Below are 115,343 nucleotides of genomic sequence, written 5' to 3' on the forward strand. Positions count from 1 at the left end.
ATAATATGGACTATTTTATTCAAGATGATGGATCGATCCGGGGATATCGGATGGATGAACATAATATCGATCATTTGAATAATGGCAAGCTGATGTTCGGCCTGTATGACAGGACAGGGAAAATAAAATATAAGCTTGCGGCTGGATTGCTACGTGAACAACTTGTGACTCACCCACGCACATCAGAGGGAGCTTTCTGGCACAAGCAAGTATATCCCTATCAGATCTGGTTGGATGGTCTCTATATGGGAGCCCCTTTCTATCTGGAGTACTTGCTTCGCTGGGAGCCAGAAGAGGACTTATTGAACGATGTTACTAAGCAATTTATATTGTGTGCCCAACATACCCGAGACGATGCTACAGGACTGCTCTATCACGCTTGGGATGAACAACGCGTTCAGCCTTGGAGCCATTCAGTAACAGGACAATCACCAAACTTCTGGGGCAGATCTATCGGCTGGTTTGTTATGGCTTTAGTCGATGTCCTGGAGTTATTACCAAGCCATCATCCCGATTATAGCAAGTTGGTTGATATTTTCACAGATACGATGACTGCGCTGCGCACCTATCAGCATACAGCTAGTGGGGTATGGTATCAGGTGGTGAATGAGGGAGATCGCAAAGGAAATTATCTGGAAGCTTCAGCATCCAGCATGATTGTCTACGCCATGGCCAAAGGGATTCGGCTAGGATGGTTACCGCGGGAATGGGAACTGACATTGAATCATGCTTATGCAGGATTAATCTCTGAATTCGTAATGGAGACCAATCAGGGTTGGGTGAATCTCTACAAAAACTGCCAGGTTGCAGGGCTCGGTGGAGATGCAAGGCGTGACGGAAGTTACGCGTATTATATAAGTGAACCAATTATAACGAATGATCAAAAAGGAATGGGAGCTTTCTTGCTCGCATGTACCGAATACGAGTACTTGCTGCATGCCAAAGTTTAACGATCTATGACGAGACCCGTTGGATAGGAAACCTAGAACGTGATCGCAGAAAGAGTACGGATAGGTTTCAGATTACAACGGGTTTTCGCATCCCTTTTGCTAATAACGCTTATTACGTTGAGGAGGTGATGCCAGATTAGAGAAAGGTTTATCGCATGAGCATCTGGCTCTCAGTGAGGTAACATTCTTTACAATTACATGTAAACCGGAGGAGGAAGATTCGTTGAAAAGAATGGTATCATTCGTATTGGTCGTTTTGATGTTATTCAGTTTGCTACCAGGTATGGTTGCTGCAGAAGATGAAGCTACTCCATTATTGCCCGCATTTCCCGGTGCTGAAGGCGGCGGTAAGTACGTGACAGGTGGTAGGGGAGGGTCAGTGTATGAAGTGACCACCCTCGCCGATTCCGGCCCTGGATCACTTCGAGATGCTGTTAGTCAGAGTGATACCACCGTAGTATTCAGAGTGGGAGGAACGATTCATCTAGAATCCCCTCTGGCGATTACCGGTTCTAATATCACGATTGCTGGACAGACAGCTCCAGGAGAAGGAATCACTGTATCCGATTATTGGACCACATTCCAAGCGGACAACATTATCGTCAGGCATATGCGCTTCCGGCTTGGGGATAAGCACCCTAGTGAGGATGACGTATTCGGTGGACGATACCACAAAAACATTATGATCGACCACTCGTCGTTTACCTGGTCTGTTGACGAAGTACTGAGTATGTACGCCAACGAGAATACAACTGTGCAGTGGTCTGTCATCGCTGAGAGCATGCTGATGACTACGCATCAGAAGGGGCGGCATGGATATGCAGGTATCTGGGGAGGGAACAACACCTCCTTCCATCACAACATCATTGCTCATAACGTGAGCCGTAACCCGAGATTTGCAGGGGCTCCTGGTTTTAATACCGAGTCTTACAACAATATTGTCTACAATTGGGGCTTCTTCTCTGCTTATGGCGGTGAGGAGGGCAACTATAACCTCATGAATAACTACTATAAATACGGACCGAATACGTATCGAAATGCCCGGGATCAGATTTTCCTTGATGTTGCACCTGATACACGATTACATGTGAGTGGCAATGTCGTGGACAGTTATCCCGATGTCACAGCGGACAACTGGTTAGGTGTGGGAGAACTTGCGAATCCAGATTCCAAACTACTCGCTCCTGTGCAGATGGCTAATCCCACATCCATGGACGATGCAGAAACAGCCTATGAGCAAGTTCTTGCAAAAGCAGGTGCAAGTCTGCCTAGACGGGACGCCATCGATGCTCGAATTGTAAATGATGTGAAAAACCGCACGGGACAACATATTAATTCACAAAAGGAAGTTGGCGGTTACCTTGAGTTTGAGGAGATGGCTTCAGCTCTGGTTGACTCAGATCATGACGGTATGCCCGACGAATGGGAGATCAGTATGGGACTCGATCCGAATGATCCTGCTGACCGTAACGAGATACATGAATCAGGTTATACCTATCTGGAGACATACCTGAACAGCATTGCTGGCAACGGATCTATGAATCCCACGGTTACCCTTCAGTCACCAGCCAATCATACCGTTCAGACTGAAGGGTCTTCCGTTGAGATCACGGCTTCTGCGTCAGATATAGACGGCAGCATTGCCAAAGTGGAATTTTACCACAACGATGTGAAACTGGGGGAAGATGATACAGAGCCTTACACGTTTACATGGGAAGATGTGCAGGATGGCACGCATTATCTCACTACCAGAGCGATCGATGACTCAGGGACTTCAACGCAGTCCAACAATGTCACAATTCACGTTAACAAGCAGAACAGTATTGCACCGTGGTCATCCACCGATATTGGAGAACCGGGCATTACGGGTCATACACAATTGGGAGCTAGTGATACTGACGTTACGGTAAAATCATCTGGAGATATCAGTGGAGAGACGGATCATTTCCACTATGCTTACCAAACCTTAGAAGGAAATGGTGAAATTGTAGCTAGAGTTGATCAGGTGACAGCTACCGACGATGGAGCCGAAGCAGGTGTTATGATTCGTAAAAGCCTGGATGCGTCATCTCCGTTTATTGCCGCCATGGTCACTTATGTGAAGGGTGGACAACAAGCGGTTAGCCTCGTTCGTGATGGAGCGGGCAACGAAGTTGTACATCAGGAAAAGGGCAGCATGGTCACACTACCGTATTGGGTAAAGCTAGTACGACTTGGGGATCAAGTGACTTCACTCGTATCCAAGGACGGTAACGATTGGTTTGTTATCGATTCGCAATCATTCCCGGCTGACGAAACGGTCTACATCGGATTGGCAGCCGATGCTTCCAAACCGGATGATGAAGTTGATAAGCTCAATACATCTGTTTTCTCCAATGCATCTGTTCAGGAGTTGCCTGCTGATTTCCCGACAGCACCTACTGACCTTATAGCTGAGCCAGACCTCAAGTCGATTCAGTTACATTGGGATGATGTGCAAAGTGCGGACTCTTATTCGATATATAGAGCAGAGATTCCGGGTGGTCCATACACGTTGCAGCAAGAGGGGATTACGACCACCACTTACACAGATCCCAATCTCACTGTAGGTAAAGCCTATTATTATGCTGTAAAGGCTACGAATGATCATGGCACAAGCTTCTATTCCAATGAGGCTAGTGCAGCAGCGAAAGGAGAGCTGGAAACTATCTATTATTTGGAAGATGATTTTGAAGATATCGAGATCAATACGACACCAGCAAGTTACACCGTACTACCTGATCCACAGACGAATGACCTTAAAGTCGTTGTGACCCAGATTCCCACAGGAACGACAGGGAACTCGTCTACGAAGGCGCTCATGCTGTACGACAATGAGGCTGGGATTGCCCAATTCGTAAGATCCTTTCCACCACAACAGGGTAGCTTTGTGTTTGAGGCAGATATTATGTCTCAAGGCTGGCCAGGCACATCAACAGTTCTGCAATTGCAAAATGGAACGGGCAGTCGCACCGCACTCTCCATCGAGCTACGCAAACCTTCTGCTCCGGTAGCAGAGGATCAATATACGCTAATTTACAAAAAAGACGGCAAAGATCACAAATTAATGGATGCACCGGTCAATAACCAATGGTACAACTTCAAGATCGTTGGTAATGTGGCCTCGCAAAAAGCGGATATATATATTGATGACGTCCGCGTCGCAGATGATGTCCCGTTCCAGGCCGATGTGACTACCGATGGTGTTGGACGAATGTTTGCCAGAACACCAGGCACGGGTAAAGGGACACTGTTCTATGACAATGTCAAACTATATGTTGAACCCGTTAGTTCTCCCAAAGGGCTTCGCACTGAGCCAGGCAATGGTATGGTGAGATTACACTGGGAGGAAGTGGACGGGGCTTCTACGTACAATGTAAAGCGTAGTATCCAGTCCGCGAACGACTATGAATTGATTGCTTCTGAATTAACTGAGAAAACCTACATTGACGAAGAGGTCACCAATGGAACAACCTACACATATGTCGTGACGGCCGTTGGTCCTTTGGGCGAGAGCGGCAATTCCAACACGTCTTCAGTGACACCCTCGGAGGATGCTGTACGACCGGAAGTGCCTGAGAATCTGAAGGCTGTTGCGAGAAACGCACAAGCAGATTTAACGTGGGATGAAGTCGAAGCAGCTAATTACTACACCGTAAAACGCAGTCTGCAAGCTGAAGGTCCATATACAACTGTGTCGTCTCGCACTGCTTTTCCTACTCTTCGGGATGGGGGATTGGATAATGGAACGACCTACTATTACGTCGTATCTGCTACTGGTATTGCAGGAGAGGGCGTAGATTCTGACCCTATTGCTATAACACCGACCGTAGCTCTATCTACTCCCCAAGTCACAGTAGAGTCTCTTCCCGAATCTGTTTCGATCACGTGGGAGGCTATAGAAGGAGCTTCGACTTATGTGATCAAGCGTGCAACGTCCGTGACTGGAACTTACGATGTTATTGCTGATCAGGAATCAGGAACTTCCTATGTGGACACAGGACTCGTGAACAGCAAGCCCTATTATTACAAGGTATCCGCAATTGCTCAAGGTACCCGAAGTCTTGACTCCGCAGCCGTTGGCATACGACCAGCTCTGGATGATGGTAGACCTCAGACCCCGTCAGAGATTCGTGCTGAGCCAGGTGAAAGTACAATCACTCTTACTTGGCAAGAAGCCGAGGGGGCTGAGGAATATGGAGTGAAACGAAGTGAATCACCCGAAGGGCCATTCGTTACTGTAGCTTCCAATGTAAATGATACCTCATTCTCTGATATGCAGTTAATCAATGGCACTGCCTATTATTATGTCATTACGGCATTGAATGAAGTTGGCGAGAGCATGTCGTCCGCTCCAGTCTCTGAAATACCTGCAACGGTTCTAACGGTGGCATCTGATGGAAGTGCACAATATGAACAGGTTCAGGAAGCTATACATGCTGTTCCGGACAATAGCACGCTTCCTACCATCATACGAATCAAGGACGGAATTTACCGTGAGAAGCTGGACGTTCCGTCCAGCAAAAAACATCTGCGAATCATTGGAGAGAGTCGGGAGGGTACTGTGCTGATCTATGGTGATTCTGCCAGCACATTGGATTCATCTGGTAATCCACTCGGTACCTCAGGCAGCTATAGCTTCCGGGTGCAGACAAACGATTTTACGGCTGAGCATCTGACGATACAAAATGATGCTGGCGACAATGCAGGTCAAGCGGTTGCTCTGCTGGCTCGCGGTGATCGTCTGGTATTCCGGGACGTTAGTCTAAAGGGTTGGCAGGACACACTTTATGTGAACGATGGAAGACAATATTATGTGGATAGTTATATTGAGGGTGATGTCGACTTTATCTTTGGCAATGCAACGGCATTGTTTGAGAACAGCGTCATTCACAGCTTAAGCAATGGTTACATTACTGCAGCATCCACCGCGGAAGAGAAGTCTGGTTATGTATTCCTGAATAGCCGTATTACTGGCGATTCTAGTCTTGCTGGAACTATACCTCTTGGTAGACCATGGAGACCTTATGCCAATGTAGTCTATATCAACAGCTATATGGGTAATCACATTAGTTCATCCGGATGGAATAACTGGAGTAACCCGGATAATGAACGTACGGCACGTTTTGGCGAATTTGCTAGTTACGGGCCAGGAGCGAATCCCAAAGCACGTTTTAACTGGACGACTCAGTTGACGGCGGAAGAAGCAGAGAAATATCTGCCTGCCCAGCTCTTTGCCGGAGCGGATGAGTGGAATCCAGCCACAGAACTTTCACTCGTGCAAGAGAGCGCTGATTGATAATCTATAACATTTGAATGAAGGAGAAGTTGACGTGAAAACATTTCGCAACCCCGTGTTGCCGGGATTCCATCCAGATCCGTCGGCCATTCGTGTAGGAGAAGACTATTATCTCGTTACGTCCAGTTTCGAATACTTTCCCGGCGTGCCTTTATTCCATAGTAAGGATCTGGTTCATTGGCAGCAGCTAGGCCATGTTCTTGATCGTGCTTCACAGCTTAATTTGGATGGGATTATACCTTCTCGGGGCATATGGGCTCCAACAATCCGGTATCATAACGGCATATTCTATATGATTACTACATTTGTTGATAACGAAAAGAAGGAACATAACTTCTATGTAACCACGACCGATCCGTCAGGTGATTGGTCTGATCCCATCTGGTTGGAACATGCCCCAGGCATTGATCCGTCCCTATTTTTCGATGAAGACGGCAGAGTGTACTATACGGGAAACCGGATTCCACCTGAAGGTCAGGAATACCCCAAACATATGGATATCTGGCTTCAGGAAATTGATCTGGAGCAGGGTAGGCTTATCGGTGAGAAAGTAAGCATATGGCAGGGTGCCCTTAAGGTGGCTCATGCTCAGGAAGGGCCGCATATCTATAAGAAAGATGACTGGTATTACTTGTTGATTGCGGAGGGAGGAACTGGCCATACTCATGCCGTGACCATCGCGCGAAGCCGTAACATCACAGGGCCTTATGAAGGGCACCGCGCCAACCCAATTTTAACACATCGACATCTGGGAAGAGCGTATCCGATTGTTAATGTAGGTCATGCGGAACTGATTGAAACACAACAAGGTGAGTGGTGGTTACTATGTCTTGCATCCAGAACAGCCGGAGGATACTACCGAAACTTGGGTCGGGAAACATTCATGGCACCCGTACAATGGGAACAGGAGTGGCCTGTTGTTAGTCCAGGGGTGGGCAGATTGGAGCTAGAAACGAGATCACCTAACCTGCCTGAAGTGCGGTGGTCAAGTGTATCAATTCGGGACGATTTCGAAGAGAATTCTCTATCTCCGATATGGAATTTTCTGAGAACGCCGCGCAGAGAATTTTGGAGTTTGACAGAACGTCCGGGACATCTGCGTCTGCATTTGAAAAATGAACAATTGACGGAACAGGGGAATCCCGCTTTCGTTGGTAGGCGGCAACAGCACCTGACTTTCAGTGCTTCCACACATATGGAGTTTAGAGCTCGGCATGCAGGAGAAGTGGCAGGAGTTACCGTATTTCACAATGAAAATTACCACTTTCGTATGGAGTTGGCAATGGAGCAAGGAAAGGCTACTATTCGACTTGTAGAAAGACAGGGTGGAACAGACAAACTGCTGAGCGCAAAGCGATGGAATGAATGTCATATTCAGTTGAAGGTCGTAGCTCAATATCAGGACTATAGTTTTTACTATCGCTCAACGGATAACGCTTTGTGGGAAGTCTTATTCGAAAATGCTGATGGACGTTTACTCAGTACGGATCGTGCTGGGGGATTTACTGGGACATTTATTGGTCTGTACGGAAATGTTCAAACGGATTCAGATAACGAAGAGGTGTTTAGTCAAGATAACAATCGTCAACAATATTCGTTTGTTGATTTCGATTGGTTTGATTATCAGGGTGTTGATGAATGATATGAGAAACCGCCCTTAATTTTACACACTAATAGCAAAGTGGGATAATATTTAACTATGTCTATAACTAAAGAAGCAATGCAGATAACTCAAGTTAAAAGTAATTTCAACAAGTGGTTTACAGTGGCAATGAAGAAGTGTTACAACAGATTTGGATCAATCTTTTGGATAATGTAATTAAATTTTCCATTTAGTGTCGTTTTCTATAGATAAATTGGACTTGTTTAACGTGAAAACAGTTGGCAGCCGGATAATTGCGGCTGCCAACTGTTTTTTGCATTCAAGCATTTCTTTGCGGTCATATGACACTGATGGTATGGAGATTCCTGAATTCTTGCTCTAGATTTCACTTAGTTTATTTTCAGTTTAGTTTTGTCAGGTAGTATTTACTCTGGCGGAATAAAATGCGTATCAAGTTAAGCCGAACACGGAACCATAGCGGATTCGTGTCTGAAGGCTACCACATCCTTTATTGTACGTTGGAAGGGGCGCATCGATCTTACTTATTTCTTAGCATCCAGGAGGTGATCGTTTTATGCCAATTGCCCATATGGTAATGCAAGCAGCATATCAAGGAGAAGATAATAAACCTAAAGGAGATGTTTGTTGATAAAGATAACGCTGGCGAAGGGACGCTAAGAAGAATAAGAAAGAAAAGCTTTGGCTGGTACAAGAAAGTCATAGCATCCAATGGTTCAGACTTGGACTAGAATCATCAGACACGAACCGTTATGTCGAGGGACAAGAACATATTCCCATTGAAGTCGCTAATTTAGCGGCTTTTTTATTTTATCGGTACAAGTTCTTGTCCCGAGCCAAGGACAAGAACTTGTACCGATTGCCGAGATGGACAAGAACATGTTCCCATTTCCGATTAGATGAATATCTAAGTATGAGAAGTGGGTCTCTTTTGAGCGACTAACAGACCACAAGATGGAATATGATCAAGATACCTGCTTCAACGCTAGGAGGTATTTCCACTGGATCTGTAATCCCATTTGAATTGGATAAAATAAGCTCCTTAATAAGGCACTTTAGCAAAGAAAAGGGGAGGAAGCTGAATGTAATTTTAGATCAAGGGAGGGGAAAAATATGCAGATATTGCACTTTGTGCTGATTTGTCATTGTTATGGACAAGAACTTGAACCGATTACCGTACTGGACAAGAACATATTCCTTTTGCCGATTAGACTTATATCTAATTATTATTCTCCCCGTGAATTAATTAAAACTAATGAGCAGGTTAGCGTATTTTCGTGTCTTTCTCAGGTTTTTTACGCCCCCGACGATCTTAGAGAAACCGCCCTTAATTTTACACACTAATAGCAAATTGGGATAATATTTAACTATATCTATAACTAAAGAAGCAATGCAGATAACTCAAGTTAAAAGTAATTTCAAAAAGTGGTTTACAGTGGCAATGAAGAATTGTTACATCAGTTTTGGATAATACAATTAAATTTTTCCACACAGATAGCTTAATTGAGATTCATTTTGGCATACAGGATCATGGGATAGTAGAAATTTGCAATGGCGATATAATCGCACAGAGCGAGCGGGGGAGAGACAGTAAATTTGGTGTCCTTTTCTATAGATAAATTGGACTTGTTTAACGTAAAAACAGTTGGCAGCCGGATAATTCCGGCGTTCAGCTGTTTTTTGCATTCAATCATTTCTATGCGGTCATATGACACTGATGGTATGGAGATTCCTGAATTCTTGCTCCAGATTTCACTTAGTTTATTTTCAGTTTAGTTTTGTCAGATAGTATTTACTCTGGCGGAATAAAATGCGTATTAAGTTAAGCCGAACACGGAACCATAGCGGATTCGTGTCTGAAGGCTACCACATCGTTAATTACGTTGGAAGATCTTACTTATTTCTTAGCATCCAGGAGGTGATCGTTTTATTCCAATTATCCATATGGTAATGCAAGCAGCATATCAAGGAGAAAATAAACCTAAAGGAGATGTTAGGAGTTGAAGAAGAAAGTCGTCATGTCATTAAATTGAGTCGAAATATATAAGGGAATTCCATACGCTGCTCCGTCTACCGACAAATTACGTTGGAAAGCTCCGCTGCCAGTAGAACCATAGAGCGGTGTACGCGATACAATTGCTTGGAGTGTAAGCGCAATTCAACCACAACAGGCTCCATATTCACGGTACACCAAGGAGTTCATCAATGATATTGGAGACCAAATTCAGGCGTTGAAATGGTGCAAAATAATATAGCGCAATTTGGAGGAGATCCTTACAATGTTACCGTTATAGGGAAATTTTCCGGTGCGATTTTGGTGAATGCGCCAACCGTTTCTCCTGTGGCTCAAAGTTTATTTTCCAAGACAGTGGTCATAAGCTCTGTAAATATCGAATTGCCCACGAATAGTGATGATTAAAGGAGAATGCAAAATGAAAAAAAATAAATTTCTTAAATTTTTAGGTTGGTTTTTAGGAATTTTACTTTGTATGGGTATGGTAGGTTATATAGCAGTTACAAATAACCCACAATTAGTAGTAGGTATCATTCAAAAAGGAATATATAAAGAAGCGAATCCCAATAGTTTTGAACCGTTAAATGGAGCGTATAAAGGTCTCAAAGCAAATGGTCAATACTTAATTAGTGAAATTAGATACAGTGAAGAATATCCAAATAGTTATCTTGATATTATTTACCCTGATAATAATACTGAAGTAGATCGTCCCACTCTTTTCTATTTTCACGGAGGAGGATTTTTTGGGGGAAGTAAAAATATGGGAGACCCTCTTGCTGAAAGTGAGGCTACTTATTTAATCGATGATATTGTGGCTAAGGGATATAATGTGGTTAATGTAGATTATGCTTTAGTACCTGATTATCATTTTCCAACTCCGTTAGTGCAAATGAATCAGGCAATAGCATATATTAAACAACACGCTGAAGAATATAATCTTAATGTGAACAATGTTGTTTTAATGGGTTCTTCGGCAGGAGGAATTATGACATCTCAATATGGAAGCATTCTTACGAATGAACATTATGCAAGTTTACTAGGCATAGTACCAAGTATTGAAAAAGATAAAGTAAAGGCACTCGTAATTGACGATGCACCATTAGATTATAAAAATTTTCCACTAGGAACAAAAATGTTAGTAGGGAACTATGTTTCTGGATCGATTTATTTAAGCGATGATGAAATTAAAAAATACAACAACATTTACCATATAACTAGTGAATATCCAGCAACTTTCTTATTAGGGAGTGAATATCGTAAAGATATGCTTACATTACACGAGGCACTTGAAAAGGTAGATGTAGAAAATGAGTTAGTAGATCCGTTAGTTGAATATGGAATTGAAAAACCACACGGATTTGTTGCAAATTTACGAAATGATGAAATCTCTATGGAAGCATTCCATAGATTTATAGATTTCATAAATAATGAGACAAAAAAATAAAAATGAATGTTTAAGGTTAAATATCCCTGAATCCGTGATGCTTGCCATGTGTCAGCACTAGATTTATAGAAGCTAATGAACGTAAAATGAAGAAAATGTTGTGTTTTCTAGCATTCTTTAATTTGTACCACAAAGGTGAATGTTCATGGCTCCTAAATTTACCCTTGAAGCGTCCAGCGACTTTCTCATATCGTGGGCAGGACTTGTAATTGATGGTCAGATGTTAGATCAAACTCAACTGAACAGACGCTTGAATCATACGGGCATTGATGACGTCGAAGTGCCTCATCTCTCACGAGGATATCGTTCGTGCTTATCTCGGTCTGTTGTGCCAAGGCAAGAGTGACATGGATCATATCGAGTCTATCGAAAGGATCACTTTTTCCCAAAGCTTTAGGGATCTGAAAGATGACCTCTGCACCTACGATGCGACAACGCTTGGATCAAGCCGCTCTTGGTGGGGAATGGTAAACGAATGGGAAGTTTTAGTAAAATATGCGAATGGTCGGTTGCTCAGATATCAAAAATTCTACTGTTGATTTTGATTGGTTTGATTACGGAGGGATTGAAATCATGAGATCATAAAATAGCGTAGACAAGTAGAAAGCAAGGAGTAACAATGAAAAAGTTTTAATTTTTATAATAGAAAACACAAAATGCCGCTAAAGTTAGCGGCATTTTGTGTTTTCTTTAAGTCTGGCAACTTAGATGTTGAAGCCCATGTTGTATGCTCGATATTTTAGCATTTATAAGATAACAAGAGGTTTCACCTATCATCTTATTTTATCCATTAGCCTTAATCTTTGTAATCCGCATCAATGGTTGTTTCTTTCCATTCTTCCATGCTTTCAAGCAGGAGGGTAAATTTGTGTTTGGCCGCTTGATAAGCTTGTTGCCCCAGAAGCAAACGGAGAGGGGGGGAGGGAATTTCAACAATACGAATGAGTGCCTCGGCTAATTTAACAGGATCGCCGGCTTCTTGACCAGCCCCAAGTTGAACCCCTTGCAACATTTGACCCACAATGGATTCTTTGTATTCAGGTATGGATGTCTCGGTCTTCACAGAAGAGCGACCGCCCCAATCTGTGCGGAAGCTACTTGGCTCAATCAAAGACACATGAATATTAAAAGGAGCAAGTTCTTGCGCAAGACTTTCCGAAATCCCTTCAACTGCGTATTTTGTAGCGTGATAATATCCAAGTGTCGGGAATGAAGTCAGACCACCAATGGAAGAAAAGTTGATAATATGTCCACTTTTTTGATTGCGCATGTGAGGAAGTACGGCATTTGTTACATGCATCAGCCCCCAAAAGTTGATTTCGAACATGCGGCGAGTCTCCTCTTCAATACTTTCTTCTACTGAACTGAAATATCCGATGCCCGCATTGTTCACTAAGACATCAATACGATTAAACTTTTCAATCGTTTGATCAATAGCCGTACGAATTTGATCTGGACTGGTCACATCCAACGGGAGCATGAGCGTACTTTCTTCATGGCCCGCGGTAATATCTGTGATCTGCTCCACATTACGAGCAGTTACGACCACTTTATATCCAGCACGAATCGCTTGTTCAGCGATCTGACGTCCAAACCCTGTTGAGCATCCAGTAATAAACCAAACCTTATCTTGTTGAGACAATATAATCACTCCTTCAAGTTGATAACCATACTTTAAATGTTAAAGTTAACTTGAAGTCAATATTTTTTTTACAAAGCTTTTATTTCATCTTTTTAAACATTAATACATCGTAGATCGCGATCTTGCGAATGATCTTTTCCAAATGGAATTGCGTCTGTGCTACAGACTGTTCGACCTTGGCCTTGTGCTCCAACAAGAAATACTTTCTGGCATCCAGCGATACGTCACCTTGCCGAATCAACTCTGTGTATGCCTTTATATCCTCAATGGACATTCCAGTGTCTTTCAGAGCAATGACCAACTCCAGCCATTCGAGTACCTCATCCGAATATTCTCTCCTACCTGATGTACCTCTCTGTACATGAGGCAATATACCTTCCTGCTCATAATAGCGAAGAGTAGAGGGTCGAAGGCCGGTAATTCTTTCGATCTCGCTGATACTATACATGATTGAGTATCCTTTCGTTGTTAGAGTTCACTTTATGTTTAGCTCACCCAAAATCCCCGTTGAAACTAAGTCTATAAGAAGAACTACTCCCTCTTCAGAGAAAAGGAGTAATTAGTAGCATGATGGTTTATGCAAAACAGCCTAGACTCATTCTTATCCGAATGCCTCACAAAATAGAAATTATTGTCTAGTATCAAATAAAGTTTTTGAAATTTTTTGGGTTAAATAATCGATATGAGGAACGATGAGATTATCATCCACCAAATGGAGCTTTTCAGGTCTGAATAACTGTAACTTTTTCAATTTGTAAAAATCATAAAGTACTTGTTCGATAGTCAAACCATTCATCAACAGATATTTAGTATCTAACATCGTATTTAATAATTGGTCCTGCAGAATTAGTACTTGTCCGTTTAATTCATTGAATACACTATTTCTCATACCCTCATGATAAAAGGTGAGCAATTGTTTTTCTCTTTCTTGTGTGACGACTAATAATTGTTCGTAAATTTCTGGGTAAACACTAAAAAGATCATGTTTATACTCCTCAGTAACAAACATCGTTAAAGAAACAGATTGTTCAAATAGCTGCTGAAAGCGCACAGCATATAAACTTTCTTCTTCTGGTGGTTCCCCAATAATCACCTCTTTAAAGTAATCAATAATTGTATTGGTAACGATCTGAATAATCTCTTCTTTTGTTGAGAAATACTTATATAAAGTAACTCTACTAATATTCATGATCTTTGCTATCTCATCCATACTCAAAGAATGAAATCCACTCTTTCGTATAAATGGTAATAATCTAAAAAGTAATTTTTCCTGGGTTTGAAGAAACTTCTGCATTTTTTTTTGCTCATCCTTCAAATTAGTCACCCCCTTATGTAAATAGTATAACTGAAAATAAACATTTTATAAACATTACTTAGTTAACACTAAATATAAAAGTTGTAAAGTTTGCTTAACAATGATATGCTTATCTCGATTCCACTCACAAAGGAGAGAGCGCATTGAAAACAAGAAAATTAGGCAATAGTGATGTTACAGTATCTACTATCGGGTTAGGTCTTATGGGTATGTCTGGGGTATATGGGCAGAGTAATGATGAGCAATCAATCAAAACAATACAAAGAGCTGTGGACATAGGTGTAAATTTGTTAGATACTGCTGATGTGTATGGAAACGGGCATAATGAAGAATTGCTCGGTCGAGCACTGAAAGGCCGTAGAGATCAAGCAATTGTTGCTACGAAGTTTGCAATCGGTCCTAATTTTCAAGGGGTTAATGGGCATCCAGACTATGTAAGAAAAGCAATAGAGGATAGCCTGCGCAGACTAGATCTCGATTATATTGATCTCTATTATCAACATCGCGTGGATCCAAGTGTTCCAATCGAAGAAACAGTTGGAGCTATGGCAGACTTAATTAAGGAAGGGAAAGTTCGTTTTCTCGGGTTATCCGAAGCATCAGCACAAACGATAAGACGTGCTCATTCTGTACATCCTATTTCTGCTCTACAAACGGAATACTCCCTTTGGAGCAGAGACGTAGAGAATGAAATTCTGCCAGTTATTAATGAACTAGGTATTACGTTTGTTGCTTACAGCCCTTTAAGTCGCGGATTTATTTCGGGGGAAATACGAAAATTTGAGGATCTTGCAGCTGATGATGTTCGCAGATATTTACCACGTTTTCAACCAGATAATTTTCAAAAGAATGTAGACATTACAGATGAAATTACAAGAATTGCTAAAGAAAAAGGATGTACACCTTCACAGTTGGCATTGGCTTGGACGATCGCTAAAGGTGCGCTACCAATACCAGGCACAAGACGTGTCCATTATTTAGAGGAGAATGCTGGTGCTGCGGATATCACGCTGACATCAGATGACTTGACACGAATTGAAGCTGTTAGCCCTGAATCAGCCGTTCAAGGTGGGAGATACGATGAAAATAGTATGAAAGGTCTCAATCTCTAGGAAATTTATACAAAAAAACAACCGCTCCCAATTAAACCAGGGAGCGGTTGTTTTTTTGTATTTCATATTAAATTGTTATTTCTAATCCAAATTTTTAACTCTTACATCTTGCCAATTTGTTGTATTCTTCATGATTTCCGGAGCGTTCCCACGAAATACCTTACTTGCTTCATTATCATTCATCAGAGTATAACGAAACCAAGCTGTCATATATCCATCTGCGTGAGAAAGAGTGTGACCATGCTCGACATTTTTCCTTCTTGCCATGACAGCAGGTATGCCTTTACTTAGATCGGAATAGTTCTCATATAATGATTTGTAAGGTGAAATGAGTTCCGCATCCGATTCGCCTGTGCTTGCTAACATGAAATATGGTATTTTTATTTGGGTAACGTCGTAGTCCCATTTTAAGGATTTAGCAAGTTCCAACCCCGGCGTGCTGGCAGTATAGATCGACGTAAACATATCACTGTTGCTGAATCTAGTTACCGCATTGATGGCTCCAACTCCTCCTTGTGAATGTCCAGATATGCCAATGTTATTTGTATCTAACCTATCATAAAAGATACTATCTGTATCACTATTCAAGCCTAAAATAAATTTTAAAGCGTCGGAAGATGACTGTCCCGACCACGAGCTATCATCATCATTTCCTATAACGACAAATCCCCAAGAAGCCAGATGTTTAAAGACTTCACTAAATTTCGAAAATGGTACACCGGTACCATTGGCTATAACAACGATAGGGTGTTTTTCAGAGCTTTGCTCAAGTAATGAGGGATACCATACTTTAAACTTATCGAATAATTTTTCATCACTTTTAAATTCAATGTCGCTAGTTTTGAATTCTCCAAGTCTGGTATATTTTTTTTCAATGGGGTAGGCAGCATCAACTTTATTGTAATACTTCTTTTCGATCATAGGCTGATTCAGAATCTGTTTGAAAATTAAAAAACCGAACAGTAGCCATAACCCTGTTGCAATGAGAACAGAAAGTACCATAGCTATCTTACCGAGCTTCTTATTGGGTTTCCCAATGGGAAGCTTATTTTTATCAGTCCTACAACCAAAAATGATCTGGAGCAAATCAATTAAAACACCCAGCCCTAAAAAACCAACTGTAAAAAGATATAATATGCCAGTGACTATTTTTCCTTCATAAAACCGGTGTATTCCAAATACACCCAAAAATAAACAAAGTAGAATATCTATAATTTTCGACCTTTTTGACAAAATGTAACCTCCTTGACAACCTCTTGATGCAGCTGTATCATTTTTGCGCGAGACAATGTTAAGGAGTCGATTACAAAATCTCTCTTAGAACTTATGGAAAATCGCTCATTCGATGAAATCACCATAACGGATATAGTGAAAAATGCTTTAGTCGGCCGTGCGTCCTTTTATCGAAACTTCTTTAGTAAAGAAGATGTATTAAAACAGTATCTACTCCGTTTGATTAGCGAATGGGGGACAGAATTTGAAAATAGTGAAAATCCCAACATTGTTGTAAGTTTGTTCGGTCATTATAAAAAGTATAGCCAGTATTACCTTCTGCTTTATCGTTCAGGTTTATCCTATTTGGTATTAGATAATATTAGGACGGTATGTGGTCCAAAGCCAGATCAAGATGATATACCCGCATACTTTAGCGCATGGTTTGCCGGAGCCTTGTTTGGTTGGATTGACGAATGGATTACACGGGGGATGAAACAAGAACCTGAGGAAATGGCGAGGTTATTAGAGGAGGTTGATCGGCGTTCTAAAGAAATGATTTAATGTAACGAGAGAATGAAAGGAAGGAGCCATCGGCTCCTTCACACTCTGATATTATTTTGTGAGACTGCCTTTTGTATACTTATCAATAAATTGCACTAATCTCTTAAAAGCTTCTTGTGCGTTTTTGTCTGTTCTTAAATTTGCTAAGTAACCATGGGCGATGTCACCATGTGTTTTATCTAAATAAAAATAGTCATTATCTACCTCATATGATGTAAGCTTATCGGACAATGCCTGCATATCTTTTGGAAACCCATCGCCATTGGCAGCATTGATAAATGAAGGGGGATAATCACCGTTTACATGCAAAATAGCATTATATTGTTCTGCAAGTTTGCTGCTATTGAATTCATTAGTGCCTATACCTAGGTAGTTACCAATGATAACTCTTGTAGCAAAATTAAGTTCGTCAGTCTTTATCGGTGCATCGTCAATTACTAAAGCTTTTACTTCTTTGGTAGTAAGTAATGGATGGATGTTGAAACTATCCGCATAATCTTTGAAGAAATAATTGCGCCATATTCTTCTTATTAAGGTATCCGTATTAAGATACGATATGTCCAAATAGCTATTGGATAATCGCTGTTAATATAGTTTATTACACTAAACTGGTTTGCTATCTCCTTATTATTAAAGAATACAGAATCATCTAAATTATTGGCTACGAGTACTTTGATAGAAAAAATTATCAAAAGAAGGAATATCAAGCGGTGCATCAACAACAAGTGCTTTAACATCATCTGAGGTTAATTTAGGCAATTCTGCGAAGTTAAAAACTTTCGCGTAGTCAGAACTAGATAGGATGGCAACATACTGTGCTGTCATAATGGCCCCCAACAGTTCTTTGTTTGGCACATTCGTAATGTGCCAATATCTAATATTGCTGTATTTAGAGTCCAACGTATGATCTGGAATATCATTGTTATATTCATCGCTTCTTCATCAGATTGGAATAAATCTGTCATTGCATCATTTTGGAGATACCCCGAAGTGAATAAGTGACTCCAAATCCCCGTTTACAACATTGAACTATTTATCCAATAAATCTAGTCCATAACTATTAATATTTCCATTTATTGCATTAATAATCCAGTCAGCTATACTTTTATCTTCTGAATATTTCTTACTATAAAAATTAGGAGAAGGTAAGATGGTATGCGGAGTTAAATTTTTTCCATCTTTATTTTTCTCTATCTCATTCCAAATATAAATTCCGACATTAGGAATGTTCTCTTGTAAATCAGCTACCATTTTTGCAAGGTCTTTTTCATAGATATCGCCATTTTCATTTGTTGTGGATAAAATTCCATTTCTAAAATAAGATTGGTATGTGCTTAGTGCTTCATCTCTTAAAGAACTACCAAATAGAATTTTTATTTTATTACCATATTTTTTTGATAGGCTGGTTAAACTGTCTAAGGTAATATTATCACTCACTAATCTATCTGAAATCTCTTTTGGCGTTTGCCACATATTTTCAGCGACATCATGCCAAGTGTCCGTTAAAAGTAATGAACTATCTACAGCTACTGTTACATTATTTACTTGAGGAAAATACTGTGTAATAATATCATCTGCAAGTAATGAGGTACCAAATCCTCCTGCACTAAAACCTGCGATAAGAAGTGTATCTGGATTAGGTATATATTTCATCGCTTCTTTCATAAAAGAAGTGTAGTTAATATATCCATTATGATAAAGAATTTGTTTATTACCATTTAAGTCTGTATATTCATATTCGCCACTTCCTGCATGAAGATCTCCTGTTGAATAAGGTATTGCTAATATTGTCCAATCTTTGAAAGGATTTTCTTTATTATTACTTGCTATTCCAAATTTAACACCAAAGTCAACGTCAGCATAATCTGCATAAAAACCGCCGTCATCATTTAAAGGTCTTGCAGCTGTGTATTCATCTACTGCTAATCCACCACCAAAGAAATATACTAATGTTTTATTTTCTTTTCCCACTTTTATTAAACTATGCCAATCCTTTCCGTTTGAAGACTTAGTTCCTTCTGGAGTTATACGATACCATTCTCCTACTTTTGGTTCACCACTTAATTCTGGTGCTTTCCATTTCAGAAAATTTTGTAATCCTACATAACCGACAACACCAATAATTACTAGAATCCCTAACACTAAGGCTGATATTTTCCATCTCTTTTTCAGTTTTTTCTGTTTGATTTTATTACTCATTTTAATTTTCCTTTTCTGTAAGTTTATTTTTGAAATTGATTTGCTTCTTATATAGCTATAGCCGTATCTTTATCTTTTCAATCAATAGCATTCCTCCTTGATCTTTTCATAGGTCGTTATATATGGAAACAGCACTAGTTTAGCTGTACAATGTAAACTGAAACTCAACTGTATATGTTTATTTTCAATTTACTTTTCAACGGTAAAATGAGACATCTTATGATTAGAGGAGATATTTCTATGTTAAATATATTAGTGGTAGAGGATGACGAAAGTACCAGAAAGTTAATGTGTGTGGTCTTACAAACGAGAGGATTCACAACATACTGGGCGGAAGACGGGATAAAAGCGCTAGAGATTATTGAGAGTCAGCATATAGATTTAGTGGTACTTGATTTAATGATGCCTAATATGGACGGTTATGAATTGACACGTCAACTTCGGATATTCTCGGAATACCTCCCAATCTTGATGGTTACCGCCAAACAGGAGCCGAAAGATAAAAGGCAGGGATTTCTTGCTGGTACTGATGACTACATGATAAAACCAGTAGATGAAGAGGAGCTGGTTCTTCGGATTAAAGCGCTCCTACGTAGAGCAAGGATTGCCAGTGAACAAAAGCTAACCATCGGGAACGTTGTACTCGACTATGATAAGCTGGCAGTAACACGCGCAGATGAAGTTAGCATCCTTCCAGCGAAGGAGTTTTACCTGTTATTTAAATTACTTTCATATCCAAACATGATATTCACCCGTCTGCAGCTAATGGATGAAATCTGGGGTATGGAATCGTCAACAGATGACCACACACTTACAGTTCATATTAATCGCTTACGGAACCGTTTCCGAGACTGGAAAGAGTTTGAGATTATCGCGGTTAGAGGACTCGGTTATAAGGCGGTGATTCAAGCAAAATGAGAGATTTTTTTCGCAAACGAATAAGTCTCACGATCACCTTAGTAATGTTTGTTTTCGGTGTGTTGGTGGCTACATTCTTACTGCTAATTGGCGGTGGGTTTCTCCTACAGTATCTTGGTGTGATTTCACTTGCTCCTTCCCCGAATCAAGGATTAGGTGAACGTTTGCTCTCAATTCTTTTTCTTTTTGGCCTATGTGTATTAATAGGAACTTCACTTACTGCCTTTCTCAGCAAGAAAGCATTGAACCCCATACGAAAGGTCATTGATTCGATCCATAGGGTTGCGGATGGCGATTTTAGCGTTAAGGTCAATTTGAAAGGGATTGGAGAGTTGGAAGAATTATCGGAAAGCTTTAATAAAATGACGAAAGAATTGGCAGGTATTGAGACGCTAAGAAGTGATTTTATCAACAACTTTTCCCATGAATTTAAAACACCTATTGTTTCGGTTCGTGGTTTTGCCAAAATTTTAAAAGAGAATCCTTTATCTGAGGAAGACAGACAAGAATATCTTGACATTATCATTAAGGAATCTGAGCGTTTAGCTACGCTCTCCACCAATGTACTTACTTTGGCGAAATATGAGAATCTTGAAATTCTAATGGATAAAAATCCGTTTAGGCTGGACGAACAGATCAGAAGAACTATCATATTAATGGAACCTAAGTGGTCAGTTAAGGCTATAACCATTAATTTGAAATTAGAAGAAGTGGTTTACAGTGGCAATGAAGAAGTGATACAGCAGATTTGGATTAATCTTTTGGATAATGCGATTAAGTTTTCCCACACAGATGGCTTGATTGAAATCACCCTTGCCATCTTCAATGAAGAGATTCATTTTAGTATCCAGGATCACGGGGTTGGCATGGATGAACATACGAAGGCTCATCTTTTTGATAAGTTCTTTCAGGGTGATTCTTCTCATGCCAAAAAAGGGTATGGACTAGGACTTCCTTTGGTAAAACGCATAGTAGAACTTTGCCAAGGCGATATTATCGTAAACAGCGAGCAAGGCAGGGGCAGTAAATTAACGGTTGTCCTTTATAAATAAATTTTCGTGAATATAATAAGGCTAGCTTCGGCATAAAACGGAGTTAGCCTATTCTTGTTTAACCTAAATAGCTGCTAAGAAAAAATTCGTCTGGTGCAGATACAACAAGGCATGATTCTGTTAAAAAGTAAGAAGAGAGAGGTTCTCTAGCATATCGGGAACCTCTTTTGTGGTGCTTGATGAGGACCGGTCCCCTTGTATTAATTACTTAAACAATTTTTGGAGTGCCAGACTTTAGAATGCGATATATATGTTTAAATTCCTTTATTTCACCCTTAGGGCCCCTGTTCTATACTTAGGGAAAATAAGTCTACGCTAGCTTGTATAGGTCACAAAACTACGGCAAAAGGATTGGAATCTGATAGGAAGCGATAAGGCCATGCTGATTGATACTAGCTATGGCCTGACCGACATGCCGCAGGCCATTCGGGAAATCACTGCTCTCCCGCTGCAGGTCGTCAATACACACGGCCATATCGACTATACTCGCGGGAAGCACTTGTTTAATACTGTATTGTTATCCGATTTAGACAACGAGGTTTTCGAACGTCACAACGATGCTGAAGCGGTGTTCGAGCTGTTTAAAAAATGATCCCAGTTCCCATTCTACCTTTTAATTGGTTGTTATGGCCTGCCTTGAAAAGAAGGATTAAATACAGCCCGCCGGTACATCAGCCGTTGCCGAAGGTGGGATATTTGAACTGGGCGGACGCCTGGTGCGGATTATTGAAACGCCTGGACATACGATGGGATGCATCTCTTTACTGGACGAAAAGAACGGGTGGCTATTCGCAGGCGACATTAATTGTTATGGCGGCGTGCTGCTGTATTTCCCGGAATCCTCCAATGTGGAAACATTCCGAGATACCATCCGCAAGCTGCGTAATCTTGGAGACTTATAAACAAGCGTGCGACCGAGCCATAATGGATTGTGAATTCAAGGAGGATAGACGGGATGGTAAAAAGGCTTAAAATAGCTTTGATAAAATACGTATTAAGAAAAAAACGAAAGAAACTAATGAAAAAAAATCTTATTGGAGAGCGCTTTATTGTCCCAAGAGTTGGATTGGATGGAGTGGAGACGATTTTGTATCGTCCAAAGACAGCCGGCTCAGGAACAATTCCGGTTCTATTTAATGTACATGGCGGAGGATTTGTAGGCGGAGATGCTTCGCAGCTAGATTCTTATTGCAGTGAAATGGCAGAAAGAATTCCTGCATTTATCGTCAATATAAATTATAAAAAGATTGATATCCATCCCTTTCCCTATCCTCAAATGGAGTTGCATGATACGGTTCTATATTTTTCGGATCATGCAAACGACTATGGAATTGATCCATCAAAGTTTGTCTTAATTGGTTACAGTGCCGGCGCCCATTTATGTGCGGGGGCAGCAATGAAATTAAAAGAAAACGGATTTTCTCTCGCTGGTCAAATTCTTGCATATCCATTTCTAGATTTTACTTTTGGTAGAACAGACGATGTAAGTATAGATAAAACGGGAAAGGTGATGGGACTGATTGAAGAAGTTCTCTTTCCCGATTTAAATGTAAGAGAGGCGTTAGTTTCGCCTGTATTGGCAAGAAATGAAGATTTGGCAGGCCTAGCACCTGCAACAATTATTGTATGTGAAGAGGATGAACTTCTACCACAAGCAGTTCAATACGCAAAGCGGCTGGAAGAGGTTGGTGTTCCAGTTCGTTTCAAACAATATCCGGAGGCCAAGCATGGTTTTTTAGAAGTAAACCACCCTGAATATGCTGCTGAGAAGAGTATCGCTAGGTCCCCTGAGCAGGAAAAAATTATGTGTGAGTGTAAGGGGTATCTCATACAAGAATTAGCCAAATATTTCAAGGATTCGTCCGAACGGGAATGGAACATTTAAACGAAAATCCTCCGATTATTAGAACGAAAAAATTGTGAAAGCTGCACTAAGTATGTAGTAACCAATACAGAAACGACCGCAACTAAATCGAATGGGTTGTTGGAAAAGTGAGGAATAATATGGAATCAAAAAATTAATGGTTATGTCTTTCTATTTCTTTACTGCTCTGTACTCCAGCTTATTTTAAATCACCATTTTTTCTATGTCTTGTTATAGTTATTTTGGATGTTGCATTGCCAATACTGGCTTTAATGGACTTGGGAATCTTATCGCACCAAATCTCCTATATCCCAGGCTGGGTACTCTTGGCAGCTGGAATCTGTGGAATCTATTTGGCCTCAGCTATTGTGGTCAATGATTCGTTTGGTCGAACAATTTATCCGAACCCGGGACCCCTAGTTAAAGATAAGGACGGTTCGATGCTGGGGAAGATGTACACCGAATAATATTCCATTACTAAATGAAACTGATTTAAAATCAGCTATCAAGCCGACGCTGAAACGTGATGGTGCCAAAGGTTAACCGAAGTAAGGCTCCCGAGGCACTCCCATGAGTTTCTTGGGAGTTTTCTTACATCGCTTCGTGTTTATATTGTCAAAAAATTCAACAATACGGGCGAGGATTTGGAAGATTTAATCTCAATAGGCACTATCGGATTGATTAAAGCAATAGAGTCTTACTCCCCCGACAAGGGTACCAAGTTGGCCACCTTTGCCGATCGATGTATTAAAAACGATTACATTAATCACGGTACTCTTGAACTAACGCTGGAACAGAGTCTGCAATTTGAGATGGACTTTAAGAAGATGTACAAGCGATGAAGACCGAAATCCCCGGCATGGGCATCTTCCTGTTAGATACCCCGGCTTCCGGGTTTGACCCGGAACTTCTGGGTATACAGCATACCTTTATTCTTGACCAAGCGTTTTCTCAACCTGTAAAGAATGACATCAGCCTTCATGATTAGATGTGGAGTGCAGTGAATGGAACTGTTACCGACGTAGATCGATGCAGCAGCGAGAATGTCTTGTTGGTCATCGGTAAAAACGGAATGGAATTCGCGAAGTTCAAAATCGTTCTTGCCAGCTCGATAGAAGATGGGATTTGTCATGACTTGGCGAAGCGGGGTATTCAAAATCAATAAGAGCAATGTAACTCTATCATCAAGAAAAGAGGGAATTGGTATGCCCAATGACGGTACATTTGAATTGCTTGCCGGATTGCAAAGTAAAAACCAGTCCGCTATGACTGTATAACGGGCCTGTTTACAATATGATTCCCGGGAGTGCATGATTACCTTGGTCTATTCCGGTTGTTACTGTATCAAGTCTCCCATTACAATCGTTCCCCAGCGGCCCGGCTTGATCTACATCGACGGCAAGGCAAAGGAAGCCCTGTGATCGAAAAGCCCACGACGATGTTCGGACAGTTGGGCGGCATTGTCGCCCGGGAATATTTGCTGGAACATGATCGGGAATATGAGATTCGCTATGCAGTCAGAATGGAGATAAGGCGGTGTCTCGAACGGTCTCCTACGTTGCTATTATACTGAGGTGTGCCGCAGAACGAGAAAACCCTTGCCGGAGGATAAGGTGCGGTGCTCCAGGATAGATTCCGGCTTTTCGAGTTGAAAGCTGTGCAGAAACCCAAATATATAAACAGGGGAAATAACAATGAAGCGTATCAAAGGCGTAAACTTGGGCAATTGGCTTGTTCTGGAAAAGTGGATGAATCCGACTATGTTTGCTGGCACGGAGTGCGAGGATGAGACATGGTTTTGCAGAACCTTGCCCCAGGAATTGAAGATGGACCGATATCACCAGCATCGATAGACATATATTACTGAACGTGATTTTGCTTATATTGCAGATAAAGGATTGAATGCCATACGGATTCCTGTTCCCTATTTCATCTTCGGAGATGTGAAGCCGTTCGTTGGCTGTGTGGAGTATCTGGATAAGGCCTTTAATTGGGCGGAGAAATACGGCCTACAGATTCTGATCGACCTTCATACTGCACCGGGCAGTCAGAATGGTTTCGATAACGGAGGAATCTGTGGGGTATGCAAGTGGGGCCAGAATCCGGAGGAAGTAGAATTTGTTCTGAACGTACTGGAGCGTCTGGCGCAGCGCTATGGGAACCGTGAAGGATTATGAGGGATCGAGATCCTCAATGAGCCGATAATCGATGAACTGTGGAAGCTTTGGAATATTCCCAAACGTTACCCGGCAGTTGATGAGGAGGAAGCGGAGGGATCAACTGGAATCCCGAAAGACCTTCTGCGTAGCTTCTATATTGAGGCCTACCGCAGAATGAGAAAAACTTTGCCGGAGGATAAGGTGGTTGTGTTCCATGATGGATTCCAGCTTCTCGAGTGGAAAGACTTCATGAGAGAAGAGGAGTTCGTGAATGTCGTTCTGGATACCCATCAGTATCTTATGGCGGCAGATAATCCGGAGTGCAGTAACAAATTGGAGGATTACATTGAATATATCGAGAATAACTTCGTAAAGGGTGTTGGCGAGATGCAGAAATATTTTCCGGTCATCATCGGAGAGTGGTGTATCTTTAACAGCACGGAGGGTCTTAAGGGGATGAGCCGAGATGATCAAAAGCAAATTTATCAACAAATTGCCCATGCAAAGCTGCAGGCTTGGGAGAATGGGGCTGGATGGTTCTACTGGAGCTACAAGCTGCTGCTGGATACAGTGAATGTAGCTGGATCCGAGGGCTTGGACAGCTTTGATATGGGAAAATGTTTTGATCAGGACTGGCTGCCAAATCAGTTTTGATAAAATCTTATCTAGAGTGAAGGGCAGAACAACCTGCCCCTCCTCATCAAACCGTACGACAGACTGTCTAACAATTATTTAAAAATCTTCATTTTCGGCATGAAAATAAAAGACATTTGTCGAATCTCTATATCAAGGGAGATGAGCGTGTATGCCTTATGTCGAAGGTGAAGATAGACATCAAATTTATTTACTGCCCAATACGTTGGATGACTTTGTCGAAGAAGAAAGTCCTGTCCGAGTCATCGATGCTTACGTCGATAGTTTGGTCCGAGAAGAATTGGAGTTTCGGGTTTATTCAGGTACCAAAGCGGGACAAAAACCTTATCACCGGGAAGATCTTCTCAAGCTCTACCTTTACTGCTATATGAACGGCATCCGCTCCCCTCGCAAGATGGAAACCGAAACGAAAAAAAACATTGAACTGATGTGGCTAATTGGCAAACTTCAGCCGGACCACGGCACGCTATCTGATTTCATGAAAAATAACCAATCAGCCATAAAGAAGCTGTTTAGAGAGTTCAACTTAATGTTAAAAGGTTTCGGATTGATTGATGGTCAACTTGTCGCCATTGACGGCACAAAAATAAAGGCAAACTGCTCTAAAAAGCATCACATTAATGCCACTATTATCGGTAAGAAACTAGAGCATATCAATGAAAAAAATAGATGCATATTTGCATGAATTTTTAAAGGAGGACAATCGTCAAAAAAAGCAAGAAATCACTGGAAAGTTAAACGTCTATCAGAAGAGAATGCATGCGTTGCAGGTAATTAGGTGAAAACCAGCTTTGTGTTACCGATCCGGCTGCCAAATCAATGAAAAACAACGGAAAGTATGAAATTTGTTTCAATGTTCAAACTGCAGTGGACAGCAAATATAAACTAATCATGGACTGCGATACGGTCAATGATATCAACGACCAAGGGCAGTTATCTAATATGGTCGCATAAAATAAAGGTTTTTTTCGTGATCAAAAAACTACAAATGTGGCCGATACAGGCTATTATAATTACCTTGAAATAATTAACGTTGTTGACGAAAGCACAGAACTCTTAATTAAGCCGCAAAAGGGAAAGCAAAACAAGGTGTCCAGTGGATTTGATAAAGCGAACATTAAATATGATTCCATAAACGATAGATATATTTGCCCGTTGGGTTATGAATTACCTTTCAAATGGAATGGAAAACAAGATGGGAAAGAGTATAGGCGTTACACTTGCGAAGCCTTCGTTTTTTGTGGACAAAAAGAGTCCTGTACTTCTGCCAAAGGCGGAAGGTCGGTAACCAGACTTAGTGACGAAGAAGTAATCGAACAAATTACCGAAAATACGCGTAAACAAAGTAATATTTATAAGCAAAGAGGACACATTGTTGAACACCCTTTCGGGACGATAAAACGTCACTGGGGCTATACATACTTTTTAACACGAGGGTTGGCATCAGTAGGTACTGAGACCAATTTGTCTTGTCTATAATTTAAAGAGAATGATCAAAATTGCATGAATCCACGTTTTAAAGAGTACTCAGCTATCAGTTGTTAGACAGTCAGACGTATGGTTTGATGAGGTGGACGAATTGGACAAAAAACTGATCGGTCGAGGTCTGCGATTCGTACACTACACGGACGACAGTAATATCTTTGTGGGGAGTAAGAGAGCGGGAAGCATCTTATGGAATCGATGAACCGGTTTACAGAAAGAAAGCGAAAAGTGAAACGGGAGGAAAGTGTGGTAGCCAGACCCTGGCACTGGAAGTTCTTAAGGTTTAGATTCCTGTGGCTATTCTCACTTTCCTTTGGGACTTTCCGCTCAAAGCAATAAGGATGAGTTTGCTAAAGGTTTTCTTTATCTATTCCGCTGGATTTTCGGCAAAGACTTCGACTTCACGAAGTTTGATTTTAATCATGATGTAGATTTTGTTGACGAACAGTTGGCCCCGATTCTTAATGCAAATAGCACAGAATTGCAGGATTTTAAGAACGCCGGCGGAAAAATCATCATGCTGCACGGCACGGCCGACCCGATTATCCCGTACACGGACTCCCTACAATACTATGAGCGGGTGATCCAAGCACAGAACGGTCTAGAGAATACGCAAACGTTCTTTCGGTATTTCATCATCCCGGGGCTTGCTCATGTCTTCGATGGTCCCGGCGTTCAGGACATTGGAATCAGATTCCGGGCAACGCCCAAGGATAGAGAGCATGACGCGCTTACCGCACTTTCCTCATGGGTAGAAGAGGGGATTGCTCCAGAACGGCTACTTCCTGTTGCCTTTAAAAATGGTTCTTTGCTGAATGGTTTTTTATTAGACGAATACGAACATGAAAGGCCTGTATACACCTATCCGAACCAAGCGGTATATGAATCGGGAGATCCGAATAATCCGGAAAAATATAGGAAAGTGAAGCTGATTTTTTGGAAATTTTCCAAAACTTGCTCCCGAGTACCTGGCTTGATGCTACAACTCAGTTAAATGAGATAATTTATCATACAGGCAAAGATACTAGCTTTGCTGACGCCGAAATACAATGGCGTCAGCTTTTTTTATAATTGTGTACCGACAACTTAATAACGAGATATGTATGTTTGTATTCCTCTATATCAACCGCTAAATACCCGGACCTATAATTATATTGTGACCGATGAAAATGAGGGGAGCAGTAGGATGGTTTACGAAAAAAGTGAAAGATATAAAATGTTAGGAAATAAGAACTTCATCCAAAGTGATGGATTAGGATTGGGGGAGTTGCTTCTATGAAATATGGAGAAAAAGGGTGGTCACTGGTTAAGGAAGCTAATCCGGTTGTAGAGATTAATACCGGGAAAATCAAAGGGTTTAACCGGAATGGGAATGGTGTTTTTTTAGGGATTCCCTATGGTGACAACTGCGATGGAGAATATCGCTTCAAAGAGCCCCGTCCCGCTCTTCCATGGGACGGTATATGGGATTGCACGCGATACGGTCCTATTGCAATGCAAGAGCAGGGGTCACTTGAAGGAGTACCGGAACCAGTGAGAAAAATACTGCTGGATTATGGGAATCATTTTACCGGAGGTATTCCGTTTGACAAGAGTAAAGAATATTGCGATGAGAATTGCTTAGTACTGAACGTGGTAACTCCTGGAGTTGATGAGAAAAAACGGCCGGTCATGGTTTATATTCATGGTGGTGGTTATACATCCGGCTCGGGAGCAGTAATAGCAGCCATTTGTGATTCTTTGGTGGATGAAGAAGACGTTGTGATTGTGACCGTTAATCATAGATTAAATATTTTTGGAGGACTGTATCTTGGAGAGTTTGATGAGGCATACGCTAATTCTGGAATTGTAGGGCAGTTAGACCTCGTTATGGCTCTGCAGTGGGTCAAGAACAATATTCAAAAGTTCGGCGGTGATCCAGCTAATGTTACTTTAATTGGTGAATCCGGCGGCGGAATAAAAATCGGTCACCTGATGGCAATGCCTGATGCAAAAGGCCTGTTTTCAAAAGCAATTAATATTAGCGGATCCATTCCGATCGGAGCCAAAACAAAAGAACAGGGAACGGCAGAAACCTTGAAAGTTTTGGAGCAATTGGGGATTGCAAAAGAGGACTGGAGAAAGCTTCTGGAATTACCTGCAGAAACGATAACGGATAGTCTTCGAGGGTTAAGGTTGATACAGGAAGACACTACTCCTTTTTATCCAACACCGGATGGGGTACATATTCCATTTAATGTTGAACGCGACTATAAAGCCTATGCTGTTTCAGCAGAGGTGCCGCTTCTGGTAGGTGCTTCAGAGGAAGAATTGCATATGGACTTATTAAAGAATCCGAAGATGACTTGGGAAAATGTAAGAACCGAACTGCTTAATCAAGAATTTGCGGAGGTGCAATCCTTAAAGGGGCTGTCAGAAAGTAATGTAGACACGCTAATCCAGACCTTCCGGAATGCGTGCAACGACCAAAAACATCCATGGCAGATTTTAGTGCAAATTGTTTCCATGCGTCATTTTCTAGGGGGAGGAGCCTATAAGTCGGCCATTGCAAAAGCAGGGCAAAAGACTGCGCCGGTATGGCACTATATGACGAGCTATGATACTCCGATACCTGGCGTGGAAGGTTTGGCTTGTGCGTGGCATACAGCTGAATTACCATTGATTTTTCGTGCTGTTTATCATGAAGAAGCTGAGAAGCTTTCACGGCTCTTGGCGCACTCCTTTGCTTCTTTTGCCCGGACTGATTCTCCGGAAACGGATGAGCTGGATTGGCCTGAATTCACCATGGAAGATAAGAAAACAATGTTATTTGACGAGAAATGTACCTGGAAATATGATCCCTATAAAACTATTCACGATATTCTGGCAGTCTTTTAAGTAGATAATATTATTTAGGGAGGATAGTTATGAGGAAATATGATGAATCCGATCTTAAACACTTGCAGGATAAATATGAAACTGTTGAGTTAAACGGAGTTACTATCCAAGTCAAAAAGATTCCCGGCGAAGAACGGGAGGGTTATATGGATCCATGGGTAATTGAAACCATTAATCCGGCAGCACTTACCCGGGCTGATGGAGCTATTACAGAGAACACAAACGCAACACTGGATGCAATGATGAGCCAAATGAGTCCAGAGCAATTTTTGGTTGCCCTTCGTAATGTGATGGAAGGTTCAGCTACTGATTCTACCTTCAAAGAGGAGTGGTTCGAATGCGATATCGACGTACAACTGGAGGAGCTGATACTTCATGGAAACCGGGTAGGACTCTGGCGTTATAATGTACCTGGTGATGAATACGGATTGCGCCCCTGCTTCATTCATATTCATGGCGGAGGCTGGTTTGCGGGCCATCCCAGAGGGAACGATAATTTCTTGAGATACATTGCCGAAAAAGCGGATGCAGTGGTATTTGATATTGATTATTCCCTGTCACCGGAGTTCCAGTATCCAAATGGCTTGAATGATTGCTACAACGCCTTGAAGCACATTCACGAACATTCGGAAGTATATGGTGTTGATAAGAATAGGATCGCTGTAGGAGGCGGAAGCGCGGGAGGCAATTATACTACTGCACTCGCGCTCCGGGCCCGGGACGAAGGTCTTCCCTTGATTGCATTGCAAATTCCGATGGTTCCTGCAGTTCTTTTAGCAAAGGATGGAGCTGCCGCTGGCTACACATGGGATCCGTCTCAATTTACAGTTGCACCTGAGACACAAAGGTTCGTCCCTGAGATTAAGGACCCCCAACATGATCCGCATATGGATATCATGATAGCTGGTTATCTGGGAGATGCCGATCCAACAGATCCGTATGCGTCACCCCTGCTGGCAGAAAATTTTACGGGCCTGCCACCGGCTCTGATCATCACCAGCGAATTTGACGCACTTCGCCTTCAAGGTGAATTTTACGGCAGCCAGCTTGCAAATGCGAATGTTCCTGTGCGGATTATCCGTTATAAAGGTCAGACCCATAGCAGTGTTGGCAACAGTACATTCGGCATCGTTCCACAGAGTGAGGATTGCGCCTTCGAAATCGTCAAAGCGATTGGCGAGCTTTGATACAAAATTGACTATCCTCAGGCGTAATATAAAAAGTCCCGGTTCAGTTTTCCGAATCGGGACTTTTATAATCTTATATTGGATAAGAAAACCTTCGAAATATTCCAGTACCAGGAGGGCCATTGCATTCCTGGCATATTTAAACTCGTCATGGCCAGAGCAAATGATACAGCGGATTATGCACAATGAACTTCATAATCCTGCCATGAAACAGTCATATCTAAGCCCTCTACGACATTTGCCGTAAACGATTAGCAGCTGGTACACAATTTAATAATTTGGTTCCTTCGGTTGGAGCTAGACTCCCATTTCAGTTGAGATAAACCCCATTATAAGAATCCGTGAAACGGCTGGCAATGTCTATAGAGTGGAAATCGGCTGCAACTTTCAAATGCGATATGCATGTTTGGATTCCATTATTTCGAAGCTTAAATATGTAGAACTATAATGAAGTTAATTCAACCATTAAGGAATTTATATTGTCTTTTGTTATGCTTTAATTATATTGATATTTCATGGTTGGAAAGTTGTTGTATGGATGGGAGCGTTATTAGGAAAAGGGAGAGTGTAGTTAGAGCGAAATGACTAACTCTATCTTAGGGCCAATTATGAACACGCTTTTTTGTATTGGAGAATAACTTTAAAGGAGCGAAGCTTATGTTGGAAAATAGTATTGAAGCATATAAAAAGTATTTGCAAGAGCATCAGTTACCAGTATTAGAGGGTGTACCAGATTCAGGAAAGTGGTATAGAGTCCCGGTTCCAGGAGCTACTTGTGCAGGAGGATCTCCTTACTGGGGATATCTGAGAAAAGGAACAGAGTCAGGCCTCATTGTATTCTTCTTAGGTGGAGGCGTATCACTTAATGCATATACGGCAGCGCGGCCAACACGACTAAGTGTACCGGGTGAGAATTTTTATTTTGACGAGCATTCATTACCGTTTAACGATGCGGCATTTGACCGGGGAATATTTGATGATGCGCCGGAGAATCCTTTCCGGAACTGGAGCTGCATCTTTGTCAGCTATGCTACAGGTGATTTTCATGTGGGAAATGGCGATTATCACTATACAGCACCGGACGGATCTCCAGCTGTGCTGCATCATCATGGCTACACCAATTACAGCGGGCTTATGCAGCAAGCAGTAAAGCATCTTTCAACACCCGCAAAACTGCTAATTACCGGCACAAGCGGGGGCGCCTTCGGTGCTTCGGCTCTGGCCTCAGACGTCATGAGTTATTTTCCTAATTGCCGTGATGTAACTGTATGCCCTGACAGTGCTTTGCTTCTTTATAACCAATGGAATACAATAGCCCAAAATGTCTGGCAGTCGAATGAGAAAATTTGGAAGCAGATTCAGGGTCCAAATATTACTCTTGATTGGTTGCGCGCCCTCTATGCCGAGAAGGGGGATGATGTACGGTATCTATATGTTAATTCCATTAGAGATAGTGCTTTCGCAATGTATCAACACTATATTGATAGTGGCACTATGGAAATTACGAGGGAACACTGCCTGAAATTCCAGAAGGATCTCAAAGAGATGGTTGATACGCTGAAGAATGAGATCCCCGGCATTAATTTTTTTCTGTTCGAGAACCCGACTGAGAATTTACAACCAGAATTAATGGGGACAATGCATACGCTGATCCACGATCCCGAATTTTCCCGTCCAGTCAAAGGCGGCATCAGCCTGCGGGATTGGCTATGGAGTGCCGTGAATGATACGGTTTCCGATGTAGGTATGGAACTTCTTGACGCATAAATAATTTTTACGCCACCATACTTTTTAATAAAAGGAGAATGACGTTATTGGAATTATACCCCTATGAATTGGAGCACATCGATACCTTACGTAATCATGCATCAGAATGTATGGTTCTGTTGAAGACAAACGGCGACTTCCCACTTAGAAATACTGGTGAGATCGCCCTGTACGGCAGTGGCTCGCGCCAGACGATCAAAGGCGGTACCGGATCAGGTGACGTGAACTCCAGGTACTATGTCACCGTGGAGCAAGGCTTGGAGAATGCTGGGTTTACTATCACCACCAAGGACTGGATGGATCGTTACGATTGTGTGCAGAAGCAGGCTCATCAGGAGTTTGTTGCTGGCATCAAGTCCAAGGCTCAGGCCACCGGCGTTCCAGCGATCATGCTGGGTATGGGCGCGGTGATGCCGGAACCGGAATACGAACTGCCATTTGAGGCAGTGGGCGATACGGCGATTTACGTGCTTTCGCGCATTTCAGGGGAAGGATCGGATCGTAATGCTGTAGACGGTGATTTGAAGCTGACCCAGACTGAGATTCGTGATATTTTGAATCTTGCAAAAACCTACAAGCACTTCATGCTGGTGCTGAATGTGGGCGGTGTGGTCGACCTGACACCGGTGCTAGAGGTGCCAAATATCCTGATTTTGTCCCAGTTGGGCGTGGTTACCGGCGATGCGCTCGCGGATGTGCTTCTCGGCCAAAGCTATCCCTCCGGCAAGCTGACTGCCACCTGGTCTGCCTGGGGTGATTATTCCCAGATAGGAGATTTCGGCCAAGAGGACGATACCCGCTACCGCGAGGGCGTATATGTAGGCTACCGCTATTTTGACAGCGCAGCCAAAACACCGCTTTTCCCCTTTGGCTACGGTCTGGGCTATACGCAATTCAGTATTGTTGAGTCAGTTGTCTCATTGGACGGCAGCCATGTCAATGTTACCGTAACTGTTAAAAACATGGGTTCTACTTCTGGGAAGGAGGTAGTTCAACTGTACGTCTCGGTTCCTTCAGGCAAACTGGACCAGCCATTCCAGACGCTCGCGGCCTTTACCAAGACCAAAGAGCTGGCTGCAGCGCAGTCTCAGCAGGTTACCTTGAGCTTTGCAATGGAAGAGTTGTCCTCATTCGACACAGAGCGGGCCGTTGATGTGCTGGAAGCGGGTGATTATCTGCTGCGCGTAGGAAACAGCAGCCGGGACACCCGTATTTGCGGCATCATTCGGATGGACCAAGAGTTAATTATACGGCAGCTGTCCCACGCAGGTGGAACGCCGGATTTCGACGACTGGAAGCCGGAAGCGCAGCAATGGACTTATGCCGGGGAAGCCGATGAAAGAGCCAATGCTCCGGTATTGGATCTTAGTGCAAATGCTTTTGCCGCAGTGTTGAAGCCTGTTGTGCCGGAAATCGACTCAGCCGTACGGGATCTGGTCGAAGGCCTATCAGACAGTGAATTGGCCTGGCTCTGTGTAGGGCATTATCGCTCCGGCAACGAGAGCGGCAGCGTCATCGGCAATGCAGCCTTTGCGGTAGCAGGTGCGGCTGGGGAGACCACCACGCGGCTGAAAGAAAAGGGCGTTCCTTCTCTTGTCATGTCAGATGGTCCGGCCGGTCTGCGGCTCAGCCGTCAGTACGGTGTGGATGAATCAGGCGTTTACGCTGTAGGAGATTCAATTCCGTCGGCACTTCTTGATTTTATGGATGATACGGTGATGCAGGCTCTCGGATTGCAAAAATCGGGCGGAGCGGAGCGTAGTGGCAGGATTTTCGACCAGTATTGTACCGCATTGCCTATCGGTACGGCTCTAGCTCAAAGCTGGAATCTGGATTTCTGCCGAGCCTGTGGTGATATCGTAGGTGATGAGATGGAGCGCTTTGGTGTGCATCTGTGGCTTGCTCCGGCATTTAACATACACCGTAGTCCGCTATGCGGCCGGAATTATGAATATTTCTCCGAAGACCCGCTTATCAGTGGCAGAGTGGCTGCAGCCATTACGCTGGGTGTGCAGCGTCATCCCGGCTGTGGTGTAACAATTAAGCACTACGTAGCTAACAATCAGGAAACCAACCGTTTCCGCTCTAATAGTGTCGTCAGCGAACGAGCTCTGCGGGACATCTATATGCGCGGGTTCAAAATCTGCATCGAAGAATCACAGCCCCACACCTTAATGACCTCCTATAATTTACTCAACGGGGTTCACACCTCTGAGCGTAAAGACATTATCGACGGTGTTTTACGCGAGGAATGGGGCTTTGACGGGATAGTCATTTCGGACTGGGTCGTTGGCGGTGTTCAACATGGGGTTAAAAAGTATCCTTACGCTACGGCAGCAAAGAGCATTAAGGCTGGCAACGATGTGATGATGCCCGGCGGCGAGGCGGATTACACGGATGTGCTAACGGCCCTTGCTGGCACGAACAAAGCTGTCACACTAACACGTAAGGAAGTTCAGGATTGTGCTGCACGCATTATCCATATAGCGCTCCGACTGACGGAAGCCCAAACAGAGCCATCTATCATTAATGGAATGGGAGTCTGAATGATATGAAAGTACATGAATTGATTTTGAATGAAACACGAAATGTAAAGTTTTCGGCTTGGATTCAAGATGTAGGCGGCGAATTTGGCAAGCTGGAGAAGCGCCCAGCCATTCTGATTCTGCCTGGCGGTGGATATAGCTTCTGCTCTGACCGGGAAGCGGAGGTTGTCGCTGCTCCTTATATGAAGGCCGGATTTCAAGCCTTCATTCTTCGTTATTCTACGGGAGAGCACAAGGATTGGCCCAATCCACTCAATGATTACGAGCAGGCTATGGAGCTGATCCTTAGCAAGGAGGATGAATGGCATGTGCAGACGGACAAGATCGCGGTTCTCGGATTTTCAGCTGGCGGACATCTGGCCGCTTGTGCAGCCACTAAAGGTAAGCACCGGCCTAATGCAGCAATCCTCGGTTACGCCGCTCTATCACAAGAAACAGCAGATATGTGCCAGCCGGGAATGCCTTCGCCGATTAATGATGTCGACAAAGATACCTGTCCCTTTTTCCTGTTCGCCACTCGGGACGACAGTATCGTGCCAGTGCAGGATACTGTGGACTTTGAAAAGGCGCTGCTTGACAATGGAATTATGTTTGAGTCTCATATCTATGCCTATGGTATGCATGGATTTAGCACCGGTGAAAGCTACTTGAATCCTAATAAAAATTGCAATCGTGTCTCGCATTGGGTACAGGACAGCATCGAATGGCTGAAAGATGTGTTCGGCACACTGCAGGCGGACGGCCTCGGTGCCCCTGCTTGTTCTGGTAAAGTTAGCGGAGACTGGGATGAGATGTTGTCTGCAGACTGCACCATGACCCATTTGCGGAAGCAGCCGGTTGAAGTGCAGCAGCTGCTGACCGAGGTCATTGTTGTTCTGGACGCGATTGTAGCGCAGAAAACGGGAAAAGGGTCGAATATGACCCCGTTTTTCAAGAATATCAAGCTTAGGGATTTGATGACAATGATCGGCCAGCCGGAAAGTACCATTGAACAGATAGATGCAGCGCTCCAGCAGCGCTCCAATGTGCGCTGATCTGCTGCAAACAGAAAGAATTTTATATTAGCCCAAAAGGAGCGCTGGTGCATGTTTGGACATATTGAAGAACTTCTTTTAAAGCATCAGTTACCGGTGTTAAAGTGAGAGCCTGAGACAGGACAATGGTACAGGCTTCCGTTTCCTAGAGCAATTAGTGCAGAAGGCTTGCCTTACTTGGGCGTTTGGACTGGCTGCGAGCCCTATATGCCTATGAAACCCAGATCCCCAGTATGGGCATCTACCTACTAGACACCCCAGATGCTGGTTCTGATCCGGATTTCTTGGCTACACAGCATACGTTTATTCTAGTCCATGAGTTTTCCTAACTGGCAAAGAATAACGTCAGCCTCCTGGAGTGGATGTGGGGTGCAGTGAATGGGAATGCTGCAAATCCATTACTCACGGCTTCGCATCAGGAACTTCACAATAAAGTTATGTATTCAAACAAGTAATGCCTCTTTCGATGAACATGAGATACTAAGAAATCGAGCGGTTGAATGCAGTGATGAAACAAACTTCGGACAAACGACTCTATGAAAGGTACCTGGCCGTCCATCTTCGTCTGGAAGGACATACGTTTGAAGAGATCGGTAATCTGCTCAGTCACGCGTCAAACCATCGGACTATGAACGCTCGTTGCGACAAGAAGGCAACCATGCTTAAGACCATTTGCCAAGGTAATGAGCGGCTTATATATATGTTGCAGAACTTAAAATGCGATACGAATGTTTGAATTCCTTTATATCATCGAATAATTGGGGGGACCTATAATTAAATAGATAAGCGCACAGGAGAGCGGTCATGATGCACTTATAAATTACATGATTAACTTACTTGTGCGAAGAAAATGACTGTGTGATCCGGCGACAGCCGGATGCTCCATGACTAAGAAAAGAGGGAATTTTATGCCAATCGACGGAACATTTGAATTACTTGCTGGACTGCATGACGACAACCAGGCAGCTATGTCTTTTCTCCAGAAGCCTGTCTACAATCTTGACGAAATGGATCGCCGGGAGTCTATGATCTCCTTGGTCTATTCTGGCTGTTTCTGTATCAAGTCTTCCAAGCACATCGATCCCCAGCAACCCGGCATGGTTTATATCGACGGCGAAGCCACTGAAGCTCCATTGATCGAAAAGCCCACGACGATGTTCGGGCAGTTGGTCGGTATCATTGTCCGAAAATACCTGCTTGAATACAACAAGGAACATGAAGTCCGTTATGCAGGTGCTTATGACACCGATGGTATAGAGATCTCGGAATTCACCTTCAAGCTTAAGACACTGCCCCGGATCGAGCCCGGCGTCAAATACCCGGAGCATGACGCCATCGTGCTGCAGGCAGCCCGTGAAGGCGCAGTTTTGTTGAAGAACAATAATACGCTTCCCCTGTCATCCGGTAGCTGTGTGAACGTTTTCGGCGCTGCCGCAGTGGTCTTCCGGCTAGGCTGTCTGGGTGCTGGTAAAATTAATCCCCGTTACGGTATCCGGGTGAAGGAAGGTATTGAGAAGTACTCCTCCTTGAAGCTCAACCAGGAGCTGTATGATTTCTATACCGAAGAGAGGGATGTCTTTCCACCGGGGGATATGGTTACTCGAGCCAAGGACCGTAGTGGAACCGCTGTTGTTTTCATCACCCGCGGTAGCAGTGAAGCCCATGATGTTCCTATGGATAAGGGCGGTTATTACCTGACCGATCAAGAACGGGAGCTGATTCGAAAAATCACTGCTACCTTTGGGAAAACGGTTGCAATTTTGAATGTGGCTCATCCCATTGAAACAAAATGGATTGAGGAATACGATGTAGACGCCGTCCTGCTGACTGGACTTTCCGGCATGGCTGGCGGCCGCGCCTTGGCCGAAATTCTCGATGGAACAGTCAATCCCTCCGGCAAGCTGCCTAACACCTGGGCCTACGACTACCACGATTATCCGAGTGCTCCGAACTTCCTGACCAAAGATCAGATCGCAAAGAAATCCGTAGGAGCCCCAATTCAATACGCCACCACGGTGTATGAAGAAGGGTTGTATGTCGGGTACCGCTACTTCGATACCTTCCAAAAGCCAGCTGCCTACCTGTTCGGTCATGGTCTCAGTTATACGACTTTTGATACCAAACTGAAGTCAACCGCCAAAACGGATGCCTGCGGTACGCAGATGGACATTGAAGTTACAAATACCGGCACCAGAGCAGGCAAGGAAGTCGTTATGCTTTATGCCCACTTTGAAGGCGGGGAACTGGAGCAACCGGACAAGCGTTTGGTGGCCTTCGCCAAGACTAAGGAATTGCTCCCTGGCGAGGCTCAGATTCTCTGCCTAGAGGTCAGTGAGAAGCGTCTGAAATCCTACAGCGAAGCTGAGGCAGCGTGGATCATCGAACCGGGAAGAATAAGTTTTCTTCTTGGCGGAGCCCCCAATAGGACAACGCTGGTCTGGTCAGTGGACGTTGCAGACAAGATCATAGTATCCCAGGTCAAGAACAGGGTAGCACCTCCCTTCCCAATCAAGGAGCTGTCCGCCAAAAACTCTAACGGGACCTATCCTCAAGGCGAAATGACCAAAGTGTATACGGCGGAGGAGAGCGGGGGGAAGCTTCCTTTCAAAAATAGCCGTGCCGCTGTTGGTGGCGATGGTGATATTCCTATCGAGCATACTGTGGAACGTGTGATCCGTTTCCCCGAACTGGTGAAAGATCCTGTGCTGGTAGAACAGTTTGTGGCCCAGATGACCGACTACGAGTTAGCCCGCTTAAGTATTGGCGGCCAAACCGGCTGGGGCATCGAGGATAACGGCTATGCGGGAACTCTTTTCAATGAAGAAGCCCTGGACAAATATGAGATACCTGACTATTTCTTTGCCGACGGAAACAATGGTCTCAACATGTTCGAGGTCAACATTGGCTTCCCAGTCTCCACTACGGTATGCGCCAGCTTCAACGAGGAGCTATCTTATGCCGAGGGTGCCGCCATTGCCCGGGAAGCCAAAGACATGAATCTGCATTGTCTGCTGGCTCCAGCTCTCAACCTGCAGCGTAATCCACTCTGTGGACGGCATACGGAGTACTTCAGTGAAGATCCGTTCCTCGCCGGTCGTATGGCTGGCCAGGAGAGCCGTGGATTTGAAGAATCTGGTATCTCCAGCTGCATGAAACATTTCTTCGCCAACAACGCAGAGACTATGCGTAACACCAACCACAGCATTATGAGTGAACGTACTGCCAGGGAGTTGTATCTGGCTGCATTTGAAACCGCTTTTGAAGTAAATAAACCGGACACGGTGATGACCGGCTACAACGCGGCAAACGGTGCCTACTGCTCAAATGACGAGGAGCTGCTCCGCGGCATCCTGCGGGAGGAATTTGGCTTTACGGGTTATGTCATGACAGACTGGAACGGCTATGGTGATGAAGGGATGGCAGCCCCACTTGCCGCCGGAGTAAGTTGGTTGGCACCGGGAAGTCCTGATGACACCCTGGTTACGCCAATCGAAGCAGCACTGAAATCCGGTGATCTATCTCGGGCCCGGGTGCAGAAGAACCTGGTTGATCTAATCAAGGTCGTTCTCAAGTATCGAGAGGCATGACAGATCTGTGGCTATGAAAATTTGCAATATCTGTGTTCTTTAATGATTCTGATTGAATAGAACCGTTAGGATGCGAGTCTTGAACTTATATATAGTTAAGAAAATTAAGGTCATTTCGTTAAATAATGAGCGGATAGGTTCTCGGGTAAATGAGAACCTATTTTGTGTGCTTGACCGCACAGCGAGTAAGCAGATGAAGATTAGGATTATCCCAGTCAATGATATAAAAGAAGATTGCAATAATGAAGTTTCGAAAAGTTCAAACCCTGGCAGGTCTGGTGGAGGGAATACCTTGCGGAAATCCGACTTACACAGTATTTAAAGGGATCCCTTATGCCCAATTGGAGCAGGTTTATGATCGAAAAGGGCAATGAATTAGCTAAGTAACCAAACTTCCCTGATCACATGGATGGCATGTCCAAACGGACAAAATAGAAAGGCAGTAGATGAACTTGATTGTGATACAATCCAGATCATCACTGCCTTATCCTTTGGAACTCTATATAGTTTCATCAACTTGACAATGGGAGACTATTCCTCTGGTTGGCTGCTGTTATCCCAGATCAGCTCAATGCGAATTCCACCTAGCTTACTCTGAGCAATATTTAAGCTCGCTTTGGAGCCTAGCTGAATAAGCATTCGTTGCCGTATGTTCCATAAGGCGCAGCCCATTGTCTCATCCAGCGGTTGTTCAATACGGTGCAGCAGGCTCTGGATCTCTTCCGGCTGCATGCCACTCCCGTCGTCTTCTACAACCAAAGAGTACCGGTCTCCAACGTCAGTACCGGATATGTGGATAAGCACGGCACTTTGCTTCTTCTCAATTCCGTGAATTACGCTGTTCTCTACCAACGGTTGAATAAGCAGCTTGGGAACAAGCAAGGACATCATGGATTCCGGAATATTGATTTGCGTATGCAGGCGGTTGATTCGCAAACTCTGGATATTAAGATAATTACGGACAACGCCAATTTCTTTTTCAAGGGTGGTAAGTGGATCGTTGATCCGCGTTGTATATCTGAAATATTCAGCCAGGTTCTGGGTCATGGCATTCACAGCTTCGTCATTTCCCATACGGTTCATATTGTTGATAAAGAACAGGCAATTATATAAAAAATGCGGGTTAATTTGAGCCTGCAGTTGTTTAACCAATGCTTCTCTTGAAATGATTTTTTCTTTGTATACATTTTCAATCAAGTCTTCGATTTGCTGTGCCATATGGTTGAAATTGTGATAAAGAATAGTAAACTCAGCATTAGACGTTCTACTGATCCGGTGCGAGAAGTCGCCCTTTTGTAGATGACGGACACCTTTCAGCAAGGTGAGAATGGGGACTTGTACTTTCCTGTAGAAAAAAATGACCGTTACCATTCCGGACAAAAATAACAGAACACAGGTGATGTAAAAGAAGACTTGTGTCCTTACAATGGGTTGGAGCGCTTTGTCCAGAGGAACATAATCCACCATGTACCAACCTAATGTTTCCGCTTTCAAAAAACTGACCATATAATCTATATTACCGGTTGTTATTAACTCGGTTCCTTCGTTTTTATCCCGCATCTTTGGTGACATTTTGGAGACCAGTTCCTGGACTTGAGTGGTATGAAAGGAACGGTTTGCTATGATGATGGAATCAGAGTAATAAAAAAAGGGATCATTATTTTCTAACTTGGCCGAGTCAAGCAAATTTTCCAAATTAGCCTTAGGAAAGGTTACCCGAACCGTAAACTGATCATATTTCCTGTACATGGAGAATAACTTTTGTGACCTATCCAATATCCATTGTCCTTCTGCCAAGTCATCTGGTGGGGGGGACTGGTTTTGAGATGAACCTACCCATTTGTTCAGCAGGGTTGAGTAAATGTCAATTTGGACATTCCAGCCCTGTGTAAAGCTTTGCAGTTTCATTTTGTCCGAGAGATCAAGCATAAGCTGATCCTGATCGTAATTATCCATCAGGTCCACAGATTTCAGCAGCCCCATTTTGGAGTCCGCATTTAGAGCAACAGACAGCATGTCAAGCTGCTCAACATTGTAATCTAAGGAATTGACCAAGATACGCAGTCGGTTCAGGTTGTTCGTTTCAATATCCTTTTTCACAGTGCTTAAACTAGTCTCCACGGTGTAAGAATACATCATCAAGACAACTATCGTTGAAAATAAAATAATAATTACCGCGCTGAGAAAGGTTCGATATTGCTTTAACATGACAACAATCCTTTGCAAAGAGGTAACCCCATTATATGAATTTGTGATTCCAATGGCAATGCGTATCACTTGGAATATGAACATAACTTTGGAATGCGATATTGATGTTTAAATTCCTCTATCACGCCTGTTTAGAATACGATATGTGATGTTGCGAAAGCGTTATTTAATAACCGTATGCGAATTTTTATAATTAAAGTGAATTCAAAAAACATTATCAGGGGGTTCTACATGAATATGAAAACGAGAGTGCTGACCACAGCACTTACTGCAACGCTGCTAACGACAGGGATACTGGGTTGCAGTAATACCAATAATCAGGGCAGCGGCGAAAATAAAAATGCGAACACGCAAACAAAAACACTAAATGTCGTGAATGGAAAAATTGAACCGGCAGCGTCGTTTACCACCGTTAGGGGAGAAAATCCGGGCTATAAATATAGAGAAGGAGAATCCGTTACGGACAATGTATTCACCCGCTGGGCCGAGAACAAATTTGGCGTACAGATTAAAACTTTATGGACAGGCGGCGCTACGGATGGTTCGTATGATACGAAATTGAAACTCATGCTCTCTGCGAACGACGAATTGCCAGATATCGTAATGTCGGGTAGTCCCGCTAACACCAATCTTCTCATCGATTCGGGCAAGTTCATGGAAGTGGAAGAAGTGTTCGAGAAATACGCTTCTCCAACTTGGAAAAGTGCGTTAGCCGATATGAAGGATCCCTGGTTATCGGTCACTCGAGACGGCAAAAAGATGGCGATTCCAGGAACTTCTACAGATTACGGGCAATCAAACAACGTTTTATGGATCCGTCAGGACTGGCTGGACAAGCTCAAGTTGAAAGCACCTACTACAATTGAAGAGCTGGAAACGGTCATGGATGCCTTCGTCAATCAGGATCCAGACGGTAATGGGCAGAAAGATACGTTTGCCCTGGATTTTGCCATGAAGGATAAGATGACTGGCAGCACCCTTGGAGACGGATCCTGGATCTTTGGACTTTACGGGGCCATGCCGGAAAGATGGTATCCAGGAGAAGACGGCAAGCTTCAAAATGGTTCAATTCTACCGGGGGTCAAGCAGGGCTTAATGAAGATGAAAGAGTGGAAGGATAAAGGGTATTTTGCGAGCGATATTGCGTTACATGACCCCAATACAATTGTCACCGCGGTCACATCTAATAAGGTTGGGATTGTCGCAGCGCCTTCTTTCTTCATCCAATATCCTGGTTCCATGCTGCTCGCGACCAACCCTACGGCGATGTTCAAACCCTATCCGCTGCCGCATGGGGTCAATGGCCCAGCTTTGCATACCTATTTTACGATATCCGGCGGGACCGTGATCAATAAAGATATTTCGGATGAAGCGCTTCAAGCCTACTTTCATTATATGAACTCGATGTATGCTGTCTACGAATCCGATAATCCTCTTGAATATTTCAAAGGATTTCAGGAGGGCTACCAATATGTTGTCAAAGATGGAAAGATTGTAACCGATGAGAAAGAGATTCCCGGTGGAAAGATTAATTCGAACGATTACATTTTTGGAAGCATGCCGGATGTTTCCTCAAAGATGAAGGAAATAACATTAAAAGTGGCAAAGAAAGAAGAACTCACAGAGAAAGATCGTGCCTTTATGCAAGCTCTTGGGATTGCAGACGACACCAATCCATTACAAAGAATCGTGTACGATGCGATGCTTATATCCATGGATGAAGAATCCTCGCGCGTAAGGGAACATTACATGGGTCCGGTAACGTCCACCATGTCGTCCAGAAATGAGCTGCTGCAAAAAATGCAAATGGAGACATTCTCGAAGATCATCTATGGACAGTCTCCGGTGGATGCGTTTGATCAATTTGTAGAGAAATGGAAGTCTTCGGGCGGTGATACCATTACAAAAGAAGTGAATGAATGGTACGATTCCGTCAAATAGCCTATTATTGATCAGCGGTCTTGATGTGGATTCACGCATCAAGACCGCTCTTTTTTTTGGAGCCGGCCTCCATAATTATAATATTTAGAATGCGTTATTGGTATTTGCATTGCTTTATATCAAGCCGAAATGCCCATCACTATAATAAAAAATAGATTACAAGAATCAGGTGGGAGGATTTAGACAATGGGCATGAATACTGCTGTACCTGCTGTACCGGCAAAAAAAAAGAAATTCACTAGACAAAAAGGTAGCTGGGGATTATACCTTATGCTCCTGCCCGCTGTGGTACTGACCGCAATTTTTGTCTACATACCCATGAGCGGCCTGTTAATGGCCTTTCAGGATTATAAGCCCTCTCTGGGGATTTCCAAATCTCCTTGGGTCGGGTTGGACCAATTCAAGTTTTTATTTGAATATCCCGACAGCATGCAGGTCATTTGGAACACGCTGAAAATTTCGTTTCTCAAATTAGCCATTGGCATGTTCAGTACCCTTGCGTTTGCGCTGCTGATCAATGAGGTGAAACACAAATTTCTGCGCACCTCGGTTCAAACCTTTGTGTTTCTGCCTCACTTCATTTCCTGGGTGGTGCTCGGCGGTATCTTCATTCAGCTGTTGAATCCGGAATATGGATTAGTGAACCAACTGCTGAAAGCCTTGGGTCACGAGCCCGTGTTCTTTCTGGGCAGCAACCACTGGTTTGTGCCAATCGTGCTCTTTACGGATGCATGGAAAGAATTCGGTTACGGGTCCATCATTTATCTAGCGGCCCTGGTGGGCATTAATCCGGCTCTCTATGAAGCCGCTCAGCTTGACGGAGCGAACAAACTGAAACAAATGTTGAATATTACCCTTCCCAGCCTGATCCCCACTATCTGTGTCATGCTGACGATCTCCCTGGGCGGTGTGCTCAATGCAGGCTTTGACCAAATCTTCAACTTGTACAATCCGCTGGTCTATGAGAGCGGCGATATCATCGATACCTTCGTGTTCCGTATCGGTTTGATCGGCGGGAATTTCAGTTTCGGTACAGCAATCGGATTGTTCAAGTCTGTAGTGGGCCTGATCCTGATTCTAGGCGGATACCGGCTCGCCTACAAAGTTGCAGGTTATAAGATTTTCTAAGGAGTGGACCTATGCGTAGAACAGCCAAATTCAGTACATTTCAACTCATCAACAATATCATCATGGTCATGCTGGCCGTGATCTGCATCCTGCCGTTTCTTCATGTTTTGTCTGTATCCTTAAGTTCCAGTGCAGCTGTATCTGCCAATAAAGTAACCTTTTGGCCGATTGGGTTGAATTTGAACTCTTACAGCAGGGCGCTGGAAGATACCCAATTGCTTCGTTCCCTCTGGATTTCGGTGGAACGGACCTTGTTAAGTGTAACGTTGGGGCTGACGGTGACCAGTATGGCAGCTTATGTACTGTCCAAAGGCGGAGGGCAGAAAGGGATTGCGGGCTACAAGTGGTTTGTCGGATTTTTTATTGTAGCCATGCTTTTCAACGGAGGGATGATTCCGACGTATCTGGTGGTGACCAAAATGGGTCTGTATAACACCATATGGGCGCTGATCCTGCCGACGATGATCAATGTATTTAATATCATCCTGATTATGAATTTTTTCAAGGCATTACCGCAGGAGCTGGAAGAAGCAGCATTTATAGATGGTGCCGGGCACTGGAAAGTGTATCTGAGAGTGATGTTACCCTTGTCGCTGCCGGTCATGGCAACAGTAGGGCTGTTCACGGTGGTAGGAGAATGGAATGAATGGTTGGCGGGTCAAATCTATATGAAGCCGGAAAACGCCCCGCTGAGTACGTTCTTGAAGGCCGCTATATCGATGCCAAATATTGATATCAAGAATGCAGAAGCCGCAGCGAAATTCAATGCATTGTCCCTGAATTCTGCCCAAATCTTCATCGGAGCTTTGCCGATCTTGCTGATCTATCCCTTCCTCCAAAAATTCTTTGCGAAAGGTATAGTGATTGGGGCAGTGAAGGAGTAGCACGACAAGCCTGATAAAAATACAGTTATTCAAAGAAGAAGAATGATCGCACCATAGATTGGGGCTTGCACTTGATGGCTCAGAATTATATGGGCAAAGAGCCGCAAAGTAATATATACTTTTCACCCATGTTGGCGGATGATCTTAGCGGGCTGCCGCCTGCGCTGGTCGTTACTGCTGAGCTGGATGGCCTGCGGCTGGAAGCAGAACATTATGCAGGTAAGCTGAAAAAATATGGTTTAAATGTTTAATTTTAACTTATCAGTGGAACTAGCCACGATTCACTAGCTTACTTCGGGCTTTTTCCGGCAGGTGAAGCGTGTGTTATTGAAATTGTGAACGAACTGACCAAGCTCTGATAGGAGGATGAATGAGATGAGTGAGACAAACTTTGACTTGCAACGCTACGCTGTGAAAGCGCGGCAAGCCGTAGCAGAAGGTGTTGTACTGCTTAAAAATGACTGCAATGTTTTGCCGCTTGCACCAGGGAGAAAAGTCGCGCTGTTTGGCCGATCACAGTTTAACTATTACAAAAGCGGTACCGGTTCCGGGGGGATGGTCAATACCAAATACGTTGTTGGCATTGCAGAGGCTTTGGAAAGTAAAGAAGGCTATGAGATCAATCAGGCGGTCAAGCAGTTTTATCTCGATTGGGTGAAAGAGCATCCGTTTGAGAAAGGTGCGGGTTGGGGTAAGGAACCGTGGTTCCAAGAAGAAATGCTGCTTGATGCTGATCTGGTTATGCAAGCGGCTAAGGAGTCAGAAACGGCAATCGTCTTGCTTGGCCGCACAGCCGGGGAAGATCAGGATAACAAGCCGGAAGCCGGTAGCTATTTACTGACAGAAGCCGAGGAAGCTATGTTGGAAATGGTATGCAATGGATTTGAACGGACCGTGGTGCTGCTGAATGTGGGCAACATCATAGATATGAAGTGGGTGGAGAAATATAATCCTTCTGCTGTGATGTATGTCTGGCAAGGTGGACAGGAAGGTGGAAACGGTGTTCTCGATGTATTGACTGGAAGGGTAAGTCCGAGCGGGAGAATGACGGACACCATAGCAAGGGACATTGAGGATTATCCGTCCACGGCTAATCATGGGGGATCAAAACGCAATTTTTACCAGGAAGATATCTATGTTGGATACCGCTACTTTGAGACTTTTGCCAAAGACCGTGTCTTGTATCCATTTGGCTTCGGCCTGTCCTACACCACATTTGAAACACGGACAGAACGGATAGAGCAATTGAACGACAGTGTCCAGATTAATGTTACAGTCACCAATACCGGAAACAGACCAGGGAAACAGGTCATCCAGGTCTACTGTCAAGCTCCGCAAGGCAAGCTGGGTAAGTCAGCCCGCGTACTCGCCGGCTTTGCGAAAACCAAAGAGCTGCTTCCGGGCGGGAAACAATCCGTTGAAATTGAAATTCCCCATAAAGCAATAGCGTCCTATGATGATTCAGGAATCACGGGCTGTAAATCGGCTTGGGTATTGGAGGCTGGAAGCTACATCTTCCATGTGGGGGATCATGTGAGGGAGGCGAAATCTTGCGGCAGCATTGCCATAGACAAGCTTCAGGTACTGGAGCAGTTACAAGAGGCCATGGCACCGGTTGCTGCATTTGAGCGAATGCGCTGTGCCCCTGACGGTAGTCTGATCTATGAACCGGTTCCATTACGGACCATAGAACCGAAGGCGCGCCGCGAGGAAACTCTTCCAGAAGAAATCCCTTATACTGGTGACAAAGGATATAAGCTGACAGACGTGAAATCGAGCATAGTCAGCATGGAGGATTATATTGCTCAACTTTCGGATGAAGATTTATGCTGTATTGTGCGCGGCGAAGGCATGAGCAGTCCAAAGGTTACACCGGGCACAGCCGGTGCATTCGGCGGTGTTACAAAGAGGCTGGAAGCTTTCGGAATCCCCGTTGCCTGCTCAGCAGATGGTCCGAGCGGTATTCGAATGGACTGTGGCAATTTAGCATTTTCCATGCCCAATGGAACCTGCCTGGGCTGTACTTTTAACGAAGAATTGCTGAAAGAACTGTATATGTACGAAGGTTTGGAACTGCGGAAAAACCATGTAGACACTTTGCTTGGACCGGGAATGAACATCCACCGTAATCCTCTGAATGGCCGGAATTTTGAATATTTTAGTGAGGACCCGTTCCTGACAGGCCGGATGGTGGTTGCCCAACTGCAAGGTATGAATCCATATGATGTGACGGGCACCATCAAACATTTTGCGTGCAACAGCCAGGAGGCCCATCGTAACACAGTGGAGGCAGTAGTTTCGGAACGGGCCCTGCGGGAGATTTATCTGCGCGGGTTTGAAATGGCGGTCAAAGAGGGCAATGCGATTTCGGTTATGACCTCATATAACCCGATCAATGGCTATTGGTCTGCCAGCAACTATGATCTTACAACCACAATTCTGCGGGGAGAGTGGGGCTTCAGAGGGATTGTAATGACCGATTGGTGGGCAATGGGAAATGACGAAGGAGAAGAAGGCAGTGTCCAGAATGTGGCAGCAATGATAAGGGCACAGAATGACTTGTTCATGGTAGTAAGCGACTCCGAGCAGAACGCCAGAGGAGATAACTCCGCAGAAGCTATGCAAAAGGGAACGGTAACACGCGGTGAATATCAGCGCTCAGCAATGAATATTTGTCGCTATTTGATGGGAACAACAGCCTTTAACCGGATGCAGGGATTGGAAACAGAACTGGACAAGGCATTGACTGCATACCGGAAAGAGGAAGGCGATGTAGTCCTGGAGATGATTTCGGTTCCTGTGGAGAAGGAGGCTATTGTGCCAGGGGAGATATTTGATACCTCAAGAGGACAGAGTACGTATCTTCGAGCTATCTTGCAGGAGCGTGGACTTTATCGAGTGGAGTTGACTTGCCGCGCGGCGGCCGGGAACAGTCAACTTGCCCAAATCCCTGTGAGCATCTTTCATGATAATGACATCCTTCTAACCCTTACGTTGACAGGAGAGGATACGGAATGGAAAACTATATCCTTTGATATCCAGCAGCCAATATTACAAAAAACTGTACATTTCAGGTTGGTCTTTGGTCAAAGCGGAATGGAAGTGAAGGGGTTCAAGATCATTATGACAAGTTCTTTGGAAGAACGTATTCTCCAAGCAATGGCTGCCCCAGGCAGTCAGCTTCAGTAAATGGTGTAACCTAGCCAAAAAGGCTCCCGGTAATTGTTGAAAATTACCAGGGAGCCTTTTCGCGTGTAATTGATCAATAAGTATAAGCTTAACGATTCCGGTAGTCCTGCGGCGTCGTGCCAAAATGTTCTTTGAAAATTTTAATGAAATGGGGGGTGGCCTGAAAGCCCAGCTGATCGCTGATTTCAGCTATTTTTAAGTCGGTATTTCGCAGGAGATGTATGGCTCCTTCCATTCGAAATTGAAAAATATAATCACCAATCGTTTCATTCATAACCGTCTTGTAAATTTTGGAGAGATAAACAGGATGCAGCCCCACATGGTCGGCAATGATTTGCAGTGAAATCCCCTCGGACAAATGTTCATGAATAAACGTCCGGACTTTAGCGGCAATCTGCTGTTGCGCATTCTCCATTTGAGTCGACGTCTTAGCTTTTAGTGCTGCTATAATTTTACTGGCCCAGTCATAGATTCGTTGTCTTGAAAGATGTCCCTTCTTGCGGAGCAACAAATCGAATTCTGGTCCCATCTGATCATATAGACTGGACCCATTGGGTTGGAAACACATCGTGAATGAGGATGAGAGATATAGCAGCACCGTAAATAATTGATCCTGTGAAAGATCGTGAGATTGTTCGTCTGCATTGCCGCCGACAACGAGCAATTCATCGATCTTGGCAATCGCCTCGTCCCAGTTGCCTGAGTCCAGCAGCGTTGAAAGTGCAGGCGGAGCATATAATTTTTTGATGATGGAGCTCTGAGGCTGCTCACTTTTTTCATTAATGGTCAGGAAGAAGCTTTTATTATTTCCGATATTCCGGTTAATGGCGTTGATTGCAGCCAGATATAAGTTTTGCAGGTCGCCAGGAAACTTGGCGATATTGCTTAGGCAGATTGAGAGTGAGCCTTTCAGGAATTTTTGGACATGATTCTGCAGCTTTACTGCGAACGAATCCACCAAATGCAAAGCGTCTTGCTGGTTGCCTTTGATGAGAAAAACTAAATATCCCTGCTCGGTGACGCAATGCCATAAACTGAACAGTTTTTGGAACACTTCATCAGCAATGTTTGTTACGGCATATTCAAGGAGCGATAAGGATTGAAGGTCGTACCCTGAGAAGTCCTCCTCCATGCGAACAACCATCATCATGTAGGGGTCATCGAACCGGAAGGGAACGCCTACCAGAGCAAGTCTCTCTTCCAAAACCTCATGGCGGATGATCTTGTTCTTGAGCAGGTCGTTAAGCAGCTGTGACCGCAGTAGCGGGAGATTAGCCTCCAGCGTTTGCTTAATGCGCTGGAAGGATATCACTTCCTTCCACTCCTCTTCCACCTGCTGAATCGCTTTCTTAACAGAGTTAATTAACTCTGTATAATCGATTGGCTTCAGCAAGTAATCCAGTGTCTGATAAGCCATGGCTTTCCTGGCATATTCAAACTCGTCATGGCCCGAAAGAATGATACAGCGGATTTTGTGTGAATAATGCTGCATCACTTCGATCAATTCCAATCCGGACATTTCAGGCATCTGAATGTCTGTAATCATAATGTCTATCGAATGTTTGGCCGCAATGAGCAGTGCTTCTTGCGCCGAGTATGCACAATGAACCTCTTCTATTCCATAATCCTTCCATTGCACAGTCATTGCCAGACTATCTACGACAGAGGTTTCGTCGTCAACGATAAGCAGTTGGTACATAATTTGATTCCTCCGGTTGGTTGCTGATCTCCCATTTCTGCTTGAGGTAACCCTATTATATGAATCTGTTGGCCGGCTGGCAATGTCTATAGATTGGAATTCAGCCGCATATTAGAAATGAGATATATATGTTTGGATTCCTTTATATCAACGCCTAAATACAGGAACCTATAATTAAGCTGTGAGGAAAGTATAGAATTGTCAGCATATGACTAAAATCTGATACCAAGAAAGGATCCAAATCATCTATGCAAACATCAATTAAACCGGGGCAAATCTGGCTGGATACGGAAGGCAAACGAATTCAAGCTCACGCAGGTTCCATCTTCTACGAGAATGATACTTTCTATTGGTACGGTGAGAACAAGGGGAAGACAACTCCGGGCAGCGGAATCTGGCACTGGGGAGTCCGTTGTTATTCGTCCAAGGACCTTTACAATTGGCAAGATGAGGGGGTGATTATTCCCCCTGTGGAAAATGATCCTGCTTCTTCGCTTCATCCAACCAGTTATATGGACCGTCCACACATTATTTTCAACAAGAATACCGGGAAGTATATTTGCTTCCTGAAAATAATGGAAAAGGATAGCACCCAAACCCTGACCATAATGTCCGCAGATCGATTGCTGGGGCCCTATACTATGATTACAACCAAGTACCGCCCGTTAAATATGAGCGCCGGTGATTTCGACCTGGCGGTTGCACGGGACGGGAAAGCGTATTATTACTTCGAAAGGGTTCACAGTGAATTGATTTGTGCAGATTTGACCGCAGATTATACGGGTGTAACGGGATATTATTCAACTCATTTCCCAAATCTTTATCCGCCTTACGTCCGCGAAGCACCGGCATATTTTACAAGAAAAAACCTGCATTATTTGGTGACCTCTGGTACGACAAGTTACAATCCGAATCCATCAGAAGTTGCATGTTCACGGACCTTCCACGGCCCATTTGAAATTCTGGGTAATCCGCATGTGAATGATCCTACGAATACCTCCTTCTGTTCCCAGGTATCTTCGATATTCAAGCATCCGAAGAAAAAAGATCTTTATATTGCTTTGGCTGACCGTTGGATTACCGATGAAGAAGGAATGATTCCTTATGACATTCTTTCGGACGCTTACGACCGATACTTCAATCCAGACCGCCAGAATGAACCTGTTACGTTCACCGGTTCCACTTTTAATGTGAATGAGAATACTCATAAAGCAGATTATGTATGGCTACCCTTCCGGTTCGACGGGAAGATGGCCTATCTGGACTGGAAAGACGAGTGGCGCATCGAAGACTATGATTAATCCTGGAGCGAAGGAGGAACATGTATGAAACGTGATATCCGAAGAATGATGGCACTTTTATCGGAAGCAAATGTTAAAGAGCAGGAACTGCCTTTCTCCGTTGAGAAACGGGATATTGAAATTCCTTTCATTTCAAAAGACGGCACCGTATGCCGGCGTTATATCCGTATCTATCTACCGGAACCGGCACCTGAACCAAAGCCGCTGGTGTTCATCGCGCATTACGAAATGCCCGAGAATGACGCCACGTTGAACCTTTATTTGATGAACGGCTGGGCTGTATCGACACCGATCGATTTTAAGCCAGAGTATAACGGAAGCCTGGTGGACGACGACCTGATATTCAATAGCGCCGCATTATCAGCAGTCAGGAAGCAGCCTGGCATCGACCGGACGCGTATCGTAGTCAGCGGCGGAAGCGCCGGCGGCTATATGACGCAGATGTTGTCTGTTCTGCATCTTGGAATCTGCTGCTCCATTTCCTTCAGTGGTATTACAAATATATTGTTTAACATGAAGTATCTTCAGTCAGCAAACAATCATAACAAGGATGTTCTGGAAACGCTAACTGAAGAGGAACGAAAAGACTTCATCCGCTGCCTGGAAGTGATTCCTGTGCCTATAGTTGGTGCCATTTTCGGACAGTTTGCTCCAATTCTGGCAAAGATCGAGGAGAATCCCAATAGTGAGATTTGGAACGCTATGTCTCCATCCTTCATGGCAGGATGTTTAACCGATCCGATATTATTTTCTCATTTTACCTCTGACTTATTGGTACCCGTTGATCAATTGACAAAACGATTTACATATGCTGATCTGGACGAGTCCCTTCCCGAGGGATTCCGTATCCGTATGTCGGAGTTTCCGCTTCAAGAAAAGGTGCAGCGATCAATGGCTGAAATGCTTCCTGCAGATGATTTATTTGAGCATCTCTGTCCGGCACCGCAAACATCAGGTGAAAATTTCAAGCTCTCCTTCGATAGAACCAAACGTTTCAACATCGTTGTATTCGATGAAGGCAATGCCGAAGCAGAAGGGGGGCATTTCAAAAAAATGGATCTCGGGCCCATTGACGCCACCGATTACATACATGCACAGCTTCAGAGGTCGTCCAGGGAAACAAACTGGCTGACCGTCGGGAAGTTGGCGCTCATGGCTGAGCGGTATGCGGGGAAAGGATTCCTGATTCCCGGGAAGGCTGGCATCGATGATATCGTCTATGGATCGGTTGCTATGAACCGTCAGGAGGTTCTTGAGGAGCTGTCAGAGTTTGGCGAACACCATCGTGAGGAATTAGTCGATACATTCTGTGCAGCAATGGCTGCAAAACCGGAACTTGCGGATGTACTGGATGAGATCCAAGGCCGGCTATTAATCTAATAAGGAGCGCTGTCATATGGTTGAAAATGACGAAGAGTTAAGAGAATATTTTCCCGAGCAATTCCCGGTATTAGAGGGGGAGCCGGAAGCCGGACAATGGTACAGGCTCCCGGTTCCCGGAGCAATAAGTGCAGATGGCTTGCCTTACTGGGGATTCCTGCGGAAAGGAACAGAGCCGGGCCTTATCGTTTATTTCTCCGGTGGAGGTGTATCGCTGAATGCATATATGGCGGCACGTCCCAATAAGTTAAATGAGACATCGGAGACATTTTATTTTGACGGCAAAGCGTTGCCGTACATCGATGCATTCGCAAAGCGAGGCATCTTTGACCCTTCCCAAGATAATCCGTTCCGAAATTGGAGCTGCATCTTGGTAAGCTATACGACAGGTGACTTCCATGTGGGGAATGGCGACTACCCTTATACAGCAATAGACGGTTCGCCTGCTGTGCTGCATCATCATGGCTATCGGAACTATCGGGGGCTTATGGAGCAAGCGATTAAATTTATATCTGTACCAGCGAAACTGCTGATCACCGGCGGCAGTGCGGGCGCTTTCGGTGCTTCAGCTTTAGCTGCGGATGTCATGGATTATTTCCCGGAGTGCCGGGATGTGACCTGCTGCCCGGATAGCTCTTTGATGCTCTATAACGATTGGCAGGAAGTTGCTCAGCATGTCTGGCAGGCAAATGAACGGATATGGAAACCGCTGCACAGTCCAAATATTTGTCTTGACTGGCTGCGCGACCTCTATACTGAGAAGGGTGACAGTGTACGGTATCTTTATATATGCTCCATTAGGGATAGTGCATTGGCCACGTATCAACATTTTATTGATCACGGTACTATGGAGCTTACGAGGGAACAGAGTCTGCAATTCGAAAAGGATCTTAGGGATATGACCGATGTGATGAAGGCCGAAATCCCCGGCATTGGAATATTCCTGCTGGATACCCCCGAAACGGGGCTTGATTCGGAGCTCCTAGGTACACAGCATACCTTCCTTCACACCCCAGAGTTTTTCCAGCCTGTCAGTAATGGCGTCAGTCTTCGGGAATGGCTGTGGAATGCCGTCAATGGAACCATTTCTAGTATAGGGCTGCAACGTTGAAAAGGCCCAAAACTTTAAAGGAGCGAAACCTAATGTTTGATAATGTAGAAGAGTATAAAAAATATCTCCAAGAGCATCAGTTACCTGTGTTAGAGGGAGTGCCGGATAAAGGACAGTGGTATAGAGTTCCTGTTCCTGGAGCCATTTGTGCAGGAGGCTCGCCTTACTGGGGCTACCTGCGTAAAGGAACAGAGCCGGGGCTTATCGTCTTCTTTTTGGGGGGAGGCGTATCATTGAATGCTTATACGGCCGCACGGCCAACTCGGTTAGGTGCGCAAGAAGAGAATTTTTATGTTGACGATAAGGCATTGCAATTTAACGATTTGGCATTTAATCGCGGAATCTTTGATGAAACACCGGATAATCCTTTTAGGAACTGGAGTTTCATCTTCGTCAGCTACGCTACAGGAGATTTTCATGTGGGAAATGGCGATTATCATTATACAGCAAGAGACGGCTCTCCTGCGGTGCTGCACCATCATGGGTACTCCAACTACAGCGGGCTTATGGAGCAAGCGACGAAACATCTATCTACACCGACAAAACTGTTGATTACGGGAACAAGTGGCGGCGCATTCGGTGCTGCAGCCTTAACTTCGGATGTCATGAGTTATTTTCCGGAGTGCCGTGATGTAACCTGCTGCCCTGATAGCGCTTTGTTACTTAATGACCAGTGGAAGACAATAGCACAGAACATCTGGCAGGCGAGCGAACGGATATGGGAGCCGCTCCAGGGTCCAAATATCTGCCTTGACTGGATGCGTACCCTCTATGCCGAGAAGGGGAATGACGTTCGATATCTTTATATCAACTCCATTAGAGATACTGCTTTTGCCATGTATCAACACTATATTGATCACGGCACCTTAGAAGTGAAGCGGGAACAGTGTCTGCAATTCGAGAAGGATCTCAAGGAGATGGTCGATGCCTTGAAGTCCGAAATTCCCGGCATCGGCATCTTCCTATTCGATAACCCGATTGGGGAGATGTACTCGGAATCTATGGGTACAACGCATACCCTAATTCACGACCCCGAATTTTATCGTCCGGTCAAACATGGCACCAGCCTACGGGATTGGCTGTGGAGTGCCGTGAATGGAAATGTGTACGATGCAGGTCTCGACCTACTTGAAGGCTAGATGTGAATAATTGATATTGAAATGGATAAAATAGATTCTTTATGGCTGACGTTGACGATAGACGACGTCAGCTTTTTGTTGTTCATTCAAAGTCTCAATTAAGTTTAAAATGAGATATTGCCAATGTTAATGAAGAGATTCAATTTAGTATCCAGGATTACGCAGGTGTGGATATTGGCAAGCTAATATCAGGGGAAGAAGATTCAGCACAGTTGACAAGTTACAGTTAGCACTTTTCGAATTGTGGTTTGGATTGAGATATCGAATGTTGCTTATCCGTTATTTCATGGCCGGGAATATGTTTCTATAATGAAAGCGTAATCAAAAATATTTGGGGGTTTGAATGAATATGAAATCAAAATGGCTAGCTACCGTTCTTTCTGTTGGGTTACTCACTACTGCGCTAATCGGTTGTAGCAATGGAAATAACAGCGACGGGGCCGAGAAGGGTGAGGCAACACCAGAGGCAACGAAGAAGCTGAATATCGTGAATGGCAAGATCGAACCGGCAGCGTCGTTTACCACCGTTATGGGAGAAAATCCGGGCTATAAATATAGAGAAGGGGAATCCGTTACGGACAATGTATTCACCCGCTGGGCCGAGGACAAATTTGGCGTACAGATTAAAACTTTATGGACAGGCGGCGGTACGGATGGTTCGTATGATACGAAATTGAAACTCATGCTCTCTGCGAACGACGAATTGCCAGATATCGTAATGTCGGGTAGTCCCGCTAACACCAATCTTCTCATCGATTCGGGCAAGTTCATGGAAGTGGAAGAAGTGTTCGAGAAATATGCCTCTCCAACTTGGAAAAGTGCGTTAGCCGATATAAAGGATCCCTGGTTATCGGTCACTCGAGACGGCAAAAAGATGGCGATTCCAGGAACTTCTACAGATTACGGGCAATCAAACAACGTTTTATGGATCCGTCAGGACTGGCTGGACAAGCTCAAGTTGAAAGCACCTACTACAATTGAAGAGTTGGAGACGGTCATGGATGCCTTCGTCAATCAGGATCCAGACGGTAATGGGCAGAAGGATACGTTTGCCCTGGATTTTGCCATGAAGGATAAGATGACTGGCAACCTCCTTGGAGACGGAGCCTGGATCTTTGGACTTTACGGGGCCATGCCGGAAAGATGGTATCCAGGAGAAGACGGAAAGCTTCAAAATGGTTCGATTCTACCGGGGGTCAAGCAGGGCTTAATGAAGATGAAAGAGTGGAAGGATAAAGGGTATTTTGCGAGCGATATTGCGTTACATGACCCCAATACAATTGTCACCGCGGTCACATCTAATAAGGTTGGGATTGTCGCAGCGCCTTCTTTCTTCATCCAATATCCTGGTTCCATGCTGCTCGCGACCAACCCTACGGCGATGTTCAAACCCTATCCGCTGCCGCATGGGGTCAATGGCCCAGCTTTGCATACCTATTTTACGATATCCGGCGGGACCGTGATCAATAAAGATATTTCGGATGAAGCGCTTCAAGCCTACTTTCATTATATGAACTCGATGTATGCTGTCTACGAATCCGATAATCCTCTTGAATATTTCAAAGGATTTCAGGAGGGCTACCAATATGTTGTCAAAGATGGAAAGATTGTAACCGATGAGAAAGAGATTCCCGGTGGAAAGATTAATTCGAACGATTACATTTTTGGAAGCATGCCGGATGTTTCCTCAAAGATGAAAGAAATAACATTAAAAGTGGCAAAGAAAGAAGAACTCACAGAGAAAGATCGTGCCTTTATGCAAGCTCTTGGGATTGCAGACGACACCAATCCATTACAAAGAATCGTGTACGATGCGATGCTTATATCCATGAATGAAGAATCCTCGCGCGTAAGGGAACATTACATGGGTCCGGTAACGTCCACCATGTCGTCCAGAAATGAGCTGCTGCAAAAAATGCAAATGGAGACATTCTCGAAGATCATCTATGGACAGTCTCCGGTGGATGCGTTTGATCAATTTGTAGAGAAATGGAAGTCTTCGGGCGGTGATACCATTACAAAAGAAGTCAATGAATGGTACGATTCCGTCAAATAACCTATTATTGATCAGCGGTCTTGATGTGGATTCACGCATCAAGACCGCTCTTTTTTTTGGAGCTGGCCTCCATAATTTTAATATTTAGAATGCGTTATTGGTATTTGCATTGCTTTATATCAAGCCGAAATGCCCATCACTATAATAAAAATAGATTACAAGAATCAGGTGGGAGGATTTAGACAATGGGCATGAATACTGCTGTACCGGCAAAAAAAAAGAAATTCACTAGACAAAAAGGTAGCTGGGGATTATACCTTATGCTTCTGCCCGCTGTGGTACTGACCGCAATTTTTGTCTACATACCCATGAGCGGCCTGTTAATGGCCTTTCAGGATTATAAGCCCTCTCTGGGGATTTCCAAATCTCCCTGGGTCGGGTTGGACCAATTCAAGTTTTTATTTGAATATCCCGACAGCATGCAGGTCATTTGGAACACGCTGAAAATTTCGTTTCTCAAATTAGCCATTGGCATGTTCAGTACCCTTGCGTTTGCGCTGCTGATCAATGAGGTGAAACACAAATTTCTGCGCACCTCGGTTCAAACCTTTGTGTTTCTGCCTCACTTCATTTCCTGGGTGGTGCTCGGCGGTATCTTCATCCAGCTGTTGAATCCGGAATATGGATTAGTGAACCAACTGCTGAAAGCCTTGGGTCACGAGCCCGTGTTCTTTCTAGGCAGCAACCACTGGTTTGTGCCAATCGTGCTCTTTACGGATGCATGGAAAGAATTCGGTTACGGGTCCATCATTTATCTGGCGGCCCTGGTGGGCATTAATCCGGCTCTCTATGAAGCTGCTCAGCTTGACGGAGCGAGCAAGCTGAAACAAATGTTGAATATTACCCTTCCCAGCCTGATCCCTACTATCTGTGTCATGCTGACGATCTCCCTGGGCGGTGTGCTCAATGCAGGCTTTGACCAAATCTTCAACTTGTACAATCCGCTGGTCTATGAGAGCGGCGATATCATCGATACCTTCGTGTTCCGTATCGGTTTGATCGGCGGGAATTTCAGTTTCGGTACAGCGATCGGATTGTTCAAGTCTGTAGTGGGCCTGATCCTGATTCTAGGCGGATACCGGCTCGCCTACAAAGTTGCAGGTTATAAGATTTTCTAAGGAGTGGACTTATGCGTAGAACAGCCAAATTCAGTACATTTCAACTCATCAACAATATCATCATGGTCATGCTGGCCGTGATCTGCATCCTGCCGTTTCTTCATGTTTTGTCTGTATCCTTAAGTTCCAGTGCAGCCGTATCTGCCAATAAAGTAACCTTTTGGCCGATTGGGTTGAATTTGAACTCTTACAGCAGGGCGCTGGAAGATACCCAATTGCTTCGTTCCCTCTGGATTTCGGTGGAACGGACCTTGTTAAGTGTAACGTTGGGGCTGACGGTGACCAGTATGGCAGCTTATGTACTGTCCAAAGGCGGAGGACAGAAAGGGATTGCGGGCTACAAGTGGTTTGTCGGATTTTTTATTGTAGCCATGCTTTTCAACGGAGGGATGATTCCGACGTATCTGGTGGTGACCAAAATGGGTCTGTATAACACCATATGGGCGCTGATCCTGCCGACGATGATCAATGTATTTAATATCATCCTGATTATGAATTTTTTCAAGGCATTACCGCAGGAGCTGGAAGAAGCAGCATTTATAGATGGTGCCGGGCACTGGAAAGTGTATCTGAGAGTGATGTTACCCTTGTCGCTGCCGGTCATGGCAACAGTAGGGCTGTTCACGGTGGTAGGAGAATGGAATGAATGGTTGGCGGGTCAAATCTATATGAAGCCGGAAAACGCCCCGCTGAGTACGTTCTTGAAGGCTGCTATATCGATGCCCAATATTGATATCAAGAATGCAGAAGCCGCAGCGAAATTCAATGCATTGTCCTTGAATTCTGCCCAAATCTTCATCGGAGCTTTGCCGATCTTGCTGATCTATCCCTTCCTCCAAAAATTCTTTGCGAAAGGTATAGTGATTGGGGCAGTGAAGGAGTAGGACAAGCCTGATCAGGAATGGGAGGTCAAGATTCATATGAAGAAAAAAATGAAAGCAGCATTATCTATTCTTGCTCTAATGGATGCTACGGAAACGGACGTGTTGTCTTTATTTATAAAGAATCTAAAAAGATCAATATACATGTAACTCAGTGGCGTGAAAACAACGGCTGATGAAAGGACGGAGATTAATTTGCTTCATATATATGACCTAAGGACTGAATATCTTTGTAATCCATTGGGACTTGACGAGCCGCGGCCGCGGTTCTCGTGGAAACTGAAAAGTGACAATATTGGAGTGATACAGTCCAATTACCAGATTATTGCTTATTCTAACGGGAAGATAATTTGGAATAGCGGAATGGTTACTAGCAGTGAAAGTCAGTTCATCCGCTATGATGGAGCAGAATTGGTAAGCAGACAACAAGTGGTTTGGAAGGTATCGGTGACATCAGTCGACGAAACTGGTATCCAAGAAAACGCTCATAGCGAATTTGCACGATTGGAGATGGGATTGCTTCATCCGGCGGACTGGCAGGCGAAATGGATTGAACCTGAGTTGGAGATCGATATCGACGCGCGAAAGCCAGCTCCCTATTTAAGACGAACATTTAAAGTGAAGCCTGGACTTAAGCAGGCGCGTATTTACCAGACAGCGCATGGGCTTTATGAGTTCTGGATCAATGGACATACCGGTACGGAGGATAAATTTAAGCCTGGACTGACAAGCTATTATGCCAGAATTCAGATTCAGGCGTACGACATCACTAAGCTGCTGAAGGAAGGTTCAAATGCCTGGGCGGTCATGCTTGGCGATGGCTGGTGGCGGGGAATGACCGGCGGAACCGTTAAGAATAACTTTGGCTATAAGCTGCACTATTTTGGACAGATCGAATTAACCTATGAAAACGGTGAAAGGGAAGTAATAGGTACAGATGAGCGCTTTAAATACGCTACGGGGGGCATGCTGGCTTCCGATATGCTCATGGGCGACATTTTTGACGCTAGAAAGGAATTTGTGGATTGGAAATTGGCCGTGTTCGATGACAATTCATGGATGAACGTGCACTGTACAACCGAGCATGCAGATGTCCGATTAATTGCCAGCAGCAGTGTCCCGGTCAGAGAAAAAGAGCAGTTCACTGCACAGCCGTTCCGGGATGCAGCGGGACAGCTGGTACTTGATTTTGGCCAAAATATTGCCGGATATGTAAAAATGAAGCTGAAAAACTGCAAAGCTGGCCAGAAAATAAGATTAGTCCATGGGGAAGATCTCAAGGACGGGTGTTTTTCGCTCGACAACATTAAGCATGGTGTCCTGCAGTCCTCTGAATTCCAGGAAGTGATTTATTATTGTTCCGGAAATGCTGAAGAGGAATACTGTCCGTTATTTTCTATTTTCGGTTTCCGGTATGTTCTTGTGGAAGGCTACAATGAAGACATCAACGAAGGAGACTTTACGGCAATCGCCGTTTATTCCGATATGGAAGAGACAGGCAGCTTTATTTGCTCCAACCTGCTAATTAACAAGCTCGTACTGAATAGCTTCTGGAGTCAGAAAGGGAATTTCATGGATGTCCCGGTGGATTGCCCGACCCGTGAGCGGAATGCCTGGACTGGTGATGCCCAGATTTATGTACGGACCGCTGCTGATTTTATGAATGTATATTCCTTCTTTGAAAAATGGCTTAAAGATCTATCGCTGGAGCAATATGCGAGTGGAAAAGTCGGCATCACTTTCCCTTCTACCAGTAGTGTTCACAATCCGGTGGAACTGGAACGGAACATAAAGGACAACCCTTTATGGGCGTTAGCCGGTCCTAGCGGAAATGGCAGCATAGGTGAGGACTGTGCCGGCTGGGGAGACGCAGCGGTGTGGATTCCTTACATGATTTATCTATGTTATGGTGACAAACAAATTCTCGTTAATCAATATGAAACAGCCAGAAAATGGGTCGATTATATGCTTGCCTGTGCAAAAGAGCATAATCCGCTGTATGCACAGGAATCGCAGTATCTAAATTATGAAGAAGGAGAATTAGATGCTGATTATATTTTTGACACAAAGATGCATTACGGGGAATGGCTGGAGCCTATCCCGAAAGAGAATACCGGGGAGTCTTTCGTAGAAGCAATCACCAGGATGAGAACACACGGAAATCCCCGTGTAGCTACTGCCTATATGTTCCGTTCTGCTGAAAATGTGGCACATATGGCGCAGATCTTGGGCAATCAAGAGGACTGTACGAAATACAAGAAGATCGCGGACAAAATCCGTAAAGTTTATGATAGGTACTTGATCGGAGATGACGGGGTTATCGAACCAGGCCATCAGGCGGCTTATGTTCGGGTACTTGCTATGGATCTCTGTTCAGAAGAAAAGCGCGAGAGTGTTGTAAAGCAGCTCCTAAAGGAAATAGAAAATAATAACTATCGTCTGAATACCGGCTTTCTATCCACGCCTTTTTTACTTCATGTACTGGTGGATTACGGATACTCAGAGATTGCTTTCCGGATTTTAGAGCAAACTGAAAATCCAAGCTGGCTGCATGCAGTCATGCTCGGCAGCACGACCATTCTTGAAAACTGGGACGGGATGGATCAGCATCATGGTTCTTATAATCATTATAGCTATGGTGCTGTCTGCGACTTTTTATTCAGTAGGGTGGCAGGAATTACTCCATTGTTCGAGGCGCCTGGGTATCGGGAGTTTGAACTTCGACCAATTATTGGTGGCACGCTAACACACGCCGAAGCCAGTTATGAATGCCTTTATGGAACCATTCGTTCCAGGTGGAAAAAAACGAAAAATGGTTTGATTTATGAATGCAGTGTGCCTGTAAATACAAGAGCTAGAGTGTATTTGCCGGATGGACAATGCATTTCCGTAGGAAGCGGCGATTACCGTTTTTCAGTAGGTGCTTAATATATTTCATATCTTTCGGAGGAACCCAATTGGAGAAAAATTATGAAAATGAAATTCAAACCTTACTGACGAAGATGACTATTGAAGAGAAGGTAGGTCAACTGCAACAGTGCGGGCCTTCTTTGGTAGGAGCTTTTGAGGTAAGCTTTGAAGAATTGGTTAACATGGTATACGACGGGAGAATCAGTAAAGCCGACTTCCAAAATATGATGAGTACTGCGAAACAGGACTTTCATGAGGAAGACTTGAAAGCAGGGAGAATCGGTTCTTACAATGGACTAAACAATGCGAAAACGGCGAATGATTTGCAGAAAATAGCGGTAACGGAAACCCGTTTGGGAATCCCTCTTTTATTTGGATACGATGTCATTCATGGTTACCGCACTGTTACGCCTATCCCGCTGGCGGAAAGCTGTGCATGGGAGCCAGAGCTTTGGGAAAGAACAGCAAGAATCGCGGCCGAAGAAGCAACTGCGGGTGGGGTTCATATGACTTTTGCTCCAATGGTGGATGTATCCAGAGATGCCAGATGGGGCCGAGTGAGTGAAGGCGCAGGCGAAGATACTTTGCTGTCTTCCATGTATGGTGCTGCTAAGGTGAAGGGATTCCAAGGTGATGATTTGACCAAGGAAGATGCTATGGCGGCTTGTATTAAACATTTTGCCGGTTACGGAGCGGCAGAAGCCGGGAAAGATTACAACCGTGTGGATATGTCAATCCTGCGATTATTTGAGGAGTATCTTCCACCGTTCGAAGCCTGTGTCAGCGCCGGGGCAAGAGCGGTAATGCCGGCTTTTAATGATATTAACGGAATCCCGTGCACAGTGAATTCATGGCTGCTTACTGATGTACTTCGTAAACAATGGGGATTTGATGGTATGACCATCAGCGATGCGAATGCCATCGCTGAATGTGTAACCCATGGAATTGCCGTGGATACTGCAGATGCTGCCAAGCAAGCGCTCGAAGCCGGGCTTGATATGGATATGACCTCGAATGCGTACAGCGATTCGCTAGTCGAACTGATTAGTAACGGTGCTGTGGATGAACAAGTTTTGGACAGAGCTGTTGCTGACGTATTGCGGGTTAAGTTTGAATTGGGATTATTTGAACATCCGTACCGCACTACCGAAGAACGCGAGAAAGTTGCAATGTTGAAGCCGGCTTACCGTGCCCTGGCAAGAGAAGCGGCTGAGAAATCCATCGTTCTGCTGAAAAACGATAATGTGCTGCCTTTAAAGAATGGGATGAAGCTGGGGTTAATGGGCGAGCTGGCCAATAACCGGGAAGAAATGACAGGAGCCTGGGCCATCAAAGCAGACGGGCAAGACTGTGTAAGCCTTGTCGATGCTTGCAAGGCCCAAGGAATTAACTTTATTTACATGGCTGAAGATACAGTGATTCCTGAAGAGTGCGATGTTTATGTCGCTGCTATTGGAGAATTCAAAAATCAGAGTGGTGAAGCGGCCAGTCGTGCTTCTATTGAGCTGCCCACAGAACAGATCGATTTATTGAAGAGATTAATAGAAACAGGTAAACCGGTCATTGCCGTTCTGTTTAATGGAAGGCCCCTAGCAATCCCGTGGGTAGCGGACAACGTACATGCAATTGTCGAGGCATGGCATCCGGGTGTAGAAGCAGGGAATGCCATTCTAAATATACTGTTCGGGATAATAAATCCATCCGCTAAATTAACCACAACCTTTCCTTATTCCAGCGGGCAATGCCCGGTTTACTATGCACATATTAATACCGGTCGCCCGGGAGGAAAGAGTAAATTCACTTCAAAATATTTAGACACACCGCTTGCACCGGTTTATCCGTTTGGATATGGCTTAAGCTATACAACATTCCTATATTCGGATCTGCAGGTGAGGAAAGAGCAGGAAGGAATCAGAGTGTCCGTTAAGGTAAGGAATACCGGAGATCGCGATGGAACTGAGATTATTCAGTGTTATATCCGCGATATCGTGGCGAAACGTGTCCGGCCTGTAAAGCAGCTGGTCGATTTTACGAAGATTCCATTGCAGGCAGGAGTGGAAAGCGAAGTCGTCTTTCTAGTGCCCTATCAGGCAATGGGCTACTACGACATGAGTATGAATTATGTTATTGAAGAAGGAGAATTTGAAATTTTTGTGGGAGGTAATTCAGTAGAATGTCTGTCAAGTAGGTTCTGGCTGTAAAACCATAAAACTTGCTCTACTGCGATTTTCAGAAAAAGAACTTAGCGAGATCATTACCTATTTATATCAAATCCAAATCAAATGAATTAAAGATAGAAGGGAAGGGTCTTGTAGTGCCAAATAAATTAAATGATGTTCTATCCGGAAGAGAAGCTAACTATATCTTGCCGTTTTTTTGGCAACATGGGGAAGATGAAGAGGTTCTTCGAGAAGAAATGGCCCGGATTCACGAATCGGGCATAGGTGCGGTATGTGTTGAAGCACGTCCGCACCCCGACTTTCTTGGACCGAACTGGTGGAGAGACATGGATATAATTATAGAAGAAGCTACGATACGCGGAATGCGAGTATGGGTTCTCGATGACGATCACTTTCCAACAGGTCACGCTGCCGGCCGGTTAAAGGACGCGCCAGAAGAATTGCGCCGCCTTTTTCTATCCAAACTGCATATTGATGCTCTAGGACCAAAGGCGGGCTCATCATTTGCTGTGGCCGTTCCCAATCTTCCCGGATTTTATGAAGCCGCCTCGTCCAACCTGACTGTCATTGCGGTTCAGCGGAACTCTGTTACAGGCGAATTATTAGACGAGGCTATTGATTTGACTTCACGGGTGGTGAACAGCAGATTGTATTGGGATGTACCTGAAGGATACTGGAGAATATTTACGGTTTTTGAGAATGCCATTGGAGGAGACCCTTCCAAGCGGGATTACTTGAATCCGCTTATAAAGGATTCAACCAAAGTCTTGATCGATACCGTGTATGAAGCCTTTTACTCACGTTACCAGGAATACTTCGGGAATACCTTTGCAGGGTTCTTTTCGGATGAGCCGGGCTTCTACAGTGGAAAGAATGCAATTATTACCAACTATGAGATTACCGTTGGGCAAGATAAGGCAGATTTGCCATGGTGCCCTGAGATGGAACGGCTGCTTGAGCAAGAACTGGGCTCAGACTATAAAACACTTTTACCCTTGCTATGGCAAAATGGCAGCACGGAGGCAACTTCGAAGACCCGCTATTGTTATATGAATCTGGTAAGCATGCTATATGCCGAACACTTCACCGACCAAATCGGTGATTGGTGTAGAGAACGGAAAATCGAATATATTGGTCATGTAATCGAAGACAACAATACACACGCACGTTTGGGTGTCGGTAGCGGGCATTTCTTCAGAGCGTTGGGGGGACAGGACATGTCGGGGCTGGATGTCGTACTGTGGCAGCTTAATCCCGGCTTTGATGAAATCCCGTCGGCATGGGTTGCAGGAGAAGCCGACAATGAGTTTTTTAACTATGGTCTTGCCAAGATGGCAGCATCGCTGTCCCATCTCGATCCGAAAAAGCAAGGCAGAACCATGGCTGAAGTATTCGGTGCTTACGGTTGGGCCGAAGGTCTGAAGCTGATGAAGTGGATGACTGACCACATGCTCGTACGTGGGGTTAATTTCTTCGTCCCTCATGCGTTCTCTCCAAAGGAGTTCCCCGATCCGGATTGTCCGCCGCATATGTATGCACGAGGTAAAAATCCGCAATATCGTTATTACAAACATTTAAATCATTATACTAATCGCATGTCTCATCTCCTGACCGACGGATTGCACATCGCATCGGCGGCTGTTTTGTACCATGCGGAGGCAGAATGGTCAGGACAATATATGTATTTTCATAAACCGGTAAAGGAACTAATGCGTGCACAGATTGACTGCGATGTCGTGCCGTGTGATTCGATCATCGCGGATGCAGCAGTTCAGAACGAGAAACTGACGTTGTTGAGCGAAACTTACGACTGTTTAATCGTTCCTTACAGTGAAGCACTTCCGAGTGAAGTATTGCTGCGGTTTATTGAATTAACAGAGAAAGGTTTGCCGGTTTTCTTTGTTGGCGGGCTACCAGCAAGAACGAGCGAGGGTGGGAAAGGGGAACTTGTAGAGCAATTAAAACGATGCAAACATGTAAAAGTAGTCGCTCTTGAAGATTTAGCACAGAAGTTAAAAAGCTCCGGGTTTACAGATATCCTCACGGACGGCAGCTACCCGTTTCTGCGATACTATCATGTACGGCATCAGGATATGGATGTATTTATGTTCTTCAATGAACACCCCATTCAGGATATAGGTACGGAAGTGATTCTACCTGTTAAGGGTTCGCTTGTCTTCTATGATGCTTACTCCAATAAGGTTATCCATACGTGCAGTGTTCAGGAAGGTGATTCTACCCGAATCTCGCTCGAGCTGTCCCCATTTGAGGCGATTGTTGTGCTATCAAGCGATAGCTTTGAACCATTCGAGACAGAACCGGACTTAAAAAGAGATGGTGAGGAGATTCTCATTGAATCATTGTGGTCTATCTCGACAGCAATCTCAGAACAATATCCTTACTTTACCCCATGGGCCGAGCATCAAAAGTTGACCGATCTAAGTGTACCTAGTCTTCTACCAGACTTCTCAGGGACGTTCCGATATGATACATTTTTGAACTACGATGGGCTTAACGGAAAACAACTTATTCTTGATCTTGGGAAAGTATTTGAAACAGCGGAAGTTTTCATAAACGGCACATCCGCTGGTGTCCGGATCAGCGCACCCTACCGTTTTGACGTAAGTAAGCTTATTCAATCAGGAGAAAATACCATTTCTGTTGAAGTAACCAATACGCTTTCAAAAGAGATTACGGATTTCTGTTCCCGGGTAGCACAGCTTGAGCCAAGTGGTCTTCTTGGACCTGTCCGGTTGAGTTCTCGATAGAATTTTTCCGGAGTTACATGACATTAAGTAGTTACCGCATCCTGTAGCGTGGAATCTCATAGATGGGTACGTTTAAAGCTGTTGCTTACAAATATGACAAGGAATGTGGACGTTAAAACTAAAGAGCCAACTTATGAATGAGGCAGTTGCCCCTCCTGATTTTATCTTGAATTAAGGAGGGAACTGCTTTTTGTCGCGGTGACTTGATTCCCTTATGTCTATCGCGTCTTACTTAGGAAAAATTATATCTAAGAGTTGTGAATCAATTGCACCCTTTTACATCAGTTTAGTTTCCACTAATAAAATATGAAAAAGAACAAAGATATGGGAACAATATATTAATTAATTTAACACCGTATTGAAAATCAAACTAAAAGGGTTAGGAGGATTGTCTATAAATTAAAAGTGATTGGACCGAGAGTTAATGAACTGCAAGCTAAGCTAAAGTGTTCAATTCACAAAATAAGAGAGGTTATTACATGAGTGAAAATAATGGAATTCCAGAACATCCTTCAGAAAAAAAAGCTTCTTCAAGCGTTACCGAGTTGCTATTCTTATCGCGTTTATTGCAATCGCGGGCATCGGTGCATTAGCGTATTATTGGCTTAATACCGCAGGCGGAACGAAAGTGAGTAAGCTCGGCGTTATGAAAATAAGAGAAAACGCTATTACAATCAGAAAGGAAGCGAATGAAAAGGATACTTTGGGTAAGAGAATAGTTATTGATAGAGAGGGGAAAGATCCTGTAGAAGCCATCTGGTATGAACCCAAAGGGCACACGGAAAATCTCCCAGTGTTTGTCTATGCACATGGTGGTGCGTGGATTAGTCTTGACGCAATCGATGTGGATGAATACATGAAAAAGATCGCTGACTCTGCTAACTGTGTTGTTGTCAATATTAACTACAAATTGCTTCAAACAGAACCGTTTCCTTATCAACAAGAAGAAATGGCAGATACGGTTAAATGGCTGCAGGATAATGCAACATCCTTGAAAGTTCAACCTGAAAATGTTGTCATTAGTGGAGGAAGTGCTGGGGGACATATCACTGCCGGTACTGCGCTTCTCCTTTCAAGAGAAAACACAAAAATTGCGGCGCAGCTCCTTGAAATGCCCTTTCTTGACTTTACAGCCCCCAAAGAAGACGATTTAGGAAGCTTTAGTGGCTTCATTGGACAGCTTCATGATACCTTCTTTCCTGATATTAACGCTGACGACCCAATTGTATCTCCCCCTCATGCTTCAGCGGAAGAACTCAAAAAGCTTCCCCCTGCTTATTTTATCCTTGGAAAGCAAGACCCGCTTCATTTACAGGGAGAACGATATGCACAGATCTTGGAAAAGGAGAACGTTTACACAAACATTAAATACTTTGATACTAATCACGGGTATACGGTCGAGAAAACGGATGAAAACGGCGAGACTGTTAGTGTAATTGATATCGAAAATAACGAAGCGGGTGAACAATATAAAATTGAGTTGCTCCAAAGTATATTTAATAAATAACCTAAATTAATACATTTAGTTAATCTAACTAAACCCAAAAAACACCGTAAGGTGTTTTTTTTGGTGACAAAATTCGGTAAACCACTTTGTACTAGATATGCAAATTACAGCAGCGGCTTGTACCAGAAATAGTTAAAAGTGCGCTATCAGGGTTTCATTTCCGTTATATTAATCTATTCTAGGGGGTGCCTATAATAAATTCAGATTTAGCAATTATGTTTGATGCAGTTTTTCAGTGAAATGGAGGAGAAGCGAGTGTTAAAGCTGGATTTTAACAAAGATTGGACATTCGGAAATAATATAAGCATCATTGAAGCTTCTACGAAGGGTATTAAGAAAAATTTAAAGCATGTGGATTTGCCCCATGATGCGATGATCTTGACGGAGCGCTCCGCAGATAACCCTGCTGGTTCAGGAGGAGCATATTTTCAAGGCGGAAATTATGAGTATGTAAAGAAACTCATTTTACCAAAAGAGGATCAGGGGAAAGTTGTCTTTCTAGAATTCGAAGGCGTTTACATGAATACTTTCGTTTATGTTAACGGTGATCTGGCAGGTAAAAATGATTACGGGTACACGAATTTCTATGTGCAGATCAACGATTTTCTTCGCTACGGACAAGAGAACGAAGTTAAGGTTGTGGTGAAGAACGGCTCCCAACCCAATAGCCGTTGGTATACCGGCTCAGGGATTTACCGTAATGTCAAGCTGATGAAAGCGGAACCGATTTATATTGCCATGGACGGCGTTCGGATTACAACAGTAGATGCAGAACCGGATCTGGCCGTACTCCAAATTGAGATCGCGATCAAAAATGAGAATCTGGGACTGCACACCGGTTATGCGTTCACCACAATCAAGGACGCTGAAGAAAAAGTAGTAAGCGAGGAGGCGACGAAATTCTCAGTAGCATCCCGAGGTGAGATATCGGCCTGGCAGAGAATAACACTGTCGTCTCCTAAACTCTGGGACACGGATAACCCGAATCTGTACACTTGTACTACAGTCATAAAGTTGAACGACAAGGTTGTGGACGAAGACATCACGACTTTTGGTATACGCAAGTTGCAGCTGGACAGCGTTCATGGCCTGCGCATCAATGGTAGGACGTTGAAGTTAAAGGGAGGATGCATTCATCATGATAACGGAGTAATTGGCGCCGCTGCCTTCAAAGACGCCGAAGAACGCCGGATTCGTAAGCTAAAAGAAGCAGGTTACAATGCAATACGCGCTGCCCACCACCCGATGGGCAGAACGCTGTTGGATGCATGCGACAAGCACGGTATGCTTGTAATGGATGAATTGACCGACTGTTGGACGCACGGCAAAATCGATTATGACTACGCTACAACGTTTATAGAGCATTGGGAACAGGACGTGGAACGCATGATTGGCAAGGATTACAACCATCCTAGTGTTATCATGTATTCGATCGGTAATGAACTTGCGGAAATTGGTTCTCGACATGGTAACATTCTGGGCCGAAATATTATAGAGAAGATTCGTTCACTGGATGACACCCGTTACATCACCAATGGCGTGAATCCACTCATGACCACCTTGGGAAGGATCAAAGAAATCGCAGTTGACCAGGGATTCTCCGAATTAAGCAGTTCGCTGGATAGCGGTGAGATTAATCAGGTTATGCAAGCGATGGGACCGCTTATGGGTCAATTTTCATCAAGTAACATCATTCAAGACATGATCGAGGAAGCACTGGGAGTGCTAGACATCGAAGGTTACAATTATTCACCTGAACGGTACCTCATTGAACACGAGAAGTCCAACAACAAAACCTTTGTTGGCGCAGAGTCACATCCGGCAGCACTGGATCATATCTGGGAAATTGTGAAAAATAACGGATTTGTATTGGGGGACTTTTCGTGGACCGCTTGGGATTACCTGGGTGAGGTTGGCATCGGCAAAGTCAGTTATGAAGGAGACCCAGGCATCCTTGTCTATGCACCATATCCGTGGATTACCGCCCAGACCGGGGATTTCGATATTACGGGTCACCGGCTTCCGATTTCCTATTGGCGTGAGATTGTGTGGGGTGGACGCGGTCACACCCCCTACATTGCCGTGCAGAAACCTGAGTACTACGGTCGAGATGCAAAATTGAGCCTATGGGGCTGGACGGATTCCATAAGCAGCTGGACATGGCCCGGTTGGGAGGGCAAAGGAGTCGTAGTTGAGGTATACTCGGATGCTGAGGAAGTAGAACTATTTATCAATGGTAAATCTCAAGGTAGGAAGACGGTTGGAGACGATTTCAAGAAATTTTACTGCAAGTGGGATACCACATTTGAGCCAGGGGAAGTTGAAGCTGTGGCTTACATCGGAGGCAAGGAAGTCGGACGTTACAACCTGAAGTCGGCCGGAGCACCTCAGCTGAAAGTGACCAAGGAGCGCGAAGATCTGCGTGCCGGTTCAAACGATCTTTGCTACGTTAACATTGAACTTGTTGATGCCAGCGGAATCCTTAATACGGCGGTGCAGCGGAAAGTTACAGTTGCCATTGAGGGACCAGCCGTCATTCAAGGCAGTGGAACGGGAAGAGCGAGAACGGAAAAGAACTATTTCGATTCGATGCATGAGACTTACAACGGTCGAATGCAGGTCGTCGTTCGGGCTGGTGTGGAAAAAGGAACTGCTACGCTGATTATTTCCACTGAGAAATCAGAAAGCGTAACGATTGAAATACCAGTAGTGTAAGCGATAAGCAAAAACAGTTCCCCCTCCTGGACCGCCTGATGATTCGGATGGGGAACTGTTTTTTATTCATACGATTTAATAACCTTTACAGTTTTCTTAAGGATCCGATTACAGTTTTTATAGAAGCGTTAAAAAGAATACAAGGTTGACGGTTTCAATTGCGATTACCCATTGACGGCAGCATTTTTTGTTTTAGCTATGCTGACCGAATCATATTAAGAATACGATATGTATGCTGGTATTCCTCTATATCTTTGCCTAAATACGTCAATCTATAATTAGGTAAGTGATGTGTGTGATGGATATTAAAATAACTAATTCTGAGAGGTTCTCATGAAAATTATTCGTTTAAAAACCAACCGTGTGGTGAATCCACTAGGTTTTGATTTAGGCAAACCAAGATTTTCATACACTGTAACCGACACGAATGGCAAGAAGCAAGCGGCAGCCCGGTATGTTGTGGCGCTTGACGATGAATTCCAAGACGTCGTATTTGACAGCGAAACGAGAAAGGATATCAACAGTCTTGCCTTTGAGCTTCAGCTGGAATTGATACCGCGATGCCGCTATTTTTGGCGTGTGGAGGTATGGACGGATAATGGAGAACACGCCACAAGTGAGACTGCGTGGTTTGAAACAGCCAAGCTGAACGAAGCGTGGAAAGGGACATGGATCACTCCAAAATTCGATAAAACCATTCATCCGGTTTTAAAAAAATCGTTACTGCTGAAAGGCCCCGTTGCTTCGGCTCGAGTCTATGTATGTGGACTGGGTCTTTACGAATTATATTTTAACGGTCTAAAAGCCGGAAACGAATTTCTGACACCTAACTTCAATAATTATCATAAATGGCTGCAATATCAAACATATGATGTGACCGAACTTCTGCAAACAGGTCAGAATGAGATATCGGTAAGGCTTGGAAATGGCTTATACAAAGGACGTTTTGGTTTTGACGGCCATTCGAGCGAGATCTACGGTAATACGTTTGCTCTTCTATATGAAATGGTTGTGACATACAAGGACGGCTCAACTGAGATCATTGTTTCCAATGACTCATGGACTGCGGAACAAAGTCAAATTATATCGGGAAATTTATACGACGGTGAAATTTATGATGCAACTTTTCAAGCCTCTGAAAGCTATCCCGTTAGAGAAGTTGAACTTGGCTATGATCGACTTAAGGCCAGGCTTAGTCTTCCTGTAGTGATCAAGGAGAAAAGGAAGCCTCTCGAAGTGATTCATACGCCTGCGGGCGAGACGGTCTTGGATATGGGGCAGAACATGGTTGGCTGGATCGAATATCGGACCAACGCTCCCAAAGGAAGTATCATTCGGTTACAATACGGCGAAGTGCTACAGGAAGGAAATTTCTACCGAGATAATTTGCGCACCGCAATGGCGGAACATCAATTTACGGCAGATGGACGGGAAACGCTCGTTCGTCCTTACTTCACCTACTATGGATTCAGATATGTAAAGGTTGAAGGCTGGATCGGACAATTGAATTCTGAGGATTTTACTGGATGTGTTCTTTATTCGGACCTTGATGATACAGGGCATTTTGAGACCGACAATCCTCTGATCAACCGCTTGTTTCAGAATGCAAAGTGGGGACAAAAGGGGAACTTCCTGGATGTTCCAACCGATTGCCCTCAGCGGGATGAACGAATGGGCTGGACGGGGGACGCTCAGGTATTCTCTGGTACCGCCTGTTTTAATATGGATTCCTATGCTTTCTTCAACAAGTATTGCTTTGATCTTGGAAGTGAACAGGAGGAACGCCAAGGAGAGGTTCCGGTGGTTGTTCCTGCTGTTAATGTCCGTGAGGGTGGGTCCAGCGCTTGGGGAGATGCATCCGTAATTATCCCATGGAATGTATATCTACATTACGGGGATGTAGCCATTCTTCATCAGCAGTTTGAAAGCATGAAAGGATGGGCCGACTACATTATAAAAAAAGATACGGACTCAGGCGGACGTAGATTATGGACGGTAGGGTTCCATTTTGGAGATTGGCTTTCCCTAGACAGCAGCAATCCGGATTCTCCTTTTGGCGGAACCGATAAGGATTTCATCGCCTCTGCGTACTACAGTTATTCAACATACATTGTGGCCAAGGCAGCGAAGGTCCTAGGGCGCGAAGCAGAAGCGGCATATTATGAGCGTATTTCTAAGGAAGTTAAAGTTGCAATTCAGGAGGAATTTTTTACTATAACAGGCCGGTTGGCGATCGATACACAAACTGCGTACGCAGTTGCGCTATTTATGGATTTGGTTCCAAAATGCTACATCGACAAAGTGGTTGAGGCTCTGCGGAAGCGTTTAAAAGCTGACCGTAATCACCTGAAAACAGGGTTTGTGGGAACACCTTACTTAAATCATGTACTGACATATCATGGATGTAATGATCTTGCTTATACCTTACTGCTTAATGACGACTACCCGAGTTGGCTTTATGCCGTGAAGTTGGGTGCAACGACCATTTGGGAACGGTGGAATTCAATTTTACCAGACGGAACGATTAGCGATACAGGCATGAATTCCTTAAACCATTATGCTTACGGCGCAATCGTAGAATGGATGTATCGTTGCATGGCGGGGATTAATCCAGTTGAGGAGGCTCCGGGTTTCCAGCGCGTGGCGCTCGTCCCGCAACCGGATAACCGGCTGAAGTGGGTGAAAGCAACAGTTGAAACCGCATCGGGCACCTATCGTAGCGGATGGGAGATTGATAAGGAAGGAAGGCTTGAGTTTACTTTTGATATTCCTTTCAATGCATCTGCCTGTATACGCTTACCTCATGCCCGTTTAAAAGATTTAGAAATTAACGGTGTTACCTGGGAGTTTACTGACATAACCGGAGAACAACTTGAGGAAGAGGTCCTATTGGAATTACTCAGTGGAAGCTATTCGATCAGCTATTCACCGACTAAGAGTTATTTGAGGATATTTAGCACGAAAACTCCATTAATTGAACTTTTGCACCACGATGAGGCTGCACCGCTCATAAGGACAATGATGTCTGAACAGGTTAAAGTCAATCCGGATGATTTGGGCGCTTCAATGGGTAACTCCTCCCTCCGGGATTTGGCAGCGTTCTATTCATTGCCTACACATATTTTGGATCAGATGGATGAACGGTTAAGTCAAATAAAATAACAACCATCAGGTTTAACGACTTCATTCCCGAAAAGCTCAACTAGCTGTTCGGGAATGTTCGCAGAAAGGGGTGAAAGCGGTACCAAACGGGAGGAACGGGTAGAGAATAATGAGCGAATTCGCCAAATGAGGCCATTAAACCACTTTAAAGGAGCCATCAAAGATGATAAGGAGATTATTTATCTGTCTCATGGCCATGGTCATGATTAGCTTTCCTGCTGCACTTAGGGCGAATGCTGCTGAAGGAAATGAACTTATGAGAACGATTTCATTAACTTCGGGTCTATTTGATTCGAATAAGGAATTAGCTTCGGTTACGGGTGCGGTTTATGATTTTGCAAGCACTGGGAGAGCGGAAACCACAGCCTCATTCCAGTGGACTGCAGCTGATAGCAGAGCAACGGAGATTGTTATTGAGCAGTCACCGGCTGGTCAAAACAAATGGACTAAAGCAGTTACCGGCACAATTCCAATTGACGCTACTAGCGTAATAGTATCAGAACTGATTGCAGGAACAGTCTATGATTTCCGGTTAGTTGTGATCGGAGGCGAAAATGCAGGTATTTCAAACACCGTCACGATTAAAACTGATATTGACATTATTTCCAAGCTAATCAATGGTGGTCACCTTTTTGATTGGAATCCCGGCGATGGAACCGTCTACCATGATTTGGTGTATGGTAACAAAGAGCGCAATAAATATGACTTGTATATTCCTACGAATGCTTCAAAAACAGAAGATATTGGTGTTATATTGAATCTCCACGGAGGTTCCTGGGTCGAAGGTGATAAAAGCGGGATGGCAGCCGAGTCGAAACGGTTTGCACAAGCTGGGTACATTACTGCCAGTATGAATTATACATTGATTCAGGAGGGCAATGGGGCGACAATCATGTCCATGATGGATGAAATTCAGGCATGCGTCACAGCTCTGAAGAAAGAATTGACTAATCGCGGTTATCATGTTTCGAGATTAACCATGGCAGGATACTCTGCTGGCGGACATCTAGCCTCCTTATATGCGTATTCAAGGGCAGATGTTACTGCTTTGCCAGTAGTCCTTGTCCTGGATAGTGTTGGTCCGAGTGACCTGTATCCAGATACATGGGCGCCTATGTTTGATGCGACAATGACAGCGGGTATTCTGAGTCTAATGGTCGGTGAAGTGATTACCCTAGAAGATATTGACTCTGGGATAGTGGATGAGAAGATTAAAGCAGTATCACCGCTTCAGCATGTTAGTAGCGACTCGCCTCCTACGATAATGGCTTATGGTGTATATGATCAGATTGTAGCACCGGGGCACCATCAAAAGCTTGCATCTGCGCTTAAACAGGCTGGGGTGGATCATAAATATATTTTATACCCAAACTCCGATCATGCTCTTGGTAACGATCCCGACAAAACTGCTGAACGAATCAGTTCCTCATTGGCTTATTTGGAGAAATATATGTCCCTTGAGCCACTCACTCCAATAGGTGATTTTGCAAGCACAGAAAAGACCGGTTCATCAGCGACCTTTAGTTGGACTATGCCAGTCAATGCGGACAGAATTATCATTGAGCAATCGCTAGCAGGGCAGAATAACTGGGCAACGTCCGAAACGAAAACAATTGCAACGAATGCTTCAAGTGCAACGATAACGGAATTGTCGTCAGGAACAACCTATGACTTCCGTTTGGTTGTGACAGGAGGAGTGAATGCAGGTAACTCGAACACGGTAAGTGTTACGACACGTAATGATCTTCCGGTAAACTCTCCACAATCACCAACAATCTCATCACAATCACCAGCAAAAGGAAATACCATTGAACAATCAACCGACTTAGGAGTATTCAAAACGGTTAACCAAAATGGTCAAACCCTCGAAACGTTCTCTGTCGATTCTAAAAAGTTGACTGACTATTTATCTTCGAAGAAAGAAGGTTCAATTGTTCCCATTTCAATGCAGACGAAGTCTGGTGTGTTTTCCGTTGAATTAAGCGGTCCAGTAATTTGGGCAATGGATAACAAGAAGGTGATATTGGAGATTCAAACGGAGCAAGTAACTTACCGGCTCCCGGCAAAGCTAATCCATAATTCTGCAGTCTCCAGTTCATTGGGAGATTCCATTAGCATGGATAACCTTAAGGTACAAATTGATATTTCGGCAACATTGTCTGACAAGACTAAACACTTAGAAAGTGTAGCGCAAGAAGATGGATTTTCTCTAATTGTTCCACCAATGGATTTCACATTAAGGCTCACTCAAGGAGAGAAGAGCCTTGAAATATCAAAATTCAACGAATATGTGGAGCGGACGTTCACCCTTCCCGATAACGTTAACCCAAACAAGATCATGACAGGTGTAATCGTCGGAGAAGATGGGCAGGCTCGTTCCGTACCGACTAAAATTCTGGAGAAACACGGGAAACATTATGCTCAAATCAAAAGTATGGCTAACGGCACTTACGCAGTTATATGGTATCCGGTTGAGTTCGTAGATACGGTCAACCATTGGGCGGAGAAGGCAATCCATCAAATGGGGTCACGGATGGTGACCCTTGGGACAGACCGAACTCAATTTAATCCAGACCGTGTTGTTTCCGGCGCTGAATTCGTTGCTATCCTTGCCCGTGGATTGGGACTGCAAATTGAAGGGGAAACAACGATGATTAAAAATCATCCCACCTTCCGCCCAAATGAAGCAATTACACGTGAGCAGGCGATGGTTTGGATTTTGAGAGCCATTGAAGTAACCGGTTTAAAGCCGAAGTTCTCTACTAAGACAAAAATGGTGATTCTAGAACAGTTTTCCGATGCAGGTAAGGTATCCGATTGGTCCAAGGAAGCCGTTGAATTTTGCCTAAATAACGGTATTGTGAATGGGAGAAGCCTTTCGTCACTGGCAGCGGATACGTTTCTAACCAGAGCTGAAGCTGTCACTATCGTTCAAAGAATTCTTGAGAAATCAGGACTAGTCTAAACCTTATTTCAACACAATGAAGAATAGATAAATACCAAAGAAAGTCGCTAATTGAGTTGGCGACTTTCTTTGGTATCTTTTAAAGATACTGAGTAGTTCGATCATTTTGTTTTATTAAACCTATTACTTGACAGAGGTTTAGTCAGTGAATTTTTGTTTGTTTAGAGAATCTTGACCATGTTTATTTCCGAATTGTTCCATACTGTCTAGTATAGGAAGAAAGTCTATTCCTTTTTCGGTTAGTGAATATTCAACTTTGGGCGGAATCTCTGAGAAAACATGGCGCTCAATAAATCCATCTTGCTCTAATTCCCTTAATTGTTTAGTTAACGAACCTTGTGAAATATCAGTGAAAATGGACTTTATCTCCCCAAAACGTCGTGTTTGCTTTGAAAGAAGCCAAAGAATCATAATTTTCCATCTTCCTGAAAGGACATGTTGGGTGTGAATTATTCCATATACAATGGAGTCTCCATTGATCAAATCAGTATTGATGCCATCCTTGCAGATTCGGCCCATTATCTATCTTCCTTTCGCTTCATTAGTACTAAAAAAGTGACTTGGTCACATTTTTTTGCCTACTTCCAATGTCAAAGAGATCTGTTTATTATATGAGACATCCATTACTAACTCAATCACTATTTCGATGATATGAAGGGAGTCTTTTTATGAATAGAGTAACCAAATTACTGGGGATTAAATATCCCATTATATCGGCAGCTATGAGCTGGGTTACCTCGGCTAAATTTGTTGCTGCAGTTTCAAACGCTGGAGGGATGGGAGTTCTTGGGCCGAATGCTGGTCAAAACAACTCGGCGAAAAGTTTAGATGAATTTATAGAAGGTGTACGAAGTGAGATCAGGAAAGTAAGGGAGTTGACGGATAAACCGTTTGCAGTCAATTACATTTTACCCTTCGATGTTAATGGGACAAGTTTATTCACTAACGCGTTGTTTGATGTTTTAGTTGAAGAGAATGTAAAAATTGTTGTAGTTATTGGAACTATAATGCATCAAAATGAAATAGAGAAACTAAAAAAACACGATTTCACAGTAATTTATCGCCCAATTAACCCCACAGTTCAAAATTTAATTGAAGCTGAGACTGCAGGAGTAGACGCCCTCATTGTAACTGGGAATGAAGCAGGAGGTCATATTAGCCAGTATGAAATTAGTCTGTTCACACTTGTTCCTCAAGCTGCAGATTCTTTAAATATCCCCTTTATTGCAGCAGGAGGAATTATCGATGGCAGAGGAGTACAAGCTGTAATGAATCTAGGCGCAGAAGGAGTATACATGGGCACTCGTTTTGTAGCGACTCATGAGAATCCAGCCAGTGATGCGGCCAAGCAAGCAATTCTTCAAGTTAGTAGTGATGAATTTCTCAGACTTGAAGGAGCTAATGAACGAACCATTCCTACAATTGGAGGTAAGAGAGCCTTTCAACTTATTAAAGAAGGAAAACTCGATGAAGCTGGAACTTATATCAAAAATGGATTTAAAACTGGATTACTGGACGGTAATCTGGAGATTGGCACAATTTCTATCTCTCCATCGGCAGGAGGAATCAAAGAAATTAAAACATGTAAACAGGTTATAGATGAGATTGTGAATGCTATTTCATAATCAAAAGGCTCTCATTCTCAACTAAAGACGAAGTATTTCGTTTCATAAACCAACAGCGGCGACCTTTTCCCGAATAATCCGGGAAAAGGTCGCCGCTTAATATGAAGTTTTTTTGTTGTCTATATCTAAATTATTATTTAATTTGAATTAGAAAAGAACGAATGAAATACTTCTATCAAATCGTCCTCCGCTTGAAGCCCGAGTTGTTTTTGCTCTTCAGTTGTATATTTTAGTTCCTCATCATTTTGAGGTTTCATTACCTCTGACGTATCCATAAAAGGATGGAATGCCTTCTCGTAAGAGAATACCTGAGTCGGTACGCCTGCCTTATTCAAAATATCTATATATGGCTTAGCCGAATTAGATATCTCATCTTGACCGCCTAGCACAAAAACTGTGGAGGCAAGAGGTACTTGTGCATCAGTTGGGATCTCTTCATCCATCAAGTTTGGCGTAAGTACAGGAATAACAGACATTAGATAAGGAACTACTAGGACTTGTCCAGCCAATTTAAAATTTTCTGATTGCAATAACAGGGAGGTATTTGCCACATGATAACTACCCGCACTAAAACCCATAGTCGCAAATTTACTGGAATCAATATTATACTCATCTTCATGCGCAGCAAAATAATAGATGGTGTCTCTAATTTCTTCAGCAGGATAAGGAATAAATTTTTCGTCCAGTTTTTTATAGTTAATCGAGACAATCATCGCCTGCCATTTTTCCATAACTCTAGCATTAAATGTATCTAGCATGTCTGCTGCTCCACCGAAAAATCCACCACCATGCACCATGAATATAACAGGTAATTTTTTATCTTCACTCCCCTCTGGACGATATAGAATGGTTTCTACATCATCAATACCTTCTCGTGGTACAGTAAATCGCGTTCCCAACAACTCATCATCTGACTTCACCCACTGGGCTCTATCTTCAGCTGCATCTCTTGCTACTAACCGAGCAAGTTGTACAGGATTTGTTACAAAAAATATGGCTGTTGCAGCAACTAGGAATGTTAAAACTCCAAAACCAATACCTAGTTTCTTCAACCATTTTCTATTTTTTTTATTTTTTTTCTTCATCAGCAAAGTACTCCTTTTTGTCTATTTGATATTTACATGTTACATATGTATCATTGATCTTAGAGTATCGTTTTTATTAGGTCAATTACTATGGGGAAAATGAAACAGAAAGGCAATTGTGTAACATGAAAAATAAAGATAAGGCTAGTTATGTAAAAGAAAAAATCTCAAGTGCATTTTTTCAACTGTTTGATGAAAAAGAGTTTGCGGAAATATCTATCAAAGAAATCACTATAAGAGCTCAAGTTAGTCGTGTCTCATTTTACCGAAATTTCGAAACCAAGGAAGATATCTTGCGTTATTATATCCACCAAAAAATGAGTGAATGGAGGCAAACAACCGATTTAGTAAAGGAATCTAACTTTAAAATAGTTATTGCCGACCTTTTCGAACATTATAAGGAGCATAATGATTTTTATCTTCTTCTTTATAAAAGAGGTTTTTCTTATTTGATTTTGGAAGATATTCAAACCATATGGGGAGCAAGAGAGAACCAAACTAATAAGGATGCTTACGTATATGCATATCTCACTTATGGTTTATTTGGTTGGATAAATGAATGGTTTGCAAGAGGAATGCAAGAATCGGCAAAAGATATTCTAGAGCTCTTTGAGGAAAAAGACGAAAAATAATCATCTCGATTAGATTTATCCCGCACAATATACCGCTTTTTTAAGGGACCATGATCATGTCTCTTCATGAGTACAAGAACATGGTTCCTTTGCCGAAGGGATACAACATTCTACTATTGACAATTTGAGACGTCATCTAATTCTTGAACTTTTAAGAGGGTGTACTTTCAATTTTCTTAGCAGCTGGGGAGAACAATCCAGCGATCATTACTGCAATTATTACTACAATTAGGGCATAGAGCAGTCCTACTGATTCTCCTAAAAGTCCAATGAAAGGGGGACCAACCAAAAAAGATAAATAACCTAATGTGGAAACGAAAGCAACTCTCTCCGTTGCACCATTGGCATTATCCCCAGCAGCGGACAAACCTACGGGAAATCCTAAAGATGCACCAATTCCCCATAAAAAAACTCCAGCTGCAGCAAAGTAGAAATTAATATCAAGTATCACAACTGCTAATCCCAATACGGCTAATATTGCAGCTGATACCAATATTGAAACTCGGCCAAAGCGGTCTAGTAAGAAGCCACCGGATATACGGCCAATTAGCATAGCTAATAAAAAAATACCATATACAATCGTACCTGTAACATGAGTCACCTGGTAAGCATCTACAAATAAAATGGGTAACCAATCATTTGCCGTACCTTCTGCCAAAGCCATTCCCATAACAATAATACCAATGTAAAATAGTCTTGATTCTTTGAAAATGCTAACCTTGGTTTGTGGAGAAGTGAGTGAATGATCAGTTATTAGATCGACTTTTCCTGTTGCCGTCGGTAAATACTTTATACAAATAACTCCAAACAAGATAATCACAAAAGCGATAATTATAAAATGTATAAAGACAGGAACTTTTAGTGATATGGCAAGTGACCCTAAGCCTACTCCTAAGAGAGTGCCTCCACTAAATGAAGCATGAAGAGCGGGAAGTAATGTTTTATTGGTACTTCGCTCAAGTGCTGCTCCCTCCACATTTTGAGCTACGTCTATAATTCCATAACCAAGCCCGAAAACAACAAGACCTGAGAAAACTAGTAGCTTTATAGCCAATAGAATGCTAAAACCAGCTATAAGCAATCCTAAGGACAAAATGATAACGCTTAAGGCAATTGCTTTTCGTGCTCCTATATGACGGATCACCCAACTTGCAGATACAAGACCAACAATTGCGCCAGCAGCAATTCCAAAAATGATCCAGCCCATCATTGAAGTAGAAGCATGAAGAATATCTCTTACCTCAGGTGTTCTCGAAGTCCACGAAGAAAAAGCCATTCCCGACAGAGCAAAGAAAATAAACAAAGAAATTTTCCACTTGTTAATATTAAGAATTACTGTTATATCATTATTTTGTCCCACAAGAGTACCTCATCTTTATTATTTTTTAGATTTGATATTTGTTACTGATCTACCTTGAGCTTTTTACTTCCTCCGTTTCATTTATAATTAGAATTATTGTTTTCTCTAAACTCTTTTTATTAATTTATCTCTATTTTTCGCTACATACTTGCAGTATAAAATGAAATTGTAGTACAATATCGCCGAATTTCAGGAGGTGTTTGGATTGCAGGGGGTCATATTAACTAACGAACAATATAGGGAAGTTGCCACTCACGGTTCAATCAATTTCCCCATTCAATATTATCTAGACGATACGTTATATTTTCATAATCAAACGATTAACCGTCATTGGCATCCTGAGTTAGAGTTTGCTCTCATTCAAGAAGGGATGGTTGATTATTGGATAGGCGGGAACAAACGAACGCTTGAAGCAGGGGATGGGGTTTTCGTCAATACTCGAGTAATTCATGGTTATGAAGCTATAGAAAGGGCGTTGGTTCCAAATATCGTTTTTTCTCCGGAATTCATATCAGGTGGAAATCATCTTGTCTTTCAGAAATTTGTGCAACCCATAACGTTTTCAACGATTTCAGGACTTTTCTTATATAGAAAAGTGAAATGGCAAGACGAGATTCTTCATTCTTTAAACATAGTGTTTGAATTGATGAATTCTAAGGATAAGACAAAAGAACTTGATCTTCAGGTATTAATGTCTTCCATATGGAAGACGCTTTACTTGCATCAAGAATCTTATGAAAATTCACCACATTCTTCAAATTATTATATTCTTCAAACCAGGCTACAACTGATGTTAGATTTCATTTATAAAAATTATGAAAGGAAAGTTCGCCTTACCGATATTGCAGATGCAGCGAAAGTGAGTAAAAGTGAGGCGTTACGTTGTTTCAAATTAGGTGCTAATATCACCCCAGTTGAGTACTTAATACAGTACCGATTATCAAAAGCAAAAGAATTACTCTTAAATTCAGAAAAAAATGTTACTGAAATCGCCTCACATACAGGCTTTGAAAACGTTGGGTATTTTAGTCGAATGTTTAAAAAATATTATGGAACAACACCAAGATCACTACGTATAACAAGTCTACAAAAAACAGTGAACGTCCTACGAAGCAATCATCCACATAGGTAAATAAAAACTTATTCAGAGGTGAGCGGCTAATCAAAATGCCAAACTTGAGCTCCGGAATGCAGGTGAAGTCGAGTAATTTATCGAATGATAAGGTGCTATCAGACGGGAATAACCTAGCAGAAGGGATGGAACGCAGTTGCGGAGGTACTCTTTAATTAATAATTATCTTCAACAGACGACACGTCTCCCAGTAGCTTGCACTTCAAAGAAATATATGAAGTTGAATTAGCAGACAGTATTCCCTCACAGATAAGAACCCTATTCATGAAACTGTCCGAGATGGAGGACGCGCTACCTGTATGAAGGATGACGGCATTCACCGATCATCCTTTTTGATATTCGCCACTTTTTGTACATGCTCTACATAGAGCAACAATCTGCACATGTAAAGGAACATTTCAAGCGTCCAACAACTTCAACCATGACAATAAAAAACGAACTACTGCAAAAAAATGCTACTGGAAAACTTCACGCATGCCGAATGATTCGCTTCTTTGCTTGATTATTTCATTGGTCTAACTTTCGTTCAATTGGTGTTGAAATGTATGTCATACCAGATGAATGGATATGAATTTCCTATATGATTAGGAAAAACGTTTGCTTCTCTAATGTGGATGATTTCGCTTACAATTATCCCAATCCAGTGCGGAATGTATTTTATGCTAGCCGTCAGGAGGAGGTGGCAACAAACAGGAGGAGACCATTATGAACAAAAGGCATCTGGATATACTTCTCCATTTGTTAGATACAAATAGCCCAGTCAAAGGGAGTGCACTAGCTCAGTTATTTAATGTGAGTGATCGCACGATTCGGTCAGATATACGGGCCATTAATGCAGAGCTTCATAGACAAAATATGGAGATCCAATCATCCAAACAATGGGGGTACTACATCGAAGATTGGTCCAAGTCGGAAGTTCGTAAATTGCTCAATCGGTTATGGGAAGAAGAACCAATATCTGTTTTACCTGACACTCCCATTGAAAGAATTACTTACATCGTATTTGCACTCTCTTTTTCAACCAGGTACCTAAGTATGGAAAAACTGGCAGAAGATATTTACGTATCCAAAACGACAATTAGCTCGGATGTGAAGCGACTACAAGAAATTATTGAACAAATTCCTGAGCTGGAATTAAAGGTCTCAGCAACGAAGGGATTGCTGCTCGTTGGTAGTGAAATTTCCAAAAGGGCACTAATGTTTTACGTTCTACAGCTGGAATTGACTCATAAAAAGATGGAGATGACGAGTAGGCTCAGGATTGCTTTGCCTACAGAAAACTTAAACGATAGTTTGCTAGATCTACAAAAATTAATTATTAATATGCTGAACACAGGGGGATTTTTCTTAACGGATCATGAAGTTGTTTCTTTATCCTTTGACTTTTATATTACGTTTAAGCGTATCGAGCAGGGCTTCGGTATCGTAACTCCGGTTAACGAAAACTTAGATATGGAACTGACTTCCATATTAAAAAAAGGGCTGACAGGGATTACTCAATGGATAGATGACAATGAGATTGGTTATCTACAACAGCGATTACGTTCCAAGCGGCTTTTAAACAAACAGAGTGGTCAGTTGAATGGTTCTGGTGATGAAGCAGCATATATAGTTGATCGTTTATTAGATGACATTCAACAAAGATTTGGTATTATTTTCAGTGAAAATACGGTGCTTAAAAATAATCTTATTCAACATATTTACCCGCTAATTTATCGCTTAAGGACCCATACCTTTGAGTTTAATCCTTTGAAGGAAGAGACAAGGCGCAAATATCCTTTTGCGTTTGAGATGTCTAATGTGTTAGTGCCAATCATTCATAACCAATACGGGCTTATTCTTAACGAATCCGAGCTTGCGTTTATTGCATTGCATCTTGCCGTCGCATTGGAAGAAGTCTTCGAGAAACCTTCTGTAGCCATATTGTGCGGGTCTGGATTAGCAACGGCTCAAATCCTGTACCGTCGTGTCATGTCCTACTACGGAGAACGCGTCGATTTGATTGGGTGGTATTCTGTCTACCAGTTGGACGCTTTGCTTCGCGGAGAATTCGGCAAGGTAGATCTGTTGATCACTACCATTCCGATAGAACAAGAAGTGGATATCCCTTTACTTTTGGTCAACCCTTTATTGTCCAAATCAGACATGGCTCAAGTGGAAGGCTATTTAACGGGATCTATGATGACGCAACTACCATTGAATGAGGAAATCACAGACACCTCCTTTTTCAATGAACATTGTTTCCACTACTTTAAGGAAAGTCTGGATTATGTATCCATAATGAAGCAAATGGCTCACAGCTTGTTAGAACAACAAGCCATCGAGGATATTGATGAGTTCATTACTTCGGTGTTGGTACGAGAACGGATGCAATCCACAGTATTTGGCAACGCCATCGCAATGCCGCATGCCATGGATTACCAGGCAGAGTATACATTGGTCTCCATTGGTGTCCTAAAAGAAGGTATCAGACATGCAGGAAAAAAAATCAAAGTCGTTCTCTTGGTGGCTATTAATCCAAAAGAAAAAGACAAATTAAAGCAACTATACAAGATGATTGAACATATTCTTGATCGCGAGGATATCAGAGACCTCTCACGGGCAAGTAATTTTGAACAGTTCATTCAATATATAGACTAAAAGGAGAGAATATTAGGATGAATATTATATTAGTATGTGCTGGCGGAATGTCTACAAGCATTTTGGTAACAAAAATGAAGAAAGCTTTGGCGCCGGAACAACAGGATTGGAATATTGAAGCACACCCGATCGGAGAATTGTCCGAGTACATCGATCGGTTTGACGTTGTTCTGCTCGGACCACAAGTATCCCACAAGCTAAAAAGTGTAGAGAAAGAGTTTGGCCCAACAGGTAAGCCTATTGCTGTGATTAACAGCCTCGACTATGGTATGGGGAAAGGTGATAAAGTTCTTCGTTTTGCAATGGATCTTAAGAGTAATTAAATAATTCATAGATAAAGAGGGATAGATATATGGAAATCAATACTGAACAACATATAATGAGTATTATTTTGCACTCGGGAGAAGCGAACAAAAAAGCGTTTGCCGCTCTGGCTGAAGTGCGGAAAAGGGATTTTGAACAAGCAAGAACTCTGATCAAAGAAGCTTCTGTCGAATCCGTTAAAGCACATAAAATTCAAACCAAGTTGATTCAACAGGATGCAGCGAGTGAGGAAAAGCTTGAAATGAGTCTTTTGGTTGTTCATGCACAAGACCATCTGATGAAATCGTTACTTACGATAGATTTGATTGAAGAATTAATTGAAGTATTTAGTGATCTCCACACATAACAAGAACATTGGTTGAGAAAGAGGGAGTAACAGATGGCAATTCGTATGGAAGCGGTAACAGATAAACTCCAACAGTTTGCTGGAATTTTGCAGGAAAACAAATATTTCGATTCAATTACCAAAGGATTAATGGGGATCATGCCTATCATTTTTATTGGTTCGATAGCTGCTCTTCTAAAAGGCTTACCGATCCAGATTTATCAGGACTTTTTATCGAACAGTGGAATTATAGATTATCTAACTTTAATCGGGAAATTAACAACAGATATGATTGCACTCTACGCTGTGTTCAGCATCGCATATGCGATGTCCCGCAATTTCAAGCAAGATGGCCTGAACGCCGGATTGCTTGCTTTGCTCAGTTTTTTGCTCCTAACACCGATTACTATTGAAGAGAGTGGAGAGTACGTTTTGACTTTTCAATGGTTGGGAGCAACAGGACTCTTTATCTCCATCTTAATCGGCTTACTGGTCGGAAGATTATATGCAATATTAGTTTCTAAAGGTGTTGCCATCAAGATGCCTGACGGGGTTCCTCCTTCCGTTGCCAAGTCATTCGCTGGACTCATTCCGGGTATTCTTATAGTGGCAGTGGTTGTAATCATCAACGTATTATTCAAAATGACACATTATGAAAGCGTTCATAATTTTGTATATGAACTACTTCAAACACCGTTACAAAGTTTGGGTGGAACGTACTGGGCATTCCTACTCACCATAGGATTTCTTAGCCAAATTTTTTGGGTCATCGGTATCCACGGTGCCATGGTTACGTTATCGGTAATGATGCCCATTTTCATGGCACTCGATATTGAGAATCTATCTGCCTACTCAGCAGGGCTACCACTTCCCAATATTGTCGGCATGAACTTTATGTTTGTGTATGGAATTGGGGCAGGATGTTCCATCGGTCTTGCATTCTTGTTCCTGGTTGCCAAAAGCAAGCGCTACAAGCAACTTGGAAAAATCACTGCGCCGTCAGCTGTGTTCGGAATCAGTGAACCCACTATTTTCGGTGCACCCATAATTCTGAATCCGGTTCTCGCAGTACCTTTTATTATTAGTCCAATCATCAGTTATTCTCTGGCATATTTCCTAACGGTGGTCGACATTCTTCCTCGTCTTGGTCTGCAGGTACCTATGGGATTGCCACCAATCATTAATGGTTTTTTGTCAGGCGGATGGCGTGTAGCAGCTTTCCAAGTCGTTCTGATCGCAATCTCTCTTGTCACCTACTATCCATTCTTCAAATCGATGGATAAACAGGCGGTACGAGATGAAATAGAGGTGAAGGCATAATGACTCAAGGCGTATGGAGTAGTATCGCTAGGACCGATGTCTTAAATATGAAGTTTGTTTTTGAGATTACAAGAGCGAAAGAGCCCTCGACTCAACCGAGTATAAAAATGCGAATGGAACCGTTCGACTTCCATGTGCAATTCAAGCAGACTTCATTTGAACAAAATCAACTGAAAGCAACAGGTTTTTCACACTTTTTTGGAGAAAGGCCGATTGAGTTAGAGTTATCCTTTTCTGTAGAAGAAGAGTTTGAAGGTTGTATTCTTTTTCCGAAAATTGGACGATTGGAACTTCAAGGCTCCAGGGGAGAAGGGCCTTCCTTGCTGGCTGAACTAAAAGAAGAAATTCGACAATTGCCACCAAGGGAAATGAAGGAGCGCATCGATGAAGAGATTGCAAATGAAGTCGACGCACTGCTTGCCCGCATGACGCTAAAAGACAAGATCGGTCAGATGAGTCAAACGATGGCTTCCGCTTTCTCCTTTGGAAATACCGTTCTTGCAGACTCTCCTCAGAAGATGGTAGAAGAGGGCCGTGTGGGCTCCATTTTGGGTGCATTCGATATGAATAAAATATACGAGTTGCAGCGCATAGCGGTCGAAAAATCGCCTCTCGGCATTCCGCTATTCTTCAACGCTGACGTTATCCACGGCTATCAGACCATTTTCCCGGTTCCTCTGGCATGGTCATGCAGCTGGGATCTGGATACGATCAGGGAAGCAGCCTCCATATCGGCCAAAGAAGCCGCAGCATCTGGCGTCACGTACAATCATGGACCCATGGTCGACGTCACGCGTGATCCGCGATGGGGGCGTGTCGTCGAAGGAGCGGGGGAAGATCCATTTTTGGGATCAGCGATTGCAAAAGCTTTGGTGGAGGGTTATCAAGGGAAATCGCTCTCAGATCCAAACACAATCATCGCTTGTCTAAAACATTTTGTGGCCTATGGTGCAGTTGAGGCAGGACGCGATTACAACACCGTCGATGTGTCCGAACAACGTTTAAGAGAAGTGTACTTGCCACCTTTCCAAGCGGGGGTGGAGGCAGGCGCAGGTTCGGTCATGAATTCGTTTAACACGATTAATGGTGTGCCTGTAGCAGGGAATAAAGATATACTGAAGACATTGCTTCGCGAAGACCTTGGCTTCGAAGGCATAGTTATATCCGATTATGGATCGATCTCCGAGTTAATCCTGCACGGCGTAGCCAAGGACAGGAAGCAGGCAGCGCAGCAGGCAATTGATGCTACATTGGATATTGAAATGGTCACATCTGTCTATGCTGAAGTATTGCCGCAATTGGTTGAAGAGGGGCTGGTGCAGGAATCACAACTGGATGAGGCTGTGAAACGAATACTCACCCTTAAGTATAGAACGGGTATTATGGATGATCCCTATCGTTATATCCGTCCTGAAGAGGCGGAGCAACTGTATATGTCTGACGAGCATCTCCGTGTAAGCCTTGATCTTGCACGCAAATCGATTGTACTCCTTAAAAACAATCAAATTCTTCCGTTATCACGAAGCCAAGACTCAACCATTGCTCTCATTGGCCCCTTTGGTAATAGTAAGGATTTGTTAGGTTCATGGCAATTTTCGAATTACTCAGATCAGACGGTTACGATTCGAGAAGGGATATCCAGCAAGCTGATCAATCCCGAAAAACTACGGATCGTCAAAGGATGCGATGTCGATCAGGTTTTAGAAGGGGGAGTAGACCAGGCAATCCAAGCGGCTATTAAGAGTGACATTGTAATCTTGTCATTGGGTGAAGGTAGCGATGAATCCGGAGAAGCCGCTTCAAAATCACAGCTTACGTTGCCTGAAGCACAGCTTCATTTGGCGCGAGAAGTGATAAAGACAGGTAAGCCAGTCATTATACTACTGACCAATGGACGTCCTCTTGTGCTTAAGGAATTGGAAGAACAGGCTGCTGCCATTGTTGAGACATGGTACCTTGGATCACAGTCAGGCCATGCTATTGCGGATGTATTATTTGGCGATTACAACCCTTCCGGAAAATTAACGATGAGTTTTCCACGGAACGAGGGACAAATCCCGGTATATTATAATCATTTCAACACAGGGAGACCGGTTAGTGTTCGCCAAGGGAAATATGCTTCCAAGTATTTGGATACACCGAATGATCCACTCTACAGTTTCGGTTATGGCATGAGCTATACCTCATACGAGTATTCAGATATTAGTCTGAACACAACACGTTTGTGTCGGAATGAAGAACTCACAGTTACGATTATTGTGCGGAATGTTGGCTCATCTGAAGGTGAAGAGATTGTGCAGATGTATGTTCAAGACATCACAGGAAGTGTTGTCAGACCTGTGAAAGAATTAAAAGGATTCGTTAAGATTAGACTTAAACCTGGTGAGAGTCAAACCGTTGAATTCAAAATTAATGAGGCGATTTTGAAGTTCTATGATCAAAAGGGCGATTTTGTGGCAGAAGAAGGAGAATTTACAGTATTTATTGGACCTAATTCGACGGAATTACACAGTAGGAACTTTGAATTAATCGATTAAAGTGAAGCCTCGAGAGACAAGAATACAGTTCCATTGAAAGTCGCTATGTTGGTATTATCCCCTTTTAGTAGACAAGAGAAAAAAGACATCTGTTAAGATGGACTTAATCTTGTCAAACGAAGGGGGTTTTTTCATGGCTAAAAAAGGACAAACTTTCCGGCGTTACTCCTTGGAATTGAAATTGGAGGCGGCCCGGCTGGTCAACGAGGAACATATGAGCATACGTGAAGTAGCGACACGTTTAAATATTCAAAATAAATCTCAGGTACAAGTGTGGGCAGCAAAAGCGAAACAGGGAATGAGTCTAGAACCTGCTACATCCAAACGGGGACGCCTTAGAACCAAGTTTTCTAGTATGGAAGAAGAGATGGCCGTCGAGGGACAAGAACATTGTTCCATTCAGAGTCGCTATTTTAGCGGCTTTTTTGATTTAAGGAACCAAGTTCTTGTCCCAAGCCAAGGACAAGAACTTGTACCGATTACCGTAATGGACAAGAACATCGTCCGATTGCCGATTAGATGTGTACTTAAGTAAAAAGTACATAAGCCCTCATTAGTACCAAATATTTTATATAAGAACATTCACATTAAAATATATTACTTATGTAACATTTCTCAAAGAAAGACTCTTAAATTATAGTTCTCTTTTTTGTCTCAGACTCTCAATAAAAACAGGTAGTTATCTGGATAAACTTAATTGAGCGAGTAAATGAAATAATAATTGCTTCTCGATCGTGTATGCGATATATTGCATATAAGAATAATTGTAATGAGGATGAAAACCATGCCAATTCCTAAAGATTTTTCCTTACCAGTCCGTATGTCCGCAAAAGAAAGAGCGTTTTCTCAGATTCAGCGATGGATCATTGATGGAACACTGCAACCAGGTGAAAAGCTTATTGATGCGGAAATGGCTGAATCGCTTGGAGTCAGCCGGACACCGATTCGGGAGGCATTTCAGTTACTCGAAGTTCAAGGCCTCGTGTCCATGCATCCAGGAAAAGAAACAAAAGTAACGAATATTGAGAAAAACGATATTTTTAAGATGTATTCAACGATGGCTGCTCTTCAGGCCTTAGCTGCTGAAATCACCGCCCAAACTATTGTTCCAGAACAGATCGAGAAACTAAGATCCATAAATTTGGAATTCGCAAGTTCTATTAAAAATGGACAAGTTTATCAGGCTATGGAGGTGGATGAGCAATTTCATAATTATATTGTGGAGCTCTCAGATAATCCTTATGTAGCTACATTTAATACATCTCTTCAGATTCACATTAGGCGATTTAAATACGTATTTTTAAAACAACCTATTACGGCTACACTAGCTTCAGTTGAAGAACATGATCAGATTATTAAAGCTTTTGAAGGCAAAAATAGCAACGATGCCCATAATTTAATGAAACAAAATTTTATTCGACCGATGCAGGAACTGAACGAAATACTTTGAAATGAGGGAAGAAACATGGAAAATAAAAAAGATCTTCGCATTCGAAGCAAGGTAATCAGTGAAGGTGCTAACCGGGTACCGAACAGAGCGATGCTGCGTGCAATTGGATTTCAAGATGAGGATTTTAAAAAGCCAATGATCGGAATAGCAAGTACGTGGAGTGAAGTAACACCGTGTAATATGCACATCAATGATTTAGCGGTGCAAGCTAAGCGGGGCGCACGTAATAACGGCGGTGCTCCACTAATTTTTAATACGATTACCGTTTCTGATGGGATCTCGATGGGGCATGGCGGGATGTTGTTCTCGCTACCAAGTCGGGAAGCTATAGCTGATTCGATTGAAATTGTGACCGGAGCCGAGCGTTTTGACGGCGTTGTTGCAATCGGTGGGTGTGACAAGAATACGCCTGCATGTTTGATGGCTATTGGACGGATGAATATTCCTTCTGTTTATGTATATGGAGGAACCATTCAACCTGGTAATCTCGACGGTAAAAAAGTGGATATCGTTTCAGCTTTTGAAGCCGTTGGGCAATATCAAGATGGAAAAATAACAGACGAACAATTGCATAAGGTCGAATGCAGTGTTTGTCCAGGTCCAGGGGCTTGTGGGGGGATGTATACCGCTAATACGATGGCCGCAGCTGCAGAAGCAATGGGTATGTGTTTGCCTGGTTCTTCTTCGACATCAGCTATCTCAGCGGATAAAGCATTGGAATGCGAAGCAGCCGGTAAGCAGGTCATCTCACTTCTTGAACAGGAAATCTACCCAAGAGACATTATGACGAAGAAAGCATTTGAGAATGCGATCACCGTTGTTATGGCTCTAGGGGGATCAACCAACGCATTTCTCCATCTGCTAGCTATTGCGCACTCCGTAGAAGTGGATTTAACCTTGGATGATTTTGAACGAATTCGCTTGCGTGTTCCTCATTTGGCAGATCTGAAGCCAAGTGGTCAGTATGTCATGCAGGATTTGAATGATATTGGTGGTGTTTCCGGGGTAATGAAGCTATTGCTCGCTGAGGGATTACTTCATGGGGATTGCCTCACCGTAACTGGTAAAACGTTGGCGGAGAATTTAGCGGAAGCTGCTCCACTACAGAATGATCAAGAGATTATACGTCCACTCAATAATCCGCTTAAACCAAATGGACCACTGGTTGTGCTTCGAGGAAACCTAGCTCCTGAAGGCGCTGTTGCCAAAATGTCAGGCATGAAGATCCAACAGTTTTCCGGACCGACAAAGGTGTACGATAGCGAAGATGAAGCGACAGAAGCGATCATGAATGATGAAATTCAAGAAGGGGACGTATTGGTCATACGCTATTGTGGACCGAAGGGTGGACCAGGTATGCCTGAGATGCTTTCCGTTACAGCACTCATTGTAGGAAAAGGTCTCGGGGGGAAAGTTGCTCTCATAACAGATGGTAGGTTCTCGGGTGGATCGCATGGATTTGTAGTCGGCCATGTATCCCCTGAGGCACAAGTAGGTGGACCGATCTCTTTGCTCCAAAATGGAGATATTATCACCATTGATAGCGACATTCAGGAAATTAAGGTTGAAGTGCCAGAAGAAGAGTTGGCCGCTCGAGCGCAAGCTTGGGTACAACCGCCACTGAAAGTGAAGTCCGGTGTACTTGCCAAATATGCTAAATTAGTTTCCTCCGCTTCCAAAGGGGCAGTAACAGATTTGATGGAATAGACAAATAAACATTGATGCTACCTATAAAATAGGAGGGGAGAAGCTGCTACAACGAATGCATGAAGCACGCGAAACAAAAAAACGCCAGCTTTAGAGATCAAGAAGTTCGCAAGAAAAAGATGAAGAATTTAGTTTCATCATTCGAAAATGAAGTGCACCCCCTAGAATAGACATTGGAAAAACCCCTGAGTTTAGCCGATGAAATTCTAGGGGGTGTATTTTTGCTTGTACCGTTTCTCGACTTTCATTAATTGGGGGTTCGTTACGAATAGCAGGCAGGTTCCGGCTAGTGCAGGAATGTTTGTGTCCAAGGACAAGAACATTGTTCCATTCAAAGTCGCTAATATAGCGGCTTTTTTGTTTTATGGAACCAAGTTCTTGTCCCATGCTGAGGACAAGAACTTGGTTCCTTTGCCGAAAAGGACAAGAACATTGTGTCATTGCAGATTAGATTGTACCCTAGATAATATAATGTCAGAGTTAATGTGATGAGATAAAAGCACAAATCGCTCTTATTAAACTCCAAAAAGCAGTTAAAGCATATGTAAAAAAACCAGGTGACGTTATTCCTTCACAGGGTGGTCTTGAGAACTGGTTGTTGTTTATCAAGGGTGTAGATACTACACATTGTGAGGTGCTGGAGATGAATGAACCAGGATTAGAGAAGGCTATAGATACCTGCAATTTTTGAGCCAAGATTACCTGTAGAACAGAGGATGAAGTCGGAAACTCATGTAAGAACCGAAGAGATACTTTAGAATACATAGCCCCGAAAACACCTTTGTACGCCGGGAAAACCTGATCTAGAACGGCCTGAAACTGCAGTTTCGTCTGCACGCACATCTTAGAAAAGGATTCGTATTGTCTCGTCAGATAACGCATATTAAGCAGTTGTACACCTCTTTTTTTGAATGGCTCGAAATCCTCCCTATAGTAAAGTTCACCCAGAAGATAGGCATCCGCAGTATCTGTTTTCACTTTACGAAGATTGGTTTTTCGAAGGCGATTAGAAATGAGCGGATTGATAACGATGAATAAATAATGATGCTCCTCAAGGAACTGAACAACGGGGCTTTGATAATGCCCGGTTGCTTCCAGAATTATTGTTGGTCGACGTCCTGATGCTTGTTCGATGTCCTGAATGGTTTGAAGCAATATCTTGAGACCATCCCTTGTATGTTCAAAATGAAAGGGCCCTCGGTATGGTTTTCCTCGATCTAAGAAAGCTTGTCCATGGCTTTCTTCTTTAGATATGTCTAGTCCTAAAACAGGGTTCATTTTATCTCTCCTTGAAATAAATTTACCGGCAGCCCCTATGAAACTCCTTGTCGCTCCACAGCATCGCATGTGATACGGGATCTATGGTCCCAACCAGCCTCAATCATGGTCATGACAAGTAGGGGTGAACATTATAGCGCTCGGGATCAAAGTCCCACGGGCAGGTACGTTCGACCCGGCTACTCTAATCCTCAAAGCTAATGCAAAAAGGATCAACCAAAAAGATATGGTTGATCTCATAATACGAACGGGCAGGTTAATGTAATGACATTTATGAGGAACATCTACTTATCATGAAGGTGGACTTTTTATCTTTCATTGCAAGGCCAATCTTACGTTGGGCCGGGAACTAAAATTCTTTTGCAATAATTCAATAGGGGGTAACGCTTAAAAATAAGCTCTGGCAGAATACTGATCCCTAACCCACTTTCCACCATCGACATGATGGCATAATCGTCCTTTCATGACTTGTTCAAAATAATTTAAATAATAGTGTAAGCATAGATGAGAATGATTAATAAATTGCTTCTTTTTTACGACATACATAAACGAATGCAGGGGGTATATTCAGAGGAACCAAGTCTATTTTTTCAATGATAAAACGTTCGGAAAGTGTATTTTTCATTTGCAGTGAATACTGAAATGCGATGAATAATCCCTGAGGCTTAAGTGCTTCATAGATCTGGTCTACTAAAGTATTTCTCAATTCAGGTTTAAGATTAAAGAAGGGCAACCCGCTGAAAATACAATCCAGCTGCTGAATATTTTCTTGATTCATGGACTCTACCAAATGAGCTGCATTGGGATAGCAGGAGGCGCCTGGGTATGTTTTCTTCAGATTAGTTCTCATGGTTTCATCCTTTTCAAATAATAACACTTTGGTGAAATCTTGTGCCTGGTTAAAGATATAACGAGTGATAGCACCTGTACCCGATCCGAGCTCGGCGACAGCCTTAGCCTCAAGCCAAGGTGCGTGATTCACCATTTTGTAAGCTAGAAACCGGGAACTAGGTAAGATACTCCCCACACTTTTGGGACTGTCGCTATTATAGTGGCTTTTTTTATTTTAAGGAACCAATTTCTTGTCCAATGCTGGGGACAAGAACATTGTGTCATTTCGGATTATCACGGGTTTGAGATGTCAGGTTATCATCATAATGTGCTTGGTCATTTCCTAAGTCTGCGTTCTGTTCTGAATGCAACTGGGGAAGGTAATGTGAAATTTGTTGGGTTTATCTATCGTGCAGGGCTGTAGAGAACATTAACAAATATGATATCTAAAGGCTTCACTCTTTATGTTGAAGAGGCGAAGCCTTTCTTTATTTTTGCACTCACTCCTCAGACAGGTTTGGTGTAGAATGACATAAAGTTACCAACCATGAAATCCCTTATAGAATAAGGTTTTTTTATTTTTTGGTAGGGAACTTTGTGTCAATGTATAGTGACATAAAGTTCCCTACTACCCTGGAGAGAAAGGATTCATAAGGTTAAATCATTTTTTTACTTTGTGTCATTTTGGTAGGCAACTTTGTGTCAGCCTTTGGAAATCTTACTAACTAAGAGCATATGAATACATTACAATAGATATCAATTACGCTAACGGGAAACGATAGCTCAATAGTACCAAAGGAGGCAGCGGATCAACATTATCGGCTGCCTTTATTGAACTAACGGACAGGATAGCTGAGGATTAATTAGGAAATGACAAAAGATAGGAATATAACCATTCATCCAATTCCAACTCGGCTGTTACCTTGTGAAGATTTATATCCGTCGTAAGTAAATACCCGCTTGTCCTATAGATAGGGACAGGCGGGTATTTATATTTGGTGAATAAAAACTTTGACTTACTACGATTCGATAATTGAATCAGGATATGATTCTTCAATAATTTTTTCTTTATCCGTTACTACTGCTTAAATTTCTCGTCCGTATGCCTCGAACTGTGTAAGTGCTGGGAATAGTGCAGGATCATTAGATTGAATTAATTCGCTAAGTTTCACCCATTCCACTTGTCTTGGTTCCAAGAGAATAGCCTGTGCTTTTCCGGATTTCTCAAGAGATGAAGTTATAGAACTGCCATCAGAAAAAGACAAGGTAACCTGCTTCCAGTAATTATCATGGGGGAAGTCAGCTCTCAGGTACAATACGATCTTATCAATTTCAACAAGCCGTCCAAAATGAAGTGTGAATTCTGCATCTAGTCGTTGATTAATTCCCCATGATTCAAATGGCCACTCTCCATGTGAATAGGTTACCGTATTGCCATTGATTGCATTTCGGGCAGCAAAGACGGCCTCACCACGCGTCTCAACATTAGCCGAAGCATGGGGGTACAACGTTGAGTTGGTATGATGATCATGTGAATTTGCGGCAAGGTTTTTGTAGGAACTAATCTCCTCATTGGATGCAACCCGTACAGTCAGCAAATGTAGTTGACCCGTAAATGACTTGGGAGAATATGAGGTTTTCTTCTCATTAAAAGGGATGCTTAGACGGTACTCTTGCCCAGACAGATATACAAAATCCGGATTCAAAGCATCATCCAGCTGGATATACAAATAGACGCCGTCCCTGGAGCTTCTGAGCACAATAGAATCTCCTGGTTGATACGGTTGATCATATACCAGATGAGTATGGTTCGTATCGGTATGTTCGGCAAGGATAGTTCCATCTTCACGCTGTACTTCAATCGTTAAATGAATCATAAATACACCTCGGTTTGTAAGATTAGGAATGACATTAACTTTAAGGATGTAAACCGCTTTCAGGACACTATGGGACGGGTCCCAAATATCAGGATGCGTCTAACAAAAACAACGTTCTATCACGTGAATTAAGTTGAGTAACCTCTATGGATTAAAGAACTGCCGAAGCATAAATACGGTGATTTCCTCCCGCGAAGATCCGCGATTCGTATGTACAATCTACTCATAATCCATATTTTTTCAAAATTGTAGCACTCGTCTCATAAACTCACAAGAGAAATTTCCCAATTTAACGGAGAATGTGAAAAAAATAGTATTTGCCCACTTTTATCATCGGATTTTGGGTACACTTCTAACCAATTTATCTATATCTTCATGAAGAAAACATTCTAAGGGAAGGAGATATCATTTTTATTTATGGAAGCGTTTACTTTTAATTCGATATTTTATTGAATCAGGAGGCTGTGAAATGAAGCAGTGCTGCAAAATTATAAAATGGATGGTTATTCGTGTGTTAGTAGTAAGTCTCTGTTTATTTATAACTACCGTTCCAAGCAGGGTATCCGCTGATGATTCGGTTATCCATACCCAGCCTGCAATCTTGGAGACGATAAGCCAAGAGGGATTCGTTCATCCTTCTATAGGTTTCACTGGTGATGCACTGAAGCTGATGCAGGAGAAGGTTGCCATTGGCGCAGAGCCGTGGGCGAGTGCATTCGAGGACTTCAGGAACAGTCGCAGTGGATCACTGGATTATGATATTCGGAATCAAAGCAAGCTGGATAAAACGAAACCCGCATATACCAAGATTGACAATGATGCAAAAGCCAAGGAAGCCAAGGTGGATGCAGAAGCGGCATTTACCCACGCAGTTATATGGGCTGCTACAGGTGATGTTCGTTACCGTGAGAAAGCAATGACCATTGTTCGTCTTTGGTCCCAAATTGATCCGGGCAATCCAAAAGGATTTACAGATTCGCACATTAGTATCGGTGATGCCATGGTTAACATGGTTAGAGCTGCCGAATTGTTGCGGTATACGGAGGGCAGCGGGGAATGGGCGTGGACGGAAACGGATACGACGAATTTTACGCAGAACTATCTGATGGCCTTCTACGATGGCAACTTCTATCATAACAATGGTCGCTGGATGAACCAGCATGGTATTATCACTCAGGCCTATATGATGGCTGCTATTTTCTCGGATAATCAGCAATGGTACCAAGAGGCTGTGGAGTGGGCAACAGCCAATAAAACGGCAACGTTCAAAGGGCAATCCGGTGATATTTTCCATCAGATTCGCTATGTCACACAAAATGAAAGAACGGGTGCACCTGTCGAGCCCCATGTACAACTTGTGGAAATGTTCCGCGATATGGGCCACGCTTCAGGAAATACGTCCACATTATCCATGATTGCCTACATGACTGAAATCCAGGGTACGAAGGTCAACCCGGACCCGGCTTCACCAACATTCGGAGAAGTGACGGAGGCTTCAGATGGTGTAGGAATGTTCGAATTCCTCGACAATCGGATATTGGCTGGAGCCAATGAGCTTGCCAAATATAATCTGGGTTACGATATCTTGTATACACCAGTTAATATTAGCAATGCTGTGGTTGGTGATCCAACAGGCAATTACGCTGATACCGTCAGTGATAACGGCAGAGGATTGGGGTACGCGTCTGAAGTCACATACGGATACTACATGCATCATTTGACTCAGCCACTGGATCCTGATGATGAAAGGATTAAATATCTGGCACAAGCTATCGAAAAGCAAGGTGGATTGAAAGCGATCCCATCTTATGTTCTGTTACAGGGGACCAATGACTTGGCGACAGGTGAGGTGGTTGGTCCACCAAAGCCACTAAGCAATCCGCCGTATATGGAAGTGACAGCAGCATATGACCGCTTGCAGGCGTTCGATTATGTGGGTAGGAGTGAAACCACCAGCACGAGTACGTTTCAGGATATGGACGGTATGCGTTCCGTACTGTATGACGTTCGCTATGAGAATCAGTACACATGGTATGACCTAGATCTAGACGACAGTTACAACGAGATTACGATTCGGGCTGCAAGTAATTCGAATGTGGGCACTAAAGTGGATGTAATCTTGTTGGATGGTGTGGGCGGACTTGATCGCACCAATGTTACGACAGCTGATCTTGCCAAAGGTGAAGTACTAACTACCTTGCAGGTACCGAACACCGGATGGTGGACCAATTATGCGACGGTCTCAAGCAAGCTAAGTAAGCCTTTGTCAGGTAAGCATCTGATCGCATTCAAGTATTATGGCAGCGCAAACGCATTGTCATATCAGATTGCGTTCGACTGGTTCGCATTCTCAGATGGCTATGCAGGCGATGAACATACAGCTCTGTCAGGTGTCCTCTCCGGAGAAGCTACTAAAGCTTCAGACGGTGTGAATCTGAGTGAAGGAGGGGCAATCACATTCGGCAAAATGAATTTTGATAGTGGTAACAATAGTATTGAATTACAGGCCAAAACAACAGATGCGACTGGCAAACTGCTGTTATACAGCGGGGAAAAACTGGTAGCAACCTACAAAATGCCAAATACGAGCAATGCTATGGTCAAATTCACCTCTGAAGTTGCATCAGCAGACTTGGCTAAGATCAAGGGCATTCATGATATCACTCTAAGGTATAAAGGCAGCTCACCAATTACACTTAAGACATACCGGAATATTGAACGGAATCGTTTGGCGAACGTAGAAACAATTGGCAGTCAAGCCAACTTCATTGCCGATCAGGCTATTCCGATTTCCGGTACATTTGAGACAGGCAAAGAAGGCACCCGCTCTTATATTCTGACAAAGAACGAAAGCCTTGTTTATTTGAGCAAGGCCGCACTTCAAGTGGATCGTACCAAGGACAGCATTGTTTCCTTTACGGTCAGAACTAATGGAGCGGCCAAATTGCAGCTGCAAAGAGATTCATCCACTCCCCCTTTTGCTACGATCCGAGTGCCGGATACTAAAGGCGAGTGGCTTCGGGTGAGTACTAACATATCAGATAAATATGTAAAATCGGATGACTACCCAACCTATTTGAAAAGTCTTTTCCTTTCCATCATGACGGATAATGAAGACACAGAAGTCATGCTGGGCAGCTACACACTTGATCCAGCCGATACCTCGCCAGTAATCAAGTTGACAAGTGAACAAGGGTTTGAACTTACAAGCGTAGCGGCCTACGAGAATGGCGAAGATATGAATTTGAAGGTATCCATTGAAGATCTAGACTCTGTGAATGTATCTTTATCGACGGATAATCAGGATTATATTGACAGTAGTGGACTGAATGGAAAGGCAGGCGGGACGTTAATTGTTAAACCAGTCGGACTTGCGCCAGGTGAATATGTCTTCCATATCTATGCGCAGGATGATACATCCAATTACGTCGATCAGGAAGTGAAGCTGTCCATATACCCTGAAGAGGAGAATAAGGCCCCTGAAGGATTGACTGCAGCTTTAACGGGGCCGACTTCCGTACTTTTGAACTGGCAGGAAGTCAAAGGAGCAACTTACTACACCATCTATCGCAAGCAAGGAGCTGGGGGCACCTATACCAAGTGGAAAGAAACCACTTCGACTGAATTGAGCGATGCTGATCTGAAACCCGGTACGTTGTATGCTTACCAGGTAGCAGCTGGAGGCAACGCAGGAGAAACGGCAAAAAGCAGTCCTATAGATGTAACAACCCTATCTGCGATTCAGGTTACGCAATCGATGGTCAAGGCTTCATCCAAACAGTGGGATGCAAGTGACTCAACAGGAATCGGGACTCCCGAGAGTAATGGATGGCGGGCATTTGATGGCAATATAGAAACGGCACCAGATGCGTTAACCAATCCAAGCTGGATTCTGATTGATTTAGGTCAAAACAATGCACCAATCCTGGGCGGTGTAAAATTTTATCCGCGCAGTACCCATCTTAATCGGATGAAGGATGCTGTGATTCAAGGCTCGAATGATGGTACAACATTTGAGACTCTGTACACTATTGGAACCATCTCTACTGCCAAGTGGTATTTTGTGGGAATGACGAACAATAAGGGATATCGATATCTTCGGTATTACACACCTAAGGGCAATGCCAATGTGGCAGAGCTTGAGTTCTACCAAAAAGCAGCAATTGCTCCAGAGCCTAACCAATCGCCAATATTTGCCGATTTGTCTCCGGTGACGGTGACGGCAGGTCAAGAGGTGAAGCAGACGCTTGTTGCTACGGATCCGGAAGGGGATTCCATCACGTATGCGGGTATAGGTCTGCCAGCAGGAGCGCAGCTGGATACAGCTACGGGTGAATTTAGCTGGACGCCAGAAGCAGCAGGGAGCTACGTACTGCGATTCAAAGCGACTGATGCCAAAGGTGCAGCAACTGTTGCTACCTGGACCATCACGGTAAAAGAAATAGCAGAACCACAGCCAGGAGTGGAAAATTCGGCTACACTACGCGGACCATTAACAGCTGCACCGGGGCAAACGGTGGACTTGAACATCGGTGTACATGGCGTCACGAATGGTTTCACAACGGCACAATTGACCGTAACTTACGATACGTACAAGTTGCAATTCCCAACAACCGAGGACGAACAAGGACTTACTATTCTTGCTGATGGAGCAGTGACTTCTTCAGAAGAATACTTGCAAATCATCGGAACAGGGGTGAAACCGGAATCCGGTGAAATTCTCCTTATTGTGGCTAACACAAACCAGAATCAGATTAACGATTCGGGCGATCTTATCAATTTGCATGGGCAAGTCAAGACAGATGCGACCACTGGCCAAGCACAAGTCAGCTTAAGTAATTTCGAAGTTTCCGCAGACGGAAATTCTAACATGCTGGATACCTCGACAGCGTCAATCACTATTCAGATTCAAGTCGATAAGACACAGCTAACTGCTGCAATCCAGTCCGCACAATCCCTGCATGACACGGCAGTGGAAGGCAGCGATACCGGACAGTATCCGGTTGGTTCCAAAGCAGTGCTCCTTACAGCCATCGAACATGCAAGTGCGGTAACGACGAATGAGGCGGCAACCCAAGCTGAAGTAGATGCCAAAGTTATAGAACTGAATCGGGCGGTTGAAGCATTTACAGAGCTTGTAATCGGCGTAAGCAAAGCTGAATTACAACAGACGATCTTGCAAGCACAGCAATTGTCCGCAACGGCTGTTGTAGGATCATCACAGGGGCAGTACCCGTTTGAGGCCAAAAATGTATTCGATGCGGCAATTCAAAGTGCGATGGTCGTTCGCGACAACACTGGGAGCACTCAGGCCGAAGTGAACACAGCAGTCACTGCTTTGAAAACGGCCATTACTACATTCAGGAGTAGTGTTCATACTGCAACCCCTCAGCCGACAGACCATACTGGGTTGGCAGTTCAGATCCAATCCGTTCAAAAACAACTGGACAAAGCTGTTGCTGGAACAAAAATTGGTCAGTATCCTCAACAAGCCATTTCGATCCTTAAAGCTGCTCTGAATACGGCAAATGAGGTGAAAAACAATACAGCGGCAACACAATCAAGTGTTGATGAAGCATTAGCAAATTTACAATCTGCTGCAAGTACATTTGCTGCACAGATGATTACTCTTGTTCCAGGCCAGACTCAAGTCAGTATCAAAGATCTCTCTATCATTGCGAAGTATTATGGAACAAAATCAACAGATGCAAGCTGGACCGATATTGAGAAAGCAGATCTGTTCGATGGGGGTGAGATCACCATTCGTGAGTTGGCTGCTGTTGCTCAGATGATTGTTGGTGACTGGCTGCAAAATAAATAGGTATGATCAAGGGAGGGCGCACCTGTCGCCTTCCTTCTGATCATTCATGTGACAGGGAGGGTCTCCATTGAGATCGAAGACCAAGTTGAAGCAAATAGAAATAAGGAAGGTGTGGACAAGTTTCTTGGTGCTACTGATGATCTGTACAACGAGTGTGAATGCAGCCACAACAGAGCAGTTAGCGCGTCCAAGCTTTGAGTTAAAACTGAATTCTATTAATAACAATCTCGTTGAAGTTTCGGTCATCGGACATGACCTTGAGGATCTGTATGCCTATGAAATGAATCTGGAATTTGATGCAAATAGGCTTAATTTTTCCAAAGCAAGCGCAGGAACTGTTGGATATACGGTCGTGCCGAAAGCGGAGGGGAATTATCTCAAGATTGCCCATACCAAAGTGGGCAGCGTGAAAGGTGATAGTGGGGATCAACTATTGACGACCCTGCAATTTAGTGTGCAACGTGCTGGTAACAGCACGATTACACTTCAGAATATCAAGCTGGTGGACTCAAAGCTAAATATGTCTAGCATGACACCTGCACTGCAGGAGACCATACATGCGGAATCAGGGATCAGCTTCAGTGACATAACGGGGCATTGGGCAGAGGCTTCCATTTTAAAGGCGGTTGATGCCGGATTTATTGACGGGTATACGGACGGCACGTTCCGTCCTAAGCATGAGGTCACTCGCGCCGAGTTTGCTGTTATGTTTAGCAGAGCACTTAAACTTGATGTGAATGAATCAGATGCAACTTTCGCCGATGCGAACCAGATCCCGGCTTGGGCTTCCTCCCACGTGCAAGCAGCAGTGAAGAAGCGACTTATTACCGGTTATGCCGACCACACCTTCCGACCAAACGCGAAGATGAGTCGTGCCGAGATGGCATCGGTTGCTGTTCGCGCACTCGGCAAGACACAACATGATGTGACTTACGTGAATGAATTTACTGATGCAGCCGATATTTCTTCTTGGGCGAAACCTTTCATTCATGAGGCTGTAGAATCAAGCATTATGCAGGGGATAGGGAACAATCGTTTCTCGCCAAACACGAATGTGACCCGCGCAGAGGCAGTTACCGTGATCTTAAATGTGTTAAGGAATTGAATTGGTTAGGATAAAGGAAGAATGTAAGGAAAGTTGGATTTACCCTCTTTTTTCATCGAATATTGCCTGTTTTTATATGTAAATTAACAAGTAGAATACATTTGTAAGCGATTACATTTTTATCTTGTCCACATCCATCTTAAAGGAGTGATTTTATGCCACAACGGTCTACCAAAGCAAAGCTCATGAGTACTATGCTAGTCATCATCATGCTTCTGATCCCTGCGTATAGTGTAGCTTCACCGGAAACGGCAGAAGCAGCAACATTTACTCATCCTGGAATTATGCATAATGCTACGGATCTCACTAGAATGTCTGCCAATCAGAACACTGAACCTTGGAAGTCAGCATTAGCAAATTTCAAAACAGATAGCAAAGCATCCTCATCTTATGCAAAACAAGGACCCTATAGTACGGTTTGCAGGAACGATTCTACTTCAACATGTACGAGTACGAATTATGGAAATAGTGCCTTAGAGAACGATGCGAGAGCAGCTTATTATAACGCTCTCCTATGGAATGTGACAGGAACACAAGCGTATGCTAATAAAGCCATTGAGATTCTGAATGCTTGGTCGAGCACATTAACTAGCATTGCTGGAACAGATGCACAGCTTGCTGCAGGTGATAATGGCATTTTTCTTGCCAATGCAGGCGAATTGTTACGATATAGCAACTCAGGCTGGGCTGCAGCAAATATTACACAACTGGAAAATATGTTGACCAACGTTTTTTATCCTCATATTCAATCCCCGGGGGATGCAAACTGGGGTGGATCCGCAATGAAATCCATGATTTCAATCGCGATATTCACGAACAATCAGACGATGTTTGATTCTGCAATATCTAATTTCAGAACGAATGCTTGTGCTTCTGTGACGAGAAATGTTATGTCTACAGGGCAGATTTCCGAATCGGGGCGAGATCAGGTTCACGCTCTTGGTGGACTTGGCAACTTAACGGTTGTGGCAGAAATCGCCTGGAAGCAGGGTGTTGACTTGTTTGGAGATGGAGATAATCGACTCTTAGCTGGCTCGGAATATTGGTCCAATTATAATCTGGGCAATGAACCAACTTCATGGGATTCAACATACGGACGTTGTACCATGGGACCTTGGAGTGGTATTAATGGAACGGGAAGAAGTGCTACCATCGGATGGGCACAAAATGAAATCATATATGCTCACTATGTAACACGCAAAGGATTGACTGCTCCGTATACAACCAGTTATATGAATGGCATGCCAGCAACAGATACGGATGCAGCTCTGCTCACATTTGCATACAGACTGGGTACCACTACCGATTCAACGAAGCCATCAGCACCGACGGGTTTAACCGTCAAACCGTTGTCTGACAAAGTTATTAATTTGAGCTGGTCACCTTCAACGGATAATATTGCTGTAAGTGGTTACAAAATTTACAGGAATGGGACCATTGTGGGATATTCACCAACTACGGACTATACCGATGCTGGACTGACTACTTCTACAGCTTACAACTATCAAGTAAGTGCTTATGATGCGAAGTCAAACACATCTACAACAAGCAGCACGGTAAGTGCTACGACACTGTCATCTGCGAATGCACAGATCCCGTTTTCTTCGCAGGATATTGGTAGCGTCGGTGTTGCTGGAAGTTACAGTTATAGTGCCGGGACCTATACAATAAAAGGGGCTGGAAGTGATATCTGGGATAAATCAGATCAGTTTAGATTTGCTTATGTGCCGTTAAAAGGAGACCGGACGATTACAGCTCGTGTTGCCAGTCTGGCGAATACCCATTCATCTGCCAAGGCAGGAGTCATGATTCGAGAATCTCTGTTTGAGGATGCCAGTAATGTGTATGCTGCTATGAAACCAGGACTCGCCGTATTCCAAAATCGGACGGCACCTGGCGCGATCACGAATTCTACGACGTCCGCAACGGTGAGTGCACCTTATTGGGTCAGAGCGACCAGATCGGGGAACACCGTAACGACCTACATTTCTGCGAATGGTGTTACATGGACTCAGACAGGTTCGTCATCCATTTCTGCTGCAAGTACAGCCTATGTAGGACTTGCGGTGACGTCTCATGCAAACACGACGCTTACAACTGCTACATTTGACAATGTAAGTGTTCAGTAGGAACAGTTGATCTAAAGCTAGCCAAATTCATTTCTCTAAATCTTATTTCAATTGAGAAACCTCCAAATTTCTGCTTTCGCTGCGGGTCTGGAGGTTTCTTCGTTGAGCAGGTTTTGAACGCTATATTTCATGGCTCTCCAACCCGCTCTTTTTTTGATTTAACTTATACTTCAAAGGTGTGACCTGGTACGTTTTTTTGAAACACGAGATAAAATGTGAAACATTCTGGAAGCCTACGTGATGACTTATGTATTCCACCGACATAGTTGTCGTTTCCAGCATATGAGCTGCTACTTTAATTCGTTTGGCAGTAAGATACTCGCTCAAATTGCTTCCAGTTTCATTCTTGAAAAGCCGGGACACATAGGATCTTGTGAAATGCAGTTGGTCTGCCAGCTTGTTGAGAATGTTAGATTCCATATAATGTTCATCCAACCACTGCATAATAAGCTCAGAATGTTCTTTCTTGCGCCGAGTAAGACTGGGTTCCGATTGATCTTTAGGGAAGATCCTTGCCATAGCACTAAGAAACTGAAGAACGAATACGGTAATTTCCTCCCGGGATTCACCTTGTTCCATGTGAGCAATTTGTCCGTAATCTTCCACACAGTAGCTAAAAAGATCCATATCTCTGCTTAAGTCAAATGCGCGCTCAATCTCACTGGAATAGCACAAACGATCAAACCATTCTCTGCGACGTGGATAGTCTTTTAAATACTGATCTATAACCACATGATCTAAATGGATCACTGCTCTTTCGTAATGACATTCATGAGTTACTTTAGCAAAGACTTTGTGTATTTCGAATGGCTGGAATACATAGAGCATCCCCGGCTTGATTTGATAGGTCTTGTTATTCATGACCACTGTACCCTTACCTTCAAATACGATCAAAAACTCGCAGCACTGGTGCCAATGATAAAAACTACTGTTTGTTTTGCTTGTTCGATGACGATCTGTCCACACCACAGGTTTTCCATGAAACGGGACTGATTCAAAACCGACTTCCATGAAAATCACTCCACACCATTTTTACTAGATTGTAGCATTGCTTTATCATTTGTCAAAAGTGCAACGGAACGGTATTTTCATTAAACGCAGCAAAACTTTTGCGGGTTTTAGCATGATACACTGATGCTGTTCCAACTAGATGATGAATGAGAATCCAAAACAGGAAAGCGGGAACCGGCATGTTAAATACAGAAGAGCAACGAGTCTGGCTACAAGATATTGAGCAACGTATTATTCAAAAATTAGACTGGGTGAGCGAAAAATCCAAAAACAAAATTCCATACACTACCGTTAATGGTGTACATGATGACCGATCTGTCGAAAATCCTAGTGGTACACATGCAGACGGGATTAACTGGTGGACCAATGGTTTCTGGGGTGGAATGATGTGGCAGATGTACTACAATACGGGTCAAGAGAAATACAAAAATGTTGCAAACATCTCAGAAGACAAGCTCGATGCGGGCCTTCAGCAGTATTACGGTCTGCATCATGATGTGGGATTTATGTGGCTACCAACCAGTGTCGCAAACTATAAACTGACCAAGAATCCTGAATCTCGCAAACGGGCGCTTCACGCTGCCAACTTGTTGGCAGGACGCTACAACCCGATGGGAGAGTTTATTCGCGCATGGAACGACATCAGTGGAGAAGACACTCGAGGATGGGCCATTATTGACTGTATGTTTAACATCCCCTTACTCTATTGGGCAACGGAAGAAACTGGAGATCCCCGATTTATGCAGATTGCCCTCAAGCATGCCGATACGGTCATGAACACATTTGTACGTCCTGACGGTTCCGTCAATCATATTGTAGAATTCGATCCGTTTACAGGCGGTGTTATAAAATCTTATGGTGGGCAAGGGTATGGTGAAGGCTCATCTTGGACGAGAGGTCAGACGTGGGGATTGTACGGATTTATGATGAGCTACATTCATACAGGCAAAAAGGAATATCTCGATACGGCGAAACGCATTGCTCACTACTTTATCGCCAACATTCCGGATAATGGAATTATTCCTATTGACTTTAGACAACCGAATGAGCCAGCATATGAAGATTCAACGGCTGCAGCAATTGCAGCTTGCGGACTTATTGAGATTTCAAAGGCAGTCGAACTTCATGAGAAGGAACTATATCTGAAACCTGCCCTTAAATTGCTGAAAACATTGGATGAAGACAGAGCAGACTGGACCACAGATTGCGATTGTATCCTCAAAAATGGATCAGCTGCGTATCATGCCAAAGAGCATCATCAATCTATTATTTATGGAGATTACTACTTTATAGAAGCGGTATATAAGTTAAAAGGAACTGACTTGTATTTCTGGTGAACTGTTTAAATTATGCATTTAATTATATTCCGCTGAGAATGAAAACGAGGGCTTGCTTACATAGCGAGTCCTCGTTTTTGGTTAACATTTTTATTACAAAACAAAGTTGTTTTTCCGTACTAACGGCGTTGGATTTTACCTCATGGGTCATTTATATTCCATGTTAAGATGATTTCACAGCAAACAAACATATAGACGAGGATCTGGAGGAGGCCTTAGACAAGGTGACGACAAACACGAAAATTCAAACGTACAGTTCCAAGAGCGTAAAGAGGACATCTACATTATGGGCTTTGATTAAACGAGACTGGTTCCTTTATTTGCTACTAGTTCCCTTTTTATTATGGTATGTCATGTTTGCATTCAAGCCGATGTACGGCATACAGATTGCATTTAAGGACTATAGCATATTCAAAGGAATTCAGGGTAGCGAATGGGTAGGTCTTCAACACTTTCAGGAATTTTTACAAAGTGAATATTTCTACAGGGTGTTAAAGAACACACTGATTATCAGCTTGTACGCATTGCTATTTGTATTTCCAGCACCAATTATTTTTGCTCTACTACTCAATGAGGTCAAGAGTTCCAAATTCAAAAAAGTTGTGCAAACGTTTACTTATATGCCCCACTTTATATCGGTTGTTATCGTAGCAGGAATTGTCACTAACTTCCTGGCTCCCGGAAACGGTATAGTCAACCTGATTATTGAAAAGTTTGGTGGCGATAAAATTTACTTCCTGGCTGATGCGAGTTTCTTCCGAACGATACTGAACTCCATGAACATTTGGCAGGGTACCGGGTTTGCGGCCATCATATATATTGCTGCATTATCCGGTGTTAATTCGGAACTGTATGAAGCCGCTGTTATTGATGGAGCGAGCAAATGGAAACGTACACTTCACGTTACGATTCCGGGAATCCTTCCAACGATCATGATCATGCTCATACTGCAGATCGGTAGCTTGCTCGAGGTTGGGTATGAAGCCATAATTCTTCTCTACCAACCGGTAACTTACGCAACTGCGGATGTTATTAGTACCTATGTCTATCGTGAAGGTATCGTAAACGGAAGGTATGATATGGCTGCGGCAGTAGGATTATTTAACTCAGTCGTTGGATTTATTCTCATCATCGCTGCAAATAAACTGAGCAAGAAATATACAGAATCTGGACTATGGTAGGTGATAGCTTATGATGGAGAGTCGTGGAGAAAAAGTATTCTATGTATTCAACTATATTATTCTGGGTTTGTTCGCCTGTCTGACCTTGTATCCGTTCTTATATGTCCTGTCAGCGTCTATAAGTTCCCCACAGGCAGTAGTGACAGGAGAGGTTCTTTTGCTTCCAAAAGGAATTACGTGGGAAGCTTATACTTCAGTGCTGGGTGAGAAAGGGATTTGGACCGGTTATGGCAATACGATTTTCTACACGGTTGTCGGCACATTAACAAGTATGATTTTGACGATCTGTGGTGCATATCCACTGGCGAAGAAAAGGCTGAAAGGCCGGACAACGATTAATTTGATCATTTCTTTCACACTGATTTTCAATGCTGGTATGATTCCGATGTACCTGAACTTCCAGAGTCTTGGTTTGCTGGATAATCGTTTTGGTATAATTATCGGGTTTGCGATAAGTACATTTAACTTTGTTATTCTGCGTACGTTCTTCCAGTCACTTCCCGAGGAGATTGAAGAGGCAGCGCGTATTGACGGTGCAGGCGATATCGGTGTTATGATGCGGATCGTGCTGCCACTCTCGAAGGCTCCGCTAGCTACAATCGGATTGTTTTACGCTGTATCGAGATGGAACGGCTACTTCTGGTCCATGATCATGCTGCGGGATGAGAGCAAGTTCCCGCTACAGGTTCTGCTGAACAGACTTGTTGTACAGATGAAACCATCGGAAAACATGATGAACGATGTTTCCTTTACAACAGGAGAAACTGTCATTTATGCTACAATCGTGGTTGCCATTATTCCGATTATCGCTGTCTATCCATTTATACAAAAATATTTTGTTAAGGGTGTCATGATCGGTTCATTAAAGGGTTAAGTAAATATCCGAATGTTGTCATAACAAGACTTCATTTTGATATAGAAGGTTTACTATCACAGAGGGGGCATTTGTGTGAAAAGAAAAGCGTCTTTATTATTGGCATCTCTGTTAGTGAGTGCGACTGTACTCGGAGCGTGTAGTTCGAGCAATACTGCGAGTAATACCACGAACAATACACAGACTTCATCCAAGGGCACTGAAGGTAAGGAAACAGCGAATCTGAGCATCTTCTATTTTGATGATGCGGGTGTAGTCAAGATGGACTCACCTGTCCTGAAAAAGGCAGCTGAACTGACCGGGGTAACTTTGAACAACGTGGCTTCTGCTGGCGGGGAGGAGAAGCAGGCCTATAACCTGATGCTGGCTTCCGGTACATTGCCGGATATTGTGAGTTATTATACGGCGGATCTGAACTCCATTGGAGCCGAAGGTGCTTTGGAACCACTGAATGATTATATCGATAAATTGGCGCCGAACTTCAAGAAGTTTCTGGATGAACACGAAGAAGTGAGAAAAACGATTACTGCTGCCGATGGAAATATATATGCCATTCCTTTTGTCGCAGATGGTAGCGCTTCAACAGGTTGGTTTATTCGTCAGGATTGGCTGGACAAGTTGAATCTGGATATGCCAAAGACAGTAGATGAATATTATGAAGTCTTAAAAGCCTTCCGTGACCAGGACCCGAACGGCAATGGCAAAAAAGATGAAGTGCCTTTCATGCAACGTGATAACGTTGTTGGGGTATACAGCTTGCTTCCTTTATGGGATGCTTATCATTCTTTCTATATTAAAGATGGAAAAATCGTATATGGTCCTTATGAGGACCAATTCAAAACAGGAATCGAGAACATCGCTAAGTGGTATAAGGAAGGCTTGATCGACAAAGAAATCTATACTCGTTCTAAAGCACGAGAGGTCTTGTTGGGCAACAACACTGCGGGTTCCACACATGACTGGTTTGCGAGTACAGCTAACTTTAACCAATCTCTGAGCAAAGATGTTCCAGATCTCAACTTTATCCCGTTTGCTCCGCCTGCAAGTACTTCCGGCAAAGTGTATGAAGTAGGCAAACGTGCTCAGCTTAGTGGCTTCGGTTGGGGCGTTACGGCACAAAGCAAGCATATCGAAGATGCAGTAAAATATTTTGACTTTTGGTGGAGTGAAGAAGGACGTCGATTGTTCAACTTCGGGATTGAAGGCGAGTCCTACACCATGGTTGATGGCAAACCGAAATTTACAGAGGAAGTCTTAAGCCAACCGGCGGTTAATGGCTACTTGGTAGAAGCCTTTGGCGCGCAATTGCCGAAAATGGGGGCATGGCAGGACTTCTCTTATGAAGAACAATGGACGAATGAAATTGCTTTGAAAGGCATTAAGGAATACCAGGATAAAAACATCATCTCTGATGATTATGTACTGCCAACATTGAACTTCACAAAAGAGGAGCAAAAACGTCTAGATGCGTTGAAAGGCCAGATTGATACGTATTTTGCAGAGAAAGCGCAGACCTGGGTCATGGGTGGTGAAAATGTGGAGGCCGGATTCGAGGCATACAAAACTCAACTGAAAAATCTTGGTGTAGAAGAATACATCCAAATCTACAATGATGCTTACGCTCGTTACCTAAGTATCCAATAGTGACATAACAGTGTAGCAGCAATGGAGAAGCCAAACGGCTTCTCTATTGCTATATATTCTTATGCGGTTAGTACGGTATACTATGAATTATTGATCATCGGGAGAATGAATATGAAAAAATGGCTATATTCAACTACATTCCGAGAGCGCATACAATTATCACTAATTTTGTTTACGATGGTTGCTGTAGTTGTCTGCGGAGGAACATCATATCTTATTGCCTCCCGGGTACTGGAGAACAAATCGTATTCCCTTAATCAAGGGATTATCGATAAATCAGCGCAATCTTTGGAGGAAAAACTGCGCAAAATTCGCCTTGCCGTTCTGACTTTTATGTCCAGCGATCAGTTTAATCAGTTGCTCAAGAGAACGGCAAAGGGCGGTGAACTCAGCTATTATGATCATTTCAAGTTGAATCAGTCACTACAAACGCCTATTTTTCAAATGAAGCTCATTGAGCCGGGCATCACGTCCATCTTGATTAACACTCCTGTTGGCGAGTACTTTTCTAACCCAGATAATCGAACTGGGGGAATTCCTTTCTCAGAGAGCAACGTATATCCTTTTTTAGAAAAGGGGCATCTTGCAGGATGGGTGGAATCACATCCGGATGATCTGTTTAGAACTGGTCAGAACGTGCTCAGTCTGATGTTTGTGCCTATCGTACAGAATGCACCGGCAGATACACATATTGTCGTTGATGTAAGTGAGAGTGCCTTGAAGGAGTACTTGCTCAAGAACAGTGGAGATGCCATTCCTGTTGTATTTACCGAGAATGGAAAACTTGCATTTGAAGCCGATTCCCTCTCCAGTCAACTGGCTGCCGACGCTGATTTCAGAAGCCGATTGAAGGATAATAAGGGACATTTTGAATATACGGTCAACCATATTCGCTATCTGGTCAATTATTCCACGGTGGCTTTTCCGGATAACTGGTTAATTGTACACCTTACTGAAAGAAATGTGCTTTTGAGAGATGTACGTTTGATTCAACTCGTCACGATCAGTGTCATCGTTATATTCGGTCTATTGGCATTGCTGGTATCACGAAAATTAACAAGTTTACTGCTGCGTCCATTAAATCAGTTACAATCCGTCATGAAAAAGGTCGAGCATAACGATTGGTCCGTTCGTTTTCAAGGCGAATACAAAGATGAGTTCACACACGTCGGCTTCAGGTTTAACAGCATGCTGGATCAGATTGAACTTCTTACTAGGGAGCGAATGGATGCACAACATGCCGAACGAATCGCCGAAATGAAGGCGTTGCAGGCTCAGATGAATCCGCATTTTTTGTATAATACGTTAAATACCATCCTGTGGAAATCTCACTCCAACAAACAGGAAGAAGTCCGA

Annotated in this window: 79 protein-coding genes and 2 pseudogenes (2 of these 81 running past the window's edge); 65 read left to right on the forward strand and 16 right to left on the reverse strand. The window is 43.4% G+C overall.

The window, feature by feature from the left end; genetic code table 11:
* The 5 genes from HW560_RS21785 to HW560_RS21810 all read left to right on the forward strand — a co-directional run.
* Positions 1-950, forward strand: partial view of a glycoside hydrolase family 88/105 protein gene (locus HW560_RS21785; RefSeq protein ID WP_218834970.1) — the 3' portion only. 193 nt of this gene lie to the left of the window's left edge; 950 of the gene's 1,143 nt are visible here — the last part of the coding sequence; the start codon falls outside the window, past its left edge; the stop codon is at positions 948-950.
* Positions 951-1,182: 232 nt separating this feature from the next.
* A complete protein-coding gene (locus tag HW560_RS21790; RefSeq protein WP_257032046.1) occupies positions 1,183-6,267 on the forward strand; it encodes a pectinesterase family protein in 5,085 nt (1,694 codons plus the stop codon).
* A 34-nt stretch (positions 6,268-6,301) separates the two neighbouring features.
* Complete coding sequence (locus tag HW560_RS21795; protein WP_179264703.1) at positions 6,302-7,909, forward strand: glycoside hydrolase family 43 protein; 1,608 nt, start codon at positions 6,302-6,304, stop codon at positions 7,907-7,909.
* Positions 7,910-10,124: 2,215 nt separating this feature from the next.
* Positions 10,125-10,307, forward strand: coding sequence for a carboxylesterase family protein (locus tag HW560_RS34490; RefSeq protein ID WP_179264704.1), 183 nt, complete (start codon positions 10,125-10,127; stop codon positions 10,305-10,307).
* 13 nt (positions 10,308-10,320) lie between these two features.
* The gene (locus HW560_RS21810; RefSeq protein WP_179264705.1) at positions 10,321-11,346 is read left to right on the forward strand and encodes an alpha/beta hydrolase; all 1,026 of its coding nucleotides are present in this window, start codon (positions 10,321-10,323) and stop codon (positions 11,344-11,346) included.
* Between the two features lie 796 nt (positions 11,347-12,142).
* On the opposite strand, the gene HW560_RS21815 is transcribed toward HW560_RS21810, so the two are convergent.
* The 3 genes from HW560_RS21815 to HW560_RS21825 form a co-directional block, all read right to left on the reverse strand.
* Positions 12,143-12,988, reverse strand: coding sequence for an oxidoreductase (locus HW560_RS21815; RefSeq protein ID WP_179264706.1), 846 nt, complete (start codon positions 12,986-12,988; stop codon positions 12,143-12,145).
* Between the two features lie 79 nt (positions 12,989-13,067).
* Entirely contained in the window at positions 13,068-13,436 is a 369-nt protein-coding gene (locus tag HW560_RS21820) for a MerR family transcriptional regulator (RefSeq protein ID WP_179264707.1), read from the reverse strand.
* A 180-nt stretch (positions 13,437-13,616) separates the two neighbouring features.
* A complete protein-coding gene (locus tag HW560_RS21825; RefSeq protein ID WP_257031403.1) occupies positions 13,617-14,303 on the reverse strand; it encodes a TetR/AcrR family transcriptional regulator in 687 nt (228 codons plus the stop codon).
* Between the two features lie 143 nt (positions 14,304-14,446).
* On the opposite strand from HW560_RS21825, the gene HW560_RS21830 reads away from it, so the two are divergent.
* Positions 14,447-15,415, forward strand: a complete 969-nt coding sequence (locus tag HW560_RS21830; protein ID WP_179264708.1) for an aldo/keto reductase — start codon at positions 14,447-14,449, stop codon at positions 15,413-15,415.
* An 81-nt stretch (positions 15,416-15,496) separates the two neighbouring features.
* Here the strand turns inward: HW560_RS21830 and HW560_RS21835 are convergent, their stop codons facing one another.
* Positions 15,497-16,648 (reverse strand): NINE protein, encoded by a 1,152-nt coding sequence (locus HW560_RS21835; RefSeq protein ID WP_218834971.1) that lies wholly within the window; start codon positions 16,646-16,648, stop codon positions 15,497-15,499.
* 69 nt (positions 16,649-16,717) lie between these two features.
* Between HW560_RS21835 and HW560_RS21845 the strand changes: the two genes are divergently transcribed.
* Positions 16,718-17,191 (forward strand): TetR/AcrR family transcriptional regulator, encoded by a 474-nt coding sequence (locus tag HW560_RS21845; protein ID WP_257032047.1) that lies wholly within the window; start codon positions 16,718-16,720, stop codon positions 17,189-17,191.
* Between the two features lie 51 nt (positions 17,192-17,242).
* Here the strand turns inward: HW560_RS21845 and HW560_RS21850 are convergent, their stop codons facing one another.
* From HW560_RS21850 to HW560_RS21860, 3 genes are all read right to left on the reverse strand, one after another.
* Complete coding sequence (locus HW560_RS21850; RefSeq protein WP_179264709.1) at positions 17,243-17,755, reverse strand: hypothetical protein; 513 nt, start codon at positions 17,753-17,755, stop codon at positions 17,243-17,245.
* Positions 17,756-17,845: 90 nt separating this feature from the next.
* The gene (locus HW560_RS21855; protein WP_179264710.1) at positions 17,846-18,016 is read right to left on the reverse strand and encodes a hypothetical protein; all 171 of its coding nucleotides are present in this window, start codon (positions 18,014-18,016) and stop codon (positions 17,846-17,848) included.
* A 204-nt stretch (positions 18,017-18,220) separates the two neighbouring features.
* Positions 18,221-19,390 (reverse strand): pectin acetylesterase-family hydrolase, encoded by a 1,170-nt coding sequence (locus HW560_RS21860; protein WP_179264711.1) that lies wholly within the window; start codon positions 19,388-19,390, stop codon positions 18,221-18,223.
* 240 nt (positions 19,391-19,630) lie between these two features.
* Between HW560_RS21860 and HW560_RS21865 the strand changes: the two genes are divergently transcribed.
* The 20 genes and pseudogenes from HW560_RS21865 (at position 19,631) to HW560_RS21950 (ending at position 40,520) form a co-directional block, all read left to right on the forward strand.
* Entirely contained in the window at positions 19,631-20,308 is a 678-nt protein-coding gene (locus HW560_RS21865) for a response regulator transcription factor (RefSeq protein WP_179264712.1), read from the forward strand.
* Entirely contained in the window at positions 20,305-21,360 is a 1,056-nt protein-coding gene (locus tag HW560_RS21870; RefSeq protein WP_179264713.1) for a HAMP domain-containing sensor histidine kinase, read from the forward strand. Before HW560_RS21865 ends, HW560_RS21870 begins: the two co-directional genes overlap by 4 nt.
* Positions 21,361-21,739: 379 nt before the next feature.
* Positions 21,740-21,952, forward strand: a complete 213-nt coding sequence (locus tag HW560_RS21875) for an MBL fold metallo-hydrolase (RefSeq protein ID WP_179264714.1) — start codon at positions 21,740-21,742, stop codon at positions 21,950-21,952.
* A gap of 100 nt (positions 21,953-22,052) precedes the next feature.
* Positions 22,053-22,262, forward strand: a complete 210-nt coding sequence (locus tag HW560_RS21880) for an MBL fold metallo-hydrolase (protein WP_373565012.1) — start codon at positions 22,053-22,055, stop codon at positions 22,260-22,262.
* Between the two features lie 53 nt (positions 22,263-22,315).
* Positions 22,316-23,245 carry an alpha/beta hydrolase gene (locus HW560_RS21885; protein WP_179264716.1) on the forward strand — a complete coding sequence of 310 codons (930 nt, stop codon included), beginning with the start codon at positions 22,316-22,318 and terminating at the stop codon, positions 23,243-23,245.
* A 590-nt stretch (positions 23,246-23,835) separates the two neighbouring features.
* Positions 23,836-23,994 (forward strand): annotated as a pseudogene (locus HW560_RS21890) (sigma factor); the annotation flags it as partial.
* Positions 23,995-24,062: 68 nt separating this feature from the next.
* A complete protein-coding gene (locus HW560_RS21895) occupies positions 24,063-24,212 on the forward strand; it encodes a hypothetical protein (protein WP_179264717.1) in 150 nt (49 codons plus the stop codon).
* Between the two features lie 12 nt (positions 24,213-24,224).
* A complete protein-coding gene (locus HW560_RS21900; RefSeq protein ID WP_179264718.1) occupies positions 24,225-24,389 on the forward strand; it encodes a hypothetical protein in 165 nt (54 codons plus the stop codon).
* Between the two features lie 529 nt (positions 24,390-24,918).
* Positions 24,919-25,077 carry a hypothetical protein gene (locus HW560_RS33530; protein ID WP_218834972.1) on the forward strand — a complete coding sequence of 53 codons (159 nt, stop codon included), beginning with the start codon at positions 24,919-24,921 and terminating at the stop codon, positions 25,075-25,077.
* 6 nt (positions 25,078-25,083) lie between these two features.
* Complete coding sequence (locus HW560_RS33535) at positions 25,084-25,401, forward strand: glycoside hydrolase family 5 protein (RefSeq protein WP_257032048.1); 318 nt, start codon at positions 25,084-25,086, stop codon at positions 25,399-25,401.
* 156 nt (positions 25,402-25,557) lie between these two features.
* Positions 25,558-26,037, forward strand: coding sequence for a glycoside hydrolase family 5 protein (locus HW560_RS33540; RefSeq protein WP_218834974.1), 480 nt, complete (start codon positions 25,558-25,560; stop codon positions 26,035-26,037).
* Positions 26,038-26,188: 151 nt separating this feature from the next.
* Entirely contained in the window at positions 26,189-26,722 is a 534-nt protein-coding gene (locus tag HW560_RS21910; RefSeq protein ID WP_179264719.1) for a transposase, read from the forward strand.
* 305 nt (positions 26,723-27,027) lie between these two features.
* A complete protein-coding gene (locus HW560_RS21915; protein ID WP_179264720.1) occupies positions 27,028-27,516 on the forward strand; it encodes a transposase in 489 nt (162 codons plus the stop codon).
* Positions 27,517-27,835: 319 nt separating this feature from the next.
* Complete coding sequence (locus HW560_RS21920) at positions 27,836-28,516, forward strand: tannase/feruloyl esterase family alpha/beta hydrolase (RefSeq protein WP_179264721.1); 681 nt, start codon at positions 27,836-27,838, stop codon at positions 28,514-28,516.
* Between the two features lie 281 nt (positions 28,517-28,797).
* On the forward strand, positions 28,798-30,399 hold the full coding sequence (locus tag HW560_RS21925) for a carboxylesterase/lipase family protein (protein WP_179264722.1): 1,602 nt from the start codon (positions 28,798-28,800) through the stop codon (positions 30,397-30,399).
* Positions 30,400-30,428: 29 nt separating this feature from the next.
* Entirely contained in the window at positions 30,429-31,586 is a 1,158-nt protein-coding gene (locus tag HW560_RS21930; protein WP_179264723.1) for an alpha/beta hydrolase, read from the forward strand.
* Positions 31,587-32,243: 657 nt separating this feature from the next.
* Positions 32,244-33,353 (forward strand): pectin acetylesterase-family hydrolase, encoded by a 1,110-nt coding sequence (locus HW560_RS21935; protein WP_179264724.1) that lies wholly within the window; start codon positions 32,244-32,246, stop codon positions 33,351-33,353.
* 47 nt (positions 33,354-33,400) lie between these two features.
* A complete protein-coding gene (locus HW560_RS21940; protein ID WP_218834975.1) occupies positions 33,401-35,899 on the forward strand; it encodes a glycoside hydrolase family 3 protein in 2,499 nt (832 codons plus the stop codon).
* A gap of 5 nt (positions 35,900-35,904) precedes the next feature.
* Positions 35,905-36,933, forward strand: coding sequence for an alpha/beta hydrolase (locus HW560_RS21945; RefSeq protein ID WP_179264725.1), 1,029 nt, complete (start codon positions 35,905-35,907; stop codon positions 36,931-36,933).
* Positions 36,934-37,841: 908 nt separating this feature from the next.
* Complete coding sequence (locus HW560_RS21950) at positions 37,842-40,520, forward strand: glycoside hydrolase family 3 protein (RefSeq protein ID WP_179264726.1); 2,679 nt, start codon at positions 37,842-37,844, stop codon at positions 40,518-40,520.
* A gap of 531 nt (positions 40,521-41,051) precedes the next feature.
* On the opposite strand, the gene HW560_RS21955 is transcribed toward HW560_RS21950, so the two are convergent.
* Complete coding sequence (locus HW560_RS21955) at positions 41,052-42,620, reverse strand: sensor histidine kinase (RefSeq protein WP_179264727.1); 1,569 nt, start codon at positions 42,618-42,620, stop codon at positions 41,052-41,054.
* A 339-nt stretch (positions 42,621-42,959) separates the two neighbouring features.
* Between HW560_RS21955 and HW560_RS21960 the strand changes: the two genes are divergently transcribed.
* The 5 genes from HW560_RS21960 to HW560_RS21980 all read left to right on the forward strand — a co-directional run bounded on the left by HW560_RS21960 (position 42,960) and on the right by HW560_RS21980 (position 49,870).
* Positions 42,960-44,669, forward strand: a complete 1,710-nt coding sequence (locus tag HW560_RS21960; protein ID WP_179264728.1) for a type 2 periplasmic-binding domain-containing protein — start codon at positions 42,960-42,962, stop codon at positions 44,667-44,669.
* Positions 44,670-44,855: 186 nt separating this feature from the next.
* Positions 44,856-45,797 (forward strand): ABC transporter permease, encoded by a 942-nt coding sequence (locus HW560_RS21965; protein ID WP_179264729.1) that lies wholly within the window; start codon positions 44,856-44,858, stop codon positions 45,795-45,797.
* 11 nt (positions 45,798-45,808) lie between these two features.
* Complete coding sequence (locus HW560_RS21970) at positions 45,809-46,681, forward strand: carbohydrate ABC transporter permease (RefSeq protein WP_179264730.1); 873 nt, start codon at positions 45,809-45,811, stop codon at positions 46,679-46,681.
* 65 nt (positions 46,682-46,746) lie between these two features.
* A complete protein-coding gene (locus HW560_RS21975; protein ID WP_257031404.1) occupies positions 46,747-46,932 on the forward strand; it encodes an alpha/beta hydrolase in 186 nt (61 codons plus the stop codon).
* 124 nt (positions 46,933-47,056) lie between these two features.
* Complete coding sequence (locus HW560_RS21980) at positions 47,057-49,870, forward strand: glycoside hydrolase family 3 protein (protein WP_179264732.1); 2,814 nt, start codon at positions 47,057-47,059, stop codon at positions 49,868-49,870.
* Between the two features lie 88 nt (positions 49,871-49,958).
* Here the strand turns inward: HW560_RS21980 and HW560_RS21985 are convergent, their stop codons facing one another.
* Positions 49,959-51,569 (reverse strand): response regulator, encoded by a 1,611-nt coding sequence (locus tag HW560_RS21985; protein WP_179264733.1) that lies wholly within the window; start codon positions 51,567-51,569, stop codon positions 49,959-49,961.
* Positions 51,570-51,817: 248 nt separating this feature from the next.
* On the opposite strand from HW560_RS21985, the gene HW560_RS21990 reads away from it, so the two are divergent.
* The 14 genes from HW560_RS21990 (at position 51,818) to HW560_RS22055 (ending at position 78,762) form a co-directional block, all read left to right on the forward strand.
* Positions 51,818-52,870, forward strand: a complete 1,053-nt coding sequence (locus HW560_RS21990; protein ID WP_179264734.1) for a family 43 glycosylhydrolase — start codon at positions 51,818-51,820, stop codon at positions 52,868-52,870.
* Positions 52,871-52,894: 24 nt separating this feature from the next.
* On the forward strand, positions 52,895-54,250 hold the full coding sequence (locus HW560_RS21995) for an alpha/beta hydrolase family protein (protein WP_179264735.1): 1,356 nt from the start codon (positions 52,895-52,897) through the stop codon (positions 54,248-54,250).
* A gap of 16 nt (positions 54,251-54,266) precedes the next feature.
* A complete protein-coding gene (locus tag HW560_RS22000; protein WP_179264736.1) occupies positions 54,267-55,361 on the forward strand; it encodes a pectin acetylesterase-family hydrolase in 1,095 nt (364 codons plus the stop codon).
* A 32-nt stretch (positions 55,362-55,393) separates the two neighbouring features.
* On the forward strand, positions 55,394-56,500 hold the full coding sequence (locus tag HW560_RS22005) for a pectin acetylesterase-family hydrolase (protein WP_179264737.1): 1,107 nt from the start codon (positions 55,394-55,396) through the stop codon (positions 56,498-56,500).
* 349 nt (positions 56,501-56,849) lie between these two features.
* Complete coding sequence (locus tag HW560_RS22010; protein WP_179264738.1) at positions 56,850-58,556, forward strand: type 2 periplasmic-binding domain-containing protein; 1,707 nt, start codon at positions 56,850-56,852, stop codon at positions 58,554-58,556.
* Between the two features lie 185 nt (positions 58,557-58,741).
* Positions 58,742-59,674, forward strand: coding sequence for an ABC transporter permease (locus tag HW560_RS22015; protein ID WP_179264739.1), 933 nt, complete (start codon positions 58,742-58,744; stop codon positions 59,672-59,674).
* An 11-nt stretch (positions 59,675-59,685) separates the two neighbouring features.
* On the forward strand, positions 59,686-60,558 hold the full coding sequence (locus HW560_RS22020; RefSeq protein WP_179264730.1) for a carbohydrate ABC transporter permease: 873 nt from the start codon (positions 59,686-59,688) through the stop codon (positions 60,556-60,558).
* A 360-nt stretch (positions 60,559-60,918) separates the two neighbouring features.
* Positions 60,919-63,483, forward strand: a complete 2,565-nt coding sequence (locus HW560_RS22025) for a family 78 glycoside hydrolase catalytic domain (RefSeq protein WP_179264740.1) — start codon at positions 60,919-60,921, stop codon at positions 63,481-63,483.
* Positions 63,484-63,512: 29 nt separating this feature from the next.
* Entirely contained in the window at positions 63,513-65,666 is a 2,154-nt protein-coding gene (locus tag HW560_RS22030; protein ID WP_218834976.1) for a glycoside hydrolase family 3 N-terminal domain-containing protein, read from the forward strand.
* Between the two features lie 113 nt (positions 65,667-65,779).
* On the forward strand, positions 65,780-68,413 hold the full coding sequence (locus HW560_RS22035) for a glycosylhydrolase-like jelly roll fold domain-containing protein (RefSeq protein ID WP_179264742.1): 2,634 nt from the start codon (positions 65,780-65,782) through the stop codon (positions 68,411-68,413).
* Positions 68,414-69,041: 628 nt separating this feature from the next.
* A complete protein-coding gene (locus HW560_RS22040; RefSeq protein WP_179264743.1) occupies positions 69,042-69,920 on the forward strand; it encodes an alpha/beta hydrolase in 879 nt (292 codons plus the stop codon).
* A 255-nt stretch (positions 69,921-70,175) separates the two neighbouring features.
* Positions 70,176-72,635, forward strand: a complete 2,460-nt coding sequence (locus HW560_RS22045; protein ID WP_179264744.1) for a glycoside hydrolase family 2 TIM barrel-domain containing protein — start codon at positions 70,176-70,178, stop codon at positions 72,633-72,635.
* Positions 72,636-72,968: 333 nt separating this feature from the next.
* Positions 72,969-75,797, forward strand: a complete 2,829-nt coding sequence (locus HW560_RS22050; RefSeq protein ID WP_179264745.1) for an alpha-L-rhamnosidase — start codon at positions 72,969-72,971, stop codon at positions 75,795-75,797.
* Positions 75,798-75,960: 163 nt separating this feature from the next.
* Positions 75,961-78,762: an S-layer homology domain-containing protein gene (locus HW560_RS22055; protein WP_179264746.1), complete on the forward strand. Its 2,802-nt coding sequence runs from the start codon at positions 75,961-75,963 to the stop codon at positions 78,760-78,762.
* Between the two features lie 138 nt (positions 78,763-78,900).
* Here the strand turns inward: HW560_RS22055 and HW560_RS22060 are convergent, their stop codons facing one another.
* Positions 78,901-79,281: a winged helix-turn-helix transcriptional regulator gene (locus HW560_RS22060; protein ID WP_179264747.1), complete on the reverse strand. Its 381-nt coding sequence runs from the start codon at positions 79,279-79,281 to the stop codon at positions 78,901-78,903.
* 149 nt (positions 79,282-79,430) lie between these two features.
* Here HW560_RS22060 and HW560_RS22065 point away from each other — a divergent pair, with 149 nt between their 5' ends.
* Positions 79,431-80,387, forward strand: a complete 957-nt coding sequence (locus tag HW560_RS22065) for an NAD(P)H-dependent flavin oxidoreductase (protein WP_179264748.1) — start codon at positions 79,431-79,433, stop codon at positions 80,385-80,387.
* Positions 80,388-80,524: 137 nt separating this feature from the next.
* Here HW560_RS22065 and HW560_RS22070 read toward each other — a convergent pair whose 3' ends face one another.
* Complete coding sequence (locus tag HW560_RS22070; protein ID WP_179264749.1) at positions 80,525-81,472, reverse strand: alpha/beta hydrolase; 948 nt, start codon at positions 81,470-81,472, stop codon at positions 80,525-80,527.
* A 125-nt stretch (positions 81,473-81,597) separates the two neighbouring features.
* On the opposite strand from HW560_RS22070, the gene HW560_RS22075 reads away from it, so the two are divergent.
* Entirely contained in the window at positions 81,598-82,104 is a 507-nt protein-coding gene (locus HW560_RS22075; RefSeq protein WP_179264750.1) for a TetR/AcrR family transcriptional regulator, read from the forward strand.
* A gap of 151 nt (positions 82,105-82,255) precedes the next feature.
* Here HW560_RS22075 and HW560_RS22080 read toward each other — a convergent pair whose 3' ends face one another.
* Positions 82,256-83,464, reverse strand: coding sequence for an MFS transporter (locus HW560_RS22080; protein WP_257031405.1), 1,209 nt, complete (start codon positions 83,462-83,464; stop codon positions 82,256-82,258).
* 205 nt (positions 83,465-83,669) lie between these two features.
* On the opposite strand from HW560_RS22080, the gene HW560_RS22085 reads away from it, so the two are divergent.
* The 9 genes from HW560_RS22085 to ilvD all read left to right on the forward strand — a co-directional run bounded on the left by HW560_RS22085 (position 83,670) and on the right by ilvD (position 94,899).
* Positions 83,670-84,596 (forward strand): AraC family transcriptional regulator, encoded by a 927-nt coding sequence (locus HW560_RS22085; protein WP_179264751.1) that lies wholly within the window; start codon positions 83,670-83,672, stop codon positions 84,594-84,596.
* A gap of 705 nt (positions 84,597-85,301) precedes the next feature.
* On the forward strand, positions 85,302-87,236 hold the full coding sequence (locus tag HW560_RS22090; protein ID WP_179264752.1) for a BglG family transcription antiterminator: 1,935 nt from the start codon (positions 85,302-85,304) through the stop codon (positions 87,234-87,236).
* A gap of 17 nt (positions 87,237-87,253) precedes the next feature.
* Complete coding sequence (locus HW560_RS22095; RefSeq protein WP_179264753.1) at positions 87,254-87,559, forward strand: PTS sugar transporter subunit IIB; 306 nt, start codon at positions 87,254-87,256, stop codon at positions 87,557-87,559.
* Positions 87,560-87,588: 29 nt separating this feature from the next.
* Complete coding sequence (locus HW560_RS22100) at positions 87,589-87,906, forward strand: PTS lactose/cellobiose transporter subunit IIA (protein WP_179264754.1); 318 nt, start codon at positions 87,589-87,591, stop codon at positions 87,904-87,906.
* 33 nt (positions 87,907-87,939) lie between these two features.
* Entirely contained in the window at positions 87,940-89,205 is a 1,266-nt protein-coding gene (locus HW560_RS22105; RefSeq protein WP_179264755.1) for a PTS sugar transporter subunit IIC, read from the forward strand.
* Between the two features lie 107 nt (positions 89,206-89,312).
* The gene (locus HW560_RS22110; RefSeq protein WP_218834977.1) at positions 89,313-91,742 is read left to right on the forward strand and encodes a glycoside hydrolase family 3 N-terminal domain-containing protein; all 2,430 of its coding nucleotides are present in this window, start codon (positions 89,313-89,315) and stop codon (positions 91,740-91,742) included.
* 133 nt (positions 91,743-91,875) lie between these two features.
* Complete coding sequence (locus HW560_RS34050) at positions 91,876-92,277, forward strand: transposase (RefSeq protein WP_257031406.1); 402 nt, start codon at positions 91,876-91,878, stop codon at positions 92,275-92,277.
* Positions 92,278-92,526: 249 nt separating this feature from the next.
* Positions 92,527-93,192 carry a GntR family transcriptional regulator gene (locus HW560_RS22120; protein WP_100527506.1) on the forward strand — a complete coding sequence of 222 codons (666 nt, stop codon included), beginning with the start codon at positions 92,527-92,529 and terminating at the stop codon, positions 93,190-93,192.
* Positions 93,193-93,207: 15 nt separating this feature from the next.
* Positions 93,208-94,899: a dihydroxy-acid dehydratase gene (gene ilvD / locus HW560_RS22125; protein ID WP_179264756.1), complete on the forward strand. Its 1,692-nt coding sequence runs from the start codon at positions 93,208-93,210 to the stop codon at positions 94,897-94,899.
* Positions 94,900-95,577: 678 nt separating this feature from the next.
* Here ilvD and HW560_RS22130 read toward each other — a convergent pair.
* From HW560_RS22130 to HW560_RS22140, 3 genes and pseudogenes are all read right to left on the reverse strand, one after another.
* Positions 95,578-96,177 (reverse strand): annotated as a pseudogene (locus HW560_RS22130) (IS110 family transposase); the annotation flags it as partial.
* Between the two features lie 514 nt (positions 96,178-96,691).
* Positions 96,692-97,204: a class I SAM-dependent methyltransferase gene (locus HW560_RS22135; RefSeq protein WP_257031407.1), complete on the reverse strand. Its 513-nt coding sequence runs from the start codon at positions 97,202-97,204 to the stop codon at positions 96,692-96,694.
* A gap of 889 nt (positions 97,205-98,093) precedes the next feature.
* A complete protein-coding gene (locus HW560_RS22140; protein WP_179264758.1) occupies positions 98,094-98,885 on the reverse strand; it encodes a DUF7402 domain-containing protein in 792 nt (263 codons plus the stop codon).
* Positions 98,886-99,354: 469 nt separating this feature from the next.
* On the opposite strand from HW560_RS22140, the gene HW560_RS22145 reads away from it, so the two are divergent.
* The 3 genes from HW560_RS22145 to HW560_RS22155 all read left to right on the forward strand — a co-directional run bounded on the left by HW560_RS22145 (position 99,355) and on the right by HW560_RS22155 (position 107,940).
* Complete coding sequence (locus HW560_RS22145; RefSeq protein WP_179264759.1) at positions 99,355-104,706, forward strand: carbohydrate-binding protein; 5,352 nt, start codon at positions 99,355-99,357, stop codon at positions 104,704-104,706.
* A 67-nt stretch (positions 104,707-104,773) separates the two neighbouring features.
* The gene (locus HW560_RS22150) at positions 104,774-105,811 is read left to right on the forward strand and encodes an S-layer homology domain-containing protein (protein ID WP_090898488.1); all 1,038 of its coding nucleotides are present in this window, start codon (positions 104,774-104,776) and stop codon (positions 105,809-105,811) included.
* Between the two features lie 155 nt (positions 105,812-105,966).
* Positions 105,967-107,940, forward strand: a complete 1,974-nt coding sequence (locus tag HW560_RS22155) for an alginate lyase family protein (RefSeq protein ID WP_179264760.1) — start codon at positions 105,967-105,969, stop codon at positions 107,938-107,940.
* Between the two features lie 120 nt (positions 107,941-108,060).
* Here HW560_RS22155 and HW560_RS22160 read toward each other — a convergent pair whose 3' ends face one another.
* Positions 108,061-108,951, reverse strand: coding sequence for an AraC family transcriptional regulator (locus HW560_RS22160; protein WP_179264761.1), 891 nt, complete (start codon positions 108,949-108,951; stop codon positions 108,061-108,063).
* 179 nt (positions 108,952-109,130) lie between these two features.
* Here HW560_RS22160 and HW560_RS22165 point away from each other — a divergent pair, with 179 nt between their 5' ends.
* The 5 genes from HW560_RS22165 to HW560_RS22185 all read left to right on the forward strand — a co-directional run.
* Positions 109,131-110,288 (forward strand): glycoside hydrolase family 88 protein, encoded by a 1,158-nt coding sequence (locus HW560_RS22165; RefSeq protein WP_090898479.1) that lies wholly within the window; start codon positions 109,131-109,133, stop codon positions 110,286-110,288.
* A 224-nt stretch (positions 110,289-110,512) separates the two neighbouring features.
* Positions 110,513-111,469, forward strand: coding sequence for an ABC transporter permease (locus HW560_RS22170; protein WP_256222068.1), 957 nt, complete (start codon positions 110,513-110,515; stop codon positions 111,467-111,469).
* A gap of 10 nt (positions 111,470-111,479) precedes the next feature.
* Positions 111,480-112,343, forward strand: coding sequence for a carbohydrate ABC transporter permease (locus tag HW560_RS22175; protein WP_177185709.1), 864 nt, complete (start codon positions 111,480-111,482; stop codon positions 112,341-112,343).
* Positions 112,344-112,418: 75 nt separating this feature from the next.
* Complete coding sequence (locus HW560_RS22180) at positions 112,419-113,987, forward strand: extracellular solute-binding protein (protein ID WP_179264762.1); 1,569 nt, start codon at positions 112,419-112,421, stop codon at positions 113,985-113,987.
* A gap of 111 nt (positions 113,988-114,098) precedes the next feature.
* A protein-coding gene (locus HW560_RS22185) for a sensor histidine kinase (protein ID WP_179264763.1) crosses the window boundary here: on the forward strand, positions 114,099-115,343 show its 5' portion. The gene runs 516 nt beyond the window's last position; only the first 1,245 of its 1,761 coding nucleotides appear in the window; it begins with the start codon at positions 114,099-114,101; its stop codon lies beyond the right edge, outside the window.

The sequence above is a fragment of the Paenibacillus sp. E222 genome (assembly GCF_013401555.1).
GTDB lineage: Bacteria > Bacillota > Bacilli > Paenibacillales > Paenibacillaceae > Paenibacillus.

Bases quoted from the DNA above. Each gene is read 5' to 3' on its own strand.
- HW560_RS21790 (WP_257032046.1), top strand. From the start codon at position 1,183: ATGGTATCATTCGTATTGGTCGTTTTGATGTTATTCAGTTTGCTACCA.
- HW560_RS34490 (WP_179264704.1), top strand. From the start codon at position 10,125: ATGGTGCAAAATAATATAGCGCAATTTGGAGGAGATCCTTACAATGTT.
- HW560_RS21810 (WP_179264705.1), top strand. From the start codon at position 10,321: ATGAAAAAAAATAAATTTCTTAAATTTTTAGGTTGGTTTTTAGGAATT.
- HW560_RS21820 (WP_179264707.1), bottom strand. From the start codon at position 13,436: ATGTATAGTATCAGCGAGATCGAAAGAATTACCGGCCTTCGACCCTCT.
- HW560_RS21855 (WP_179264710.1), bottom strand. From the start codon at position 18,016: ATGACAGCACAGTATGTTGCCATCCTATCTAGTTCTGACTACGCGAAA.
- HW560_RS21860 (WP_179264711.1), bottom strand. From the start codon at position 19,390: ATGAGTAATAAAATCAAACAGAAAAAACTGAAAAAGAGATGGAAAATA.
- HW560_RS21865 (WP_179264712.1), top strand. From the start codon at position 19,631: ATGTTAAATATATTAGTGGTAGAGGATGACGAAAGTACCAGAAAGTTA.
- HW560_RS21870 (WP_179264713.1), top strand. From the start codon at position 20,305: ATGAGAGATTTTTTTCGCAAACGAATAAGTCTCACGATCACCTTAGTA.
- HW560_RS21875 (WP_179264714.1), top strand. From the start codon at position 21,740: ATGCTGATTGATACTAGCTATGGCCTGACCGACATGCCGCAGGCCATT.
- HW560_RS21885 (WP_179264716.1), top strand. From the start codon at position 22,316: ATGGTAAAAAGGCTTAAAATAGCTTTGATAAAATACGTATTAAGAAAA.
- HW560_RS21895 (WP_179264717.1), top strand. From the start codon at position 24,063: ATGAAGACCGAAATCCCCGGCATGGGCATCTTCCTGTTAGATACCCCG.
- HW560_RS33530 (WP_218834972.1), top strand. From the start codon at position 24,919: ATGAAGCGTATCAAAGGCGTAAACTTGGGCAATTGGCTTGTTCTGGAA.
- HW560_RS33540 (WP_218834974.1), top strand. From the start codon at position 25,558: ATGAGAAAAACTTTGCCGGAGGATAAGGTGGTTGTGTTCCATGATGGA.
- HW560_RS21910 (WP_179264719.1), top strand. From the start codon at position 26,189: ATGCCTTATGTCGAAGGTGAAGATAGACATCAAATTTATTTACTGCCC.
- HW560_RS21925 (WP_179264722.1), top strand. From the start codon at position 28,798: ATGAAATATGGAGAAAAAGGGTGGTCACTGGTTAAGGAAGCTAATCCG.
- HW560_RS21930 (WP_179264723.1), top strand. From the start codon at position 30,429: ATGAGGAAATATGATGAATCCGATCTTAAACACTTGCAGGATAAATAT.
- HW560_RS21935 (WP_179264724.1), top strand. From the start codon at position 32,244: ATGTTGGAAAATAGTATTGAAGCATATAAAAAGTATTTGCAAGAGCAT.
- HW560_RS21945 (WP_179264725.1), top strand. From the start codon at position 35,905: ATGAAAGTACATGAATTGATTTTGAATGAAACACGAAATGTAAAGTTT.
- HW560_RS21950 (WP_179264726.1), top strand. From the start codon at position 37,842: ATGCCAATCGACGGAACATTTGAATTACTTGCTGGACTGCATGACGAC.
- HW560_RS21960 (WP_179264728.1), top strand. From the start codon at position 42,960: ATGAATATGAAAACGAGAGTGCTGACCACAGCACTTACTGCAACGCTG.
- HW560_RS21965 (WP_179264729.1), top strand. From the start codon at position 44,856: ATGGGCATGAATACTGCTGTACCTGCTGTACCGGCAAAAAAAAAGAAA.
- HW560_RS21970 (WP_179264730.1), top strand. From the start codon at position 45,809: ATGCGTAGAACAGCCAAATTCAGTACATTTCAACTCATCAACAATATC.
- HW560_RS21980 (WP_179264732.1), top strand. From the start codon at position 47,057: ATGAGTGAGACAAACTTTGACTTGCAACGCTACGCTGTGAAAGCGCGG.
- HW560_RS21985 (WP_179264733.1), bottom strand. From the start codon at position 51,569: ATGTACCAACTGCTTATCGTTGACGACGAAACCTCTGTCGTAGATAGT.
- HW560_RS21990 (WP_179264734.1), top strand. From the start codon at position 51,818: ATGCAAACATCAATTAAACCGGGGCAAATCTGGCTGGATACGGAAGGC.
- HW560_RS21995 (WP_179264735.1), top strand. From the start codon at position 52,895: ATGAAACGTGATATCCGAAGAATGATGGCACTTTTATCGGAAGCAAAT.
- HW560_RS22000 (WP_179264736.1), top strand. From the start codon at position 54,267: ATGGTTGAAAATGACGAAGAGTTAAGAGAATATTTTCCCGAGCAATTC.
- HW560_RS22005 (WP_179264737.1), top strand. From the start codon at position 55,394: ATGTTTGATAATGTAGAAGAGTATAAAAAATATCTCCAAGAGCATCAG.
- HW560_RS22010 (WP_179264738.1), top strand. From the start codon at position 56,850: ATGAAATCAAAATGGCTAGCTACCGTTCTTTCTGTTGGGTTACTCACT.
- HW560_RS22015 (WP_179264739.1), top strand. From the start codon at position 58,742: ATGGGCATGAATACTGCTGTACCGGCAAAAAAAAAGAAATTCACTAGA.
- HW560_RS22020 (WP_179264730.1), top strand. From the start codon at position 59,686: ATGCGTAGAACAGCCAAATTCAGTACATTTCAACTCATCAACAATATC.
- HW560_RS22025 (WP_179264740.1), top strand. From the start codon at position 60,919: ATGGTTACTAGCAGTGAAAGTCAGTTCATCCGCTATGATGGAGCAGAA.
- HW560_RS22050 (WP_179264745.1), top strand. From the start codon at position 72,969: ATGAAAATTATTCGTTTAAAAACCAACCGTGTGGTGAATCCACTAGGT.
- HW560_RS22055 (WP_179264746.1), top strand. From the start codon at position 75,961: ATGATAAGGAGATTATTTATCTGTCTCATGGCCATGGTCATGATTAGC.
- HW560_RS22060 (WP_179264747.1), bottom strand. From the start codon at position 79,281: ATGGGCCGAATCTGCAAGGATGGCATCAATACTGATTTGATCAATGGA.
- HW560_RS22065 (WP_179264748.1), top strand. From the start codon at position 79,431: ATGAATAGAGTAACCAAATTACTGGGGATTAAATATCCCATTATATCG.
- HW560_RS22070 (WP_179264749.1), bottom strand. From the start codon at position 81,472: ATGAAGAAAAAAAATAAAAAAAATAGAAAATGGTTGAAGAAACTAGGT.
- HW560_RS22075 (WP_179264750.1), top strand. From the start codon at position 81,598: ATGAAAAATAAAGATAAGGCTAGTTATGTAAAAGAAAAAATCTCAAGT.
- HW560_RS22090 (WP_179264752.1), top strand. From the start codon at position 85,302: ATGAACAAAAGGCATCTGGATATACTTCTCCATTTGTTAGATACAAAT.
- HW560_RS22095 (WP_179264753.1), top strand. From the start codon at position 87,254: ATGAATATTATATTAGTATGTGCTGGCGGAATGTCTACAAGCATTTTG.
- HW560_RS22100 (WP_179264754.1), top strand. From the start codon at position 87,589: ATGGAAATCAATACTGAACAACATATAATGAGTATTATTTTGCACTCG.
- HW560_RS22105 (WP_179264755.1), top strand. From the start codon at position 87,940: ATGGCAATTCGTATGGAAGCGGTAACAGATAAACTCCAACAGTTTGCT.
- HW560_RS22110 (WP_218834977.1), top strand. From the start codon at position 89,313: ATGCGAATGGAACCGTTCGACTTCCATGTGCAATTCAAGCAGACTTCA.
- HW560_RS34050 (WP_257031406.1), top strand. From the start codon at position 91,876: ATGGCTAAAAAAGGACAAACTTTCCGGCGTTACTCCTTGGAATTGAAA.
- HW560_RS22120 (WP_100527506.1), top strand. From the start codon at position 92,527: ATGCCAATTCCTAAAGATTTTTCCTTACCAGTCCGTATGTCCGCAAAA.
- ilvD (WP_179264756.1), top strand. From the start codon at position 93,208: ATGGAAAATAAAAAAGATCTTCGCATTCGAAGCAAGGTAATCAGTGAA.
- HW560_RS22140 (WP_179264758.1), bottom strand. From the start codon at position 98,885: ATGATTCATTTAACGATTGAAGTACAGCGTGAAGATGGAACTATCCTT.
- HW560_RS22145 (WP_179264759.1), top strand. From the start codon at position 99,355: ATGAAGCAGTGCTGCAAAATTATAAAATGGATGGTTATTCGTGTGTTA.
- HW560_RS22155 (WP_179264760.1), top strand. From the start codon at position 105,967: ATGCCACAACGGTCTACCAAAGCAAAGCTCATGAGTACTATGCTAGTC.
- HW560_RS22160 (WP_179264761.1), bottom strand. From the start codon at position 108,951: ATGGAAGTCGGTTTTGAATCAGTCCCGTTTCATGGAAAACCTGTGGTG.
- HW560_RS22165 (WP_090898479.1), top strand. From the start codon at position 109,131: ATGTTAAATACAGAAGAGCAACGAGTCTGGCTACAAGATATTGAGCAA.
- HW560_RS22175 (WP_177185709.1), top strand. From the start codon at position 111,480: ATGATGGAGAGTCGTGGAGAAAAAGTATTCTATGTATTCAACTATATT.